We start from the raw sequence: 115343 nt of genomic DNA on the forward strand, positions 1-115343 counted from the left end.
TGCCCCCGGTCGCCTCGGTCCCGCTGCTCCCCCGGCGCTTCGCCGCGGTCTGGCAGTCGGAGCGCCACCGTTCCCCGCAGCGGATCAGGGGGACGGCGAAGCTCCACACCACGGTCACCAGCACCAAGGAGAGCGGCACCCTCGTCGCATACCTCTACGACGTGGGGCCGCTCGGCCTCGGCAAGCTGGTCAGCCATGCGCCGTACACGTTCCACGACCGGACACCGGGCGAGCCGTTCGCCGTAGACCTGGAGCTGTTCTCCACCGCCTACGACGTCCCGGCCGGCCACCGTCTGGCCCTGGTCGTCGACACAGTCGACCCGCTCTACATCGAGCACAACCCGTCCGGCGCGCAGCTGACCTTCTCCTCGCCCGCGACCGACCCCTCGTACGTGACGGTCCCGTTGCGCGAGCAGTGATCTCCGGCCGACGCCGAGCCGGGCACGGCTCTACGAGCTACTGCCCGGTTCCGGGGAACGCGCCTCGCGCACGCGGTCCTTGTCGACGTCACTCAACTCGATCAGCAGATCGACGGCCATACGCTGCTCTGCCCCCAATTTCGGCGGTGTCGAGGTCAGCGCAAACTATCCAGCCCGGCAAGGCACTTCCCGTCCCGACACGCGCCGAGTAGGACATAAGCGGTAATAGCCATCTAAAGGGACGGGAGCCGGGTCAGGCCTCGGCGGCCTCCGCGTACACCTGGGACAGCTCGGGCGAGCCGTGCACAGCCCAGTCGAGCCCCGCCTCCACCACGTTGATCTCACGCCCGGAGGCGAGCCGCACGACGGGGTGGCCGCCCGGCCAGACGTGCCAGGCGGCACCCCGCACCGTGCGGACGATCACGGTGCCCAGATACAGCCCCGCGTCGTTCCCCAGCCAGGGCAGCTCCTCCGGGTCGTCCCGCCAGCGCGGTGGCAACTGGTCGAGCGCTTCCAACGAGGCGGGGCTGTCATCCAGTTCGAGCCCCTGCTGCCCCACCCGCGCCCGCAGCAGCTCGCACTCGGACAGCAGCTCCGCGACACCCTCCGGATCGCCCCCGACGGCGGACCCCAGCGGCTGACTCCGCGCACCGTCGTGCCGTTTGCGCCAGTTGTCCAAGAAAGGGATGTTCATACCGATCAGCCTCGCATTCCCGTGGACGGGCGCACCACTGGGCGCGCGGGCACCGGCCGGAGAGCGCGGCCCCGGGCCCGGAATCGGTCAGAGATCGAGGTCGACCACGACGGGGGCATGGTCCGAGGCCCCCTTGCCCTTGCGCTCCTCGCGGTCGACGTAGCCGTCCTTGACGGCCCGGGCGAACGGCTCGTTGCCGTACACCAGGTCGATGCGCATCCCCCGGTTCTTGGGGAAGCACAGCTGACGGTAGTCCCAGTACGTGAACGGGTGGTCGTATTTCAGCGGGCGCGGCACCACGTCGGCGAGGCCCGCCTCGCGCAGTCCGGCCAGGGCGGCGCGCTCCGGCTCGGTCACATGTGTCATGCCCTCGAAGAAGGACGGGTCCCACACGTCGTCGTCGGTCGGCGCGATGTTGTAGTCGCCGAGCACCGCGAACGGGCGTTCCCCCGCCGCGTCCTGGGCGACCGCGGCCCTCAGCGCCTCCAGCCAGGCCAGCTTGTACGCGTAGTGCTCATGGGTGACCTCCCGGCCGTTCGGCACGTACACCGACCAGAGGCGTACCGGGCCGCAGGTGGCGCTCAGCGCGCGCGGCTCCTGCACGCCGCCGTACTCCGGGCCGCCGGGCAGGCCCTTCACGACGTCGTCCAGGCCCACCCGGGAGACCACCGCCACGCCGTTCCACCTGCCGTCGGCGTTGACAGCGGACTCGTAGCCGAGCTCCTTCAGGGCGTCCGCGGGGAACTGCTCGGCGGTGCACTTGGCCTCCTGGATGCACAGCACGTCCGTGCCGCTGCTCTCCAGCCAGGCGAGCAGCCGCGGAAGCCGGGCGGTGATCGAATTGACGTTGAAGGTGGCGATGCGCATGCCGCCAAGCGTAACCGCGGGGTCGGACGGTCACGGGCGGACCGGAGCCTTCGCCGGGGCCGGCCGGAACGGGCCGCGGACCCGGCCTGCGTCGGCCGGGGCCGGGCGGACGACACCGGCGGGCCGCGCCCGTCGGCCGTCCGGCGGGGTGGCGCCCTCAGAGCTCGGTGGACTCCCCCGGGGCGAGCCGGCGGTGCTCGGCGCCGCCCAGGTTCTGGATATGGGCGTCGTAGACGGGGCGGGCGAGATCGGTGAGCAGGGCGTCGTGGATGTCGATCGCCCGGTGCGGCTTGACCTCGCGTACGTACTCGATGACCTCCGCGACCTTGTTCCACGGGGCCATCACGGGAAGCATCAGCGTCTCCACCTGCTCGCCGGGCACCGTGAGGGCGTCGCCCGGGTGGAAGACCGATCCGTCCACGAGGAAGCCGACGTTGGTGACCCTCGGGAGGTCGGGGTGGATCACGGCGTGCAGTTCGCCGTGCACCTGCACGTCGAATCCGGCTGCGGTGAAGGTGTCGCCGTCGCCGACGGTGTGCACCCGGCCGGGGAAGCCCGCCGAGAGCTGCTCGGCGACGCTGCGGAGGGTCCACACCTCGACGGCGGGGTCGGCGTCGAGCGCGACGCGGAGCCGTTCCTCACTGAAGTGGTCCGGGTGCTCGTGCGTGACGAGCAGCGCGTCGGCCCCGGCGGCTGCGTCGACCTCGCTGAAGACGCCGGGATCGACGACGAGGGTCCGCCCGGCCTTCTCGAGGCGGATGCAGGCGTGCGACTTCTTGGTGAGCTTCAAGGGGATGTCCTTCCTCTCGCCTCCGGGCCCCGCACGACGCGGCGCACCCCGTCCCCGAGCGGATCCTTCCCCGCCCGGCCCCCTCCCGAACGGTGAGCGCCTGCCCCCGGGCCGGGTCCCCTCGGCGGGCCGGTCCCCTCGGCGGGCCGGTCCCCTCGGCGGGCCGGTCCCCTCGGCGGGCCGGTCCCCTCGGCGGGCCGGTCCCCTCGGCGGGCCGGTCCCTTCGGCGGGCCGGTTCGGCAGCCGGAGGGGCGCGGAGTGCGCCGCGCCCTCAGTCGCGGGGGGTCGTCTCCTCGCGGATCACCGACTGGGCGACCCGGAACGCGGAGTTCGCCGCCGGAACGCCGCAGTAGACGCCCGCGTGGATGAGGATCTCCCGGATCTCCGTGGGGGTGAGGCCGTTGCGGAGGGCGGCCCGGGTGTGGAAGGCCAGTTCGTCCAGGTGACCGCCCGCGACCAGGGCCGTGAGGGTGACCGCGCTGCGGGTCCTGCGGTCCAGCCCCTCCCGGGTCCAGACCTCGCCCCACGCGTAGCGCGTGACCAGTTCCTGGAAGTCGGCGGTGAACTCGTCCGCCTCCGCCGTCACCCGGTCGACGTGCGCGTCGCCCAGCACCGCGCGCCGGACCTTCATCCCCGCCTCGTACGGGTCGGGCCGCACCGCGCCCGAGGGGTGCGGCTGCTCGGCGGCGGGGGCGATCTCGGCGACGGGGGCCACCGGCGCGGAGACGGAGGGGACGCTGGGCGGCGCGGGGATCGCGTGGAGGGTGTCCTGCCAGGCCAGGGAGAAGTGGCGCACCAGCAGGTCGGTCACCGCCGCCGGCTGCTCCACGGGCGCGAGGTGCGAGGCGCCGGGAACCAGGGCGAGCCGTGCGTCCGGTATCCCCGCGACCAGCGTGCGCGCCTCGGCCGGCCCGGTCAGCTGGTCGTCGGAGCCCACCAGGACCAGTGTCGGCACGCCGACCCTGCCCAGGTCGGCGCGTACGTCGAAGGCCGCCAGGGCCTCGCAGGCGGCGATGTAGCAGCCGGGATCGGTGGTGCGCACCATCTGCACGGCCCACTCGACGATCGCCGGCTGCGCGGCCGCGAAGCCCGGAGTGAACCAGTGCTCGGGCGCCGTGCGCGCCATCGGGTCCAGCCCGTTGGTACGGACGATCACCCCGCGCTGCCGGAACTCGTCCGCGGTGCCGAACCTCGGCGACGAGGCGACTAGGGCGAGCGACGCGACCCGGTGCGGAACCCGCAGCGCCAGGTCGATGCCGACCGCGCCGCCGACGGAGCAGCCGGCGTAGCCGAAGCGGTGGACGCCGAGGTCGTCGAGCGTGGCGACGAGCCGGTCGGCGAGTTCGCTCACCGACCCGGCCGGGTGGGCGGGGGCGCCGCCGTGGCCAGGCAGGTCGAAGCGCAGCACCCGCCACTGCCGTGACAGTTCCGGCACCTGCCGGTCCCACATGTGCCATGTGGTACCCAGTGAGGGACCCAAGATCAGAACAGGAGCGTCTTCTGGCCCGTCAAAGCGGTATTGCAAGGTGTTCGGTGGTGTCTCACTCACCCGCCTGACCCTCTCATCTGTCACGAGATGTCACATCGCCGGGGGGTGGACCTTGCGGGCCTTGTCCCGCTCCGGCGCTGCCGGACCTGCCGACGAGCGTGGTCCACAACCAGCAGCCGGACTCCGAACCCACCTCAATCCTGCTGGCCATACGGCTCGGCTAGCCGCTCGGCTGGTGGTCCGCATGGCTCACGCTTGCCCCTCCACCGCAACCCCGTGCAGGCCATCCCATGTGGTCGCGGCTCCGCGAAGATCCTCTACATCCGGCTTGACGTACCACCGCTTGGTCGTCTTGCTATTTGTATGCCCGGCCCATCGCGCGAGGATGTGATCCGGGACACCATTGTTGGCCGAGAAGGTGAAGCACGACGAGCGTGCGTGGTAGAGCCTGACGCGACGGAGCCCGAGAAGCTCCATAAGTCGGTACGCGCGCCGACGAAGTTGCTTGATCGTGAAGGCATGGCCCGCCTCGTGCTCCAGCACGTAGCCGGACATCGCGTACGCCTCCCCCAGAGCGAGCCTCTCCTCGGCTTGGAGAGCCCGGAATGCTTTGAGGGCGCCCAGCACCAGAGCTGGCAGCGGAAGATCCCGCTCACCCGCAAGAGACTTGATGTCCTTCTCCACCACGTACCGGTTACCCATCATCGTGCGCGTGTTGGCAATAACGATCGTGGCGTTCTCCAAGTCAACGTCTTCCCACCGGAGGCCGCAGACTTCAGCTGGACGAAGCCCCATCAGCGAAAGAAGGAGCGCAGAATAGAGACGCTCACCCCTAATACCATGGATGAACTTCTGAACCTCCTGGACGTTCCAGGGCGGCACCTCCTCTTTCCCCTTCCGCTCTTCCTTGCGCGCCCTCCGGGGAATTGTCACGTGGGTAGCGACACTGACGTACAACAATCGCAGAGTAACGGCTCTCCCTAGCGCTTCCTTCAGCCGAGCGAGGCTCATATCCACAGTCGTGAAACTTATGTTCGCGTACTCAGCCCTAGCCTCCTTCAATGAGTCGAAGGTGCGCCGCAACTGCTTACGCTTCCCAGTTTCGGGGTCGATTCCTACGTCGACAACAAATCGGTATCTGACCTCCCCCTTCGAGTTCGGCGGAAGTTTCTTGATGGGATCGGGCAGAACGACCAGGGGCAGAGCGGCTCGCAGCCGCTTGTTGCAGGCCGGGCGCTGGGGCAGGTACGGGAACATACGGTGCAGATGCGCGTGGGCGAAGCGCAGCCATCGGGCCTCGCAGTGGAAGCCCAGCACGGGCTGGGCCACCGCAAGGGTCACGAGCTCGGCATCGGTCAGCCGCGGCGGACGTCAACGCCACCGCGGACCGGGCCAGGGTCGCCGGGCGCTCACCCTGCTCCCGGACTATCACCTGTGCTTCATCCGCGCCGACCATGTCGTCGGCGATGTCGCAGAGGCACTCGAACTGCTCGATCCTGCCAGGCTGCTGACGTTCATCTCAGGGCCCTCAGCCACCAGCGACATCGAACTCGACCGCGTCGAAGGGGTCCATGGCCCCCGCGTCCTCGACGTCGTCATCGCCATGGAGGCTGATCACGGGTGACGCCGTGACAACCAACTCTGCGGCACTCAGGAGAGTTGACATCGATCCCGGCCCCGTGCGCCGCATACACCTGAGGAGCCCGCGCCTCTCGGACAGCGGTGTTGAGGGTTCTGCCTATGCCACGGCCTGCAACTCCTCCTACTCGGCGTGGACTTCCGCGGGAGTCCTGTAGCCGAGTCCGGAGAGGAGGCGCTTTCGATTGTAGAACATCTCGATGTAGCGGACGATAGCCCGGTGGGCGTGTGCGCGTGTCGGGAACGTAGTTCGGTGCACGAGCTCGTTTTTGAGGGCACCGAAAAATGATTCGGCCATCGCATTGTCCCAGCAGACACCGGTGCGGCCGACCGACGCTCGCAGACCCAACGAACTGAGCTGGCAACGAAGTTCCCGAGACGTGTATTGACTGCCGCGATCGGAATGAAATCCACCCGCCGAAGCAGGAAGTGCTCGGCTGCACAGGCTCGTTCGGCCGGGCGGAAGACAGCGCGGGCCGAATCGGCACCCTCCACGTGCGGGATCGCGAGTGGAGTCGGGGGCTTGCCATGTCCGCCGACAGAGCCGCACTCATCGAGTGCGGCTCTGTGGATTGTGGATTACAGCAGCTCAGCTGATCGTGATGTCGTCGATGTAGCCGCGGTAAGCGCCGGTGCGCTTGCTCTCGTAGCTGACCAGGATGCGGCTGATCTGTTTGCCTTTGTGGTCGTCGAGGGTGACCGTGACCTGGTTCCAGGTGTCGAGGGTGAGCGCTGTGCACTGCTCGGCGGGCTCTATCCGGTGGCCCCTCTGGTCCCAGGAATTCCAGCTGTCGCGCAAGGTCGTGTCATCGGTGAACACCAGGTCCACGGTGACACAGGCGCTGTTGGTCTTCCCCTGAAAGGTCGTGCCTTCGCCCTGCGGGTAGATCCAGTATCTGAGAGTCTTTCTGTCGGCATAGGTGGTGCCGATGGCTAGCGGGCTGCTGCTGAGGTCGTAGACCTTCATGTAGGCGTGGGTGCCGTCGCTTGTAGAGAGTCCGGAGTACATGAGCGCGCCGGTGCCTGTGTGGGATCTTTCGCCGATGCGCACGCCTGCCTCGGGGTGGCCACCGACGTTGAAGCCATGAACGTTGACGCTCCGGCTTCCGTCGGCGTCGTCGGGCGTGTCGGTCCAGGTCGGTGCCGGGTCGCTCGGCTCGAAGCCGGAGCTGAAACTGCTGATCGTGGCCGGCTTGTACGGCGGGGCCGGAGGATCGGGCTGGATGAAACGCTGGTTGTCATAGCCCGCGTGGCAGTCGTACCACCCGACCGCCGCTCCGTCCTGCCGGCTGTCGCCGGTGATGTCCAGACACCCGGTCCTGCTCTGAAGTACGTACCAGGTGCTGATTGTGCCGTCGGCGTTGAGGTTCCACGTATCGGCGTATCTGCAGTCTACAAGCTCTACCGGAGCCGATGCCCGGTTGAAGAAACCTGCAGAGATCCAGCGGGCATCCAGGCACTGCGTGCCGCGACCTCCATTGACCTCGATATGCCGGTTCGCGGAATTGTGCGTGAACTTCTGTCCGGCCGACCCGTCGCAGGCCTTTATGACGACCTGTACGCCCGCGCGGCCGCTGTCCGGCGCGTCCAGGCATTTGCCGGTTTTCGGGTTCACCAGCGGCAGCGGCTGGTCGGTGATCCGGGTGGTGAGGTTGGGGTCGCCCGAACGCTTCACCCGTACGCCTTGCACCGACTTAAGCACATTTCCTGAGGGGTCGGTCTGCACGAGCCTGCCACTCGGCCCCAGGACGACGACGTCCTTGAGCTTGGCCACGTCGGCCGCGGGCGCCGACCGCACGCCGGAAGAAACGAGGCCTTGGAAGGCGGTGAGGCTGCCGCTGTCGAGCGCCGGGTTGTCGGATGCGTCAATCACCACCCGGACCGGCAAACGGGTCTTATCAGCGTAGACTCCCACCTTCTCCCCGATCTTCGCCTTGATGCCGCTCCTGACGGCATCGTCGGTTTTCTGCCCCGACATGCGGACGGCGTCTCCGACGAAGGTCTCGTCGGCGGCTCCGTAGTCCGGCGTCAGTCCGTTGACCGGCTTGCCCGGCTTGAAATCGGCGATCCCGGCCTCGAACATCCGCTTGGCCGCGATCGCCTCCCTTACGTTGTCGAGGTTTCCCTTGGGCAGGTAGGTCATCTCCATGCCCTGCTTATTGGGCGCAGAGAACTCCTTCTGGAGGTTGCCGAACTTCACCATGGCATCGGCCGCGGGCTTGGTGGGAGATGCGAGGGAGTCCGCGAACTCGCCGACCAGCCGCGTGTACTTGTCGGCAGCCCCCGGAACGCTGCCGATCTTCCCGGCGGGGCCGAGCAGCTGCTTGATGGCCTTGTTGTTCTTGCCGAGCTGCCCGTTGTCCGACTTGACCTCGGCCAACACCTCGTCATGCCAGCTGGAGTTCCAGATGTCGCTGTGGGCCGCGCTCATTGCTGTCGCGTCGCCGTCGAACGATCCGACCTCCGCGGAATTGGGCACCGGGCCCTCGGCGGAGGCATCCGAGATGCCTGCGGCTTCCTGAAGCAGGTCGTCGGCCGCCGACTGGATCTCGTCGATGAGCACCTCGTCCGTCACAGTGCCGTCGACCGCCGATTGCGGGTCCGGGGCCAGGGCTTGCAGGTCCTGCGCCAGGGCTCCTGCATGCCTTCGCGCAGCATCCACCGCGGGCTGCACCTCCTCCCCGGTCAGGCCCGGACCCGCGGCGGCTTCGTCCAGGAGGCTGACGGCTTCATTGATCTCCCCCAACGCTCGCGTCGAGGCGGCCTCCACCGCGGGAAATGCCCTCACCGGCGAAGTCGGGCGCGGCAGGACCGGCCGCGACAGGCTCGCGCCGCGGAACGCGGTACTGAACGTTCCCCCCCGCACCTGCCCCGCAGGACTAAGAGAGGCAAGAGTGGTGAACCAATCGAAGACCTTTAGGAAAGTTGCCGTCTTCGGATTGTTCGCTTCCCATCTCGCCCATTGCTCCGGCCCCCAACCGCAACCGGACTTCGGGCACTGGGCCGCCGAGGCCGTAGCCCCGCCCGGCAGGGCAGGCGGAACGATCGCGAGAGTGCTCCCTATCGCGAGCGCCGCCACGGCGCTGGCGAACCGTCTTCTGAATACGACGTGTGGAGTCGTTGTCATGGATGATTCACGCTTCTACTCGGGGCCGACTTGGCGCAGCCAGAAGGCCAGTCCGAAACGGAGTGGAGCCGTGAAGAAGCGGATCAGTTCATATCGGACGATCCGCTACTGGAACTCTGGACCCCTGATGGCGGGACGAACAGCGTAAAATTACCTGCACCATTACCGGCTTTTCCGTCAATGTCATTGCCTGAGCGCGGCAAGCATTTCCTGGTGACATTCCAGTAGCGCGGTCGCCGTACTCAGCACGCTCCGCGTTCACAAGGAGCTGTCGAAATCCGACGCCGTCAAGGCGCAGGCCGGGGCGGCGGCCCCACGCCCGGGTACCGCAGTTGATGTAGCGGGATGGTCCGTGGAGTTGGGGGTTGACGTGCGGAAACGCGCCGTCGGCTGGTGGGACGGCGTGTATCTAGGGCTGGTGGTTCGTGCTGGTCAGCGGCTCGCGGGCGCGAGCTGGCAGATCCGTGGCGGTGGGTCGAGCTTGAGGGTGTTCAGCAGGTCGCGTTGGGGCTTGGTGATCTCGGTGCGCTGCTGGAAGGTGCCAGCGGGGCCGGTGAAGGTGCCGAGCTTGATGCGGTCGAGTTCGTGGCGCAGTGTCGGCCAGGTCTGCCCGGTCTGGGTCTCGGCGATGCGGGCCAGGAGCAGGGCGAGCCAGCAGAGCAGGGCGTGAGCGCGGATGCGTTCCTCCTTGCGGTGGAACACCGGCCGCAGGTCGATGACCTGCTTCATGTCCCGCCAGCCGCGTTCGACTTCGAGGAGCTGCTTGTAACCGAGCGCGATGTCCTCGGTGGTCATCTTGGGGTCGGAGGTGCGCAGCAGGTACTTGCCGTCCAGGTTCTCCTCGGCCTTGATCTTCGCGGCGTCGATGCGCAGCAGCCCGCCGGGCGTGACGCGCAGGTAGCGGTTGAGTCCGGGCTTTGGTGGAGATCACCCCGCGCAGCTGGACCCGCTGGGCAGGTGTGAGCTTGTCGGTGTTGTCGATCAGGTCGGTGAGGTGGGCGACGAGGCGGTCCCTGGTCTTGGCGTCGCGGTGGGCGGCGTCGGGGTTGAAGCAGATGACGAACCGCTCGTCCTCGCGGATGCGGGCCTCCTTGACTCTCAGGTTGTCGCGGACGTCCTGGTAACGGCCCTGGCGGGCCAGTGCCTCGGTGGCCTCGGCAGAGCCGGAGCGGCGTTTCTCGCCGATGATGTAGTGGTGGTCGCCCGTGCGCAGGTGGTGGCGGTTGCGTTCGGAGGCGAAGCCGCGGTCGGCGACCCACACGATCCTGGAGAGTGTCCAGTCGCGCATGTCGTCCTTGACCTGCCGGATCAGCGCCGAGTCGCTGGTGCAGCCGGGCCAGGACCATATCCTCACCGGGATGCCGGTGCGGGTGACGGCCATCCCGATCACGACCTGCGGCAGGTCGTCGCGGTGGTCCTTCGACTTGCCGAACGACCGGAACCCCCGCACCTGGTGCTCGTCACTCGCCTCGTCCTCGGCGACGGGCGGGCCCCGTTCGTCCCGGGGGACGGCCTCGTCGGCGTCCTCGGTCTCGAAGTAGGTGGAGGTGGTGTCGAAGAACAGCAGGTCGACCTCCAGGTTGAGGAGGTTGGCGACTTGGTGGAACACCTCTTCCTCGAGCGTGGCGGAGATCTCGATCAGCCAGTCCATCGCCCGGTGGAAGGCGTGGGGCACCGACAGGGGTTACTGGCGGTGATCTTCTTCGGTGCTGGCTCGCCGACCCCTCGATGCCCAGCTGTCGAGCCTGGGCAGCCAGACAGATCCAATGAGAGGCCGCATCCGGGCCCATACGCTCTGTGATGTCGTCATGCCGCACGGGCCACCAGGACACGGTGACAATCCGTCGCCTGCGTCGGGGACCGTCACACTGGAGAAATCGGACGGAAGGCAGGGGTGGAGATGGACGGACAGCCGCACGGGACAGACAGCAGACGCCCTGATCCCGCGACCGTTCGTTTACGGGCAGCCACCCGAGCCTTGCGGCTGCATCTTGACGGCCTGCCTGCGGTGTTCCACTTCGACGGGGCGGGCGACCAGTTCCTGGCCGAGTCGGCGTTCCCTTTCCCTCGGTGGCGCTACGCATGTGCGGACTCACTGCTCGGCTCGGAAGCTGCGTGCGCCACGAGGCCGGGCATTCGGGCCGATACGCAGTGGGTGGCCCAGCGGCAGCGCCGCCCGCTGCGGGCAATCGAGGCGTTCGCAGACGCCGCAGCAGGATCGAGGAGCGGACCTTGCCGCTGAGGAACGCTGAGGCACCCTGCCAGCACCTGCCCGGCGGGGGCCTCAGCGACCATCACGTGTCACGTTGCTGTCACCACCGTCGACGCACCTGGGAGCAGTTCCGGGTCAGGGAGTCGCGGTCGAGACCACAAACACCATGGGTGCGGACGGATCGGTCAGATCCACGGCGATGTCCTGGTTGGGACGCGGATCGCGCTGCTTGTGCGCGGTTCCGGCCCACGCCGCCTCGGACCGGAAGACCCAGCCGACGGTGTCCGCGTCGCGCGCGCCGATGGTGACCTCGCCGGTCCTCAGCCGCGCACGACTGGTACCGACGTCGTTGAGGAACGCGTCGAGCCCGCCGGCGGTGGTACGGAACTTGACGTACAGCCGGCTCGACTTCCAGTTGCTGGTCTCGTAGTAGGCGACCTCGGTGGAACGGGCCGGGATCGGCACCTCGAAGACTCGGCGCTTCATCTTGGACGGCCAGCTCTCGCGCAGCCCGGTCGCCGACGACTCGGCCTCCTTGTCCCGGCCGCTGTCCCTGCTCTGCTCCGCGGAGATCACCAGGTAGCCGGCGGGAATGCCGATGAGCAGCACGATGACGACCGCGGTCAGCACACGGCGCCAGATCATGTGCCGCCGATCCTCGGGGGGACGCACGCTCTCCTCTACGGGCGGGGTCTGTCGGTGCAGGGTCTTCACTCGGGGTCCTGGGGGGTGGGGCGGGCACTGTCGCCGGTTTCGCCGATCCCTCCGGCGCTGCGGAGGACCTGGGCGTAGCGCTCGAATCTCTCGTACCGCTCGACACGGCGCCGTTTGGCGCGCCGGAACCGGCGGGCGACGAGCCGCGCGAGGTCGGCCGCGCCGACCATACCCGCCTCGGGGCCGAGCTGGGCCTTGGCGATCCGGGCCTCGGGCCGGTAGCCGCGGCCGGTGAGGTGGCGCCGGAAGGCGTCCCGGGCAGGCCCGATGAGCAGGTCGTCGGCGGCGCTGACGCCGCCGCCGATGACGAAGCACGACGGGTCGAGGGCGGCCGCGAGATTGGCGATGCCGACGCCGAGCCACTGCCCGATGTCCTGGAGGAGCTCGACGCACATGGCGTCGCCCTCCCGGGCCAGCTCCGTGATCAGCGGGCCGGTGATGTCGGGGATGTTGCCCTTGACCCGCTCGATGATGTTGTAGGCGACCGGCGAGTCCGCGGCTGCCAGCTCGCGTGCCTCGCGGACCAGGGCGTTGCCGGAGCTGTACTGCTCCCAGCAGCCGCGGTTGCCGCACGGGCAGCGGTGTCCCCCGGGCACGACCTGCATGTGGCCGAACTCGCCGGCGACGCCGTACTTGCCGCGCTTGACCCGGCCGTCCTCCAGGATCGCGCCGCCGATGCCGGTGCCGAGCGTGATCATGACGAGATGGTCCTCGCCTCGGCCGGCGCCGAAGCGCCACTCGGCCCAGGCGGCGGTGTTGGCGTCGTTGTCGACCATGACCGGGACGGCGAGGCGGTTCTGCAGCGAGTCCCGCAGCGGCTCGTTGCGCCAGGCCAGGTGGGGGGCGAAGAGCACCTTGGAGCGGTCGGCGTCCACCCAGCCGGCCGCGCCGATGCCGACGGCGTGCACGTCGTGCCGGTCGGACAGGTCGAGGACCAGCTCCACGATGGTGTCCTCGACGACCTTGGGGCTCTTGGACTTGTCCGGGGTCTCGGTGCGGACCTTCTCCAGGATGATCCCGTCGGCGTCGACGACACCGGCCATCACCTTGGTGCCGCCGATGTCGATGCCCACGGTGGGGACGCGGGGCGCGGTGAGGTGCGAGCGCCGCTCCCGGGTGCCGACGGTCCGCAGGACGGTGGCGCGGGCGGAGCCCCGGTGGGCGAAGTCGCGGTACGTGCTCAAAGCGTCCCTGCGGGTCGTGGGGGCGGGTCCGGGGGCACCGGAGGCGGGCGGCGCCCGCCGTGCCCGATTGTGCCATCCGGGGGCCGCCCCGGCCCTGAGCGCTCGCGGCGCGGACCGCCCGCCCTGCCGCCGGGCGCGGGGCGGGAGGCGTGTCGGCCGGTGCGGGAGGCGTGCGTGATGTCACACCACGGGCACCGGACGTGACCGCCCGGCTCCGTCGACCGCGCCCGCCGGAGCCCCGGCCGCCCCCGTCGTTCCCCGGACCCGTGGAGTCCCCTGGCCGTGATGCCGCGCCCCGGCCCGCGGAAGCTCCGTCCCGCTCAGTCGCTCCCCGGTCAGAGCGGCCGTCCTGCGCCTCCCCCGATGCCCTGGCGGTCGGGGGTCAGCGCGGCGGCACGGCGGACCGGGTCGGGGTACTTGCGGTCGACCGCCTCGTCGAGGAGCCGCAGCTCGGTGCGTACCGCCGTCCGGTGCCCCTCGGGCAGTCCGGCGTCCATGAGTCCGTCGAACAGCGCCCGCAGTCGCCGGCAGATCTGCAGGGAGCCGGCGCCGTACTCGCGGATCTCCGTGACCGCGAGCTGCAGGAAGTCCTCCCAGGAGCGGCCGGGGACCTCGAGCCGGGGCACTCCGCGGGCGTCGTGGAGGGTGTAGCGCCCGCTGAGTTCCGCACGGCCGATGGTGTGCAGGAACGCCTCGATGTGGTTCAGGACCTGCACCGCCGTGGTGGGGTCGTTCACCGCCGGGGACAGCGCCCTGATGGCGATGTCCACCAGGATGCGCAGCCCGAAGGCGGGATCCTGCTCGATCGTCCGTTCGACCCCGAGCGCGACCAGCCCGGTCAGCTCACGGGGCGGGGGCGGCGAGGCGCCGTGCAGCACGAACAGCGTCGCGCCGGGCGGTACGAAGTCGCCCACCGGGTGGGTGAGCACCACGAAGCAGTCGTGGCGTTCGGCGAGGGCCGCCAGCCGCTCCGGGTGGAATCCCTGGAGCGCCCCGCCCGTGGCACAGGGCACCGACGTCACCGGGCCTTCGGGAGGTGGCCTCGCCGCGTCCGCCGCCCGCAGGGTGCCGCGCGCGGCGAGCAGCGTCCCCCGGTCGAGCACCCGCCGTCCGGCCCGTGCGACCAGTGCCGCGATGGCGACGGGCCGCAGGTTGTGGATGAAGCGGTTCAGGTACATGAGCAGCAGCACCAGGCTGACGGCGACCGCCGCCCCCGCGAGCGTCACGCCGATGTCCGGCACGAAGTCCGTCTCGATGCTGCGCAGCAGCGAGAAGGAGAAGGCGAACGTCCCGGAGAAGGTCGCGAGCACGGCCTTCTGGAGCCGGTCCCGGTACCAGAGCCGCATGTAGCGCGGTGACAGCGTCCCGGTGGCCTGCTGGACCACGAGGATGCCGATGGTCACGACGAAGCCGAGCAGGGCGACCATCGCGCCGACGATGGAGCTGAGGACGCTGCTGGCGGTGGAGGTGGAGTACCGCCACTCCTGCGGCACCCGGACGGCTCCGTCGAGCGCCACGGCGGCGTCCGCGAGCAGCGAGCCGAGGACGATCCCGATCAGCGGCGCGATCCAGAGGCTGGCCATGACGTACTGGCGCAGCGCGAACGCCGTCGCCCAGGACAGGGGCGCACGGGCGCGGCGGCTGGTCTCCCGGTGCGCGGTTGTCGCCTCCACGCTGGAGCCCTTCCCCCGCACTCCGGCTACTCCTCCCGAAAAGCCCGGAATGCTCCTATTGCCTAAGCTGATGGGGCGGCATCCGTTCGCGACCCAGGGCGAAAGGGGCTCGGGATGGGCGACTACCCCCTCATCGAGGACCACGGGCTGATCGGTGACCTGCAGACCGCCGCACTGGTCAGCACGCAGGGCACGATCGACTGGTACTGCACCCCGCGGTTCGACTCGCCGAGCATCTTCGGCTCGCTGCTGGACAGCGAGAAGGGCGGGTACTTCAAGGTCGCTCCCGTGGACCGGACGTACGCCACCAAACAGCTGTACCTCCCCGACACCGCGGTCCTGGTCACCCGCTTCATGACCGAGGCGGGCGCGGGCGAGGTCGTCGACTTCATGCCGGTCACGGGCTCCACCGCGACCCAGCGGCACCGCCTGGTGCGGCTGCTGCGATGCGTCCGCGGCAGCCTCACCTTCAAGGTCGACATCGTTCCGCGGTTCGACTACGGCCGCTCCGCGCACAAGCTGCACTACACCGAGCGCGGGGCGGTGTTCGTCGCCGACGACCTGGAACTGACCGTCCACGCGGTCCGCGAACCGGGGGACGTCCGGCTGGCTCCGCTCGACCTGGGCGACAACGACATGCACTTCACCCTCACCCTGGAGGCCGGGCAGGAGCGCGGGGTGGTGCTGGAGACCTTCGCCGACGGCCCGCCGCGGCACGTCCACCACGCCGAGTTCATGCAGCTCTTCGACGACACCGTGCGGTTCTGGCGCGACTGGCTCAGCCAGTCCCGCTACTCGGGCCGCTGGCGGGAGGCGGTCGAACGGTCGGCCATCACGCTGAAGCTGATGACGTACGCCCCGAGCGGGGCGATCGTGGCGGCACCGACGGCCGGGCTCCCCGAGCAACTCGGCGGCGAGCGGAACTGGGACTACCGGTTCACCTGGATCCGCGACGCGTCGTTCTCCGTGTACGCCCTGCTGGGCCTCGGCTTCACCGACGAGGCCCAGGCCTTCATCGGCTGGCTGCGCGACCGCGTCCACGAGAAGGCGGGTCGCGACGGCGACTCGGGACCGCTGAACATCATGTACCGGGTCGACGGCTCCTCCGACCTGGAGGAGGAGATCCTCGACGACTGGGAGGGCTACGAGGGCTCCAGCCCCGTCCGGATCGGGAACGGCGCCGCGTCCCAGCTCCAGCTCGACATCTACGGCGAGGCGCTGGACAGCATCTTCTTCGCGCACGAGCGGGGCATCCAGCTCGACCACCGCGGCTGGACCTCCCTGCGCACGCTCCTCGACTGGCTCAGCGACCACTGGGACCAGCCCGACGAGGGGCTCTGGGAGACCCGGGGCGGGCGCAAGGACTTCACGTACGGACGTCTGATGTCGTGGGTCGCCTTCGACCGGGCGCTGCGGCTGGCGGCGGCGAGCGGCCGGCCCGCGTCGCTCGCTCGCTGGGCCGGTGAGCGGGACAAGCTGTACGACCAGGTCCTCACCCGCGGCTGGAACCACCAGCGGCAGGCGTTCGTGCAGCACTACGACAGCGACGTGCTCGACTCGTCGCTCGTACGGATGTCGACGGTGGGGTTCATCACCCCCGACGACCCGATGTGGACCTCCACGCTCGACGCCATGGACCGCGAACTGGTGAACGACAGCCTCGTCTACCGGTACAACCCCGAGGCATCCCCCGACGGTCTGGCCGGCTCCGAGGGCACCTTCTCGCTGTGCACGTTCATGTACGTCGACGCGCTGGCGCGGGCGGGCAGGCTGAACCAGTCGAGGCTCGTGCTGGAGAAGATGCTCACATACGCCAACCACCTCGGCCTGTACTCCGAGGAGATCGCCCTGACCGGACGTCAGCTGGGCAACTTCCCGCAGGCGTTCACCCATCTTGCGTTCATCGACACGGCGATCACTCTGGACCGGGAGCTCAACCGGGTGCGGGGGGAGGCCCGCACCCGGACCGCCCCGGCGGAGAGCAATCTCTGAACGGCCCCGCCTTCACCGGCCCCCGGCGGGCGAGCCCTTCGCGGGCCGTCCGTCCGGGCCGGGCCCCAGCAGCACGACCCGGTCGCCCGGGCCCGGCCGCGCGGGCCGTTCCTCGGTGACCGGGTCCATACGGCCGTCGGCCCGCAGGACGAACAGCGCGTCGTGACCGGGCGGCGGGGGTTCGCCCTGCGCCCCCACCGTGAACCGGGCGCCCCGCGCGTGGCGGGCCGCCAGCACGTCCCGCCCGAGGCCCGGGCCGAAGAGCACGTCCGGGCCGGTACGGGTCGCGACCGCGTTCGTACCGTCCGCCGGCGGGCCGACCCGGTGGACCGGTCCGTCGACGCTGTCCTGTGCGACGACGGAGACGAGCGCGTTGAAGTCGTCGTCGTCGGTGAGCAGGAGTACGGCGGTGACGTCCTCGAGGCGCCCGGAGGGGTCGGTGGCCGCGGCCAGGAGATCCCCCGGGGCCTGCGCGATCCCGGCCTGCCGGACGCGCTGCCGCTGTTCCTCCGTCGCGGTCCACATCGCGACGTCCAGCCCGGCGGACTGCAGGCACCGGGCCAGTTCGACGGACCAGGGCCGCCCGCCCACCAGCAGCGGCCGGGCGCGGGCCGAGCGGTTGATGCCCAGCGCGGCGGCGACCGGTGCCGCGGTCAGCCCGTAGACCAGGACGGTCCCCACGATCACCAGGAACGTGACCGGAAGGATCTTGTCCGTGCCGGAAAGCCCCGCGTCGGCCAGGGTGGCGGCGAAGGCGGAGGCCGTGGACGCCGCGACGATCCCGCGCGGCGCCATCCAGGCGATGAACGCCCGCTCCCCGTTCGGCAGTCCGCGCCCATGGGTGGAGAGCCAGGCGACCAGCGGCCGGACCACCAGGACGAGCGCGCCGATCAGGCCGAGCGTGGGCAGCAGGACGGGACGGACGGACGCCGGGGTCACCCCGGCCGAGATGGTCACGAACAGCAACCCGATGATGAGCTGCACCAGGGTCTCGAAGAAGGGGCGCCGGGCCGGCATACCCAGGCCGGGGAGGTTGGCGACGGCGAGCCCGGCGACGACCGCGGCGATCAGCCCCGTGTCGTCGCGCACGACGTCGCAGCCCGCCGACACCGCGACCACCGTGGCGAGCTGGCCCAGCGTGCCCAGCGTCTCGCCGAGCCGGAGCCGGTGGAGGAGGAACCACAGCACAGCGGCACCCACCACGCCGCCCGCCAGCCCGACCAGCCAGCTGAGCAGGAACTCGCCCGGGTGGAAGCCCCGTCCGAACCGGAAGTCGCCCGCGAGCAGCGAGTGCAGGACCAGCGCGCCGAGGATGGCCCCGACGGGGTCGACCAGCGTCCCCTCCCAGACCAGGATGCGCCGCACCCCGTCCGGAGGCCGCACATGGTCGAGCAGCGGCCCCACCACCGTCGGCCCGGAGACGACGAGAACCGCGCCCAGCAGTACGGCCACGGGGAAGGGGATGCCGAACAGCGCGGGGGCGAGCGCCATCACGGACGCCCAGGTGGCCAGGACGCCGAGGAGAAGGAGCCGGCGCACCACCGAGCGGGTGGCGCCTCGAAGCTGGCGCAGCCGCAGGCCCAGCCCGGCGTCGTAGAGGATCACCGCGACGGACAGCGAGACGATGGACGAGAAGTTCTCCGGTGCCAGCTTGTCCGGGTGGACGACGTCGGTGAGGGCGCCGGCCGTGAAGCCGGCGGGCAGCAGCAGGATCAGCGCCGGGATGCGCAGCCTGCTCGCGACGATCTGGGAGCCGACCGCGAGCAGCAGGGTCAGGGCGATGCCCAGGAGGAACTGGTCGGGAGGGAGCACGAGCGGCCGTCACTCGCTCCCGGCGGGCCCGGCGCCCCCGCCCGTTCGGAGATCGGACTCGGAGAGGGACTCCAGCTCCGCGTGGGTGTCGAGCCAGTAGAGCAGCACGAGCGCCGGCCCGACGAGGAGCACCGCGACGAGGGTGACGACCAGCAGCCACACCAGCGTCGAGGGGGCGCCCGCCGCGTCCTCGACGGTCAGGGAGGTCGGGATGAGGTAGGGGCGCTGGGCGACGCCCCAGGCCGTGACGGAAGCGGCGACCACGCCCACGGCGGTGAACCGGGACCAGCGGGTGTGTCCCCGCAGGAGCATCACCGCCGTCGCCGCCGTGCAGACCACGGCCACGAGGGCGAGCACGAGCCCGGCTCCCCGGGTGAGCCCGCTCCACAGGTGGGGGGCGTCGCTCGGGACGACGAAGAGCGCGGCCACTCCGAGCAGTGCGGCGACGGTCAGGCAGGCCAGCGCCCGGCGCCGGAAGTAGCCGACGAGATCGGGGGCGTCCCAGCGCTCGGCGTCGCAGGAGAGGAACACCGCGCCGAGGAAGGCGGTTCCGGTCACCGTGAGCAGCCCGAAGAAGAAGGACGTCGGGTTGGCCCAGGCGTCCGCCGACGCGGTGGTGCCGGGCGCGACCCGACCGGAGGCGATGCCGCCGACGGCGGCGCCGAGGAAGTACGGGGTGAGCAGCGAGGAGACGGCGAACATCGCCCCGTACAGCCGCCGCCCGGCCACCCGCTTGATGGGCTTGCGCAGCGCGAAGCCGGCGCCGCGCAGGACCAGGCCGACCGCGGCGAGGGCCAGCGGCAGCCACATCGACGAGAACACCGTCTGGAACAGCACCGGGAATCCGGTCCACATGATGACGAGGACGAAGATCAGCCAGACGTTGTTGACCTCCCACACCGGTGCCATGGCGTGGTCGATCAGCCACCGCGGCCGCTTGCCCCGCTCCGCGCCGCCCGCGGTGAGGTCCCAGAATCCGGCGCCGTAGTCGGTGCCGCCGGCGCAGGCGTAGGCGGCGACGGCGAGCAGCAGCACCAGGGCGACGATGCCCGCGGTCGTCATGGCGTACCGTCCTGCCCTGCCCGGGCCCCGGTGCCGGCGGCCGCGCCCGGCACGTCGTCGCGAGGGCCGTAGGGCGTCCCGGTCTCCGGCCTCTCGGCCGGGGGGCCCGTCCCCGCCGCCGCGTCCGCGAGCCGCCAGCGGGTGCGCATCTTGAGCAGCACCGCGAGGAAAGAGCCGAAGATGAAGACGTACACGACGATCACGACGCCGAACATGATCCAGAGGCTGGAGGACCGGGTCGCCGTGACCGCCTCGGCGACCCGCATGTTCTGGTACACGATCCAGGGCTGCCGCCCCACCTCGGTGGTGATCCAGCCGCACTCGACCGCGATGACGGAGGCGACTCCGGCACAGGCGGCGCTGCGGTAGAACCACCGGGACTCCGGTAGCCGTTCGGCCGCGGGCCGCTTCCGTCTGCGCCACACCACCCACGCGTACCAGAGCACGAGGAGGATCATCAGCGAGCCGATGACGACCATGATGTCGAAGGCCCAGTGGGCGATCGTGGCCTGGGTGGGGTTGGGCCGGTCGGAGGCGGGCACGGAGGTGAGGCCGGTGACCTGGGTGTCGGGCCGGAACCCGGCCAGGATGGAGTCGAGTTGGGGGATCTTGATGCCGCCGGTGACGGTGCCGTCCGGGTGCAGCCGGCCGAAGATGTACTCGGGCACATGGGTGTCGGTCTCCCAGACCAGTTCCATCGCGGCGAACTTCACCGGCTGCTTGTGGAACACGGAGCGGGCGATGGAGTCGCCGAGCACGAACTGGACGGGGGTGAAGACCGCCGCGACGGTGAACGGGACCGCGAACCCGAGCCGGTGGTAGCGGTCCCTGCGGCCCTTCAGGATCCCCACGGCGTAGACCCCGGCGACGACGTACCCGGCCGTCAGGAACATCGCCACGACGAAGTGCCAGTACTGCGGCCCGAACATCGGCGTGAAGATCGCCTTCCAGACGTCGACGTCCACGGGGTTGCCCGCGGAGTCGAGCCGGAAGCCGCGGGGCGTGTTCATCCAGGAGTTGGCCGCCAGGATGCCGAACGCCCCCAGGAGGGCGGTGGCCGGCAGCGGCACCCCGAGGAGGAAGTGCGTCCGCGCGGGCAGCCGCCGCCATCCGTAGAGGTAGATGGCGATGAGGACGGCCTCCAGGAAGAACGCCCATGCCTCCACGCCGAACCCGATGCCGAAGACGTCGCCCCAGCGGCCCATGAGCCCCGGCCAGAGCAGCCCGAACTCGAAGGAGAGCACGGTGCCGGTGACGACGCCGACGGCGAACTGGACGGCCATGACGGCCGACCACCGCCGGGCGAGCAGCAGCGCGGTGGGGTCGTTCCGGCGCAGTCCGCGGTAGTGCATGATCAGTGTGATCAGCGGCAGCGCCACTCCCATGGGCACCAGGATGATGTGGGAGGCGAGTGTGAACGCCATCAGTTCCCGGGCCGGGAGCAGTTGGGCGGGTGCCTCCGCGAGCAGCAGGTGCGCCCCGGCCGGCAGGAGTACCGGATTGTGCATGTGTGCCTTCGGTCGTCGGAACCCTTCGGATCGGTCGCGGCGTCAGCCGCCGGTCGCGAACCCGGGGAAGAGGGTCATGCCTCCGTCGACGTACAGCGTGGTGCCCACCACGTAGTCCATGAGGTCGGAGGCGAGGACGGCGACGGCGTTCGCGATGTCGTCGGGCTCCCCGACACGGGCGTACGGGATGAGGGTGAGCAGGTCCCGTTCGGCGTCGGGTGTGTCCCAGGCGTCGGTGTTGATCGGGGTCTTGATGGCGCCCGGCGCGACCGCGTTGACCCGGATCTTCTTCGGCGCGAGCTCCTGGGCCAGGGTCTCCATCATCATCTGCACGCCGCCCTTGGAGGAGGCGTAGTTGACGTGGCCGGCCCAGGGGATGACCTGGTGGACCGAACTCATGCAGACGATCTTCCCGGCGGCGCGCGACACCTCGGGGACGACACCGCGCCGCAGGAACTCCTTGACCGCCTCCCGGGCGCACAGGAACTGGCCGGTGAGGTTGACGTCGATGACCTTCTGCCACTGGGCGAGCGTCATGTCGGTGAGCGCGGCGTCCCGCTGGAGGCCGGCGTTGGCGACGAGGATGTCGATGGTGCCGAACTCCTCGACCATCCGCCGCGTCATCGCGACGACCTGCTCCTCGTCGGAGACGTCGGCCTCGTGGGCGTAGGCGCGGACCCCTGCGGCGGTGATCTCCTTGACGACCGCGTCGGCGGCCTCCTGGCCGGCCACGAAGTTGACGACGACGTCGGCGCCGGCCCGGCCGAGCGCGATCGCCGTCGCCTTCCCGATGCCCGAGTTGGCGCCGGTGACCAGTGCCTTCTGGCCCTTCAGCAGTTGCGGAACCGGGTGCGGTGCTGCTCCGGCCTGGGAATTCACGATGCCTCCTGGGACGTGCCTGCCTGCGACCCGGGGCCGGGGCGGCGCCGGACGGAACCCGCGCGCAACGGAACCACCGGCGCGTGCCGACGGGCGGGCAGCGCACGGCCATGTGGGCCGTTGGGTGGCCGATGTTCGCCCGGTCGGCTCAGCCTCGGAGGCGCTCGGCCAGATGGTCCCCGACCCGCAGGGCGTTGGCGATGGCGGTGAGCGACGGGTTCACCGCGCCGATGCTCGGGAAGAAGCTCGTGTCGACGACGTAGAGGTTGTCGAGGTCGTGGGCCTTGCAGTTGACGTCGAGGGCGGAGCTCGTCGGGTCGTTGCCGAAGCGGACGGTGCCGGCCTGGTGGGCGGTCGCCCCGATGGGCATGCCCTTGTGCAGGTAGATGCTGTGCGGCAGCAGATGGTGCTCGTGCATCCCGAGCCGGCCGAGCATGCCCTGCAGTTTGTGGCGGAGCCGGTCGAGCGCGGCGATGTTGTTTTTCTCGTCGAGCGCGAGGTGGATGCCGCCGTCCCGGTCGAGGGTGACGCGGTTGTCGGGGTGGGGCAGATCCTCGCCGCACAGCCAGAAGTCGACGGCATGATGGGCCAGTACCTCGAAGGGCATCCCGGGGGTCACGGCGCCTGCCCAGCGCGGTGCCTCGCCGTGGATCTGCTCGGCGTCGGACTTGCCGAGCATCTGGATGCCGCCGAGGGGGTACTCCCAGTCGTCCGCGCCCAGGTACCAGTCGTGCAGGGCGAGAGTCTTCTGGAAGCGGGTGTCGTTGGGTTCCTTCGACACCGCCATCAGCGCCATGTTGTTGTGCCGCATGTAGTGACGGCCCACCACGCCCGAGCTGTTGGCGAGCCCGTCCGGGTGCCGGTCGCCGGCCGAGGCCAGCAGCAGGGCCGCGGTGTTGACGGCGCCGCAGGCGACGGCGACGAGGTGGGAGGAGAACCGGGCCTCGGTTCCGTCGGCGAGCTCCGCGACGACCGTGGTGACGCTGCGGCCCGTGGCGTCGGTCTCCAGCCTGGTCACCCGGGCTTCGGTGATCAGGTCCACGTTGGGGTGCTCCAGTGCGGGCTCCACGCAGATGACCTGGGCGTCGGACTTACCGCGCACCAGGCAGGGGAAGCCGTCGACCCGGTCGCAGCGGATGCAGACGCTGGCGTGGGTGGCCCGGCCTTCGCGGTCCTGGACGAGGTCGACCCCGATGGGCAGGTGGAAGGGGTGCAGCCCCAGCTTCTCCAGGTCGTCGCTCAACCGCTGGATCCGCGGCTCGTGCGCGACGGGCGGGTGGAGGTACTGGCCGCTCACCACGCCCTCGGTGGGGTCCTCGCCGTGGTTGCCGTGCACGAGGTAGAGGTGCTCGGCCTGGGTGTAGTACGGCTCCAGGTCCTCGTAGCTCAGCGGCCACGCCGGGGAAACGCCGCCGTGGTGGCGCAGTACGCCGAAGTCCTCCGGACGCAGCCGGAAGAGGGCCGCTCCGTAGAACTTGGTGTTGCCGCCGACGTAGTAGTTGACCTCCGGCGGGAAGGTGTTCCCGTGTTTGTCGTACCAGAACTCGGGCGCGCGGTACTTGCCCTTGACGAAGACGGCGGTGGAGTCCCAGTTGTCGCGTTCCCGGGGGAGGTAGCCGCCGCGTTCCAGCAGGAGGACGCGGTGCCCCGTGGGGGCGAGGCGATGGGCGAGAGTGCCCCCGCCGGCTCCGGAGCCGATGACGATGACGTCGTAGTGCGGGGTTTCGGTCATGGCAGCCACCGTTCTCGAGGGTCCGGGCCCGGGACCGGGGTTCCGGCCCGGGTGCGGGGGTTTCGGGGTCGGGGACGGGGATCGGCGTCGGGGGTCGGGGCCTGCCGCGGTCCGGGGGCCGGGTTCGCTGCGGCATGGGCACGGGACGGGGATTCACAGGACGGCGACCGGGTTGACGGGCGAGCCGGTGGCCCGCGGCAGCCGCAGCGGCGCGACCGCGCAGAGGAAACTCCAGCGGCCCTCCCGCTCGCAGACCGGAGCCAGCTCCTCGAACCACAGATAGTCCATGAGGTGCATCCCCAGGGCGTGGACGGTCAGGACATGGACGGGGAACCCGATCCCCGCCACGGCACTCGGCGCGGCGTCGTTGTTGCCGTCGCCGCCGAGCATCGCGACGCGCCGGTCGACGAGGAACTCGACGGCGTCCGGGTGGAGTCCGGCGCGTGCCTCCGCGGTGTTCCAGGGACCGAGGTCCCTGCGTCTGAGCCGGTGGCCCACGCGGACCAGCAGCACGTCCCCGGGTCCGGTGTGCACCCCCTGGGCGGCCTCGGCCGCTGCCAGGTCGGCGGCGGTGACCTGGTCCCCCGGCTCCAGCCAGGGCACTCCCCGAAGCCGGGGGATGTCCAGGAGCACCCCGCGGCCCACGACGCCGTCGCGTACGACGTCGACGGTGAGCTCGGTGGCGCCTTCCGGGGTCACGCTGCCGGCCGGCACGCCGTTGTACAGGGTTCCGTCGAACAGCACGTGGCACAGCGCGTCGAGATGGCTGTCGACGTCACCGTGCACGTTCATCGCGAAGCGGTCGCGGGCGAAGTCCAGCCCGGTGGACGGCCGTCGGCCGGGTTCGGGTGCCGTCATCACGTGGCGGGCGGGCTCCGGATTGTCGGGGCCGGGCCGGGTGTCCACCGGCGCGCCGAGCGAGACCGTCCGCCCGGTCATGACCTCGCGGGTCGCCGCCACCACCCGGGCCGGGGTGAGATGGCCCAGCGTGCCGCGCCGGTCGTCCGGGCCGCGCCGCGTCCGCTCGCGGACCCGCTCGCAGAGGGTCCGGAACGCCTCGGCGCTCATGCTCCCGCTCACGGCGCCCCCCGGGCCGCGCCGGCCGCGGCCGGCGGAGCCGACTCCGGGGGCGGTGCCCCGTGGGCCCCCGGCAGCAGTTCGGTGGTGATGATCGCGACCACCGCCGCCAGGATCACCACGGGCGTCATGGAGATGCTGCCGAGCAGCAGGGCCACGAGCACCACGCTGCTGACGGGCAGCCGCAGGGCGGCGCCGGCCGAGGCGGCCATGCCGGCGGCCATGCCCGGGATCACGCCGAGACCGGGCAGCGGCGCCAGCAGGACGCCGGTCGCGGCCCCCAGGAACAGCGCCGGGAAGATGGGACCGCCGCGGAGACTGCCCAGGCACAGCGCGTACGCGAGACCCTTGAAGGCGAGGACGGCGACGAGTGCCCCGATCCCCCAGGAGGCCGGGTCGGACGCCAGTTGCACCATGGTGCGCTGGCCGGACGAGGCGACGTCGGCCGGCGTCCGGCCGGTGATCCCGGTGTAGAGGGCCGCGCAGACGCCCGCGCCCAGGGCGCAGAGGACGGTGAAGGGCACGGGCCGGGTGCGGACGAGACCGGCCGCCAGCCTTCCCCCGACCTGGATCCCGTGCACCAGCACTCCGACTACCACGCCGATGAGCAGGGTCCAGCCCACGTCCCCGGCGTCGAGATGCGGGAAGTTCCCGGACAGCGGCAGCCGGAGGCTGCCCGTCTGCAGTCCGGTCCAGCGGCCGAAGCCGGTGAACACCAGCGAGCCGACGCCGCTCGACAGCAGCGCCGGGAGCATGATCGCGACCAGCCGGGGACCGCCCACCCCGATGATCTCCATCAGCAGTACGGCGGCGATCACCGGGTTGCCGAGCACCACGGCGATGGCCGCCCCGGCACCGGCGGCACCCAGCAGTGCCGTGTTCTGGGACGTCGCGTTGCCGCGGGCGAGGTTGCGGAACAGCAGCGCGAGACCACCGCCGAGGGCGATGAGCGGTGCCTCGGGGCCGAGGGTCGCGCCGAGCGGCAGACTCGCGGTGGCGGCGATGACCACGCCGGGCAGGGCCCTGGCCGAGGCACCGCCGGGTTGGAGGCCGTAGGCGGGGACGTGGCCGCCCGCGCCGGGCAGCCGGGTCACGACCAGCCCGACGATCAGCCCCGCGATCGGCAGCAGCACCAGCGGCCACCACCACGGCGGGACCGGGCTGCCGAAGAGCGCCTGCGGCACGTCGTCCCACATCAGGTGCTCGAGCTGGTGCAGCGCCACGAGGAACCAGAAGGCGATCAGCGAGATCGGGATCCCGATGAGCGCGGAGAACAGCAGAACCCGGCGGTAGGAGGCGCTGAGCAGAAGACCGCGCAGCACGTCGGGCTCCGGCCGGGGGCTTCCGGGCGCGGCGTTCTCCCGCTCCGGCCCGGCCTGCGGCTGCGTCATCGGCGGCGGCCCTCAGCCGAGGACCTTCTGCTTCTCGGCCGCGAACTCCTGCTCGGTGAGCAGGCCCTGGGCCTTGAGCTCGCCGAGTTCCTTGAGCCTGTCGATCTTCCGGCCCATGTCGTCGTCGGGCGGCATCGGCGGGGGTGCGGCCTCCTGGGACGTGCCCGGGGCCGCCCCGGCCGGGGCCGGGGCCTGGGCCTGCTGTTGCTGCTGCTGTTGCTGCTGCTGTTGCTGGTCCTGCTGTGCCCAACGGCCCGACTGCCGGCGCGACACTCGGTTGGACACCGCCGTGGCGGTGCCGGCGATGGCGGCGGTGCGGACCACGCTGCGGATGAGGCGGGGCATGTCGTCCTCCCGTTCGGGTGAGGCGAGGTCTCCGGTGAGTGACGGCGGCGGACGCCGCGGCGGGCTGCCCGGGGGGCCGGACGAGTCCTCCGTGGCCGCCCGGCGCTCAGGCCGCCGAGGTCCCGGGGCCGGACACGCCCTCGGCCTCGTCCAGTGCGGAGAGCAGGGCCTGGACGGGAATCCGCCCTCCCGCCACCAGCTGCGCCCCGCTGCGCCGCATGGCGCGGGCGAGCGGTGCGGCCCAGGTGTTCTCGTACACGAGAACGGCGGCGGAGTTGCCCGGCTCGACGGCCGCGGCGGCCTCTTCCACGTCGTCCTGGCCGAGCAGGCCGGAGGACGCTCCTTCGAAGACGGTCAGGTCGAGGGTGCCGTCGCCGTCCAGGTCGGCGAGTGCCAGGGCCGTGACGGTGCCGTCGGCGTCCTTGCGCACGAACAGCAGGTCGAGAATGCGGATGATCTTCCGGTCGACGAGGTCGACGAGCAGCGGAAGACCCTCGCCCGTCATGCGGTTGCCGGGGAATTCCACCACCAGGTAGTCGACGGGTCCCATTTCTTCGAAGTCATCACTCATGACCACTCCTTGCGGGCGCATCAGCGGTCCGGGGCGGCTCGCCTGCCGAACGCTCGGCGCGCCCTCGAGGCGCGTCCCGTAAGCCATTGGAGCACTCGCCCGAATGCTTCGCACCTTCGGCCGGGCGGCCCCAGCGGCCCCGCGCCCCAGCCGCTACTCGGCCGGCTCCCGCAACCGGGCCGGGCCGGAAGTGCCCGCGCCTCCCGTGGCGGCTACGGCGGCACGGGTCCCGCGGCCGACGGCTCCCCTCAGGCGGTGAGCTGGTAGATGCTGTTGCCCGTCAGCCACAGGCCCATCACCAGGCAGCCGACGATGATGGCGGGCTCCTGGTGCTCCTGCAGCCAGCTCCGCAGCCGCTTCAGCCGCACCCCCGCCGCCTCGGGCGCGAACACCGTGTACAGCTCGGCCGTGAGCAGACTGGCGGTGGCGAGGATGCAGAACCCGAACAGGGCCGCGTACGACGCGACGTGGGAGAGGTCCGCGCGCACCACGACGGTCGCGGCTGCCGCCACCAGGCCCCAGGGCTGGAGGAAGACGGCGAGGGCGGCGGCCGACCAGGGGGACATCCGGCCCGAACCGCCGTGCGGGTCGGCCGCGTGCCTGGCCCGGCCCTGTGGCTCGGTGGCCGCGTGGGGTTCCCTGCGCTTGCGCCGGCGGTACTCGCCGTACAGGACCAGCCCGACGCCGATCGCGAGCTTGGCCGCGAGGGCGACCGTGGAGGGCGGCGACCTGGGCGGGGGCGGCTGTCCGCCGGTGAACAGCAGCACCATGGCGATCACGGCGACGAGACAGGCCAGCCAGGCCAGGATGAAGGCCAGTCCCCGCCAGACGCCCCGGTACGAGGAGAGCACCAGCACGAAGGCCATGATGGGCAGCGGGTCGAGGGTGATGGCGACGGCGATGAGCAGCAAGTCGAGGACCATGACGCTCCCTCCGGCGGTTCCCACGCCGTGCGGCGGGCCGCTCGCGGGCCGGGCTCGTGCCGCCGGCCGCCCCGCTCGAACGCGGGCCGTGCCCGGCCCGCTTCTGTCCATGGTCACCTCCGCTGAGGGCCGCCCGCAATCAGAGAGCCGCGACCCCCGGGCGGTGGGCTCGCGCTCCGTCCCGAGATGCCGGTGCGGTCCGGCTCACGCACTCTTGGTGACAGGGAAGGAGCACGCCATGACCACGCGGCGCCGGGCTCCGGCCTTCTTCCGCCCGTCGTGGTGGTCGGGACGCCTCTCGTCCTGGGAAACCTCCGCGCGGTCGGCGGCCGAGCGCACCGAGACCCGCTTCCCCGTCGTCACCCATCTGACGGCCCGTATGATCTCGGTCAACATCTTCGACTCCGCCACCCGGCTCGCCGCGCAGTGCTTCCTCACCGCCGTGCCGCTGCTCTTCGTGGTCGGGTCGTTCGCCCCCGAGGCGGTGCGCGATCAGCTGGTCAGCTCGGTGTCGGCGATCTTCGGACTCACCGGGGCCTCGAAGGACCTGCTCGAACAGGTGTACAAGGCCACGGACGACAACCTCCGCGAGGCCACCGGCCTGATCGGCGCGCTGATGGTGCTGCTGTCCGCCACGGCCTGCAGCCGGGCGATGCAGCGGCTGTGCAAACGGGCCTGGCTCGTCCCGAGGTCCGGGGTGCGGATCGCCCCTTGGCGCTGGCTGGCGTGGATCGGCGTGTGGCTGTCCGTGCTGCTGGTCCAGGGGCCGGTGCGCGAGGGCTTCGGCCTCGGCTTGTGGCTTGCCGTCCCGGTCACCATGCTGTCGCAGATCCTGCTGTGGTGGTGGTCCCAGCACCTGCTGCTGGGCGGGCTCGTCGGGTGGCGGCCGCTACTGCCCGGTGCGGTGCTGACGGGCTTCGCCGTGACGGCGTTGTTCATCGGCAGCAAGTACTACATGCCCCGTGCCATCGACAAGAGCCTGACCGAGTACGGGTCGGTCGGCACGGTCTTCACGCTGCTGTCGTGGCTGATCGTGCTGTGTGTGGCGATCGCGCTCGGTGTCACGACCGGGGCCGTCCTTGCGAGGGAGCCGTGGCTCGCGCGAAGACTCGGCGACACCGGCCCGAGCTGGACCGCGGCCGACGCCGGCCGGCGGCGCGGAGGGGCGGGCGGGGACGAATGACCGCGGGGAGGCGCGGACGCCGGGCCGCGCGGGGGGCGGTCGGCGGACCGCACCCGGCCGCGACGGGGGTGGGACGGGGCGGGGCGGGCGCGGGGACGGCCGGGTCGTACGGCCGTCCCCGCCGGGCCGGCTCGGTGCCCCACGTCCCGTCAGTGCCCCAGGTCGTGCCCCCCGACGTGCCGTGGAGCGGGGGCCCGCTCCAGTTCGTGGCGCAGGTCCTCCAGCTCGCTGCCTCCGGCCATCTGCCGGGTCAGCTCGTCCAGAGTGATCTCCGACTTCTTGTGGCTCCCGGCCATCACCCCCCGCTTGAGCAGGACGAACCGGTCACCGACGAGATAGGCGTGGTGCGGGTTATGGGTGATCAGGACCACCCCGAGCCCGGCGTCGCGCGCCGCCGCCACGTACTTCAGCACGACCCCGGACTGCTTGACCCCGAGCGCGGCCGTCGGCTCGTCGAGGACGAGGACCTTGGCACCGAAGTAGACGGCACGGGCGATCGCCACGCACTGCCGCTCGCCGCCGGACAGGGTGCCGATGGGCTGGTCGACGTCGCGCAGATCGATGCCCATGCGCAGCAGCTCGGCACGGGTGGTCTCCCGCATGGCGCGGACGTCGAGCCGCCGGAGGGGCCCCCTGCCCCTGGTCGGCTCCGAGCCGAGGAAGAAGTTCCGCCAGACCGGCATCAGCGGGACGACCGCGAGGTCCTGGTAGACCGTGGCGATCCCCCGGTCGAGAGCCTCGCGCGGGGAGCCCAGCGAGGTCTCCTCGCCGTCGATGGCGAAGGTGCCGGAGTCGTGGCGGTGCAACCCCGCGATGATCTTGATCAGGGTGGACTTGCCGGCGCCGTTGTCGCCGAGGACGCAGGTGATCCCGCCCGCGTGGACCTCCAGCGACACGCCTTCCAGCGCACGGATGTTGCCGTAGTACTTGCTGACGTCGTCGAGTTCCACGAGGGCCGTCATGTCGTCGCCTCCGCGCGCTTGCGGACCCATGCGTTGAGCAGGGTCGCCAGGAGCAGCATCGCTCCGAGGAAGAACTTGAACCAGTCCGGGTTCCACTCCGCGTACACGATGCCCTTGCTGGTCATGCCGAAGATCAAGGCACCGACCGCGGAGCCGATCGCCGAACCGTAGCCGCCGGTGATCAGACAGCCGCCGATGACGGCCGCGATGATGTAGATCAGCTCGTTGCCGACGCCCTCACCGGACTGGACGACGTCGAACGAGAACAGCAGGTGCTGGCCGGAGATCCAGGCGCAGAAGGCCACGCCCATGTAGAGCAGGATCTTGGTCCTGGCGACCGGGACGCCGACGGCCCGCGCCGCGCCCGCGCCACCGCCGACGGCGAAGATCCAGTTGCCGAAGCGGGTGCGCAGCAGGATCCAGGTGGCGAGGGCGACGAGGGCGATCCACCACAGGATGGTCGTCTTGACCTCGACGCCGCCGACGGTGAACGAGGCGAAGACGTTCCTGGCCGCGGGAAAGCCCTCCATGTCGGCGATGGTCCTCGTCGACACCGTGCCGCTGACCAGCTTGGTGAAGCCGAGGTTCATGCCGGTGAGCATCAGGAACGTGCCGAGCGTGATGATGAAGCTCGGCAGTTTCGTGCGCACCAGCATCACGCCGTTGAAGGCGCCGATCGCGAGGGTGACCAGGAGCGAGACCAGGGCGCCGACGAGGACGTTCGCCGTCATCTGGTAGCTGAACATCGAGGAGATCAGCGCGGAGCTGGTCACCAGCACACCCGCCGAAAGGTCGAACTCCCCGCCGATCATCAGCAGGGCGACCGGCACGGCCATGATGCCGATGGTGGATGCCGCGTACAGCACGGTGCTCAGGCTGGACGCGCGCAGAAAGGTGTCGGCCACGACCGAGAAGAAGAGGAACACGGCGGCAGCGCCGACGACCGAGCCCAGCTCGGGGCGGCCGAGCAGCTTCTTCCACGGCGAGGTGCGCAGCAGGCGCTCGTCGGAGGGGCCGGTCCTGTCGTGGGCCGGTGGTGCGGTCGCGGTCATCGGGTCCCCCGCTCCGTGTAGTCCTGCAGTTCGGCGGCGTCCTTCTCGGTGATGATCTGCGGACCGGTGAGGACGGGCCGTCCGCCGCCGAGCACATCGGCGTTGTAGCGGTAGAGCCAGAGCAGATCCACTGCCTCGTAGCCCTGGAGGTACGGCTGCTGGTCGACGGCGAAGCCGAGGTCGCCGGCCTTGAGCCCGGCGACGACCTTGGCGTTCAGGTCGAAGGTGTCGATCTCGGCCTCGCTGCCCGCGGTCCGCTTCGCCCGGACGGCGGCGTCGGCGAACGGAGCGCCGAGGGTGACGACCGCGTCGATGGACGGATCGGTCTGGAGCTTGGCCTCGATCGCCGCCTGGACGTCGGGCATGTTGGTGCCGTCGACGTAGAGGTTCTGCAGAGCGCCGTCGAAGGTCTTCCCCGTCCCCGAGCAGCGCTGCTCGTGGCCGACGTTGCCCTGCTCGTGCAGGACGCAGAGCGCGTTCTTCCGCCCGCGCCGGTCGAGCTCCTCACCGACGGCCTCCCCCGCGACGGTTTCGTCCTGGCCGACGTGGGTCAGGGCCCCGTACGCCCTGGACTCGGCCGAGCCGGAGTTCACGGTGATCACCGGGATGCCGGCCCGGGTGGCCTTGGCGACGACGTCCTTCATGGCGTCGGGCTTGGCGAGCGTGACGATCAGCCCGTCGACCTTCTGGTCGATGTAGGTCTGGACCAGCTGGGCCTGCTGCTGCGCCTCCTCGCTGTGGGCGTACAGGAACTTGACGTTGTCCTTCACCGCGGCCTGCTCGGCGCCCTTCTGGACGATGTCCCAGAAGGTGTCGCCGTCTCCCGAGTGGGTGACCATCGCGAACGTCCAGCGCGGTGTGTCGACCGCCGCCCGGCCCTGCGCCTCCACCGCCCTGCGCGCGTCCTCGGCGCGTTTGCCGCCGGTGGCGCTGCACCCCGCGAGGGAGGCCCCGAGCACCGCCGCCAGCACCGCGCCGATCGCACGTACCCCTGTCCGAACCCTTGCCACGACGCCGTGCCCCTCTTGCTCCGCCTGCTGTACTCCGGCGCAAGTATCCCTGAGCACGATCGCCGGGGCCGTCTGCGGGTGGGTGGTGGTGACGCAGGTCATCGGGTGCCGTCGGCCGTCAGCTTCTCCAGTGCGGGGACGTCCTTCTCCGTCACCAGAGCGGGGCCCGTGAGCACCGGCTTGCCGCCGCCGACGACGTTGCCGTTGGTCCTGTTGAGCCAGAGTCCGTCGACGGCGAGGTAGCCCTGGAGGTAGGGCTGCTGGTCGACGGCGAAGCCGACCTCCTTGGCCTTCAGCCGCTTGACCACCTCGGCGTTCAGGTCGAAGGTGTCGATCTCGGCCTCGCTGCCCGCGGTCCGCTTGGCCTGCACGGAGGCGGCCGCGAACGGGGCGCCCAGGGTGACGACCGCGTCGATGTCCTGCCCGCTCTGCAGCTTCGCCTCGATGGCGGACGTCGAGGCGGGCATGTTGGTGCCGTCCACGTTGAGGTTCTCGACGGTGCCCCCGAAGGTCTTCCGCACACCCGCGCAGCGCTCCTCCAGCGAGACGTTGCCCTGCTCGTGGATGACGCAGACAACCTTCTTCTTGCCGCGCCTGTCGAGTTCCTCGCCGACGGCCTCGCCGGCGACCGACTCGTCCTGGCCGATGTGGCCGAGCGCGCCGACCTCCTGGGAGAACCGGCCTCCGGAGTTGATCGTGACGACGGGTATCCCGGCGGCGACCGCCTTCCTGACGACGTCCTTGACCGCCTCGGGCTTGGCGAGGGTGACGACGATGCCGTCGACCTTCTGGTCGATGTACGTCTGGACCAGCTGGGCCTGCTCCTTGCCCTCCTTGTTCGCGGCGTACAGGAACTCGACGTTGTCCTTGGCGGCGGCGTCCTTCGCTCCGCGCTGGACGATGTCCCAGAAGGTGTCGCCCTCGCCGGAGTGGGTCACCATGGCGATCTTCAACCGCTCGGTGGTCGCGGGCTTGCCGCCGCCCGTGCCGCCTTCGGCCCTCTCCTCGGAGCCCTTGCCGCCGGAACTGCTGCATCCGGCCACGGCGAGTGCGAGTGCCGCGAGCAGGACTGCTGCCGTGCGGGGTGTGCGCATGGTGGGGTCCGCCTTCCCTCCCGGCCGCCCGGTTGCGGCTGGGTGAGTTTCTACGGGGGCGGCGCCACCCCGTCAATACTTTGTCCGAACATTCTTACGCGGAGCCGGGCCGGCGGGACGGCCGCGCGCCACCCGTGTACGCCCGGCCAGGCCGCACGCGACCCTCGCCCGGCCCGGTGGCCGCGGCGGGCGTCCCGCCCGTGCGGCACGGAACGCACGACGGCGCGCCGGGGCCCGGCGTCGCGCCGCAGTGGACGTTGCCCGATGCGGCACTACGGCCGGACGAGGAGCTGGAACTCGAAGGCGTAGCGCGAGGCCCGGTAGACGTGCGAGCCGAACTCGACGGCCCGCCCGGTGTCGTCGAACGTCGTCCGCTGCATCGTCAGCAGCGGGGCACCGGGCTCCTCACCGAGCAGCCCGGCCTCGTCGTCGGAGGCGGCGCGCGCCCCCACCGACTGCCGGGCGCTGTGCAGGGTGATGCCTGCATTGCGCATCATCCGGTAGAGCCCCGTGGACTCCAGCCGCTCGGTGTCCAGCGGCAGCAGCCCCGCCGGCAGATGGTTGCTCAGATGGGCCATCGGCTCGCCGTGGGCCGAGCGCAGCCGCTCCACCAGGTGGACGTCGCTGCCCTCCGGCACCCCGAGGGCGGCCGCGACCTGGGCGGTCGCCGGCTCGACGAGGTTGCGCAGGACCCGGGTGGCGGGCCGCTGCCCCGCCGCCTCCAGGTCGTCGTAGAGACTGCTCAGCTCCAGTGGGCGCCTGACCTGGCTGTGCACGACCTGGGTGCCCACCCCCCGGCGGCGCACCAGCAGCCCCTTGTCGACCAGCGACTGGATGGCCTGGCGGACGGTGGGCCGGGACAGCCCGAGCCGGCCCGCCAGCTCGATCTCGTTGCCGAGGAGGCTGCCGGGCGTGAGCGTGCCGTGCTCGATGGCCGCCTCCAGCTGCTGGGACAGCTGGAAGTACAGCGGGACCGGGCTGGCGCGGTCCACGCTGAGCTGGAGCGGCGCGGTGGCGTCCGTCGGGTCTCTCGGCTGCTTGGGCACGCTGCGAGGGTAGTCGCAGGGCCTGATGACGGGAAGTTGTGTCGTTCGATTGTCAGGACAAATGCTTGACATGGCCCTTCGGCGGCCTCCACCTTTGGGCCATGCGCATCGGACTCATCGGAACCGGACGAATCGGCGCCTTCCATGCGGGCGTCCTCAGCCGTCATCGCGACGTCGGCGCCCTGGTGGTCGCGGACACCGACGCCCAGCGGGCCCGCGAGGTCGCGGCCCGGATCGACGCCACCGCCGCCCCTTCCGTCGACGAGGTCTTCAAGTGGGGCGTGGACGCCGTCGTCATCGCCTCCGCCACCGCAGCCCACGCCGATCTCATCGGCCGGGCCGCACGTGCCGGGCTCCCCGCCTTCTGCGAGAAGCCGATAGCGCTGGACCTGCCGGGGACCCTGGAGGCGCTGCGCGAGGTGGACAGCGCCGGTACCGAACTCCAGCTCGGCTTCATGCGGCGCTTCGACGCGGGGTACGGCAAGGCCCGCGAGCTGGTGCGCTCCGGCCGGCTCGGCCGGCTGCACACGGTACGGGCCGTCACCGCGGACCCGGCCCCGCCGCCCGCCGCGTACCTGCCGCTGTCCGGCGGACTCTACCGGGACTGCCTCGTGCACGACTTCGACATCCTGCGCTGGATCACCGGGCGGCAGGTCGTGGAGGTGTACGCCACAGGTTCCGACGCGGGGCACGCGATGTTCCGCGAGGCGGGGGACGTCGACACCGCGGCGGCCGTCCTGACGCTCGACGACGGAACGCTGGCGTCGGCCACGGCCACGCGCTGCAACGGCGCCGGCTACGACGTCCGCATGGAGCTGTGCGGCGAGGACGACACGGTCGCCGTCGGCCTGGACGACCGTACGCCGATCACCTCCACCGAGCCGCAGGGCCCGCCGCCCGCCGACAAGCCGTGGCCGGGCTTCCTGGAGCGCTTCGCCCCCGCCTACGAGGCCGAACTGGACGCCTTCGTCCGGGTTGCGGCCGGCGAGCTGGACAACCCCTGCGACGGCCGGGAGGCGCTGGAGGCACTGCGCGTCGCCGAGGCGTGCGAGCTCTCCCGGCGGGAGCACCGCCCGGTGCGCCTGGAGGAGATCCCGGGGCTCTGAGCGCGCCCGCGCCGGCTGCCCGTCACCAGACGACGGGCAGTCGGCGCACGCCTCGGATCAGCAGTCCGGGGAGCCAGTCGAGCGGGGCTCCGGCCGGGTCGGGGGCGAGGCCGGGGCAGCGTTCCAGCAGCGTGCGGAGCGCGATACCGGCCTCCAGCCGGGCCAGCGGAGCGCCCAGGCAGTAGTGGACGCCGTGGCCGAAGGCGAGATGGCCGGGCCCGCCGGCCGTGGCGGTGCGGCGGATGTCGAAGCGGTCGGGCCCGGGGAAGCGGGCGGGGTCCCGGTCCGCGGCCGCGAGCCCGACCAGGACGGGCTCGCCCGCCGGGACGACCGTGCCGCCGTAGCGGACCGGTTGCGTCGTGAACCGCATCGTCGACGTCTCCACCGGGCCGTCGTACCGCAGCATCTCCTCGACCGCCCCGTCCAGGAGACCGAAGTCGGCGCGCAGCGCGGCGAGTTGGTCCGGGTGCCCGAGCAGTGCCCGTACGCCGTTGGAGATCAGGTTGACGGTGGTCTCATGGCCGGCGACGAGCAGCAGATAGGCCATGGCGCGCAGTTCGGCGGCCGAGAGGCGGTCCCCGTCCTCGGCCCGGGTGCGCAGCAGCGCGGACAGAAGGTCGTCCGCGGGCCCGGCGCAGCGCTTGTCCTCGATGAGTTCGTCGAGGTACTCGGCCAGCTCCTCCACGGCGGCGCGCTCGCGGTCGGCCGAGGTCGGCGCCACGATCTCGGTCGACCAGGCGCGGAAGCGGTCCCGGTCGGCGGTCGGGACGCCGAGCAGTTCGCAGATGACGGTGATGGGCAGCGGGTAGGCGAGCGCGTCCACGAGATCGGCCCGTCCCGCCGGAAGCATCGCCTCGACCAGTTCCTCGGTGATCCGCCGGACCCGCGGGCGCAGCGCCTCGACCCGGCGCGCGGTGAACTCACGGGAGACGAGCCGGCGCAGCCGGGTGTGGTCCGGTGGGTCCAGCACGAGCAGATAGGGGCCGATGAGCTCCTCGTCCAGCATCTTCAGGCCGAGGGTCCCGGGCGACTTCGACAGTCTCGGGTCGGTGAGCGCGGCCCGGGCCTCCTCGTGCCCGACGACCAGCCAGACACGGTCCCCGTAGGGTGAGACCACCTGGTGGACCGGTCCGGCCTCACGCAGTTTCGCGTAGTACGGATGGGGATCGGCGGTGAAGTCCGCCCCGTACTCCCCCAGATCGACGACGGCCATCGCTCCAGCCTACGAGACCGCCCCGCGGCGTGTGCGGGGCCTTGCCGGAGCCGGCGCCTCGCCGCCCGGGGTGCGCTCACCCGAGGCGCGACGCCGCGCTCGCGATCAGCATGTCCAGCGCCGCCGGATACGCGCTGACGTTCATCTCGGCGACGAGATACGGCGCCGCCGGGGCGATGTGCGGGTGCGTCCTTGCGGGCAGCCGCGCGTACGTGGCCTGCCACACCGCCTCGTCCGCCCGTCGCGCGGCCTCCGGGAGGGCGAGCGCAGCCGCGTCCAGCGCGGCGAAGGCGAGCGTCTGGTCGATGAAGCAGTGGTAGATCCGGACGGCCTCGGGCACCGGGAAGCCCGCGCGGTGGAGCACGCCGAGGACGGCCTCGTCCGCGGCGATCTCGTGCGCCCGCCCGGAGACGCGGCTGGCCGTGAGCACCGCCGCCTGCGGATGGGCCAGGTACGCGGCGTGGATGCGCAGCCCCAGCTCACGCAGGTCCGCGGCCCAGTCGTCGGTGGCGCGCCAGCCCCTGAGCGCCCGGCCGATCAGCTCGTCGCCGACGGCGAGGGTGAGCTCGTCCATCCCGCGGAAGTAGCGGTACAGGGTGCTCGGGTCCGCGCCGAGCGCCGCGCCGAGCCTGCGGGCGGTGAGCCCCTCGCCGCCGTGCTCGCGCAGCATCCGCAGCGCCGTCGTCACGATCAGTTGCTCCGAAAGGACCACACCGGTCTTCGTGGGGCGGCGGCGTCTGCGCGCCCCTTCCGGAACCACTTTCTTCGGCAACGCCCTTCCCCTTTCCCGCGGTTGGTGCCCGCCCTGCCCGGGGCGGGCGGGCTTATGCCAACGCCATTGACGCTATCAGGGGGCGGTGAGTTTCATCAGGGCCCGGAAGAGTCCTGGTGAAGAGGGAAGGGAAGAGGTCATGCGCATCTTGCTGGTCGGCGCCGGCGGAGTGGGGACAGCAGTCACCCGGATCGCCGCTCGCCGCGATTTCTTCGAGCACATGGTCGTCGCGGACTACGACGAGGCCCGGGCCCGGGCCGCCGTGGCCGGTGTCCCACGGGCGGGCGGAGGGGCCCCGGCCGGGTCGGGCGACGGCAGCGGGGCCGTCGACGGCCGGTTCACGGCCGCCCGGGTCGACGCCTCGGACGAGGCCGCCGTCAGGGAGCTCCTGGAGCGGGAGCGCTGCGACGTGCTGCTCAACGCGACGGATCCCCGGTTCGTCATGCCCCTGTTCCGGGCCTCGCTCGCCGCGGGCGCGAACTACCTCGACATGGCGATGTCCCTGTCGCGGCCGCATCCGCAGCGACCGTACGAGGAGTGCGGCGTGAAGCTGGGCGACGAGCAGTTCTCGCTGGGCGAGGACTGGTCGGAGTCCGGCCGGCTCGCCCTCGTCGGCATCGGGGTGGAGCCCGGCCTGTCGGACGTCTTCGCCCGCCACGCGGCGGACGAGCTCTTCGACTCGATCGAGGAGATCGGTGTCCGGGACGGCGCGAACCTCACGGTGGACGGCTACGACTTCGCGCCCTCCTTCAGCATCTGGACCACGATCGAGGAGTGCCTGAACCCCCCGGTGGTCTTCGAGACCGGTCGCGGATGGTTCACCACACCGCCGTTCAGCGAGCCGGAGGTGTTCGACTTCCCCGAGGGGATCGGCCCGGTGGAGTGCGTGAACGTGGAGCACGAGGAGGTGCTGCTCATCCCGCGCTGGGTGGACGCGGACCGAGTCACCTTCAAGTACGGCCTCGGCTCCGACTTCATCAACACCCTGCGGGTCCTGCACCAGATCGGACTGGACCGCACGGAGCCGGTGACGGTGCGCGGCGCCGACGGCCCGGTGCAGGTGTCGCCGCGGGACGTCGTCGCCGCCTGTCTGCCGGACCCGGCCACGCTCGGCGACCGGATGCGGGGCAAGACGTGCGCGGGGACGTGGGTGAAGGGCGTCAAGGACGGCCGGCCGCGCGAGGTGTACCTCTACCACGTCGTCGACAACGAGTGGTCGATGAAGGAGTACGGCAGCCAGGCCGTGGTGTGGCAGACCGCGGTCAACCCGGTCGTCGCCCTGGAACTGCTGGCGACGGGCGCGTGGTCCGGGACCGGCATCCTCGGCCCGGAGGCCTTCGAGGCGCGCCCCTTCCTGGATCTGCTGACGGAGTACGGCACGCCCTGGGGCATGCGCGAGCAGTGACCGGCGTCGCGGGCGGCGGTGGGCGGCGCGGCCGGGCCACAGGGCACCGGCCGCGCCGCCTCCGGCTCAGGCGAGCACGTTCAGCGCGCCCGGCTGCACCCGCACCGTCACCGGCAGTGTCGCGTCGACCTCGCCATCCGCGCCGTACGGGAGGCCGCGGTCGGCCTCGATGCGGATCTCCCTGCCGCGCAGGACCTCCACCTCGGGACGCTCCAGGTGCACGCCGGTCTTCAGCTCGTTCATCATCGCGAAGAACAGCCGCTTGGGCGCGTGCCGGATGACGACGACGTCGAGCAGGCCGTCGTCGAGGCTGGCCCCGGGGGCGATGTTGCGGCCGAAGCCGTAGTAGCCGGAGTTGGCCGCGACGACGGTGTAGCCGCGCAGCTCGTGGAGCGACCCGTCCACGGTGATGCGGTACTCGGCCGGCCGCCACGCGGCCACGGCACGCAGCCCGCCCGCGTAGTAGGAGGCCGCTCCGCGCAGCAGCCTCGAGGTGTTGGCGTGCCGGTTGGCGACGGCGTCGACACCCGCGTAGACGCTGCCGAGGACGGACACCCCGGCGTGGGCTGACGACTCGACCCGGATGGTGTCGACCGCCCTCGGTGATCCCCCGAGCAGTACGGCGGCGAGCGCGGCGGCGTCGGTGGGCAGGCCCAGCGCCCGGGCGAAGTCGTTGCCGCGCCCGGCGGGTACGAGGCCGAGGACCGCGTCGGTGCCGCTGAGTGCGCCTCCGACGCCGCCCGCCATCCCGTCCCCGCCGACGGCGAGCACGACGTGCCCCTTGCCTCCGGCTTCCCGCGCCAGCTCCCGGGCGTGTTCGAGGTTACGGCTGTACCGGGTGTCGAGCCCGGCTCCGGCCTCCCTCAGGAGGCGGGCCAGCGGGAGCAGGGCCGCCGTACCGCTGGAGCCGCCCGCGGTGGGATTGACGACGGCGGTGAACTGTCGCATGGATGCGCCTTTCGGACGGCAGGGGCCGGTCAGCGGACGGGGATGAGCACACCGGGGTTGAGGATCCCGGAGGGGTCGAGCTCGGCCTTGACGGCCTGCAGGACGCGGACACCGACGGGGCCGATCTCCCGCGTGAACCAGTCGCGGTGGTCGGTGCCGACGCCGTGATGATGGCTGATGGTGCCGCCGGCCGCCAGGATCGCGTCGTTGGCCGCCCGCTTCACCGGCGCCCAGTGGGCGACGGGGTCCTTGCCCTGGGCGGAGACGACGGTGAAGTAGAGCGAGGCGCCGTTCTCGTACACGTGCGAGATGTGGCACATGACCAGCGGCGGGGTGCCCGCCTCGGTGAGGGCGTCCGTGAGTGCCCGGCGCACCGCGTCGTAGAGGCCGGGCAGGGCCGACCAGAAGGCGGCGGTCTCCAGGGTCTCGGCGAAGGCGCCGGCGTCGAGGAGCGCGTCACGCAGGTACGGCGCGTTGTAGCGGCCGTGGGCCCAGCGCTCGCCCGGCTCCTCGCCGACGAACTCGCCGCCGCAGGCGAGAAGGACCTCACGGGCGCGGGCGCGCCGGTCGGCGGTGTCCTCGGCGGTGCCCTCGTACCCGGCGATCGCCATGCACCCGGCGGGCTGCGGGGCGCCCTCGCCGCCGATCCGGTCGGGCTGGGCGAGTCCGATGAAGGACTCCGTCTCGTCGGACAGCCGGAGCACGGTCGGGCGGGGGCCGTCCTGGGCGAGCCTGCGGAGGGCGGCGGCGCCCGCCTCGAAGGACTCGAAGCGCCATCCCTCGTAGACCTGGGTCTGCGGGAGCGGGCGGATCCGGACGGTGACGGAGGTGATCACGCCGAGCGCGCCCTCGGAGCCGAGGACCAGCTGGCGCAGGTCCGGGCCGGCGGCCGAGCGCGGGGCACGGCCGGCCTCCAGGGTGCCCTCGGGGGTGGCGACGGTGACGCCGAGGACCATCTCGTCGAAGCGGCCGTAGCCGGCGGAGGCCTGGCCGCTGGAGCGGGCGGCGGCGAACCCGCCGATCGAGGCCCACTCGTAGGACTGGGGGAAGTGGCCCAGAGTGAAGCCCCGTTCGTTGAGCAGGGCCTCGGCGTGGGGCGCGCGCAGTCCGGGCTGGAGCACGGCGGTGCGGGAGACCTCGTCGAGGGCGAGGAGCCCGTCGAGCCGGCGCAGGTCGAGGGCGACGAATCCGTGCTCGGCCTCGGGGGCGAGACCGCCGACCACGGAGGTGCCGCCGCCGAACGGCACGACGGCCAGGCCGTGTCCGGCGCAGGCCCGCAGCACGGCCAGCACCTCGTCGTGGCTCGCGGGCAGCACGACGGCCGCGGGGACGTCGTCGACCTCGCCGGCGCGGATCCGCAGGAGGTCCGGGGTGGACTTGCCGCGGGTGTGGCGGATCCGGGTCTCCGCGTCGGTGCGTACGTGCGCGGTGTCACCGACGGCGGCGGTGAGCGCCTCGTGGGCGGCTGCGGTCAGCGCGGTGTCCGGGACGGGGATGTCACCGAGGGCCGCGGGGCCGCTCTCGCGGGGAGTGACGCCGAGCAGATCGCGCAGCAGGCCGATCACCGAGTCGGGCAGCGGGGCCGCCTTGGCCGGGTCGCCCCAGCCGCTCCACAACATGTCCACTTCGTCTGTCCTTCACCGTCGGTTTCGCGGGGCGCGGTGCCGCGCGGCCTGCACTGGCATTACACTGTGACAGATGACGCCCATTCGTCACAACCATGCGGACGGAGATGCCGTGCTCGACGCGGCACGAGACTGCGTCCTGGCCGTCGGCGTACGCCGGACCACCCTGACCGACGTGGCCCGGCGCGCCGGTGTGTCACGCATGACCCTGTACCGCCGCTGGCCGGACGTGCGGACCCTCGTCGGCGATCTGATGACCCGGGAGTGGATCGCGCTCGCCGTGGGCGCGATGCCCCCGGCCGACCCTGGCGGCCCGACCCGGACCCGGCTGGTCGACGGACTCGTCGGCGGGGTCTCGGCCTTCCGGGCGCACCCGCTGTTCCACAAGATCGTCGACGTGGATCCGGAACTGCTGCTGCCGTATGTGCTCGACCGCCGCGGCGCCAGCCAGGACGCACTCCTCGGGCTGATCACCGGCGCCCTCGCGGAGGGCCACGCCGACGGCTCCGTCCGGCGGCTGCACCCCGACCGGCAGGCCCGGTCGCTACTGCTGGTCGTGCAGTCCTTCGCCATGTCGCTGCGCACGATGACCGAACCGGACGACCCCGAGCTCACCGACGCGGCCTTCCTCGAAGAGCTGCGGACCCTTCTGGAGAGGACCCTCACGCCATGAGCACTCCGAGTCCCGCCTCCTCCCTGAACGCGGCGCGGCGCGCACGGGAGCTCGCCGCGCTCGCCGACGGCGCCGAGGTCGACGTGCTCGTCGTCGGCCTCGGCGCGACGGGCGCCGGGGCGGCCCTCGACGCCGCCGCGCGGGGACTGTCGGTCGCCGCGATCGACGCCCACGACCTCGCCTTCGGCACCTCCCGGTGGAGCTCCAAGCTCATCCACGGCGGACTGCGCTACCTGGCGAGCGCACACCTGGACGTCGCCCACGAGAGCGCCGTCGAGCGCGGCATCCTCATGGAGCGCACCGCCCCGCACCTGGTGCACGCCCAGCCGTTCGTCCTCCCGCTGACGCCGCTGGTCCCGCGCGCCCAGGCCGCCCTGGCCCGGGCCGGCTTCCGGGCCGGCGACCTGCTGCGCGTCTCCGCCCGCACCTCGCGCACGACCCTGCCCGCGCCGCGCACCCTGTCCGCGGTGGAGACCCGCCACATGGCGCCCGCGCTGCGCCCGACCGGGCTGCGCGGCGGGCTGCTCTCCTGGGACGGCCGGCTCACCGACGACGCCCGGCTGGTGACCGCCGTCGCCAGGACCGCGGCCGCGCACGGAGCCCGGATACTCACCCGGGTACGCGCGCTCTCCCTCGGCGGCTGGGGCGCGGCCGTGCGCGACGAACTGACCGGCGAGGAACTGCAGATCCGGGCCCGCACGGTGATCAACGCCGCCGGCGTCTGGGCGGGCGGACTCGTCGACGACGTACGGTTGCGGCCCTCCCGCGGCACCCATCTGGTGCTCCGCTCCGAGGTCCTCGGCGGTCTGTCCGCCGGCCTGCACATCCCGATCCCCGGCGAGACCAACCGCTTCGTCCTCGTCCTCCCCCAGGGCGACGGCCGGGTCTACGTGGGCCTGACCGACGAGCCGGTCGACGGCGACGTACCCGACGTGCCGGAGGTGCCCGAGACCGACATCGGCTTCCTCCTCGACGTCCTCGGCTCCGCGCTCGACGTGTCCGTGGGCCGTGCGGACGTGGTCGGGGCCTTCGCCGGGCTGCGCCCACTGCTGGACACCTCCGGGCCCGGAGGCCCGGGCCGTACCGCGGACATCTCACGCAGGCACGCCGTCCTCACCTCGGGGGACGGTGTGATCACCGTGGTCGGCGGCAAGCTCACCACCTACCGGAGGATGGCCCAGGACGCGGTGGACGCCGCGATCACGGCACGCTCGCTGTCCGCCGGCGGATGCCGCACGGCCTCACTGCCGCTCGTCGGCGCCGCCCGCCCGGACGCGCTCGCCGCTCTGGACGTGCCCCGCCGGCTGGTCCGCCGCTACGGGACCGAGGCCCCGGCCGTCCACTCCCTCGGCCTCGCCGACCCCGAGCTGGCCCGGCCCGTCGTCCCCGGCCATCCCGTCACCGGCGCCGAACTCCTGTGGGCCGTACGGCACGAGGGGGCGCTGGACGAGTCCGACCTCCTCGACCGCCGTACCCGGATCGGCCTGGTGCCGCGCGACCGGGAGACCGCTCTGCAGGCCGCGCGCGGGGCACTGGCGACCCGGGTGGGCTGAACGGCGGCCGCCGGAAGGCGCCCGGAGCGGCCCGGCCGAACCGGCGGACGCCGCCCGGCGGTTCGGTCGCCTCCGCGTACTCGCCCGGCGGGGCCCGAACGCGCCGCACCCGGGTCGGCGGTGCCGGGGGCGTAGCCCGCACCGCCACCTCTACATCCTTCGGTGTAGCGGGGATTCGTCACCCGCCACGACGAATCGCCCCGTGACGGCGCGGACGATGAGGACATGACCAAGACTCTGTCCACGCCGGTCGGCGCGCCGGGCGCCTCGGGCGGCCGGCTGGCCCTGCTCGACGTGCTGCGCGGAACGGCGATACTCGGCACGCTGATGACGAACGTGTGGGTCTTCACTGCGCCCGGCGCGGAATGGGGGAGCCTCACGGGCGCCGGCGGCATGCCGGGGTTCACGTCCCTGCCCGACGGCGCCGAGACGCTCTTCCGGCTCGTGGCGGACGGGAAGTTCCTGGCCATGCTGACGATGCTCTTCGGTGTCGGGCTCGCCATCCAGTTCGACTCCGCCGCCCGGCGCGGGCTGCCCTGGCCGGGCACCTACCGGGGACGGGCGCTGTTCCTCCTCGCCGAGGGCACCGTCCACTTCGTCCTGGTCTTCGCGTGGGACGTCCTCATGGGGTACGCGCTCACGGCGCTGCTCGTCGCCCGGCTGCTGGCCCGCTCCGACCTGGCCCGCCGCCGGGCGATGTGGTGGGCGGGCGGTCTGCACCTGCTGCTGATGGCCGGGCTGACGGCGGCCCTGGCCGTACTCGGGGACGGCGGCGCAGGGCCCGGCGGGGACGTCCCGCGCGAGGTCGTCGACCTGTACGCGCACGGCGGTTACGCGGACCAGATCGCGTTCCGCCTGGACAACGCGCTCGCCCTGCGTCTGGAGCCGGTGCTGACGTTCGGTCTCCTGGTCTTCCTGTTCCTGCTGGGCGTACGGCTGTACCGGGCGGGGGCGTTCGGCGCCGACGCGGCCGGCCGGCGCACACGAGCCCGGATGATCGGCTGGGGGCTGGGGCTCGGCGTACCGCTGACCGGCCTGTCCGTGCTCGCCGGGCCCGACGGCTTCCTGCTCGAGCGCTACTGCGCCGCTCCCCTGGTGGCGGTCGGCTACATCGGCCTGATCGGTACCGTGCTGGACCGGGTCCGCCGGGAGGGCCCGCTCACGAAGGGGCTCGCCTCGGTCGGGCGGACGGCCCTGTCGGCCTATGTGCTGCAGAACGTCCTGTGCGTGCTCGTCTCGTACGGCATCGGTCTCGGCCTCGCGGAACGGCTCGGCGAGTCGGGCCGGCCCTGGTGGGTGATGGGGCTGTGGGCGGCGGTGTGCGCGGTGCTGATGGCGGGCTCCGCCGTGTGGCTGCGGCGGTTCTCCAAGGGGCCGCTGGAGTCCGTGCAGAGCCGGATCCTGCGGCGCTGAGACGCGTACCACCGACGTCGGCGCCGGGACAGCGCGGCCGGCCACCCCATCACCGCGGACCGCGGACCGCGGACCACGGACCGCGGGCCCGGCACCGGGGTGGCGGGGGCGGGACGCACCGGTGCCGCCGCAGCCGGCCGGTGCGTCCCTGGCGGGCCGATGCCGCGGCCGGCCGTGCGGAGGGCTCCGTCAGCCGCCGAGCTCCCGGTGCCGGGCCGCCAGCGCCGCCGAGCCCTGCTCGGTGGGCGAGCCGAGGAGCCGCAGCCGGGAGAAGCCCCCGTCCGGGAAGATGTCGATGCGGACGTGCGTGCCGACCGCCGGGGAGTCGAGCACGAAGCGGTGGTTGGTGTCGGGCTGCAGACGGGTGCGCGGCAGGAACTCGACCCACTCGCCGTCCTCGCCCGTCCTGGCCGACAGGGCGGCCCAACCGGCGGAGTTGCCCTTGAGGTACGCGGTGTCGATCTCGACGGCGCGGATCTCGGACTCGGCCACCAGCCGGTAGCGGATCCAGTCGTTGCCCCGGTCGCGGCGGCGCGCGGTCTCCCAGCCGTCGTCCATCTTGCGGGAGCGGCCCGGGGTGATGGTGTTGACGGGCGGCGAGTAGAAGCGGTTCGAGGCGTCCTCCACGGCGCCGCCGTTCTCCAGCGCCACGACGTCGAACGTGCCGAGCGCGGAGAGCCATTTCGGGTCGGGGGCGACCTCTCCGTACACGCGCAGCCGTGCGATGCCGCCGTCGGGGTGCTGGTTGACGCGCAGGTGCGTGAAGCGCTGTTCGGCGGTGACCTCGAAGCCGTTGGCGGCGTGACCGCCCACCGGGGTTCGGGGCACCAGGGTCGTCCACTTCACGCCCTCGGAGAGCAGTTCCTCCGGGGTGGGGGCGCCCTCGGCCCCTTCCCAGGTGGTGCCCTCGACGGACACGGCCTGCGGCATGTTGCCGCGGAAGTGGGCGGTGTCGACGACGATGCCGCGGATCACGCCGGGGGCACCGAGGCGGATCAGCGCCCAGTCGTGGTCGTCGGCCGTGGGCCAGGGCTGCTCGGCGGAGACACCGCGGCGGCGCCGGGTCTCCCAGCCGTCCATGATCTTGCCCTTGTGGCCGAAGTGCTCGGGGTCGAACTCGGCGGGCTCGGGCACCAGCAGGTTCTCCCGCTGGGCGAAGAACTCGTCGTTCGCGGCGATCACACCCGCGCCGAGCCGGCGGTCGGCGAGGTTCGCGAGACCGGTGAACGGGAAGTCCGCGGTGCGGTAGTCGGCGTACGGGTCGCCGCCCCCGTACGGGTGCGCGTTGCCGGTGAAGGACGGTATCGCCACGGTGTCAGTCGTTCCTTTCGAGCAGCCGGCCGGTGGGCTCGGCGACGGTGCCGTTCTCCACGATCCGCGTGCCGCGCAGCCATGTCGACTTGACGACACCGTGCAGGGTCCTGCCCGCGTATGCGGTGACCCGGTTGCGGTGGTGGAGTTCGGCGGGGTCGACGGTGAAGGTCTCGTCGGGGGCGAGTACGGCGAAGTCGGCGTCGCGCCCCGCTTCGACGGCCCCCTTCCGCGTGAGGCCGGCGAGTCCCGCCGGGGCGGAGGACATCCATCGGGCGACGTCCTCCAGGGTGTGGCCGCGCCTGCGCGCCTCGGTCCAGATCGCGGGCAGTCCCAGCTGGAGCGAGGAGATCCCGCCCCAGGCGGAGGCGAAGTCCGGGGTCTTCAGGTCACCGGTGCACGGCGAGTGGTCGGAGACGACGCAGTCGATCGTGCCGTCGGCGAGCCCCTGCCAGAGCACGTCCTGGTTCCGCGCCTCGCGGATGGGCGGGCAGCACTTGAACTCGGTGGCGCCGTCGGGGACTTCCTCGGCCGTGAGGGTGAGGAAGTGCGGGCAGGACTCGACGGTGATCCGGACGCCCTCGGCCTTGGCGGCGGCGATGAGCGGCAGCGCGTCGCCGGATGACAGGTGCAGGACATGCACCCGGGCGTTCAGACGCCGGGCCTGTGCGATGAGGTTCGCGATCGCCGTGTTCTCCGCGTCCCGGGGGCGGGAGGCGAGGAAGTCGGCGTACCGGGGGCCCGGCCGCCGGGGCGCGGCCGCCAGGTGGTGCGGGTCCTCGGCGTGGACGATCAGCAGCCCGCCGAAGCCGGCGATCTCGGCCAGGGAGCGGGCGAGCTGCTCCTGGTCGAGCTCGGGGAACTCCTCGACGCCGGACGGCGACAGGAAGCACTTGAAGCCGAAGACGCCCGCGTCGTACAGCGGCCGCAGGTCCCTGACGTTGCCGGGGAGCGCTCCGCCCCAGAACCCGGTGTCCACGTGCGCCTTGGGCCGTGCCACGTCCTGCTTGACGCGCAGGTTGCCGACCGTGGTCGTGGGCGGGAGGGAGTTCAGCGGCATGTCCAGCAGCGTGGTGATGCCGCCCGCGGCGGCCGCGCGGGTGGCGGTCCAGAAGCCCTCCCACTCGGTGCGGCCGGGATCGTTGACGTGGACATGGGTGTCGACGAGGCCGGGGAGGACGACGTGGTCGCCGACGTCCTCGAGCCGGGCGCCGACCGGCACCCCCGCGTCGTACGGAAGCACCGCCGCGATCCTTCCGGCGGCGACGGCGATCGAGGCGGGGCGCGTGCCGCCGGGGGTGACGACCCGTGTCGAGCGCAGCACCAGATCCACGTCCGTGACGTGTGTGTCGGACACCCTGCCCCTCGCTTCCGTACCGTGGCGCTTCCGCACGACGAAATTCAACGAACTGTTGAAGAAGTCTTCCCCTCCGCCCCCGGACAGTCAAGGCCCACCCGAGGCCCGCACGGGTACGTGCACAACGATCAGACGTTTCCACAAAGTGGAACTATAATTTCGACAAGCAGAACGTAGTTATGCACACAGGCAGCCCCTCGGGACCATCGGGGACGACCGGCCACACACGGACAAACGCGCCCTGACCCGCATCGACGCCCCGGCGCGAGCGGTGTGCGCCGCAACACGGCCCGGTAGGCTGCTGCCTTGCCCGCCCGCCTGAAAGGACCGTTGACGTGCCGACGTCCAGCGCCAGCACCACCGACGCCGCAAAGCCCGCCGCCAACAGCGGCGGTGTGCAGTCCCTCGAGCGCGCCTTCGACCTGCTCGAGCGGATGGCCGATGCCGGGGGCGAGGTCGGGCTGAGCGAACTCTCCGCGAGCAGCGGGCTCCCGTTGCCCACGATCCACCGGCTGATGCGCACCCTGGTCGCCTGCGGCTACGTCCGCCAGCAGCCGAACCGCCGCTACGCCCTCGGCCCCCGCCTCATCCGCCTCGGCGAGAGCGCCTCCCGGCTGCTCGGCACCTGGGCCCGGCCGTACCTCGCCCGCCTCGTCGAGGAGACCGGCGAAACGGCGAACATGGCCCTGCTCGACGGTGACGAGATCGTCTACGTGGCTCAGGTGCCGTCCAAGCACTCGATGCGGATGTTCACCGAGGTCGGGCGCCGGGTGCTGCCGCACTCGACCGGCGTGGGCAAGGCGCTCCTCGCCCACTTCCCGGCGGACGAGGTACGGGCCCTGCTCGCCCGCACCGGCATGCCGGCCGCGACGGAGAAGACCATCACCACGCCCGAAGGCTTCCTTGAGGCACTGCAGCAGGTCCGCCGCGCGGGCTACGCCGTCGACGACAACGAGCAGGAGATCGGGGTGCGCTGCCTCGCCGTTCCGGTGCCCGACTCCCCCACCGCCGCGGCGATCTCCATCTCGGGCCCGGCGGGCCGGGTGACGGAGGCGGCGACGGACAAGATCGTCCCGGTCCTCCAGACGGTGGCGAAGGAACTCTCCGAGGCCCTGGCGAACACGTCGGCACCACGGGAGTAGCGACCGCACGCGGCCGGCCACCGACGGCACGGAGCGGGCACCGAACACGGCCACCGGCACCACGGGAGCGGGCACCGCGCGCGACCACCGGTGCCGCTCCGGCATACCGCCGGGGAGCGGGCACCGAACACGAGCAGCCACCGCACGCACCCGCGCCGGCAGCCGCCTACTCCGTCACGATGCGCTCGACCGCGGCCGTCACCAGTCGCTCCCGCTCCGCCTCCGTGAAGACGTCCGGCAGGGTGAGCTGTTCGACGATCAGCCAGTTCAGGGCGAGGATCAGCAGCTTCACGGCCATCGCGTCGCCGGGAAGGCCCGAGGCCTCGTGGTAGGCGATGTTGGCGTCGACGTCGGCCCGGACCCGCTCGGTGAGGACCTCGCGCAGCGCGGGCCGGCGGGTGGCCTCCAGACGGAGTTCGAGCAGCGCCAGGTACCCGGTGCGGAAGGCGGCGACGCGGCCGACGAGTTCCCGCATCAGCTCCGCGTACGCCTCCCGGTCCCGCCCGGCCGTCCGCTGGCGGGCGATCGTGGCCTCGTCGGGCTGGAGCCGCTCGTAGACCCGGGCTCCGGCCTGTGTGAGCAGCTCGTCGCGGCCGGCGAAGTAGTTGGAGGCGGTGCCCGGGGGGACGGCGGCCTCGCCGTCCACCGCCCGGAACGTCAGCCCCCGCGCGCCTTCCCTGGCCAGCACCTCGATCGCGGCGTCGACGAGGGCCGCGCGCCGCTGGTCGTTCCGCCTCACCATCGGCACACCACTCCGTCCGCCGCCGCCTTCAGACCACTCCGGTCAGAGTACTACGCGCCAAGCGCAGCGATGCCCGATGCGCCACTGGGTGCCGCCCGCGAGGAGACCGGGGGGGCGCGGGACGCGCGCCGGGCCGCTCACCCTCGGCGCCGGGCCACCACCATCGCGCAGCGCGGGGTGCCGTCGGAGCGTCGTCCCAGTCCGTCGAGAGGGGCCAACTCCACGTCGAAGCCGACCTGTCGGAGTTCCGCGAGCACCTCACCGATCGGGAACGTGCGGTAGTACATGACGAAAGCGGGCCGCCAGACCCGGTTCCGCACGCGCATCACGGCGTCGAAGCCGAGCGTCGCCCAGTACGGCAGGGTCCCGAAGTGGGGCGGCGCTCCGACGGGGAACGCGAAGACGCCGCCCGGGCGGAGGACGGAGTGCACCTGGGCGAAGAGTCCGGAGCGTTCGCGGGGCAGGAAGTGCCCGAAGGCACCGAAGCTCACCGCGAGGTCGAACACCGGGCGGAACGGCAGGGCGCGGGCGTCGGCGCGGACCCAGTCCGCCGCGGGACGGGCCCGGCGGGCCTCACGCAGCATCCCCGCACTGAAGTCGACCCCGACGACCCGCTCCTCGCAGAGCCCGCGCAGCACTCGCACGCCCGCCCCCGTGCCGCAGCAGACATCCAGCCCGTCGCGGAACGGGCCGAAGGCCCGCAGCGCGCTCGCGGTCTCGTCGAGGATGCGGTCCGGGGTGCGGAACGGGGTCAGGTCGAACTTGGGCGCGAGCAGGTCGTATCCGCGCTCGACCGACGACAGCGCCTGCACGGCGAGTTCGCGGAGGGTGGGCCCCTGGGAGGTGAACATCGGCTCCCAGCGTAGTCATCGCGGGCCAGGGAGGTGGCGGGCCCGGAATGGTCACCCGCGGGAAGGACTCGGGCCCGGGAAGGTGGCGTCCGCGTGGACGGGGTGCCGTCCGGCCGCGCGCTCAGCCCTTCGGCTCGCCGAACAGCTCCACCGCGTTCCGCACGTTGGTCAGTCCGGCCGTCAGTGCGCTCACCGAGCCGACCGCTCCGGCGATCAGCAGCAGGGACCGGCGGAGCCGCCGGATCTCCGGCACGCCGCTCAGTGCCATCGCGTCCATGGCCGCCAGTTCGTCCTCCGCGATGCCGCGGTCGGCGAAATCGGCCGGATGGCAGGCGAGTTCGCGTCGGAGCCGGGAGACGGCGGCACGCAGCTCCGTCACCCTCGGGTCCTCGCCGCTCCGTGTCTCCCGCGTCTGCCCCACGCTCCGCAACAAAGCCCTCCCCCTCGCACGTCGTTGTGCTGCCCGGTGAACGACCCGCCGGACGGTGGTCGAACGCCTGGGGTCGCGGGCCAGTTAACGCCATTGCGTAGGCACTCCGCCACTCCGTGGTACGAAATTCAGCTCGACGTGTCCGCTTCCCGCGACTCGGGACCGCACGGCGCGGCACCGGCTGCCCCCGCGGCCCGCCCACCGGCGCCGCGGGGCGGGGCGGGGCCCTCCGCCGGGCCGGGTCGTCACGCCACGCGGCCGCCTGATGGGGTAAGCAGGGAGCATGGCTCACACTTCAGACAAACCGCAGGTCGCGGGGCTGGTGCTGGCAGCGGGCGCAGGACGCCGGCTGGGCGGGCGCCCGAAGGCGCTGCTGGAGCACCGAGGACGCCCCCTGGTGGAGAACGCGGTGCGGGTGCTCCGGGCGGGCGGCTGCCGGTCCGTGCACGTGGTGCTGGGTGCGGCGGCGGAGGAGGTGACGGGGCGGGCCGATCTGGCCGGCTGCGTCGTGGCCGTGAACCCGGACTGGGAGGAGGGGATGGGTTCCTCCTTGCGCGCGGGCCTGGCTTCCCTCGCCGCGGAGGGCGGGGGGCAGGACGCGGTCCTGGTGTCGCTGGTGGACCAGCCCGGTATCGGGGCGGCGGCCGTGGCCCGGGTCGTGGCGGCGTGCGACTCGCCCTCCGCGCTGGTGTCGGCGGCCTACGACGGACGCCGGGGCCATCCGGTGCTGTTCGGCGCCCGGCACTGGGAGGCGGTGGCGGCGCGCGCCTCGGGCGACCGCGGCGCCAGGGACTATCTGGCGGAGCACGAGGCGGAGATCGCCCTCGTCGAGTGCGGGGACGTGGCGGAGGCGTACGACATCGACACGCCGGAGGATCTGGCGCACCTCGATTGAGCCGGAGGAGGCCGGGCACCCCGGAACCGTACGCCCGCGCACCGTCCCGCGTCGCGCGGGTACCGCAGTCCGGGCCGGCGCCCCGGGGCGGCGGCGTCGCGTCACGTGAGGAGCCTGGCACCGAGCGCCACGATATGTCGACCAGAAGAATCTCGACATCAACAAACCATTGAACTTCCACTATGCGGTAACTACTATCCACTGATCAGAAGCGCCTGACCCGGTGAACGGCGCCCCCGGCCGCACCGCAGCACCCCTGGCACCGAGTGCCACTCCACTGTGCTCCGCGGCCACCCGTACCGCCCGTGAAGCTCGCTGAAGGAAGTGACAGCTCATGTCCGCACCAGCGCCGTCGCCGCTGGCCGTCGTCGAAGCCGAACCACTGCCCCGGCAGGAGGAGGTGCTGACCGACGCCGCACTCGCCTTCGTGGCGGAGCTGCACCGGCGGTTCACCCCCCGGCGTGACGCGCTCCTGGCCCGCCGCGCCGAACGCCGCGCCGAGATCGCCCGTACCAGCACCCTCGACTTCCTCCCCGAGACGGCGCGGATCCGTGAGGACGAGGACTGGAAGGTCGCCCCGGCCCCGGCCGCGCTCGACGACCGCCGAGTGGAGATCACCGGGCCGACCGACCGGAAGATGACCGTCAACGCCCTCAACTCCGGGGCGAAGGTCTGGCTCGCCGACTTCGAGGACGCGTCGGCACCCACCTGGGAGAACGTGCTACTCGGCCAGCTCAACCTCATCGACGCCTACGAGCGCCGCATCGACTTCACGGACCCGCGCTCGGGCAAGTCGTACGCCCTGCGGCCGGCGGAGGAGCTCGCCACGGTCGTGATGCGCCCCCGCGGCTGGCATCTGGACGAGCGCCACGTGCTGGTGGACGGGCGCCCGGTCCCCGGTGCACTGGTCGACTTCGGCCTGTACTTCTTCCACAACGCCCAGCGGCTCATCGACCTCGGGAAGGGCCCGTACTTCTACCTGCCGAAGACGGAGTCGCACCTGGAGGCCCGGCTCTGGAACGACGTCTTCGTCTTCGCCCAGGACCACGTCGGCATCCCCCAGGGCACCGTACGCGCCACCGTCCTGATCGAGACGATCACGGCCGCGTACGAGATGGAGGAGATCCTCTACGAGCTCCGCGACCACGCGGCGGGCCTGAACGCCGGCCGCTGGGACTACCTCTTCTCCATCGTCAAGAACTTCCGCGACGGCGGGACCAAGTTCGTCCTCCCGGACCGCAACGCGGTCACGATGACCGCGCCGTTCATGCGCGCGTACACCGAGCTGCTGGTCCGTACCTGCCACAAGCGCGGCGCGCACGCCATCGGGGGCATGGCGGCCTTCATTCCGTCCCGCAAGGACGCCGAGGTCAACAAGGTCGCCTTCGAGAAGGTCAAGGCGGACAAGGACCGCGAGGCCGGTGACGGCTTCGACGGCTCCTGGGTCGCCCACCCGGACCTGGTCCCCATCGCCATGGCCTCCTTCGACGCGGTGCTGGGCGACCGGCCCAACCAGAAGGACCGCCTCCGCGAGGACGTGCACGTCACGGCCGCCGACCTCATCGACATCGCGTCGCTGGACGCGCACCCCACGTACGAGGGTCTGCGCAACGCCGTCCAGGTCGGGATCCGCTACATCGAGGCCTGGCTGCGGGGCCTCGGCGCCGTCGCGATCTTCAACCTGATGGAGGACGCGGCCACGGCCGAGATCTCCCGCTCGCAGATCTGGCAGTGGATCAACGCGGGCGTGGTGTTCGAGAACGGCGAGACGGCGACCCCCGAGCTGGCCCGCAGGGTCGCCGCCGAGGAATTGGCCGCGATCCGCGCCGAGATCGGCGAGGACGCCTTCGCGGCGGGCAAGTGGCAGCAGGCGCACGACCTGCTGCTGCACGTCTCGCTGGACGCGGACTACGCCGACTTCCTGACCCTCCCCGCGTACGAGCAGCTGGTCGGCTGAGCACGCGTCGTCCACGGCCCGCTGCCCCCGGCACCGCACAGCGCCGGGGGCGGCGGGCCGTCGGCGTCGCCCACCCGTCGCCCACGACTGCGGTGAGGACGGAGTGGCAGGAACCACACCGGTACGCCGGACAGGGACCGGAACAATGCCCGAAGGTTGACCGTTCATACATGCGTGGCCGCGGAGGGGCAGTGTCCCCGGGCCCCACCCATGGCCCATGGGGAAGATCGTTCGGCTGAAGCCCCATGGCGCCCCTCGCCGAGAGGCGACCACCCTCCGCAGCCCCTCGAACGGCCCCGGTCGGTCCCCCCGCCGGCCGGGGCCTTCCCCCCGACCGGCGCCGGCGGCCGATCCGCACGGGACGCGACACTCCCCGCCCCACACCGGACCGCCCGGCCGAAACCCTCCCCGCCCCACACCGGACCCACCCCGCCGCACAGCGCCGGCCCGGCGAGGCGCACCCCGGGCGGCCAGGACCGGCACGATAATTCCGCTGTGCTCCCTTCCCCTTCCGCGCCGGCCCCGGAACGGGTTGTCCGGCCCTTTCGCGTACTCGTCGTCTGCACGGGCAATCTGCACCGTTCGCCGCTGGCGGAACGCCTGCTGAGAGCCAGACTCTCCGCCTCGCCCGGGACGTTCGAGGTGAGCAGCGCCGGCACCGCCGGCACCACCGGCACCCCCATGGACCCCTTCGCCGCTTCCCTCCTGGCCGAGTTCGGCGGCGATCCGCGCGGCGCCTTCGCCCGCCGGCTGACCACGGCCCACGTGGAGGACGCCGACCTCGTCCTGGGCGCCGCCGCGGAACACCGCGAGGCGGTCGTGCGGCTCTCCCCGCTGTGGGCACTCCAACGTGCCTTCACCCTTCGGGAGTTCGCCCGGCTGCTGAGGCCCGAGGACGCCGCGGGCGTCGCGGATCCCGCCGGGCGGGCCGCCGCCCTGGTCGGCGGAGCCGCGGCACGGCGGGGGAACACGGGCCGGGCGGACGACGACGACGTGGCCGATCCGCACGGGGCGCCCCCGGAGACGGCCCGGGAGGTGGCCCGGCGGATCGCCGAGCCGGTGGAACGCATCGCCGCGGCCGTGCTGGCCGCTCCGCGCTGAGCGGGGCCACCCGCACCGGCCGCCCCCGCCGGCGCTCCCTCCCGCGCGCCGGCGTCCGTACCCGCGGGGCCGCGGACCGCACCGGCCGGACCGCCCGCGCCCCGGGAAGACCGGCGTTCAGCCGCCGCAGGGACGGGGCGGCCGGGCCGTGACCCGCAGGGGCTGGACGAGCCGCTGGTGCAACAGCGTCGGGGGACGGTCCGAGGGACGTTCCACGAGTTCCAGGACGAGGGTGCGCGTGGCGCCGCGGGACAGCTCCATGTCGACCGTGTAGACCGGGTGGCCGCGTTCGGTCAGCTGGTTCAGCATGGCCGGCCGGCCGTCCACGGTCGCCCTTTCCAGCCGTGCTCCCTCGGTGGCGTAGTACGAGACCAGCAGCCGGTTGTCACCGGGCCGGGTCCTGTAGGGCGGATTGTCCACCCGCTGGGTGACATAGGCGGGCAGGCCCGAGTCCGGTGCCCTGTTCGTCAGCGACGCGGTCACGGTCACCTCGCGTCCGGCCTCCGTGCACCGTCCGGCGGTCCATTCCATGCGCCGGTCCAGGTAGTAGTCGAGTTTGGTGCCGGCCGCGTTGTTGACGACCAGTCCGGCGAACGGGGCGGGGTCGTCGGGCAGGACGCCCCCGAAGGGGTGCGCAGCCAGCTCGCGCTGCTCGTCCGGATGGGCACTCCACACCTTCACCCGCCCTTCCCGCAGCTGACCCCGCAGCGCCGCGAAGAGCGCGGATCGGCGCGTCGGGTCGCCGGCACTGCCCAGCAGCACCTCGGAGGTGGCGCGGGCGACGTCGAGGAAGTACGCCTTCCGTTCCGCGGTGTCGGGGAAGGCCGCGTAGCTGGTCCGCTCGGTCAGGTCCACCACGTTGGCGGCGGTGACGGCGGTCCCGTCGGGGAGCCTGGCGGGGCCCGCGGCGGCGAGCAGTCCCGCCAGCGCGCCGGGATCGAGGGCGAACGCGCCGTCCAGCCGCTGGCCGCTGTGCTCACGCCACATGGCGCTCCAGATCCGCGCCGCGTGCGGGAAGTGCGGACTGACGTTGGAGTTGACCCAGACACCGGTGGGCACATGGCGGCCGTACATCGTGGCGTACTCGGCGCCCAGGTCGACGGACGCGCGGACCTCCGCCAACTCGCTGTCGTTGCCGAAGCGTTCGAACCCCAGACGGCCGCGGTCCGCGGTGAGGACCGCGAACGCGCCGGGCAGCCCGCCGGTGCCGCGGGCCTCCGCCGTGTTCTCGAAGACCACCAGGTACCGTCGCGGGCTCTTCTCGCCGAGCATGGACGGCACCACCCGCGCCGCGGCCGCGGCCTCGACCGTGGCGGGGACGATGCGGTCGAGCTGACGGGCGAGCAGGGCCCGGGCCCGGTCGGCCGCCGGCAGCCAGGTGCTGCGGGGCAGGCCGGCCACGTCGGCCCGTACCTCGGAGGCGCTGCGCGATGCGGCGTGGAGGGCGGGAGCGGCACGGCGCAGTGCGGAGAGGTCGAGGTGACCGCCGTCCGCCCCGGCGCCGGCGGCGAGTTCGCCGGCGGTGTCCGCGAGGGGCGAGAGCACGTCGCGGGTCAGCCGGTCGGCCGCCTCCGCCGCACCGCGTACGGTGCGGACGGGGCCGCCGAGGACCGGCAGGTGCGCGGCGGTGTACCAGGCCGGCCCGGTGGTGAGGCGGTGTGCCCCGGCCGCCCGGGCGGCGGCCTCGCGCACGGCGCCTGCCGGGCTGCTCGTCGCCGGTGCGCCCGCCGCGGCCCGGCCCCGCAGTGATTCCAGGCTCCGCTGGGCGGCGAGCAGTTCCTGGCGGGCGAGCACGCCGGTGACGGCGAGCCAGACGGCGCCTGCCAGGAGCAGCCCCGCTGCGGCGCCCAGTGAGGCCGCGAAGGGCCGGCGGCGGCACCAGCGCACCGCCCTGTCCGCGGTGCGGGTCGCGAAGCCTTGTTCCGGACGCGGCATGCGCGTCTCCCTCCGTCGGGCAGCGGTGCGTCGCACGCCGCGTCAGTAGGCGCCGTCGCCGCGCGCGACGGCGGGCAGCGTGCGCACGAGGATCTTCAGGTCCGTACGGATCGACCAGGTACGCACGTACTCCAGGTCGAGGCGGAGCGCCTCCTCCCAGCCGAGGTCGGACCGTCCGCCGATCTGCCACGGGCCGGTGAGGCCCGGGCGGACCAGCAGCCGGCGCCGGGCCTCCTCGGTGAACGCGGAGTCCCGGACCGGCAGCGGCCGTGGACCGACCAGCGACATCTGGCCCATCAGCACGTTGACCAGCTGCGGCAGTTCGTCCAGGGACCAGCGGCGCAGCCAGCGGCCGGTCGTGGTGACCCGGGGGTCCTCGCGGATCTTGAACAGATGTCCGTCGGACTCGTTCCGGGCGTCGAGCCCGGCCCTCATCCGTTCGGCCCCGACGTGCATGGTGCGGAGCTTCAGCACCTCGAACTCCCGGCCGTACCGGCCCGTGCGCCTCTGCCGGAACAGGACCGGCCCCGGGGTGTCCGCCTTCACCGCGACGGCCACCGCGAGGAGCAGCGGCGCGAGCAGGAGGAGCAGGGCGGCGGCCCCCATGACGTCGATGGCCCGCTTGACTGCCGGACGTCCGCGCCCCGACCGAGCGGGACCGTCCCCGGCCGTCACTGCGACGGGTGATGCCGCCCCACCGCCCTCTTCAACTGAACGAGGGAAAGTTGACCATCGCGGAGGCATATTCAGTCACCTAACGTCTCGAATAGTCGATAACCGACAAATAGATGCAAACACGATGTCGGGGCAGGCCTCGGCAATGACACATCACCTTGCCGCCGCCGACCCGCGACGTGGCGGTCGAGAGGACCTTCATGCGTGCTGTAGTGACGGGTGGGGCCGGGTTCATCGGCTCCCATCTGTGCGAGCGCCTGCTCGCCGCAGACCACTCCGTGCTGTGCGTGGACAATCTCGTGACGTCCAGCGAGGACAACGTCGCCCATCTGATGGGAGACCCGCGCTTCCGCTTCGACCGCCGGGACGTCACCGCGGGCCTGAACGTGAGCGGACCGGTGGACGCCGTGTTCCACCTCGCCTCGCCCGCCTCCCCCGCCGACTACCTGAGGCTGCCCCTGGAGACGCTGCGCGTGGGGTCGGCCGGCACGTGGCACGCACTCGACCTGGCCGCCGCCAAGGGCGCCCGTTTCCTGCTGACCTCCACCTCGGAGTCGTACGGAGACCCCCAGGTGCACCCGCAGCCGGAGAGCTACTGGGGTCACGTCAACCCGGTGGGTCCGCGCTCGGTGTACGACGAGGCGAAGCGCTTCGGCGAGGCCCTGACGATGGCGTACCGCAGGGACCGCGGTGTCGACGCCAAGATCGTGCGCATCTTCAACACCTTCGGCCCCCGGATGCGCCCGGACGACGGCCGGGCCATCCCCACGTTCATCCGCCAGGCACTGAGGGGAGAGCCGATCACGGTCACCGGGGACGGCAGCCAGACCCGGTCGCTGTGCTACGTGGACGACCTCGTCGAAGGGCTGATGCGGATGATCGGGAGCGGCCACGGGGGCCCGGTCAACCTCGGCAACCCGCACGAGATCACCATGCTCGAACTGGCCCAGTGGATCAGCAAGCTCACCGAGTCCCCGTCCGAGATCGTGCTGGTCCCCCGGCCGGAGGACGACCCCGGCAAGCGCCGCCCGGCCATCGCCCTGGCCCGCGAACTGCTGGACTGGAACCCCATGACACCGGTGGAGCACGGGCTCCGGGAGACCATCAAGGACTTCCGCCGCCGGATCGACTACGACGACTTCGGCGCGGCCCCCCGCCGGCACCCCGTCACCGTGCTGAACGGCACGGCCCGCCGATGACGCCGCTCGGCGGCCGGACCGCGACCGGCGCAGCAGCCGTTCCCGTGGTTTCGTGCCTCGGCGTTCCCGTCACGGCGCACACCCGTGAGGGCGCGGCCCGCCGGGTGGTGCACCGCGCCCTGCACCTCCGGGACGCCCGCGAGGCGCACCGGAAGGGAGCCGCCGAGGGAGCCGCCGCCCCCGTGGGAAGCGACGTGCACCTGTGCAACGCCTACACCCTCGCCCTGGGCGACCGGGACCCGGACCTGCTCAGGACCCTCCGCCAGTCGTTCCTCAACCTCGCCGACGGACAGCCGGTGGTCTGGGCGAACCAGCTCCTCCACCGGGGCACGGCGCTGCCGCGCAGACGCGTCTACGGACCGGACCTCATGCTGGACGTCCTCTCCATGAGCCAGGGCACCGGGCTGCGGCACTACCTGCTGGGGTCCACACCGGAGGTGCTGGCCGCGTTGCAGCGCGAGGTGCGGCGGCGCTTCCCCCGTGCCCTGATCGCCGGCGCCTGTTCCCCGCCCTTCCGGTCGCTGACCGCCCAGGAACTGCGGGAGCAGGAGGAGGACATCCGCGCCCGCGGGGCCGACATCGTCTGGGTGGGTCTCGGCACCCCCCTGCAGGACCACCGGGCGGCCGAACTCAGTGCCGCGCTGCCCGTGGTGACGGTGGCGGTGGGCGCGGCGTTCGACTTCATCGCGGGCAACAAGCGGCAGGCACCGGCCTGGATGCAGAACGGCGGTCTGGAGTGGATGTTCCGGCTGGCCTGCGAGCCGCGCCGGCTGTGGCGACGCTATCTGTTCGGCAACGCCCGGTTCGTCGGGGGCGTCGTCCGACAGGCGGCCCTCCGGACGACTCCGGGGGCATCCGCCGCGACCGGGCGGCCGTCGGACGTCGGGGCGGCTCTCGTCAGCGGGCGGGAGAGGACGCGTTGACGGCACCGACCGATGAGGCCCCGGGCACGGACCGCGAGCACGGCCCCCGCCCGCCCGCCGGCGCGCTGCGCATCGTCCTGGCCTCGTACGCGTGCGACCCGAGCCGCGGCACCGAGCCGGGCATGGGCTGGGCCTGGGCCGAGGCACTGGCCCGCCGCGGTCACACGGTCGAGTTGCTGACCCGCCCCCACGGCGGCAACACGGAGCACATCGGCCGGCGCGTCGAGGCCCTCGGCGCGGTCGGGCGGCGGATCCGGACCCATGTCGTGCCCGCCCCGCCGCGCCCCTGGTGGGTCCGGCTGCTGCCGGGCTTCCTGCGCGGCCAGGCCCTGGAGTTCGTCCACTACGACGGATGGCAGCGGCGCGCCCTCGAACACGCCCGCGGCCACGGGCTGGACGAGGCCGATCTCGTGCACCACGTCTCGTACGGCTCGCTGGTGGGCGGCAGCCTGCTGCGCCGGCTCGGACCGCCGCTGGTGTTCGGTCCCGTGGGCGGTGGGCAGACCGCTCCGCGCAGTCACCGCCGCTGGCTGGGACCGGCGTACCTCCAGGAGGCGGTACGGGAGTTGCTGTGGGTGCGGGGCATGAGCCTGCGCCCGGCGTGCCGTGCGACGCTCCGCGAGGCCGCTCTGGTCCTGACCACCAATCGCGACACCGCGCTGCGGGCCCGCCGCCTGGGCCGTGCCGACCCGCGTCTGGTCCTGAGCGACGGAGTGCCGGACGAGTTGCCGCGCGAGCCACCGCGGGAGGACGCGCGGCGCCCGGGACGCCCGCCGACCGTGCTCTGGGTCGGACGGCTCACCGCCATCAAGGCCCCGGAGCTGGCCCTGAGAGCGTTCGCCCTCCTCCTCGCCCGCGTGCCCGGAGCCCGTCTCGAGGTGCTCGGGGACGGTCCGCTCCGTGCGGATCTGGAACGGCTCGCGGCACGGCTCGGTGTCGCCGGCTCCGTGTGCTTCCGGGGCCGGCTGCCCTGGGAGGAGACCCTCGGCGCGTACGACGAAGCGGACGTTCTGCTCTTCACCAGCCTCCGCGACTCCTTCGGGGTGCAGAACCTCGAGGCATGGGCGCGGGGTCTGCCGGTGGTGCATCTCGACCACCAGGGAGTCGGGGACTTCTCCGCGCCCGGATGCGCGGCGCCCGTGCCGCTGGGCGATCCCGCGGACCTGCCGCAGCGCCTCGCCGACGCGGTCGCCGGTGTCCTCGCCGACGAGGAGGCGCGCCACCGCACCGCGGAGGCCGGGCCCCGGTGGGCGCGGCAGCACACCTGGTCCTCGAAGGCCGAACTCGCCGAGCGGCTGTACGAATCCGTCCTGAACCGTCGCTGAAGCACCGGTGGTCCCGGCGGCCGTGCCCGCCCGCGATCCGCCCCGCCCCGCCCCGCCCGCTACGGAAGAGAGCAGCACAGCGCATGCCAGCACAACAGGCACCCCGTCTCGTGACGGGCAGTCCCCCGACGAACCCGGCGGCCTACCGCGTGGCGCTGGTGCACAGCTTCTACTCCTCCCGCCGGCCGAGCGGCGAGAACGCCGCCGTGCTCGACCAGGCGGAGGCGCTTCGTGCCGCCGGGCACGACGTCACGCTGGTCGCCGCCCACACCGACGCGCTGGAGAGCGAGCGTGGCTACACCCTGCGCGCGGCGGTCAGGGTCGCCACGGGCCGCGGCCGGTCACCGCTGCCGGAACTGCGCAGGCTCGGTCCCGATGTGGTGCACGTGCACAACCTCTTCCCCAACTTCGCCACCGACTGGCTGGACCGCTGGCCCGGTGCCGTGGTCGCGACACTGCACAACTACCGTCCCGTGTGCGCCGCCGCCACGCTCTTCCGCGACGGGAAGATGTGCACGGCCTGCCCGGACGGCGACCGGTGGACCGGACTGCGGCACGGGTGCTACCGGGGGCGCCGCGGCGCGACCCTCCCCCTCGCCTGGGCCGGCCGGCGCGGCGCGGCGGCCCATCCCCTTCTGCGGCGCGCCCAGCGTCTGGTGACGCTCTCCGAGCGCAGCCGGGAGCTGTACCTCCGGTTCGGTGCACCGCCGGAGAAGCTCGCCCTGGTGCCCAACTTCGTCGGCTTCGGCGGTCCGGCCGACCCGGAGGACCGCAGCACGGAGGCGTCGGGAGCGGACCCGGCGACGGACCCGGGGGCGGCGACGCGGTGGGTGTACGCGGGCCGGCTGAGCGAGGAGAAGGGCATCCTGCCGCTGCTCAGGAGCTGGCCGGAGAGCGAACCGCTCGACGTGATCGGCTCGGGCCCGCTGGAGTCCGCCTGCCGGGAGGCCGCGTCCGGCGGCGTCCGGCTGCTGGGCGCCCTGCCGCGCCGGGAGGTCACCGCCCGGCTGCCGCGGTACACGGGTCTCGTCTTCCCCAGTGTCTGCCCCGAGTCCGCCACCGCCCTGGTCTGCCAGGAGGCGCTGGCGGCAGGAGTGCCCGTCCTCGCCCTCGCCGGATCGGCGGCGGCGGACAGTGTGCGCGGGGACGGTACGGGCGCGGTCTACGACGGCCCCGGCGACCTGCCGCACGTCCTCGCGACGGCACGCGAGCGCTTTCCCCGGCTGCGTGAGCACTGCCGCCGGGTGCACGCCGAACGGTACAGCGCCCGGTCCTGGACGGCCGCGATGGAGTCCGTCTACGCACAGGCCCTGGCGCACACGCCGCTCCTCCGCCCGGCGGGCGTCGCGGAGCGGGCGTGGTGACCGCCGGGGGCACCCGGCGCCGCGTGGCCGTGGTGCAGCCGTACGTCCCCGGCTACCGCACGTCCTTCTTCGACCAACTGCACGCCCGGCTGGCCTCCGAGGGCGTGGACCTGGAAGTGCTCCACGGGCCGGCGCCCCCGCACCAGGCCGCACGAGGTGACGCCGCCTCCTGCTCCTGCGCGAGCGAGGTCCCCGCCCGTCGCCTGTCCCTGCCCGGCGGGAGGTCGCTGCTCTGGCGCCGGGTGCAGCGCCGGGCGGCCTCCGCCGACCTCGTCGTGCTGGAGCAGGCGCTGCACAACCTGGAGGCGTACCCCCTGCTGCTGCGGTCGGCGGGACGGAAGGCCGGCCGCGCCCCCGAGGTGGCCTTCTGGGGACACGGCCGGACCTACACCAAGCCGCCGAACCGTCTGGAAGCCGTGGCGAAGAGCGCGCTGACCCGGCTGGGGTCCTGGTTCTTCGCCTACACCGAGGGCGGGGCGGCGCACGTCGCCTCACGCGGCTTCCCCCGCGACCGGATCACCGTGGTCCGCAACTCCGTCGACACCGGGGAACTCGTGGCCGCGCGTGCCAGGGCCGCGCTGCCGGGGACGGCGGAGTCGGCCGCGGCCGCGCTGCTGCGGCGGCGGTACGGCCTGACCGGGGGACGCACCGCGCTGTACCTCGGCGGGCTGGACGCGCCCAAGCGGATTCCGTTCCTGCTGGACTGCGCCGACCGCATCGCCGCCGAACTCCCGGGCTTCAGGCTGCTGGTGGCGGGCGACGGCGCGGACCGCCACCTGGTCGACGCCGCCGCCGCCCGTCCCGGCGGCCCGGTGATCGCGGTGGGACACACGGGCGGGACGGGAACGGCCCCGCTCGGGGCGGTCAGCGACGTCATGCTGATGCCGGGGCGGGTCGGACTCTGCGCGGTGGACTCCTTCGCCCTGCGCACGCCCGTGGTCACGACGGACTGGCCCTGGCACGCTCCCGAGTTCGAGTATCTGGCCGACGGCCGAAACGCGCTGGTCACTCCCGACGACCCCGCGGCGTACGCCGGCGCCGTGACCGCGTTGCTGCGCGATCCCGCACGGCTGGAGGCCCTCCGTACCGCGTGCGGGAACGACGTTCCCGCGTACACGACGGAGGGGATGGCGGCGCGTTTCTGCGACGGGCTGCTGAAGGCGTTGGAACGACACCAAAGGAATACGCATGCAGGTACATGAAGCCGGCCTCCTCGGCCGGACCGCCAAGGCCGCGGCACCCCGGCTGTGCCGGCTGGCGAGCAGCCGGCGGATCCGGCAGGGGACCCGACTGCTGGAGATCTACCTGGAGATCCTCCAGGGACGGGGCGCCGGGACCGGCTGGGACCTTCACGGCGAGATCGTCGCGGCGCGGCGCTGCCTCCGTGGGGTCGAAGCCCCGGTGATCTTCGACGTGGGGGCGAATTACGGTCAGTGGTCGACGGGGCTGCACTCGGCCCTGGGAACACGGAACGGCCGCTACTTCCTGTTCGAACCACAGCCGGCGTGCCGGCCGGCGCTCGCCAGGACCCGGGTGCCCAACCAGGTGGTCATTCCCGCGGCCGTGAGCGACGAGGAGGGCTCCGCAACGATCTTCGCCGACACCCCGGGCTCGGGCGTGGCGTCCGTCCACCGGCGCCGTGACTCCTACTTCGGCGACATGACGGCACATCAGGAGAAGGTGCCGGTCACCACCATCGACCGGGAGGTCGAGAGGTGGGGGGTCGAGCGGATCGACCTGCTGAAGCTCGACATCGAGGGAGCGGAGTACCAGGCCCTGCGCGGAGCGGCCGGCAGCCTCCGGGACCGCAGGGTGACGACCATCGCCTTCGAGTTCGGCTCGGCGAACGTCTACTCCCGCACCTTCTTCCGCGACTTCTGGGACCTCCTCACCCCGCTCGGCTACCGTCTGTGGAGGATCTGCCCCGGCGGCGTCCTGCTGCCCGTGCAGGCGTACACCGAGGAACTCGAGCACTTCCGCGGGGTGAGCAACTACCTCGCTTCCCTGGGAACGCCGGAGTCCCGCACTCCGCGCATGCCCGCCCACCGGAAACCCGCGGCGTCCGCCGCCGGGCGAGCTCCGTCCGGGCACCGCGGGGAATCCGCTGCGCACCACGCCACTGGTGCCGAGGAGTGAAGCGGCGGGCAACAACACCGACACTTCGGCGTTGGCCGCGGATCTCCGTGGCCGCTGCCGTACGTTGAGCCGCGTGACAGTGCACGACACCTTGCGTAGCGCCCGCGATTCGCTGTTCCGGTTCCCCGGTGTGCAACGGGCCGTCCGACTCGCCACGATGCGCGGCTGCGTGCCGAACGCCGTCTGGAAGCGCCTGCACCCCACCGGTGTGTGGACGCTGCGCGCCCCGGACGGCAGCGGGTTCCACTACGCCAGCGATGCCGACGACATCCTGGCCCGCAGCCTCATCTGGACGAACATGCGCCACTGGGAGGAGACCACCCACCCGGTCTTCTTCGACCTCGCCCGCAGTGCCAGAGGGTTCGTGGACGTCGGCGCCTTCTCCGGCATCTACACCCTGCTGGCCTGCCGGGCCAACCCGCGGCTCCGCGCGGTCGCGGTCGAGCCCAACCCCGCCGCGATGCGCAAGCTGCGCCGCAACATCGAGGTCAACCGACTCCAGGACCGGGTCGTCCTGGTCGAGAAGGCACTCTCCGGATCCCGCGGCCGGGCACTCCTCGGTATTCCGTCCGACACCACGGCCGCTTCCCTGCTCGCGGCCGAACCCGAGAACGACACGGTGGAGGTCGAGGTCACCACCGGGGACGACGCGATCGGGGACCTCCCCGTCGATCTGGTGAAGATCGACGTGGAAGGGCTGGAACCCGAGGTGCTGGGCGGCATGAGCCGCACGATCTCGGCCCACCGTCCGACGATCATCGCCGAGTGCCTCGACGGAGCCGCCCTGGAGAGGCTGCGCGGAGCGGTCCTCGAACTCGGCTACCGCCGGATCCGGCACCTCGGGAAGGACGGGGTGGCGCCGGCCGCGCCGGGGTTCGTCCCACCGCCCCGATACGCCAACTTCCTTGTCGACTGACGTTTCCGGGCCGGCCGAGGACGCCCGGGGAGGCCCGGGACGAGACTGAGCCGGGGACGCGAGGAGCAGCAGTGAGTGCACCGGTGGTACTGCACCTCAACAACGAGCCCGAGCTGACCCGGCGCAGCCGGTTCACCGGCGCCTTCCGGAGGCTGCAGGCCGAGGGGCGCCTCGGACACGTGCCCGCCGCGCCACGGGCCGCGCTGCTCCGCGGCGGACGCCGGGCCGCCCTCGACTCGCTGGAGAGAGCCGTCCTCGACTCCCGCCCCGACGTCGTCTTCGTCCAGTCCCCGCACGGGTTTCCCTTCTCCTACGAGGAGATCGCCCGGCTGCTGCGGCTGGCGGGATCGCCACCGGTCGTCTACCAGGAGGGCGACGCGTGGGGCGGCAACAAGCGGCTGCCCGAGTCCAGCCGCTCATGGCTCCGCCTGGCGGACGCCGTGTTCAGCGTCGCCGGAGGCGCGCAGCTGGCCATGCTGCGACGCATCGCGCGGAAGCCGGTGCGCTACGTGCCCCACACACTGCCGCTGGACTGCTTTCCCGAGCAGGACCGGCCGGCTCCCCCGGGCGACGCCGCCGTGTTCGACGTGGTGACCATCGGCAACAGCGTGGTGCGGGCCCGGGTCGTCCCCCGGCTGCCGGGCGCCGGTGAGCGGGCCCGGGTCGTCCGCGGGCTGGGACGACTGGGCTGCCGACTCGGTGTGTTCGGATCGGGGTGGCGCGGCCCGCACGCCCTGGGTCCGTTGCCCTTCGAACGGCAGATCGCCGTTCTCCGCTCCGCGCGGATGAGCGTGGGATGGGACCACTACGGGCGCTACCCCGGCTACTTCTCCGACCGGCTGCCGATCTCCGGGGCCGCGGGACGCGTCCACGTCAGCCAGAGCAGACCGGGCATGGAATGGCTGCCGGGCCCTCAGGACGGCCTCCATCTCGTACGCACTCCCCGGGATGTCGTGGGCCGGGTGGCGGACTTGCTGCACGAGGAACAGCACAAGCTGGACTCGGCCGGGGAAAGGCTTCGTCGCTGGGTGCTCTCGCACCTGACCGACCTCCACTCCGTCCAGTTCATGCTGGGCGCGTTCCTGCCTCTGCCGTCGCCCCCCGCCGACCCGTGGCAGCGGATCGCCGCAGGGGAGGGCGAGCGGGGGTGAGTACCGGCGGCGATCCGGCGGGAGGGAAACGGACGGGGAAGGAGACCGCCATCCCCGGTGAGCACCCGCATTCCCGCACGGTCGTCACCGGCACGCTGTGGAACTACTCGGCGGCGGTCGCGGCGGCCCTCCTCCAGCTCGGATACACGGCCTACACCGGACGGGCCGTCAGCGCCGCCGCCTTCGGGGCCTTCGCGTCCGCCCTGTCCATCACCCAGCTGCTGGGCTACTTCGCCAACGCCGGACTCGCCACGACGGTGCTGCGCTCGCGCGAGCTGACGCGCGGCCTGCTCGTGGCGACGGTCCGCCTGGGCCTGCTGAGCGGCCTCCTGTGCTTCGCCGTGGTGGAAGCGACGGCCCCGCTCTGGGCCGAGCTGTGGAACGCCCCCGAGACGACGGGGCTGTTGCGCGTGCTGGGCCTCCAGTTCCTCTTCCTCCCCGTGGGGGCGGTGAGCGCGGCCGGCCTGCGGAGGCTGCAGGCCCAACGGGCCGCGGTCCTGGTCGAGACCGGGGCGCTGGCGGCGGGGCTGCTCGCGGGAACCCTGCTCCTGGCGGCCGGCTGGAACCCGCTGGGCCTCGCCGTCACCTCGGTGACCACCCAGCTGGGCATCGCGGTCCTCGCCGGCGCCCTGGTCACCCGGCGGCTGCCGCCGGCGGCCGGCAGCTCCGCCGAACGGCCGGTCCGGTATCGCGAGCTCGTCGGCTCCTCGGGCTTCCTCGCCGGGCACCAGCTCGCCCAGTACACGACGAACACCGTGCCGCTGTGGGCGGCCGGCACGATCCTCGGTCCGGTGGCGGCCGGCTACTACTCGCGGGCGACACTGTTCACCGGACTGCTCCTCACCACGCTCGCGGCCGGCCTGACCCGGGTCACGACCCCCGCCCTCACCAGAGTGCGTGCCGAGGTCGTGGCGCGCCCTCCGGACGCCCGGGCCCCCCGGGGCGCGGAGGAGCCAGCCGTCCGCCGTGCGGCGACGGACGTCCTGCTCGCGGCCTCCGCCCTCTCGTTCATCCCGTTCGCGTTCCTCGCCGGGACCGGGCCCGGCGCGCTGCAACTGCTCCTGGGACCGGGGTGGACCGAGGCGGCCCGGCTGGTGCCCCCGCTGTGCCTCTTCTCCGCCGTCGCCGTCGTGTACGCGGTCGGACTCTCCGTGGACACGGTGTGCGGCTCCCTCGGCCGGATGGCCGCCGCCCAGTGCGCGGCAGCCGCCACGACACTCGCCGGGGCGCTGGTCGCCACCGCCGGACACGGACTCACCGTGCTGGCCCTGGCCGCCCTCGCGGGTCAGCTGAGCGGCCTCGCGGTGCAGATGTGGAAGTGGCGGGGCGGCCGGGTCGTCGAGGCACGTCGCCTGTGGGGTGGCCACGCGGTGCATGCGGCGCTGGGACTGGCGGCGTACGCGGCGGGAGTGGCCCTGTCCCGGATGGCCGCCGACCGCCCCTGCCCGGCCGTCGTGCTGGTGTTGCCGGCCGGCGCGCTCTTCGTGGCGTTCTGCCGCCCCCTGCGCACCCGGCTGCCGCTGTACCGGGTGGCGGCCGACCGTGGCCTGCTCCCCCTGCGGCTGCCCTTCCGGGTACGCGGCCCTCGGCGCGAGGGGATCACCCGGCCGCAGGCACAGTGATCAGTCCCCGGTGCCACTCGCACCGGATCGCGTCGCGGGTTCGCGGAGGAACACCGCGTCGCACTGGAGCATCTGGCCGGTCTGGCGATCGGTGAACCCCGGCACCACCGCCATGAGGGTCAGGCCGTAACGCCGCTGCGCGGTGTCCATCACCTCGTGCAGCAGGGGGCCGCCCTCGTACAGGGGGACGCAGGACGCCTCCAACTGCAGACCGCAACAACGTCGCACGAGGTCCTCGGCTCCTCGCAGCACGGCTTCCTCGTACCCCTGGACGTCCAGTTTGACGAAGACGCGGTCGTCGGGACCGGCAAGTTGCGGCCACAGGTCGTCCAGACGGTACTGCTCGGCCTCCTGGCGACCCACGTAGCGCGAGTCCGGGCACGCTTCGGCATGTCGGGAAAGCATCGGCAGTACGGAGCTGCTCAGGCCGTTGTTTCCGGCCACGTTCAGGGTGACGGTGGCCCGCCTGTCGCCGAGGGCGTGCGGGAGCGCGGTCCACAGGGGGTCCGCGTCCGCGCGGCGGCGAAGGGCCTCGAACGCCGGGCGCAGTGGCTCGAAGGACACGATGCGCCCCCGGTATCCGAACCGCCGCAGGCCGAGTCCGTACTGGCCTCGGTTCGCTCCCACGTCGAGCACCACGTCGGCGCCGGAATGACGCAGCAACTGCACGGCGCGGTAGTCGTAGGAGCACTCCGGAAACCGATTCACGTCGAAGCCGAAGCGCTGGACGGCTTTCCGGGCCCGGTGGAGAAGAGTCACCCGCCCATTGTGATCGGCTCATATCGGATTTGTCACTGATGGTGGCGTTCTACACGCCGTGCCCTTTCGGGTGCCCTCCTGCCTTCGCCAGGGTGCTGTCCTCCCGCTCCCCCTCGGCGGGTCGGGCCGCAGTCGCCGGACGAGGCATCGGCGCCACAGGGTCCGGAGCACCGGGCGACGGGGGCAGGGGCGGCCCGCCGGCCGTTCGGACCCGCGCCTGCCACAGGCAGAACCCGAGCAGCACCGCCTGCTCGGGAAAGGCGGAGTAGGACACGAAGAGCACCAGTTGGCCGACCATCACGACACGGAGGGCCAGGGTCGCGGCACCGGCCCGCGCGAGCCGTCGCCAGGTCTGGAAGTAGACGACGAGCAGCGCCAGCAGGCCCACCAGCCCCAGACGCAGCATGATGTGCAGGTAGTAGTCGTGTGGGGACACCGTGACGAGACCGCCCCCGATGAACCGCTCGTAGCCGGACCCGAAGGGTGCGCCGACCAGCCACTGGACGAGGGTTCGCGGCGCGTCGAGCAGGTCCTGCCAGCCGAGCACCCGCCAGGCGAAGGTGCTGCGGGTGCCCTGGGTCTCCTTGAACGAGTCCGCGAGCGAACCGCCGATCGCACCGAAGGCACCGGCGACGTAGAGCAGGGCCGCGAGGGAGAGCACGAGCGCTCCCGCGCCCGCCGACACCAAGCGCTGCCCACCGCGCGCGGGACGCAGCACCCACCAGGCCAGCCCCATCATCGCGGTGGCCGCCCAGACCGTCCGGTGCTGGAGCAGCAGCACGAGAACGAGGAACAGGAGGGCCGTCAGATGTCTTCCGTTCACTCGCCGTCCGCCCGCCGGGCCACCACGGTCGGGCACGCCCGGATCCGGCGCGGCCGGTGCGCGCGAAGCCAGCAGCATCATCGCGGCCTGGGCGAGCACCAGCGCCGCGGCGGCGGGCACCGGCCGGGAGTCCACCGTAACGCCGTCGACGGCGAGATGGGCGTTCGCCGCATGCAGTCCGCGGTCCGCCCAGCCGGCCACGCTGAGCAGCGCGTACGCGATCGCGGTGGCCAGCCAGGCCCGGGGGACGACCCGGCTCAGCGAGGCGCTCGGCGGTGCGGTGGCCAGGTACAGGGTGATGGCGAGGAAGTGCCAGAAATAGACCCGGGAGTCGTTGCCCGCGGCCTGCAGTCCGAAGGCCGCCGCCCCCCGGAGGGTGGACCAGGTGGTGAGGGCGACCATGGCGAGCAGGGCCGCCGGCGCTCCGTAGGCGGTCGGGCGCCGGCGGGGTACCCGCGCCATGGCGACGGCGATCGCGCACACGTCCAGGACGTCGGTCGGATAGACGCGTACGCCGATGTCGAGGGCCGCCGTCTGCCCGCCGACGGCGACGATCCAGACCTGGGTGCCCAGCAGCAGCCCGATCGCGATCCCGCAGTGCCGGGCGAAGACCCACAGCAGCAGCCCCACGAGCGGAAGTGCCGTGAGCAGCATCAGCAGGGTCTGCGGGTCAACGGGAAGGAGTCGCACCGTGATCCGTTCTGGGATGTGGGAATGCGCTGGGGGTGGACCGGGTCCCTGCGGCAGGCGGCACGGTCGGCCGTCCGCCGGGCTCGGCCGGCCGACCGCCGCGTTGACGGTCGCTCAGGGGTCCGCGCGGAGGGACGTGTGCCGGCGTCGCGGCACGGCTCCCGGCCGGCGCACGGTGGACCGCAGGACGGCCTTCACGTACGGGGAGCAGAAGACCAGCGGGGCCCAGGGGCCGAGGTGGCGGCGGCAGTAACGCCACCAGGGCGCCGGCGGCTGCTCCCGTACCGAGGCGAGCCGCCGCAGCGCGGTGCGCGCGTCGAGCCCGGGTTCGGCGGATGTTCCCCCGACGGCACCGGAGTTGTCTTCGCAGGTGCCCACGTGGCCCGGTGCCAGCAGCAGCGGGATGCCGGCCCGGCGGGCACGGAGCCCGTAGTCGTGGTCGCCCATGCGGTGCGGGAAGGCGGGATCGAGGTCGCCCAGCACGCGCCGGGCCGGGGCCGTGACCAGCACCGCGTTGCCGTTGCAGGTGTCGCACGGCGTGGCCTGCCGGGCGTCCGGTTCGACGCGTTCCAGGGCCGGGGGGCGCAGGGGCGACCGGAGAAGGCGGTAGCCGCTGTAGGTGGTGCGGGTTCCGTCGCCGGAACGCGTGGCGCCGACGGCCACGGCCGGGCGGTCGAGGGGTGCGGCGGTGCGCAGCAGCGCGGCGAGGGCTCCCCGGTCGAGGACCACGTCGTCGTTGAGCCACAGCACATGGGCCGCGGGGTCGGCGCGGGTGGCGGCGATCCTGGTGCCGGTGCCCCAGAAGACGTCCGGGCCGACCGTGACCACATCGGTGCCGGGGAAGGCGGCCCGCACCTCGTCGGCCGTACCGTCGGCACTGCCGGCGTCGACGAGGTGGACGGTGCAGCGGGTGCCGGCCGGAAGGCCGGTCTGGGCGTGCACCGAGGAGATGGCCGCGAGCGTCCTGTCCCTGCGGTTGTGACAGGTCATCAGGACGGCGACGCCGCGCGGGGCGCCCCCGGGCGGAATGCGATCGGCGTGCACCGGGTCACCGCGCGGCCGGGGCCGGGACGGCGGAGGGTACGGCCCGGTCTCGCGTAGCGAGACCGTTGCGGAGGACGTCGAGCTCCGCGTCGACCATCAGACGGGCCAGTTCGGGTGCGCGCACGGTGGCGCGCCATCCGAGCCGCGTCTCCGCCTTGGAGGCGTCCCCGATCAGATGGTCGACCTCGGTCGGGCGCAGATAGCGCTCGTCGAAACGCACGTGGTCGCGCCAGTCGAGGCCGACGTGGGCGAAGCACTGGTCGACGAACTCGCGGACGCTGTGGCTGGCACCGGTGGCGATCACGTAGTCGTCGGGCCGGTCCTGCTGCAGCATCAGCCACATGGCCTCGACGTACTCGGCGGCGTAGCCCCAGTCGCGGCGGGCGTCGAGGTTGCCGAGGTGGACCACGTCCTGCAGGCCGGCCTTGATCCGGGCGGCGGCCACGGCCACCTTGCGGGTGACGAACGTAGGGCCGCGGCGCGGGGACTCGTGGTTGAACAGAATGCCGTTGACGGCGTACAGACCGTACGCCTCACGGTAGTTGCGGGTGACCCAGTACGCGTACACCTTCGCCGCACCGTAGGGCGAGCGGGGGTGGAAGGCGGTGCCCTCGTCCTGCGGCGGTGGGGCCGCGCCGAACATCTCCGAGCTGGAGGCCTGGTAGAATCGGCAGGGCAGGCCCGTCCTCCTGATGGCCTCCAGCAGCCGGGTGGTGCCCAGCCCCGTGGTGTCACCGGTGAATTCGGGCTCGTCGAACGACACCCGCACGTGCGACTGGGCGGCGAGGTGGTAGACCTCGTCCGGCTGCACCTGCTCCAGCAGGCCCGTCATCCGCGTTCCGTCGGTGAGGTCGCCGTAGTGCAGGAAGAGGCGCGCCTCCGGGTCGTGCGGATCGCGGTAGAGGTGCTCGATGCGCTCGGTGTTGAAGGTGGAGGCGCGGCGGACGATCCCGTGCACCCGGTAGCCCTTGTCCAGCAGCAGTTCGGCGAGATAGGAGCCGTCCTGGCCCGTGATGCCGGTGATGAGTGCCGTTCTGGGGGTCACACGCGCTCCTTGGCTGATGAGGTTTCACGAGGCGACGGAAGGTCCCTGGCAGGCGGGCACCCCGGCACCGCACCAGTGTAGGGAACAATTACTGCATTTCTTATGCAATGTGGCGTTATGTCGTATTTCGCCCCTTTCGCCGTAAGGTGGGGCACCACCCCACCCAGCCCTTCACCGGATCCGATCGGGGACGGACACCTTGGACCTTCGCGACTACCTACGAGTCCTCTCTCGCCGCTGGCGCGCCATCACCGTACTGACCCTCCTCGGCACGGCTGCCGGCGTACTCCTCACGTACACGGCCATCCCCGAATACCGGGCCACCGCCAAGCTCTTCGTCTCGCTGCAGGGCGGCACCGACGCCGACACCGCACAGCTCGCCCAGGGCAATCTCTTCACCCAGGCCCGAGTGCGTTCGTACGCCGAAGTGGCGACGAGCCCCCTGGTGACCCGGCACGTCGTGAAGCAGCTGAGGCTGAAGATGTCACCGGCCGAGCTGAGCAGCAAGATCAGCGCGACCGCCCAGCCCGACACGGTCCTGCTCCAGCTCACCGTCACCGACACCGGGGCGGCACGGGCGGCACGCATCAGCAACGCCGTGGCCGAACGGTTCACCGAGGTGATCCGTGGCCTGGAGCGCCCGATCGACGCGGACTCGTCGCCGGTGCGGCTGAGCGTCACCGAGCCGGCCTCCGTACCGGGCGCGCCCTTCTCACCGCGGCCGGCCGTGAACGTCGCACTCGGGCTCCTGGCCGGGCTGGTCCTCGGGGCCGGCTTCGCCCTTGCGAGGGAGACCCTGGACTCGTCGGTCCGCACGTCCAAGGCGCTCACCGACGCCCTGGCCGGCTTCGGCGGACCGCCCGTGCTCGGCAGCATCGTGCACGACCCCCAGGCGACCAGCCGGCCGCTGGCGCTCCGCGACGACATGCACGGTCTGCGCGCCGAGGGCTTCCGCCGGCTGCGCACCTGTCTGCAGTTCGTCGACGTGGACCGGCCGCCGAAGGTGATCGCGGTGACCAGCCCGCTGTCCGGCGAGGGGAAGACCAGCGTCGCGGTGAACCTCGCCGCGACCCTGGCCGAGACCGGCGCCTCGGTCTGCCTGGTCGACACCGACCTGCGCCGCCCCTCCACCGCCCGCACCCTGGGCCTGATCCGGGACGCCGGGCTCACCACCGCTCTCATCGGCCGGGCCGAGGTGCAGCAACTGCTGCAGTCCGCGGGGACCTTCTCCGTACTGACCAGCGGCGCGGTGCCGCCGAACCCCACCGAGCTGCTCGGCAGCGCACAGCTGAAGTCCGTACTCCGCGGTCTCGCCGAGAAGTTCGACCACGTCGTGGTGGACACCGCTCCGGTGCTCCCCGTGGCGGACGCCTCCGTGATCGCCTCCGAGGTGGACGGCTACCTCCTGGTCGTCCGGGCCTCCCGAACCAGCCGCGACCAGATCGCGGAGGCCCTGCGCGCCCTGCGGCACGTGGGTGCCTCCGTGGTCGGCACGGTCCTCAACATGGCCTCGCCGAAGGAGGACCGCGGCGCGCACGGGTACGCCTACGAATACCGGCCGCAGTGCCACACGACCGGCCGGTTCGCCCGCCTGGCCCGGCTCGCCCGCATCTCCCGTCCGGGCCGGGCCGGACGCCCGTCCGGACTGGTCAGGATCGCGCGGGCCGTCGGGCGCAGACGGTCCGCCGGCACCGCCCCGGCCCTGCCGACTCCCGGCGGTGGGCCGGACGCCCGGAGCGCCGCCCCGGTGAAGTCGCTCGCCGAGGAGACGCCGCGCCCGGTGGCCGCCGAACGGAGCGTGCAGTCGTGACCGCCGTGCTGTCGCAGCCGTACGGGGCCGTCCGCCGCCCCCTCGACCGCTCGGCCCGGGTGCTCGTGGCCGGACGCCGTGGACTCGTCGGTTCGGCGGTGTGGCGGCACCTGGCGAGGGAGGGCTTCACCGGACTGCTGGGGCCCGGCTCCGCGGAACTGGACCTGCGCGAGCGCCGTGCGGTCTTCGACTGGTTCGCCGCCGCCCGACCGGACGTGGTCGTACTGGCCGCCGCCCGCGTGGGTGGGATCAGGGCCAACGCCACCCGGCCCGCCGACTTCATCTCCGACAACCTGCGTATCCAGGTCAACGTGCTGGACGCCGCGCTGGAGCACGGGGTCGAGCGGCTGCTGTTCCTGGGGTCCAGCTGCATCTACCCCAAGTTCGCCGACCAGCCCATCCGGGAGGACGCGCTCCTCACCGGCCCGCTGGAGCCGACCAACGACGCCTACGCCATCGCCAAGATCGCCGGAATCCACCAGGTCCGGTCGGTACGGCGCCAGCACGGCCTGCCGTGGATCTGCGCCATGCCGACCAATCTGTACGGCCCCGGGGACAACTTCCACCCCGAGCACTCCCATGTACTGCCGTCGCTGATCCGTCGCTTCGACGAGGCCCGAAGGGTGGGGGCACCACGGGTCGTGAACTGGGGGTCCGGAACGCCGCGTCGGGAGTTCCTGCACGTGGACGATCTGGCCCGGGCCTGCCTCCACCTGCTGGAGCACTACGACGCGGACGACCCGGTCAACGTCGGCACCGGCACGGACCTGACCATCCGGGAGGCCGCGGAGCAGGTGGCGGAGGTGGTCGGCTACCGCGGAACCCTCGAATGGGACCCGGGGCAGCCGGACGGTACCCCGCGCAAGCTGCTGGACATCTCCCGGATCACCGCGCTGGGCTGGGAACCGGGGATCGGCCTGCGTGACGGCCTCGCCGACACCTACGCCTGGTACGCGCACCATCGCGGCTCCGGCGCGCTGCGGCTCTGACCGATCAAGTCGTCCGGTTCCGCCGGGGCCGGCGGAACCGGACGCCCGTTCCCGGGCCCACGTCCCCGGGCTCGGGGTTTCCCCACCCACGGCCGGGAACGCACGGCCGTGGCCGCACGCCGCCGGGGCACCGGTCCCGGGTTCGGGGCTCCTGACGCACGGCCCCGGACCCGCGTGCCCGAACGCACACCTCCGCCCGTGACGGCGACCTTTCGGGTCCATCCGAGTGCTGCTCGTACACCGTCCTGCCGAACACCGTGGTGCGCCTGTTTCGGATGGGCGGGTTCATGTCTACGGATCGAAGCGCTTGATCTTCTCGAACGGTCTGACGGAGTACGACCACGAGTGCCGGTGGAGGCGGTGCGGAGGGCACGCGAGTGTCTGCATCTGAGATACCCATGCGAACGAATGACGGCGAGCAGAAGGTGCCGGAGCCCCGGAGCCGCACAGAGGCCCGGTCCGGTGCCGCTGGGCGCCCGGTGGTCGGGCACAGCGGTCGCCTGCCTCGTGGTCGTCCCCCGGTTGCCGTCGCGACGGCCACGGCCAGCCGCGGGTGCGGCAAACAACCTGTCCTGCAAAGCGGTTCGATCCTCTCTTTCGAAAAGCAATAACGATCACCACTCGTCAAGCGTCTTCCACTAAGGAGCCCGAAACCATGCCCAGACGCTCCGTACGGCGACTCGTCGTGGCCGCCGCTGCCGCAAGCCTCGTTGCCGCAGCCCCGTTGATCGCGGCCCAGCCCGCATTCGCGCAGTACCCGCCCGCCCCCAATCTGACCGTCGAGGACGTGGACCTCGTCCTGGAGCCCGGCCAGGTGGTCGACTTCCTCGGGCGGGGTTACAAGCCGCTTGAGCAGACCACCGGTCGTCTCGTACCGGTCGGCGGTGGAGGCGGTGGTGGTGGCGGCGCCGGCGGACCTGGCGGTGCTGCCGCGCTGGGCCGCTCCGCGGCGGTCCCGCAGTCCTTCCCGGCGGCCGACCCGAAGCCCAGCCCGTCCGAGAGCTCCGACATGTCGTCCGGCGGCGGTGACGACCGGCCCGTCGTGACGGTCGGAACGTGGAACGCCGACGGGAGCGGCGTCGTGGACTCGACGTTCACCGTCCCCGCGGGGACGGCGGAGGGCGCCTACTACTTCCAGCTGGCCGGCGCGGAGTCCCAGCTCGTCCTCACCGTCCGGGTGACCATCGACGCAGACGGCGACGGCGACGGTGACGGCGACGACGACCACGGACGCCCCGGTGACGGTGACGACGACCACGGACGCCCCGGCGGCGGTGACGACGACCACGGACGCCCCGGCCGCGGTGACCACGACCACGGCCACAACGGCAGCGACGACCACGACGGCCGCGACGGCCGCGGTCACGACGACCACGACGACCACGGGGACGGCGGCAAGTCCGACCACGACGACGACGGGGACGACGACAAGGACTCCGGCCCCTCGCTGGCCGACACCGGCTCGTCCGACGGAACGGTCGCACTGCTGACCGCGACCGGCGGTCTGCTGCTGCTCGGCGGCGGCGCGCTGGTCGTCGCGAAGCGCCGGCGCAACGCCTCCCAGCGAGGCTGACGGGCCGGCCGCACAACGGCACCACCGCGGTACGGGAGAGCTCCCGGCAGCGCCTCGCTGTCCGGGAGCTCTCCCGTGCCCGGGGACCGCACCCGGCACCGGCGCGCGGGACGCGTCGGGGAGTGCGGCGTGGGGCATGGGGGCGAATTCCCGGTGAGCCGGTGGAGGGACAGCGGCGGCGTCAGCGGTGTCGTGCGAGGGTGCGGGTCATGCGCGTCGCGTTCGTGACCCCCGTGGTCGTCCTGGCCCTCGCCACCGGGGCCCTCGCACGCTCCTGCACGGCGGACGGCGAACCGGGCGGCCGAGATCCGGCGCGGGGCCGGGCGGCGGCACCGGTCGAGCGCCTGCGGGTCGAGGTCGTCGAGACCCTGCCGCACGACCCGGCGGCCTTCACACAGGGCCTGGAGATGGCCCGCGGCGCACTCTACGAGAGCACAGGGGTATCCGGCCGTTCGACGATCGGATGGGGCCCGCCGGGGGCCGCACCCACCCGGCGCGCGCGACTGCCGGCGCCGCTGTTCGGTGAGGGGATCACCGTCGTGGGGCGGACGCTGTGGCAGCTCACCTGGCGCGACGGTGTCGCGATCGAGCGCGACGCAACGACTCTTGCCGAGCTCCGCCGGGTCCCGTACGAGGACGAGGGCTGGGGGGTGTGCCACCAGCCGCAGCACGGCCGCCTGGTGACGAGCGACGGCTCCGCCCGTCTCGTCTTCCGGGACCCGGGGACCCTCAGGAAGAAGGGTTCGCTCGTCGTCACCCTCGACGGGCGGCGGGTGGACCGGCTCAACGAACTGGAGTGCGTCGGCGACCTCGTGTACGCCAACGTCTGGCCCACCGACCGGATCGTGCGGATCGACGCCGGCACCGGCCGCGTGACGGGGGAGATCTCCGCGAACGGTCTGATCGGCACGGCCGAGCGACGCCGTGCGGACGTCCTCAACGGCATCGCGGCCGTCCCGGGAACCGATCAGTTCCTGCTGACCGGCAAATGGTGGCCGAAGATGTTCCGGGTACGGTTCGTGCCCGCCTACCGCACGGCCGGCCCCGCACGCCGTACTCCCTGAACCGGATCCCGGTACCCGCCGGTCCGCCCGGCCCGGGAGCCGTCGACGGGTCGCGGGTGGACGGTGACCGCGGGGACGGGATGGTGGCCGCGGGTGGACGGCGGGCACGCGACGGGCGTCGAACGGAGGCGCCGTGCTCCTGCTGCCCCCGATCCGGGCGGCAGCGCCCCCGGGGCGACCGGGGGACGGAACGACGGTGGGGGCGCAACGACGGCGCCGTACCCTTGCGGGTCCTCAACGGGACCGTTCACCATGCGGACACGGCCCGGGACGGCTCCCCCAACCGGACTCAGTCCCCCACCACCACCGTCCGCTGGGCCGAGAAGTCCCCCCAGTCGCCGTCCGGGAGCCTGGCGCGCAGCTTCAGCGAGTGGCGGGTGCCCGGCGGGTCGGTCACGGTGAGGGTGTACTTCGCGGGACCTGGCGGGGGTTCGGTGCCCCAGACGATCGTCGTGGCGAGGGTGCCGTCGAGGAAGAGCTGGTGCTCCCGGACCGGCCCGCCCGTCGCCGGCGGGGTCCAGGTCAGCTCGACCGTGTGGACGGAGGGGGCGGTGCGCCGGATGGACGCGGTGAGCCCGGTGGGGGCCGTTCCCGGACCCGCCCCAGGGGCCCCGGCGGTCCTCAGGTCGAGCGGGGCGCTGTCCGGCGAGGAGTTGTCGGCCGCGTCCCGGGCACGGACGGTGAACGTGTAGATCGTGCCCGGACGCAGACCGGTGACCCGGGCCGTGGTGACGGTTCCGGGCACGCTGTGGATGCGGGAGCCCGCCTGGTGGACGTCGTAGGCCGTCACCCCCCGGTCGTCGGCCGAGGCACCCCAGGACAGGGTGACCGCACGGCTCCCGTCGGCACGGCCCCGGAGCGCTCCCGGGCGGCCGGGCGGACGCCGGTCCTCGACGGCGGGTTCGAGCGTGGTGACGCGGACCGGCGCGCTGTGGGCCGAGGCGTTGCCCGCGGTGTCGAGGGCGCGGACGGTGAACGCGTACGAGGTGGAAGGGGTGAGGCCGTCGATGTCGGTCATGCGCGTGGCCGCCGGGAGGGACCTGACCTTCGTGCCCGCGCGGAAGACCTCGTAGCCGCTGACGCCGGTGTCGTCCGTGGAGTGCTCCCACATGACGTGGACCGAGGTCGCACTGCTCGCCTGGACGGTGATGCCGTTCGGCACCGAGGGACCGCGGGTGTCCGCGGCTCCGGCGCCACCGCCGCATGCCGCCGCCAGCGGCAGGCACGTACACGTCAGCACGGTGAGAATCAGGGGGCGTTGCACCGGACTGCCTCCGTCCGCCGGGCATTGGTCCAGACCTGTATCGCACAGTCCGGCCGCGCCCGGCAAGAGGGCGGAGGGCAGGAGGCGCCGGGCAGGGGGCGGACGGACGGGGGCGCCCGGGAGTCAGGAGGGAGAGCCGTCCCCCGGGCCCTGACGCTCGCTGTGGCCCAGCGTCCTGCCGGGCGCGATCAGGTCCCTGACGGCCCGCTTCACGGCGGTCGGCTCGGGGAATCCCTGCTCACGGCGGTCCCAGACGACCTCTCCGTCGACCCGCACGACGAACACGCCCCCGATCCCCGGCTTCAGCGCCATCTCGGTGAGCTCGGTGCGGTCGAAGGTGCCGAGGAGCTCCTGGGCCAGCCATACGGCGCGGGGCAGCCAGCGGCACTGGGTGCAGTACTCGATCTGCATCCGGTGGCCTGCCGTTTCGCGCTGCGGCCCGGCTCCCGGCCCCTCGTCTGCCGCGGACATCCGGCACCCTCACCTTCCCGTGCCGCGGCGGCGCGCCGCGGACCGTCTCGCCGTCGCCTTCGCCGTCCTGGCGGCGTGCGCCGCCAAGTCTGCCACCCTGCCGTCCGGGTGGCGTCCCCGCAGGTCCTCCAGAACGCGGGCCGCGCCCGCCGGGGCGGTCTCCGCCAGTGCCGCCAGCAGGGACGGGGCGCCGCCAGGCCAGCCGGCGGCGGCCTCGTCGAAGGCGTCGACCAGGGCCGTGGGAGCGGGCTCGGGGGCGCGGCCCTCGTCGGCCGCGGCCACGAAGGCCCGCATGTCCGCCGCCCAGCGGGCGTCCAGTTCCTCCAGCAGCAGCGTGGCCCGCGCGGTGAGGGGCACCAGGCCCTCGTCCGCCGGTTCTCCGCGGGAGCGGAGGAGCCGGTGGGCGTGGGCACCGGTGACGGGGTCGGTGAGCGCGGCCCGCAGGGGGCCGTCGGGGATGTGCGCCCGGTCCAGGCGGTCGAACAGCCCGGTCGTCAGAGTGCGGTGGAAGTCGGCGGACTTGGTCGCGGAGACGGCGTCCAACAACTGGCTCCACGCCGTGCCGGTGGCGCCCCGGGCCGTCGTCCACGCCGTGACGGCCGCGGCGGCGACGGCCGGCGGCCAGAACTGGACGGCGGCGACCACGCGTGCCGCGTCCCAGGACACGACCTCGTGCTCGTCGGGGGCGGCGACGTGGCCCACGGCGAGTACGTGGCGGACGACGGCGTTGCCGAGCGGGGTGAGGCCGTAGGCGTCGCCGGTACGGAAGACACAGCCGGTGCGGGCCAGTTCGTCGACCACCGCGGCGAGCGCGCGGGCCGGGCCGTCGACCGCCGCACGGTCGTCCTCGGTGAGACCGGGGACGCCGAGCAGTCCGGACAGTTCGGCGAGCGGGGGCGTCTCGTACCCGGGCGGGGCGGAGGCGGGGACGACGGCCGGGGCGTCCTCCAGGTCGGGCGGGACGGTCAGGTCGGTGTGCCCGGACGCCTTGCGGGCCACGGACTCGGGGGTGCCGCCCCGCGCGTACAGCCCGTAGAGGACGTGCGCGGCGTCGAGGGCGTACTCCTCGTCGGCGGCGCGGTCCGGATCGGAGCCGGCGGCGATGCGCTCCACGACGGCGGCGAGGACGTCGGCGCCGAGTTCGACGAGTTCCTGCGCGGTGCCGTCGGTCCAGACGCCCTCGGCCGGACCGGGGAAGCCGCACTGCTCGGCCAGGTCGTGGACGTCGTCGTTCCCGGCCGCCAGCGCCGCGGGCAGCGGGGCGGCCTGCAGCAGCGCCCGGACCTCACCGGGGCCGGGCACGGCCGCGGGCGGGGGCAGCGGAGCGGCGGAGTCGCCGTGGTGGTCGAGGTGTTCGTCGAGGAAGCGGTCGGCGAGGACGACGTGCGGCAGTGCCTCGGGCCCGGGGGCGAGGCCCTCGTACGGACCGGAGAGAGCCTCGGCGAGGCCCGCCGCCGTCCAGCGGTCGGTCAGGGCCACCGCCAGCGCCTCCAGCTCGGACGTGAGCGCCTCCTCGGGCCGGGCGGCCTCCAGGGCGGGAGTCGCGGGCAGCAGCGGCCCCACCGGTGAGGGTCCTTCGACGTCGTGGGCGAAGGCGGCCAGCAGGGCGTCGGTGAGGCGGATGCGGGCCGCGAAGGTGGCCGCGGTGACGTCCGAGCGGTGCAGGGGCCCGGGGAGCGCCGGCCGCTCCGCGTGGGGTGCGGAGTCGAACGCGGCGAGCCAGGCGCGTACCGCCCCGGGGTCGTCCGCCTCGACGCCGTCCGCCCGCAGCAGCGACGCGTACCAGCGGGGCCAGGTCAGATTGCGGGGGTCGCCCAGGGCCCGGACGAACTCGGGTGCGGCGTCGCCCGCCGCGGCGAGGACACGCGCGTGGCGCTTGGCGTTCAGCCGGCCCGCGTCGCGTACGCGGTCCGCGAGCGCGGTGAGCACGGACGGAACGGCGGCGGCCTCGTCCGGGCTCGCCCACAGCAGCAGCGGCAGGTCCTCGACGAGGACCCGGCGCACCAGCTCGGGCGTCGGCTCGGGTACGCCCGCGCGGCGGTCCGCGCCGTGCAGCGCCAGCATGGTCAGTACCGCGTCCGCGGGACGGGACGGCAGGGCGGTCTTCCGCTCCGTCTCCGCCCAGGCGAGAAATGCGTCGAGGCCGGTGTTCAGGGCAGTGGTACGGGTCACTTGGGGAGCGTATGGGCGTGCACCGGGGCAGGGGCGCTGCCCGTGCGGAGGATGGCCCGATCGGGGGAGGCACGGCCGCGGGCGCGGCGGGCGCCGTCCCCCGTACGGGCCGCACGACCGACCGGGTCCGGCCCTCGGGCTCCGGGCCGCACGACTCACCGCGTCCGGCCCGCGCACGGCGACGGCGTGCACGGGAGCGGCCGCGGCCAACGTCTGGATGCCGCTGACGGCGACCGAGCCGAAGAGGACGATGCCCGCGCCCCTTGCGGAAACCTTGGCCGGGCTGCCACGGCAATTCCTCCGGTCGGCTGACACGTCGGCTCCGACGTGGGTGTCAGGGAGGGCGGAGGTGGTGCGTGATGCAGGTGTTGTGGGTGGTGCTGTGAGGTGCGCCCGTGGGGAAGAAGTGCCGGGGGTTCGGGCACGAGGGAGTTCACCGTCGCCGGGAGGCGTGTGCCGTGTTCTCGGCGCACGACTCCCGGCGGCGGCTGCCGCGGACCCCGCTCGGGTCCACGGCCCGCCGGTCGAGGGCCGTCCCCCTCGACCGGACTACCCGGGGTGTCAGGCCTGCGCGGCGATCCGCGCCAGGCGCTGGGCCTCGTCCCGCGTGGAGCGGGCGATGGCGTCCTCGTCGGCCCTGAGCAGTCGGCCGTCCTCGACGACCGGCTCACCACCGACCAGGGAGAGCGTGACCGGGGCCGCAGCGCCGAGGACGAGGGCGGCCACCGGGTCGGCGATGGAGGCGTGGGCGAGGGTGTCCAGCCTCCAGAGGACCAGGTCGGCGAGCTTGCCCGGCTCCAGGGAGCCGATCTGCGAGGCGCGGCCGAGGACCCGCGCGCCGCCGTAGGTGCCCAGGCGCAGCGCCTGACGCGCATTCAGGGCGGCTTCCCGGTGCACCGGGTTGAGGCGGTTGACGAGCAGCGCGTTGCGCAGTTCGGTGTGCAGTTCGCCGGACTCGTTGGACGCGGTGCCGTCGACGCCGAGGCCGACGGGGACACCGGCCTTCAGCATGTCGGGGACGCGGGCGATGCCGGCGGCGAGACGGGCGTTGGACGAGGGGCAGTGGGCCACTCCGGTCTTCGTCCGGGCGAACGCCTCGATGTCGGAGTCGTTCATGTGGACGCAGTGCGCCATCCACACGTCCTCGCCGAGCCAGCCCGTCGACTCGAAGTAGTCGGTCGGGCCCATGCCGAAGAGCTCGTGGCAGAACTTCTCCTCCTCCACGGTCTCGCTGCCGTGGGTGTGGAGACGTACGCCCTTGCGGCGGGCCAGCTCGGCGCCCTGCTTGAGCAGTTCGGTGGAGACCGAGAACGGGGAGCAGGGGGCGACCGCGATCTGCGTCATCGCGTCGAAGGAGGCGTCGTGGTGTGCGTCGATGGTCTCCTCGGTGGCGGCCAGGGCGCCTTCGAGGGTCTCGACGGCGAAGTCCGGCGGCAGGCCGCCGTCCTTCTCGCTGCGGTCCATGGAGCCCCGGGCCAGGGTGAAGCGGACACCCATCTCGGACGCGGCCCGGATGATGGCGCCGGAGAGGTCGCCGGAGCCCTTCGGGAAGACGTAGTGGTGGTCCATCGCGGTGGTGACGCCGCCGCGGGCCATCATCGCCAGGGAGCCCTGCGCGGCGGAGTACGCCATCTGCTCGTCGATGCGGGCCCAGGTCGGGTAGAGCGCGACGAGCCAGTCGAACAGGTTGTGGTCGGTGGCGAGGCCGCGGGTGATCCACTGGTAGAAGTGGTGGTGCGTGTTGACCAGGCCGGGGGTGGCGAGGTGGCCGGTGCCGTCGACGCGGCGGACCACGTTCTCCAGGTTCTCGGGGGCCCTGCCCGGACCGACCGACTCGATGCGGTTGCCGGCGACGACGATGTGGCCGGAGGCGTACTCGGTGTCGTCGGCGTCCACGGTCGCGATCGAGCAGTTCTCGATGACGATGCGCGGGGCTGCTGCCGATGCTGCCATGGCGGTGCGTCCTTTGACTTTCAGTGGCGGTGCGGGCACGGCAGGACCCTGGAGGATTTGAGTGCCACGGCCCGGGGGCCGTGGGTGCCGAAGGGGTGGGAGGACCGGGTGGGCGGGACCGGCGCGGGCGGGTCCGCCCCACGTGCACGTGTCAAGGAAACCACCTGTTCCCTCGTGTCCGGTACGGCCCCGTCCGGTCGGACGGGGCCGGTCCGGTCCGGTCCGAGGGGCGGCTCCCCGGCCGGGGCGACCGGGGCGACCGGGGCGACCGGGGCGACCGTCAGAGGTTGGTCAGGTCGACCGGGATCCTCGCCTCGGCGCCATCCCGCAGGATCGTCGCCTCGATCAGCCCGTAGGGCCGGTCGGCGGCGAAGTAGACCTCGTTGTCGTTCTTGAGCCCGAAGGGCTCCAGGTCGACCAGGAAGTGGTGCTTGTTCGGCAGGGAGAAGCGGACCTCGTCGATCTCCGCACGGTTGTTGATGATGCGCGCACCCATCTGGTACAGCGTCTGCTGCAGCGAGAGGGAGTACGTCTCGGCGAAGGCGTGGAGCATGTGCCTCTTCACCTGCTCGTAGGACTTTTCCCAGTTGGGCGCCTTCTGCTCGTCGTCGGTCCAGTTGAACCGCCAGCGGCCGGAGACCTCCGTGGCCAGGATGCGGTCGTACGCCTCCTGGAGGGTCGTGTACTTGTCCTTGACGTAACCCCAGAACTCGGAGTTCGTCGAGTTCATCACGACCAGGTCCTTCAGTCCGGAGACGACCTCCCACGACTCCCCGTCGTAGGTGATCTGGGTGAGGCGGGTCTCCTGGCCCTTGCGGACGAAGGAGTGCCTGACCTCGTCGGCGCCGATGAACCTGGAGTTGGCGTCGGACGTCGCGATGCGCTCCCAGGCGTACTCCTCGATGCGGATGCGCGCGCGGTGGATCGGCTCCTGCGAGGTCACGAAGTGGCGGGCGAGGTGGATGCCGAACTGCTCGGCGGACTCGATGCCGTGCTCCTTCGCGAACGCGTACACCGTGTTCTTGGTGGTGTCGGTCGGGAGGACGTTGGCGTTCGAACCGGAGTAGTGGACGTCCTCCATGTCGCCGGAGAGGGCGACCGAGACGTTCAGGTCCTTGATGTGGTGGGTGTCGCCGTCCCGCGTGATCTTCACGACGCGGTTCTCGGCCTTGCCGTACTGGTTCTGTCCCAGGAGTACGGGGCGGCCGGGTCGGGATGTGGCTGTCATTGTCTGCTAGCTCCCTCGGTAAACGGAGTAGCCGAACGGGTTGAGCAGCAGCGGTACGTGGTAGTGCTCGCCCGGCACGACGGCGAACGTGATCGCCACCTCCGGGAAGAACGCACCGCTGTCCCGATTCGCGGGGGCGTCCTGCTGGGCCTCGGCTTGCTTCTTCGCGAAGTACGGCCCGGTCTCGAAGTCGAGCCGTACGTAGGTGGTGCCCTCCGGCAGTGCGGGCAGGTCCTTGCACCGGCCGTCCGCGTCGGTCGCGGATCCGCCGAGTGCCGTCCACTCGCCGCCGGCGCCCTCGCGGGCCGACAGGGAGACGGCGACGCCCTCGGCGGGGCGGCCGGCGCTGGTGTCCAGGATGTGGGTGGACACGGACGCCGTGGTCTCGGTGCTCATGCGCTCTCCTCCTCCACGAGACGGGTCAGCCGTATCCGGTTGATCTTCCCCAGTTCGGCGCGGACGATCTCCCGCTCCCGCTCGGGCGAGTGGTCGATCCGCTCCCGGACGGCGTCCCTCATCTGCTCACCGGTACGGCCGGTGGCGCAGATCAGGAAGACATGGCCGAACTTCTCCTGGTAGGCCAGGTTGAGTTCGAGCATCTCGGCCCTGAGCTCCTCGGAGGCACCGGCCATCCCGCTCTGCTCGCGGGAGGAGGTCGGGTCCCCGGGCTTCGGCCGTCCGATCGGCGGGTGCCCCGCCATCGCCTCGGCCAGGTCCTCGGCGGTCAGCTCGGCCATGGCGGCGTCGCCGGCGGCGAGGAGGGCCTCGACGGTGGCGTAGGGGCGCCGGGCCAGCAGCGCGCTGCCCCATGCCGTGCTGGCACACACCTCGTGCAGCGCGGACCGGGCCTCGCTGTCCGTCGAGGTGTTGAACCGGGTGAGGCCCGGTACGGAAGTCGAAGACACGGGGTCCTCCGTGGCTGTTCTGCAAGGTGAGTCGGACGGGCTGCGGATAGCTAACGCCTTCCCACGACAACACGTCAACAGTTTGTTGAATATTTGTGGGCGGAAAGGCCGTCGTCCCGGTATGCGGACGGCTGCCGCACGGTGCGGGGCCCCGACCGGCCGAGCCTCGACCCGGGAGTCCACGGGCCCGCGATTCCGGAGCCGCCCCTCCGCCGGGCGGGTGAACGTGAGGGAAGCCGGGCACCCGGGCAACCCCGGGAGGCCATATGACATTGCGGACAGGAGCGCCCGCCCCGGTCCGGGGTGATCCGGGTGCGGGCGAGCCCGTACGCGGCGCTCGGTGTCGGTGTCGGTGTCGCCCGGCAGTGCGCGGAACGCGTGCGCGGGGGAATCGGACCGCGCCGATCGGCCCCGAACCGGGCCATCCGCCCCCTCGGGCGCCCCGCACTTGCTAGAGGCTCTTCTCCCGGTTCAGGTAGTTGTAGACGGTGAACCGGCTGACCCCGAGCGCATTCGCCACGGTCTCCACTCCGTGCCGTACCGAGAAGGCCCCGCGCGCCTCCAGCGTCCGTACGACCGACTGCTTCGCCTTGCGGTCGAGAGACGACAGCGGCATGCCGTGGCGCCGCTCCATGGCGGCCAGGATGTGGTCCAGCGAGTCCGAGAGCTGCGGCAGCCGCACGGCCAGCACGTCGGCCCCCTCCCAGGAGAGGACGACATCGTCCGGCTGGGCCTGATCAGGACGGAGGATCTCCGCACCCATCGCGTCCACCAGCGGTCTCACTGCGCTGACCAGGGGATGCTCGCCGGGCCCGGTCACCGCTCCCCCTCCTGCCGTGCGTGCTCGTTCCCGTCGGGGACAGCTCCGTCGCCCGCCGCGGCACCGTCACCGACGGCCGTCCCGGGGCCGTGCTCCCCGATCACATTGACCTGCAGCGACACCCGGGTGGCCCCCGCACCGAGGGCCCGGCGCAGCAGTGAGTCGACCGCGGCGAGCACGGCGTCCACCCCGCCCTCGGCGGTGTTGCCGAAGGGGCCCACGTCCACGGCGTCCAGGCCGGCGGCCTGGACGACCTCGCGGGCGACCAGCGCATGGGCCGGGGCCTCGTCGAGGTCGAAGGGTTCTGTCGTGAACTCCACTCGCAATCGCATGACCCCACGTTAAGCCCGCCCGCACGTCCGTCCGCCGCTCGGTACCGCAGAAACCGGCGCCCTCGTGCGACGGAACCGCTCGACTCCGGCGTAGAGCCGGATGACGGACGCCGAACGCCCGGGGGTGGCTCGGCGGCAGGACAAGGGAGGGGTGGACCGGCATGACAGGTCACGGCCGCAGAGCGGTACGGGGAGCGGCGGTCGCCGCGACGGCGATGGCGGTGCTGACCGCCTCACAGGCGCAGGGGGCCCCGGCCTCCGCACCCGTCGAGGAGGCCGGGGCGCCGGGGCCGAGCGTCTCGGGTGACTCCGCGTACCGCACCGAGCTGCCCCCGCTCCGGGTGCGGGGGCGGGGCGGCCCGGCCGACCGGGGTGGGGACGAAGAGAGCGCGCCGGCGGGCGCCGGCGCTCTCCCGGCCGGCGTCTTCGCCGCCTATTGGCAGGCCGAGGCGGAACTGGCGCGCAGCGCCCCCGGATGCGGGCTGCGCTGGCAGTTGCTCGCGGCGATCGGGCAGGTCGAGTCCGGGCATGCGCACGGCGGGCGGGTGGGGCCGGACGGCACGACCGTCACACCGATCCTCGGGCCACGGCTGGACGGCAACGGCTTCGCACGGATCTCTGACACGGACGGCGGAGCGTACGACGGGGACACGGTCTACGACCGTGCGGTCGGGCCGATGCAGTTCATCCCGTCGACCTGGGCGGTCTGGGGCACCGACGGCAACGGCGACGGCCGGGCCGACCCCTCGAACGTCCATGATGCGGCGCTCGCCGCCGGCCGCTATCTGTGCGCGGGCCGCAGGGACCTCTCGGACCCGGCCGACCTGGACCGCGCGATCCTCGGGTACAACCGCTCGACGGCCTATCTGCGCACGGTCCTGGCCTGGTACGGCTACTTCCTCCAGGGCCACCTGGTGGTGCCGGACGCGGGGGCGCGCGGCACCGCCGCGCCGCGCGCCACACCGGCGCCCTCACGCACGGCCCGGCCCGCCCCGCCCGGACCGGACGCCTCCGCGCGGCCGAAGGGGAACGGCGGCGCGGAGAACGCACGGCCGCCCCGGGCCCCCGCGTCGCCGCAGCCCCGGCCCACGGAGCAGGACGCCCTGGGCCCGTCCGGCCCCGCGCTGCCCGCCGCGCCCGTGCCGTCCCTCCCCGCGCCCCGGGCGCCGCTGCCCGGCGGTGGCGTGCCTTCCGGCACGGAGCCGCTGGTCGGCAACGGTACGGACTCGATGCGCGCCACCCCCTCCACAACCCCGGATACCCGGCGGTAATGTCGCCCCCCGCCGGGCAGGACGGGACCGGTGGGGCGAGCGCGAAGGGGCCCTCATGGCGACGGACACTCAGACTGCGCATTCGGGCGCGGAGGAGCGGGCGGCCCGCGGCGGGCCCCGGGAGGGGGCGGCGCAGGAGCGCTGGCAGCGCGCCTGGAGCCACCGCGAGGACCTGCTCAAGGTGGCGCGCCGGCGGTCGATGAGCCCGGAGGACGCCGAGGACGCCGTGCACGAGGCGATGCTGCGGGCGGCCGAGAACCCCCACCTCGACGACGAGCGGCTGGGGGCGTGGCTGACGACGGTGACGATGCGGCTGTGCGTCGACCGGTACCGGCAGGTCAACCGGGAGGCGGAGGTGCGCAGCAGCCCGCGGCTGATGGCGCCGCGGCCCGCGCCGGTCGACGAGGTCGTGTGCGACCGCGCCGAGGCCAGGTGGCTGGCCGTGCGCAGCGGTGAGCTGCCCGCACGGCAGGCGGAGGCGCTGCGGCTGAAGTCCGAGGACCTCGACGTCGGGGAGGTCGCCCGGGAAATGGGGCTGAGCTACCGGACGGTGGAGTCGCTGCTGGCCCGGGCCCGGCGGACGCTGCGGGCGTCGCTCGCGGGGACGCTGGGGCTGGTGCTGTGGCTGCTGGGACGCAGGCCCCGGACGGGGGGCCAGGCTCATCTGGTGGCCGCGGCGTCGACAGCGGCGACCCTGGCGGTCGCCGGTTTCGTCGTGCCGTACGCCTACGACGGGGAGGGACCCGAACCCCGCCCCGCCACCTCCGAGACCGCCGACGAGTGGCCGGAGGACGACGAACGGGGCCGGGGCACCGGCGGGCCGGGGACCTCCGCAGGCCCCGCGGCTCCCACCCCGGGTGCGACGCCGTCGCCCGGCGGCAGCCGGTCCGTGCCACTGCTCCTGCCGGACCCGGCGCTGCCCTCGCTGCCGCCGGTGCCCCCGGCCGCGGTGCCGGACGTGCCCTCGGTACCGGACATGCCCTCGGTACCGGACATGCCCTCGGTACCGGACGTGCCCGGGGCTCCGGAGGTCTCCGGGATTCCGGCGCTGCCCGACCCGTCGGCCGCCGAGGACACCACCGTCCACGACGCTCCCGCACTGCCGCGGACCGCCGTCTCCCCGGGGCCCGACCGTTCCGGACCGTCCCGTGCCGTGCCCTCGGAACCGCCGTCCGCACCTTCGGCCCCGGGCGACGCGCCCTCGCTCTGAGCCCCCGGGCCCGTCCCGTCCACGCGGTCGGGCCCGGAGCAGGCACCCGCCCACGCGCCGCACCGGCCTCCCGGCCCGCGCACCGGGCCCGTCCCCACCGGCGCGACCCCGCGCTCCGGTGCGACGGACCACCCCCGCCGGTCCCCGCCGAAAAAACCCGGTCCTCGCCGCGACGGACGCCCCGCCCCTCCCCGTAGAGCAGACGTCGGAGCTGCTCAACGGCTGAAGGGTGTACCGGATGGGTGTCGAGATCTGTGTGGAGGGGCTGACCAAGTCCTTCGGCCACCAGGTCATCTGGCAGGACGTGTCGCTGACGCTGCCCGCCGGGGAGATCTCGGTCATGCTCGGCCCGTCGGGCACGGGGAAGTCGGTGTTCCTCAAGACGCTCGTCGGGCTGCTCAGGCCCGACCGCGGGTCGGTGCGGATCGCGGACCGGGACATCACCCGGCTGCGCGAGCACGACCTGTACGAGGTGCGGAAGCTGTTCGGCGTCCTCTTCCAGGACGGCGCGCTGTTCGGGTCGATGAACCTGTACGACAACATCGCCTTCCCGCTGCGCGAGCACACCCGCAAGTCCGAGACGGAGATCCGGCGGATCGTCCTCGAGAAGATGGACATGGTCGGCCTGATCGGCGCCGAGGAGAAGCTGCCCGGCGAGATCTCGGGCGGGATGCGCAAGCGGGCCGGGCTGGCGCGCGCCCTGGTGCTCGACCCGGAGATCATCCTGTTCGACGAGCCGGACTCGGGACTCGACCCGGTACGGGTGGCCTATCTCAACCAGCTGATCGTCGACCTCAACGCGCAGATCGACGCCACCTTCCTCATCGTCACCCACGACATCGCCTCCGCCCGTCAGGTCCCGGACAACATCGGGCTCCTCTTCCGCCGGGAGCTGGTGATGTTCGGGCCCCGCGAGCGACTGCTGACCAGCGACGAGCCCGTCGTGCGGCAGTTCCTCCACGGCCGGATGCAGGGTCCGATCGGCATGGCGGAGGAGAAGGACGCCGCCCAGGTCGAGCTGGAGCTCGCACAGCTGGACCGGGGCGGGTCGGCCGACGACGGTGGCGGCGCGATGACCCCGCGGCTGCTGCCGAGCCCCGGCATCACCCGCCCGCCCCGCTGGGAGGCCATCGCCCGGCGCGAGGCGGAGCTGCACGGCCGCAAGGAGGTGGCGGGAGCATGAGCCTCTCCCCCACCGGGGCGCTGCGGCACTCCGGCAGCCTGTTCGCGATGGCCCTGGACGTCCTCCGGACGCTGCCCCGCCGGCCCTTCCAGCTCCGGGAGTTCATCCAGCAGGCCTGGTTCATCGCCAGTGTGACGATCCTGCCGACGGCGCTGGTCTCCATCCCGTTCGGCGCGGTCATCGCACTGCAGATCGGCAGTCTGACCCGGCAGCTCGGCGCCCAGTCCTTCTCGGGCGCGGCCTCGGTGCTCGCCGTGCTCCGGGAGGCGTCGCCGATCGTGACGGCCCTGCTGATCGCGGGAGCCGGCGGCACGGCGATCTGCGCGGACCTCGGTGCCCGCAAGATCCGCGAGGAGATCGACGCGATGCAGGTCCTGGGCATCGACCCGATCCACCGCCTGGTCGTCCCCCGGGTGCTGGCGTCGATGGTGGTCGCGGTGCTGCTCAACGGCCTGGTGTCGGTGGTCGGGGTCGCGGGCGGCTACTTCTTCAACGTCGTCCTGCAGAACGGCACGCCCGGCGCCTATCTGGCCTCCTTCACCACCCTCGCCCAGCTGTCCGACCTGTGGGCGGCCGAGCTGAAGGCGCTGGTGTTCGGGGCGATCGCGGCGATCGTCGCCTCCTACAAGGGGCTGACGGCCAAGGGCGGTCCGAAGGGCGTGGGCGACGCGGTGAACCAGTCGGTGGTCATCACCTTCATGTTGCTCTTCGTCACGAACTTCGTGATGACCGCCGTGTACTTCCAAGTCGTTCCGCAGAAGGGCTGACCGTGGCGCTGATCGACCGTCTCGTGGGGCGCCCGCTGCGCTCCCTGGAGGAGCTGGGCGCCCAGCTGGTCTTCTACGGGCGCTCACTGGCCTGGACCGGACGCACCCTGCGCCGCTACAAGAAGGAGGTGCTGCGGCTGCTGGCCGAGGTCAGCTTCGGCCGCGGCGCGCTCGCCGTCGTCGGCGGGACCGTGGGCGTGATCGCGTTCCTGTCCTTCTTCACCGGCACCGAGGTGGGGCTCCAGGGGTACGCGGCGCTCAACCAGCTCGGCACCTCCAACTTCGTCGCCTTCCTGTCCGCGTACTTCAACACCCGGGAGATCGCCCCGCTGGTGGCGGGGCTGGCCCTGTCGGCGACCGTCGGCGCCGGGTTCACCGCCCAGCTCGGCGCGATGCGGATCAGCGAGGAGACCGACGCCCTGGAGGTGATGGGCGTCCCCTCGCTGCCGTTCCTGGTGACGACCCGGATGATCGCGGGGTTCGTCGCCGTCATCCCGCTGTACGTCGTCGGGCTGCTGTCCTCCTACTTCGCCGCCCGGACGATCACGACGGGCTACTACGGCCAGTCGGCCGGCACGTACGACCACTACTTCCAGCAGTACCTGCCGCCCGTCGACGTGCTCTGGTCGTTCGGCAAGGTGATCGTCTTCGCCGTCGTGATCATCCTGGTGCACTGCTACTACGGCTACTACGCCGGCGGCGGACCGGCCGGTGTCGGCGTCGCGGTCGGCCGTGCGGTGCGCACCTCCATCGTCGCCATCAACATCCTGGACTTCTTCCTCAGCCTGGCGATCTGGGGAGCCAGCACGACCGTACGGATTGCGGGGTAGTGCCGATGTCCGTCCGACTGCGGATCAACGGAATCGTCTTCATCGCGGTGCTGGGGCTGCTGCTCTCGCTGTCCGTGGCCGTCTACCGGAAGGCGTTCACCCCCGTCGTCCGGGTCACGCTGGAGACCGGCACCCTCGGCAACCAGCTGGAGCCCCAGGCCGACGTCAAACTGCGCGGGCTGCTGGTCGGCGAGGTCCGCGGGGTGCGGGCCGACGGGGAGAAGGCGATGCTGGATCTCGCCCTCGCCCCGGAGCACGTGCCGCGGATCCCCTCCGACGTCCGGGCCCGGCTGCTGCCCAAGACCCTGTTCGGGGAGAAGTACGTCGACCTGGTCGCCCCCGACGGCACCCCGGCACGGGCGATCCGCGCCGGGGACGTCATCACCCAGGACCGCACCGCCGTCGGCATCGAGGTGCAGCAGCTGATGAACGATCTGCTGCCGCTGCTGCGCACGGTCCGCCCCGCCGAACTCAACGCCACGCTCACGGCGTTCTCCACCGCACTGGAGGGCCGGGGCGACCGGATCGGCGCCAACCTGGCCCGGGTGGAGGACTATCTGCGCCGGCTCAACCCCCATATGCCGTCGCTGCAGGAGGACATCTCGCGTTTCGCGGACGTGGCCGAGGTGTACGGGGACGCCGCGCCGGACCTGATGAGGATTCTGCGCAACACCCTCACCACGAGCCGCACCGTCGTGGAGAAGCGGGAGGAGCTGGCCGCCCTGTTCACCTCCACCACCGGCGCCGCGAACACCGCGAACGGGTTCCTCGACGACAACGGCGAGCGGCTGATCACCCTGGGCCGGGTCTCGCGGCCCACGCTGGCGCTGTTCGCCCGCTACTCGCCCGAGTACCCCTGCCTGCTGGACGGTCTGGTCCGGCAGGAGGCCGCGTCGGCACAGACCTTCAGAGGCGGAAAGATGCGCATCACCCTCGAGTTCGTCCATCCGCGGCCCGGGTACCGCCCCGGGGAGGAGCCCCGCTGGGGGGAGCGTTCGGGTCCCGACTGCCACGGCATGCCCCGGCCGCGGGTCCCGGCACCGGACGTGAAGCTGGACGACGGCACCGCCCGGGTCGGGCAGCCCGCCGCGGCGGGACGGCAGGTGTCCTCGACCGGGGCCGAGCAGCGTGCCGTCGGCTCGCTCGTGGCGCCGGTCCTCGGCGTACCCGCGGACGAGGTGCCCGCGGTGGCCACGCTGCTGTTCGGCCCGATGGCCCGGGGGACGGCGGTGAGCGTCGCATGAGTTCCACGACCCTGCGGCGGGCCGGCCGGACCGCCTCGCCGTTGATCAAATTCGGTCTGTTCGCTGTGGTGACCGTGCTCGCGACCGCACTGCTCGCCGCCACCATCGCCACCGTCTCCTTCACCCCCGAGCACACCTACCGGGCGGTGTTCAGCGATGTCACCGGCCTGGAGGAGGGCGACGACATCCGCGTCGCCGGTGTGCGGGTCGGCGAGGTGCGGGAGATCGGCATCAGGGACCGGACGCTGGCGGAGGTCACGTTCACCGTGAGCGAGAACCGCCCGCTGCTCACCGGAACCGGCGCGGTCATCCGCTACCGCAATCTGGTCGGCTCGCGGTACGTCGCGCTGACGGAGGGACCCGGCGACGGGGCGACGCTGCCGCCCGGGAGCCGGATCCCCCTCTCGCGCACCCAGCCCGCGCTCGATCTGAACGCCCTGCTGGGCGGGTTCAAGCCGCTGTTCGCGGCGCTCAGCCCCAAGGACGTCAACCAGCTCGCCACCGAGATCGTCAGGACGCTGCAGGGCGAGGGCGGCACGGTGAACAGCCTGCTCGCGCACACCGCCTCGCTCACCAGCACCCTCGCCGACCGCGACGAGCTGATCGGCTCCGTGATCGACAACCTCAACACCGTCCTGGCGACGCTGGACAAGCGCGGCGCCAGGTTCTCCGCACTGATCAAGCAGCTCCAGCGGGTGGTCTCCGGTCTCTCCGCCGACCGGAAGCCGATCGGCGAGTCGCTGGCGAACATCAACAGCCTGGCGGAGGCCACCTCCGGCCTGCTGGAGGATGCCCGCCCGCCGCTGCGCGACGACATCGCGGAACTGCGAGAACTGACCGGGACCCTGAACGACAACGAGAAGACCGTGGAGGGCGTGCTGAAGCGGCTGCCGAACAAGCTCGACAAACTGACCAGGACCGCCTCCTACGGTTCCTGGTTCAACTTCTACCTCTGCGACTTCGACGGCCGTGTGGTGCTGCCGAGGACCCGGGAGGTCATCACCCCCGAACTCCACGTCGCCCGGGCGAGGTGCGCATGAAAGGGCGCCCGAGGACCCGTATGATCCCGTTCCGGGAGCGCAACCCCGTGACCATCGGCGCGGTCGGCCTCACCACGCTCGCGCTGCTGGCCGTCGCCGCGTTCAACGCCGACGACCTGCCGCTGATCGGCGACGGTGAGAGCTACAGCGCCGCGTTCTCGGAGGCGGGCGGGCTGAAGCCCGGCGACGAGGTGCGGGTCGCCGGGGTGAAGGTCGGCAAGGTCGACGAGGTGGACCTGGACGGGGACCACGTCAGGGTGGTCTTCCGCGTCAAGGGGGAGCCCGCCTTCGGCACCCGGACCGGTGCCGCCATCCGCGTCAAGACGATCCTGGGCTCCAAGTACCTCGCCCTGGACCCGAAGGGCCCGGGGCAGTTGAGGCCGGGCAGCGAGATCCCGCTGAGCCGCACCACGCCCGCGTACGACGTCGTGACGGCGTTCAGCGACCTGACCACCACGACGGAGCAGATCGACACCGAGCGGCTGGCCACGGCCCTGGACACGATCTCCACCACCTTCGAGGACTCTCCCGCCGAGGTGCGGGAGTCGGTCAGGGGCCTGTCGCGGATCTCCCGTACGGTCGCCTCCCGCGACCAGGCGCTGCGCGAACTCCTCGACCACGCCGACGGGGTCAGCACGGTGCTCGCCGAGCGCTCCCGGGAGTTCTCCACGCTGGTCAAGGACGGGGACGCGCTCTTCCGGGAGATCTCACGGCGGCGGGCGGCGATCCACGCCCTCCTCAAGAGCTCCGCCTCGCTCGGGGTCCAGCTGTCGGGCCTGGTGAAGGACAACGGCAAGGAGATCGGGCCCGCGCTGAAGGGCCTGAACCAGGTCGTCGACATGCTCGAACGCAACCAGGCCGCACTCGACCGCAGTGTCCGGCTGCTGGCGCCGTATGTGCGCGTCTTCGCCAACACCCTCGGCAACGGGCGCTGGTTCGACAGCTACATCCAGAATCTGGTCGCCGCTCCGGTGGTCCCGCGGACGGGAGGTCCCTCGTGAAAGCGCCCCTGTCGCGCATACGGCTGCCGCGCATACGTCTGCCGCGCACACCCCGGTCACGCATGCGTGCACCCCGCACATCCCCATCGCGCATACGTGTGCCGCGCACACCCGTGCTGCGGGGAGTGGCGCTGGTCACCGCCCTCGCGCTGGTCGCGGTGTGCCTGCTGCTGTGGCCGCGGGAGGAACCGGTCCGGGTCACCGCGTACTTCCCGCGGACGGTCGGCATCTACCCGGGCTCGGACGTCCGGGTGCTCGGTGTCCGCATCGGCGAGGTCAAGGAGATCACTCCGGAGGGCCGCCGGGTGCGGGTGGTCCTGGAGTACGGCCACGGACGGAAGGTGCCCGCCGGGGCGAAGGCCGCGATCATCAACTCGTCCGTGGTCAGCGACCGTTATGTACAGCTGCTGCCCGTGTACCGGGACGGCCCCGTGATGCGCGGCGGCGATGTCATCCCGGAGGAGCGCACGGCCGTACCGGTGGAGCTGGACCGGGTCTTCGACAGCCTGCACACGACCTCGGAGGCGCTGGGGCCGCGCGGCGCCAACGACGACGGTGCGCTGTCGCGGCTGCTGGGTGTGAGCGCGGACAACCTCCAGGGCCAGGGCGGTGCGATCCACCAGTCCGTGGAGGACCTCTCCCGGGCGGTGACCACCCTGTCGGACGGACGGCAGGACCTGTTCTCCACCGTCCGCAACCTCCAGGTGTTCACGGCGGCGCTGGCCGCCGACGACAAGAACGTCAGGTCCTTCAACGACAGCCTCGCCAAGGTGGCCGGACAGCTCGCGGCCGAGCGCAAGGACCTGGCGGCGGCGCTGCGGCACCTGGGCGTGGCACTCGCCGACGTCTCCGACTTCGTACGGGCGAACAAGCAGTCGCTGACGTCGAACGTGGAAGGGCTGAGCAAGGTGACCAAGGTGCTGGTCACCCAGCGCGCCGCGCTCGCCGAGCTGCTGGAGGTCGCCCCGGTCGGACTGTCCAACCTGCAGAACGCCTACAACCCGTCCGCCGGGACGCTCGACACCCGCAACAACCCGGACCATCCGCAGGACCCTGCCGCGCTGCTCTGCTCGCTGCTGCGGACGACCGGGGAGGCCAAGGCCGAGGACTGTGCCGACCTGCGGAAGCTGTTCGACTCCCTGCCGGAGCTCGGGCCGGCCGGCACCCGGGCCGTGTCCGGGACGGGTCAGGTCGACCGGACGCTCGGCGGAATCCTGGGGGCCCGCGCATGAGGACGCTTCGCACCGGCACGGCGGCCTGGGCGGCGGCCGGATCGCTGCTGCTGACGGGCTGCGAGTTCAGCGGTCTGTACGACGTCGGACTGCCCGGCGGCGCCGCGGCCGACGGCAACGCCTACCGGGTGACCGTCGAGTTCAGGGACGTGCTCGACCTGGTGCCCCAGTCGGCGGTGAAGGTCAACGACGTCACCGTCGGAGCGGTCGAGAAGGTCGAACTGGACGGCTGGCACGCCCGGGTGCGGCTGCGCGTCGCGGACTCGGTGACACTGCCCGCCAACGCGGTGGCCGAGCTGCGGCAGACGAGCATGCTCGGCGAGAAGTACGTGGCGCTGTCCTCGCCCGCGGACACCGCCCCGGCCGGCCGGCTGAAGGACGGCGACCGGATCCCGCTCTCCCGCAGCGGCCGCAACCCGGAGATCGAGGAGGTCCTCTCCGCGCTGTCCGCCCTGCTCAACGGCGGCGGGGTGGCCCAGCTCAAGACCATCACGACCGAGCTCAACAAGGCGCTGGAGGGACGGGAGAACCGGGTGAAGTCCCTGCTGACCGAGCTGGACACGTTCCTCGGCGGCCTCGACGGCCGGCGCAAGGAGATCGTGCGCGCGCTGGCCGGCATCGACCGGCTCGCCAAGCGGCTGGCACAGGAGAAGAAGACCATCGCCGGGGCCCTGGACACCGTGCCGCCGGCCCTGAAGGTGCTGGCCGACCAGCGGCGCAGCCTGACGGCCATGCTCACCTCGCTGTCGAAGCTGGGGAAGACCGGCAGCCAGGTGATCAACGCGTCGCGGGACGACACCGTCGCGAACCTGAAGAGCCTGCGGCCGATCCTGGAGCAGCTCAACGCGGCGGGTGCCGATCTGCCCAACGCCCTGGAACTGATGACGACGTATCCGTTCCCGCGCAACGCCGTCGACGCGATCCACGGCGACTACGTCAATCTGAAGATCACCGCCGATCTCGACCTCGCCTCGGTCTACGGCAATCTCGCCGACGGGCCGCCGCAGCCGGGCGGTGGCGGACCGGACCGGCCCGGGCTGCCCGGCGTACCGGCTCCACCGGAACTCCCCGGCGTCCCCGACGTCCCCGACGTTCCCGGTGTCCCGGAACCCACGGCCCTGCCGGACGGGCCCGGCGGACCTGCCGTTCCCCCACCGCCCGGCGGCGGACTGTGCCCGCCGGTGTGCGCGGGCAGTCACGCGTCGTACGGGGGCGGGAACGGCGACGGACGTCCGCCGGGGGTCGATCTCGCCCTGGCGGAGCTGATGCTGAAAGGGATGCAGCCGTGATCACACGAACGGTCAGGATCCAGCTCGCGGCCTTCGCCGCGGTCACCGCGGTCGGCGTGTCGTATGTCGGGGCCCGCTACACGGGGCTGGTGGACGCCGTCCTCGACCGCGGCTACACCGTACGGGCGGACCTCGCCGACTCGGGCGGCGTGTTCCGGGGCGCGGAGGTCACCTACCGGGGCGTGCCCGTGGGCCGCGTCGGGGAACTGCGGCTGACCGGGCGGGACGGCGTCTCGGTGGACCTGGACATCGAGGACGGAGCCCGGATCCCGGCGGACACGGTGGCGGTCGTGGCGAACCGTTCGGCGGTCGGCGAGCAGTACGTCGACCTGCAGCCGCGCGGCACGGGCGGCCCGTACCTCGGCGAGGGCGACGTCATCGCCCGCGCCGACACCCGGGTGCCGCTGCCCACCACCGACGTCGTCCTGAGCCTGGACCGGCTGGTGAACTCCGTCGGCAAGGAGGACCTGCGGATCACGGTCGACGAACTCGGCAAGGCGTTCGCCGGCACCGGTCCGGAGCTGAGCAGACTGGTGGACTCCGGCAACAGCCTGGTCGAGTCGGCGTCCGAGTCGCTGCCGCAGACGATCGCCCTGATCGAGGACTCCCGGAAGGTGCTCGGCACCCAGGCCGAACAGGGCTCGGCCATCCGGTCCTTCTCACGGGACCTCGCGGCGCTCACCGCGGAGCTGAAGTCCTCCGACGGTGACATCCGCCGGCTCGTCGGCGCCGGGGCGCCCGCCGCGCAGGAGGTCGACTCGCTGTTGTCGGAGACCCGACCGCATCTGCCCGTCCTGCTGGGGAACCTCATCAGCGGCGGCCAGATCACGGTGGCCCGGCTGCCCGGTGTGGAGCAGGCCCTGGTCACCTTCCCCGTGGTGGTGGCGGGCAGTTGGACGGTGATCCCCGGGGACGGCACCACACACTTCGGGATGGTGACGAACGCCGACGACCCGCCGGCGTGCCGGCAGGGCTACGGCACCCAGCGCCGCGACCCCTCGGACACCCGGGAGCGGCCCGCGAACACGTCGGCGCGCTGCACGGCCCCGCGCGGCGGCCCCACCTCGGTCCGCGGTGCGCAGAACGCGCCGGGAGCGTCGGGGCGTTCCGTCGGCGGCTCGGACCCGGCGGCGTACGTCACCCCCTACGACCCGGAGACCGGCACGGCCGCCGGCCCGGACGGAACGCTCGTCGAGATCGGCTCGACGGGCGGCGAACAGAGCGTGTTCGGAAAGGAGTCATGGCAATGGCTGCTCGTGGGACCGATGGCATGACGGACGTGACGGCGGCGGACGCGGGCGGCGGGCACGGTGTGCAGCGCGCCTCCCCGCCCACGGCGGGCGTCGCGGAGACGGGCCCGGCGGCCGGCACGGCGACCGCGGCGCGCGGGACGGGCGACGCGCGACCGGGGCCCGTCCCGGGAGCCGTCCGGGCGCTCGGACGGGCGCTCGGTCGGGCCGGAGCAGGGGCGGTCGCGGCCGCCCGGCACGGTAGGGCGGTGCCCGCCGCGCTCGCGGTGGCGACCGTCGTCACGACGGCCCTTTCCCTGTGGCTCGGCCTCCGGGTGCACGAGCAGCGTGCCGACGAGGAGCGCCGCCAGGACATCCTGGCCGCGGCCCGCCGTTCGGCGCTGAACTTCACCTCGCTCGACTACCGGCACTACGAGCGGGACAGCGCCAACGTCCTCAAGGGCGCGACCGGCGACTTCAAGGAGCAGTTCGCGGCGCAGACCGCGGAACTGACCAAGCTCGTCGCCGCGAACAAGTCGGTCTCCCAGGGGCAGGTGCTGGAGGCCGGTATCGCCCGTGCCGACCAACGCACCGCCAGGGTGCTGGTCGTCGCCGACAGCAAGGTGACGAACTCGGCCGCCCCGGAGGGCCAGTCCCGTACCTACCGGCTCCAGCTCGACCTCGTGCTCGAAGGCGGCCGCTGGCTGACGTCGAACGTCGAGTTCGTCGGCTGACCCGCACCCCGCCGTCGCGCCAGTACGCCCCACAGTGAGGAGAATCCCCGTGGCGAACACGACGACCCGCGGCCGTGGCGCCGGCTCCCCAGCCCGGCGCTCGATGACCGCCGCGGCCCGGGCGGCGGCCAAGCGTGCCGAGCAGGCCCAGCAGACCGGAGGCGGCCGGCGGGCGGCGCCCGGCGCGGACGCCTCCGCCCCGACCGCCGACGGCTCCGGCGCCCTGGTGTCCGGACGGACCCTGCGCGCCGAGGACCCTCCGGCCGAGGGCGCCGAACCCGACTGGGAGGCACCCGACTGGGAAGAGCCGGAGCAGGGGGATCGGGAGCCGGACTCGGCGGACTCGGCGGACTCGGCCCGGGAGGACGGGGAGGACGGCGGCCCGGGCGGCCGGCGGTCCCCGCGGCGCCGGCTGCTGGTCTGCGCGGTACTGGCCCTGCTGACCGTCGCCGGGCTGGTCGCGGCGGCCGTCCTGGGCACGGCGTACGCACAGGGCCGGCAGGCCGACGAAGCGCGCGCCGGCGCCCTGGCGGCGGCGCGGAAGGCGGCGCCGGCCGTGCTCTCGTACGACCACCGGCACCTGGACCGGGACTTCGCCGCCGCCCGCGGCCACCTCACCGGGCCCTTCCTACAGGAGTACCGCAGGACGACGACGAAGGTCGTGGCGCCCACGGCGAAGAAGTACCAGGGGGTGGTCACGGCCTCGGTGGTGACGCCGCCCGGCGGCGGCAGCCCCGCCGCCTCGGTGGTGTCGGCGTCGCCGGACCGGGTCGTGGTCCTGCTGTTCGTCAACCAGGTGACGCGGAGTACCCGGGTGGACGGCCCCCGGGTGGATCTGAACCGGGTCCGGATGGAGCTGACCCGCACCACGGGCGGGTGGAAGGTCAGCGCGGTCGACGCGCTGTAGCGCCGCCGGGTGGGCCCTGCGCCTCCCGGGTGGAGGGGGAACGACCGTGCAGGTCGCCCCCTCCACCCGGGGGGCCTTTTTCGTGCTCCCGGCTGGCCCGGGCTCCTCGTCCCCGTCCGTACGCCACGACCTCTCGCGACCCGTCCCGTCCGAACGCCCGGACGCGCTTCCGCCGCCTGTGTGGCCTGCTCCGTCAGCTCCCGACCGCCCGGGCTCGTCCCCGCCGCATGTCCCGACCGCCCGAGCCGCGCACCGCATCCCGCGTCCGCCCGTCCCGGGGCGGATTCCGTGCCGCCGGGAGCGCCGTGCCGTGCCCGTCCTCGCGGGGCCCCGGGACGCCGCTGACGGGAGGCGGTCCGCATGTCGGTCGGATTGCGGTCCGGTCTTGACAGCTCTCCCCCACACCAGGCAATCTTCCATTAAGCAGAAATGAGTTTCCGCAATACGGAAGGAGCGCAACCCCCTCATGGGATACACGGACCAGCGCTTCGATGTGAACCTCTCGATCCTCTTCACGGAACTCCCGCTGCTGGAGCGCCCCGCGGCCGCCGCCGCGGCGGGCTTCACGGCGGTCGAGCTGTGGTGGCCCTGGATCGAGACCCCCACGCCCGACCAGAGCGAACTGGACGACCTGAGGCAGGCGCTCGAGAGCTCCGGCACCCGGCTGGTGGGCCTGAACTTCTACGCCGGCCGGCTTCCGGGCCCGGACCGCGGCGCCCTCTCCCTGCCCGGTGAGGAGTCGGACCGATTCCGCGCCAACATCGACGTGGCCGCGGACTTCGCCGCCTCGGTCGGCTGCAAGGCGCTCAACGCCCTCTACGGCAACCGGGTCGAGGGCGTGGATCCGGCGGCACAGGACGAACTCGCCCTGGAGAACCTGGTGGCGGCGGCCCGCGCGGCCGACCGGGTGGGCGCGATCCTGCTGATCGAGACCCTGAACAAGCCGGAGTCCCCGCTCTACCCGCTGGTGAGCGCGCCCTCCGCGATCGAGGTCGTGGACAAGGTCAATGCCGCCACCGGCCTCGGCAACGCCAGGTTCCTGCTCGACATCTACCACCTGTCGATGAACGGCGAGGACGTCGCAGGCGTCATCGACGCGTACGCGGCCAGGACCGGCCATGTGCAGATCGCGGACAACCCGGGCCGCGGCGCGCCGGGCACCGGCTCCCTGCCGCTCGAAGAGCTGCTCGACCGGCTGAAGAAGGCCGGCTACGACGGCTGGATCGGCCTGGAGTACAAGGCCGGCGACCGCCCGAGCGCCCGGTCCTTCGACTGGCTTCCCGAGAGCGCCCGTCCCGCGCACTGACCTCCGGCCCGCCGCCCGCCGACTCCCTTTCGTACCAGCGCTTCAAGAGAGGCACCCCCGATGAGCACCCTCGCAGACCCCTCCCGCTCCCCCCGCCCGAACCTGCCCACGATCGCGTGGATCGGCCTCGGCATCATGGGCTCGCCCATGTCCGAGAATCTGATCAAGGCGGGCTACCGGGTGACCGGGTACACCCTGGAGCAGGAGAAGCTGGACCGACTCGCGGCGGCCGGCGGCAAAGCCGCCGCCTCGATCGCCGAGGCCGTCGGGGACGCCGACGTCGTGATCACCATGGTCCCCGCCTCACCGCAGGTGGAGGCCATCGCGTACGGCCCGGACGGCATCCTGGAGAACGCGAGGCGCGGCGCGCTGCTGATCGACATGTCCTCGATCACCCCGCAGACCTCCGTCGACCTGGCGGCGAACGCCGCCGACAAGGGAATCCGCGTACTGGACGCCCCTGTCTCGGGCGGCGAGGCCGGCGCCGTCGAGGCAGTGCTGTCGATCATGGTCGGCGGCGAGCAGGACGCCTTCGACGAAGCCCGCCCGATCCTCGAGGCCCTGGGCCGGACGATCGTCCTGTGCGGTCCCCACGGCTCCGGCCAGACGGTCAAGGCCGCCAACCAGCTGATCGTCGCCGTCAACATCCAGGCCTGCGCCGAGGCCGTCGTCTTCCTCGAGAAGTCCGGCGTGGACCTGCGGGCGGCCCTGGACGTCCTCAACGGCGGACTGGCCGGCTCCACCGTCCTGACCCGCAAGAAGGACAACTTCCTCGACCGCGACTTCAGGCCGGGCTTCCGCATCGACCTGCACCACAAGGACATGGGCATCGTCACCGACGCCGCCCGCAACGTCGGGGCCGCACTGCCGGTCGGGGCCGTCGTCGCCCAGCTGGTCGCCTCCCTGCGCGCACAGGGCGACGGGGGCCTGGACCACTCGGCACTGCTCCGCGCGGTCGAGCGCCTGTCCGGCTCGCCGGTCGCCTGACCCGGCCGCGGCCGACCGCTCTCCGCGCACCCGCCGGGCCCGCCGACCCGCGGCGCTCCCACCGGGCCACCCGAGCCGCGGCACGCACCCGCCGGGCCGAACAGCGGCCGCCGCGGTTCGCCCGGGTCCGCCCCCGAGGCGGCCGTCCACCCCGCTCCGGCCCGGGCCCCCGGCCCAGGGGCAACCGGCCCAGGGGTCACCGTCGACCCCTCTCAGACGTCCGGGCCGTGGCCGCGCTGACACCTGTCCTGTCGCGCCCAAGCGCAGCCACGGCCCGGATTCCCACCCTTGACTTCAACAAACTGTTGACGTTTTCTCGGACGCGTACCTACGCTCCTGACACCTCAGCAGCTCCCGCACGGAAGGCCGCCCTCCCACCCATGACGCAGCGCGTGCTTACGACCGAGTCCGGCGCTCCGGTCGCCGACAACCAGAACTCCGCCACCGCCGGCGTCGGTGGCCCGCTCCTCCTCCAGGACCAGCACCTGCTGGAGAAGCTCGCCCGCTTCAACCGCGAGCGCATCCCGGAGCGAGTCGTCCACGCACGCGGCTCCGGCGCGTACGGCTACTTCGAGGTGACCGACGACGTCAGCGGCTTCACCCGGGCCGGCTTCCTGGACGCGATCGGCAAGCGCACCGAGGTCTTCGTGCGCTTCTCCACCGTCGCCGACTCGCTCGGCGGCGCGGACGCCGTCCGCGACCCGCGGGGCTTCGCGGTGAAGTTCTACACCGAGGAGGGCAACTACGACCTCGTCGGCAACAACACCCCGGTGTTCTTCATCAAGGACCCGATCAAGTTCCCGGACTTCATCCACTCCCAGAAGCGCGACCCGTTCACCGGCAAGCAGGAGCCGGACAACGTCTGGGACTTCTGGGCCCATGCGCCGGAGGCCACGCACCAGATCACCTGGCTGATGGGCGACCGCGGCATCCCCGCCTCGTACCGCCACATGAACGGCTACGGGTCGCACACCTACCAGTGGACGAACGCCGAGGGCGAGGCCTTCTTCGTCAAGTACCACTTCAAGACGAACCAGGGCATCCGCTGCCTGAGCGGCGAGCAGGCCGCCGAGGTCGCGGGCACGGACCCCAACTCGCACCAGACGGACCTGCTCCAGGCGATCGAGCGCGGGGTGAACCCCTCCTGGACGCTGTACGTCCAGATCATGCCCGCGGCCGAGGCCGCGGACTACCGCTTCAACCCGTTCGACCTCACCAAGGTGTGGCCCCACGCCGACCACCCGCTGCAGCGCGTCGGCCGGCTGGTCCTCGACCGCAACCCGGACAACGTCTTCGCCGAGGTCGAGCAGGCGGCGTTCTCGCCGAACAACTTCGTGCCGGGCATCGGGCCCTCCCCGGACAAGATGCTCCAGGGCCGACTCTTCGCCTATGCGGACGCCCATCGCTACCGTCTCGGCGTCAACCACACCCAGCTCCCGGTGAACGCGCCGAAGGCCGTTCCGGGGGGTGCCGACAACTACGGCCGCGACGGGCTCATGGCCACCCGCAACGGCTCCCGCCACGACAAGAACTACGAGCCCAACTCGTACGCGGGTCCGGTGCAGTCGGACGCCGCCCTGTCGGCCCCGCTGGCCCTCTACGGCCACACCGGCACGCACGCCGCACCGCTGCACGCCAAGGACGACGACTTCCACCAGGCCGGTGAGCTCTACCGCCTCATGTCGGAGGAGGAGAAGTCGCGTCTGGTCGCGAACATCGCCGGCGGCCTGTCCCAGGTCTCCCGCGACGACGTGATCGAGAAGAACCTCGCCCACTTCCACGCGGCCGACCCGGACTACGGCAAGCGCGTGGAGGCGGCGGTCACCGCCCTGCGCGAGGACTGAGGCTCCGCTCCCCGCCCCCGCGGCGATCATGGTGGTCGCGGCGGCGGGCGGGGGCGCTGAGACCGAGACCGCGTACGCACGCGGACCGGGAGGTCCCGCCTGCGTACGCCGTCCGAACCGCCGGCCCGGATGAGGGGTGGCCGACGGCGAGGACACGGTGCCGGCCGCACGGCCGGCGCCGGCCGGAGGACCGCGGCGGCGTGCGAGCCGGTGCGGTGGTAAGGGCCGACCCGGCCCCCTTCCAGACCTGAGGGAGGGGCCGGCGGGAAAGCCCATCGCCCCGCCGCGGTCCTGGCGGAGTCCGGCCCTGCCCACGGCGGGGCCGTCCCTCCCGACTCGGCTCCGGGCACCCGGCTGCAGGGCTCCGCGAGCCCCGGGCTCCGGCTCCGCAGCACCCACGAACCCCGCCCGGCGGTGCGAACGTCCTGTCGCGCCGGCCTCGCACCGTCGGGTGGAACCACCTCCCAGGACCAGGTGGGGCGCTCGCGCGCGGTACCAGCCCATGAGGGCGCCCCGCGCCGACGGCCGGCCCGGGGCTCGATCAGCTCTGCGGCCGCGGCGAGCGCGCGGCCCCACGGGTACTCCTCCCGCGACCTCGTCGAGCCCGAACCCTTCCACCGGCTCGTCGACTTCTCGTGCTCCGCCGGGAGGGCACGGCCCCGGGGCGGTCGGTGTGCCACCGCGCTCCCGCCCTGGGAACGGGCCGGCGGCCGGGTCCCCGTACGATGAGCCCATGACCCGCCGCACGACGAGCCACGCGCGCCCCGCAGGGCGTGGGCTCGCGCTGCTGGTGCTGGCGGTGCTGGCGGGCGTGCTGGGCATGCACGCCCTGGTGCCCGCCGGGATTCCCGGGTCCCAGGCACGGGCGCACGGCTCCGCGGCCGCAGTCCGTACGTCGACCGTCCACACGTCGACCGTCCACGCCGTGCCCGTCCACGGGCAGTCCGCCCACGCGCAGTCCGTGCCCGAGCCGTCCGTACCCGAGGCCGTTCCAGGGTGTTCGCACACGGACGGCGGTTCGGACCACCTCGACCACGCGGACGGGACGTGCGCGGCGGCCGGGGTCGGTTCCCCGTACGCACCTCCGGAGCCGTCCGCCGGGCTCGTCACCCCGCCCTCGGGCGCGACGCCGAACGGGGCCGGTCGCACGCCCCCGGGCGGACGGGCCCCGCCCGATCTGGCCGAGCTGCAACTCCTGCGCATATAGGGCGCCCCGCACGGCGCCTCCCGTTCGCGCCCCGGGCCGGACGGTGAGCGGTGCCGTGTCTCCCCACGCCCTCGTTTCCGCGATCCCGCGCGCCCGATTCAGGTCGCGCTTCAAGGAGTTGCACCAGCATGACCAGCAAGCATTCCCCTGCCCGCCGTACCGTCGCCGTGGCTGCCGCCGGCGCGGCCGCCTTCGTCCTGGCCGCGTGCGGCGGCGGCACCGACACGCCGAACGCCCACGACGGCCACCCCGCGCCGTCACCGTCCGCCGCGACCTCCGTCCCGCAGGGACGGCACAACGCCGCCGACGTCACCTTCGCCAAGGGCATGATCCCCCACCACCGGCAGGCGGTGGAGATGGCTGAACTCGCGGCGGCCCGCGCGGAATCGGCCGAGGTGAGGAAACTCGCCGAGGACATCAGGAAGGCCCAGGGCCCGGAGATCAGGACGCTGTCCGGCCGGCTGTCCTCATGGGGCGAGGACGTCCCAGCCGAGGGCAGTGCCGACCACGCCGCACACGGCGCGGAAGGGATGATGAGCCCCCGGGAGATGGCCCGACTGGAGAAGTCCTCGGGCGCGGCGTTCGACACCGCCTTCATGGAGCTGATGATCGTGCATCACGAAGGCGCGGTGGCCATGGCCGAGGCCGAGCGCGCCGGCGGCGCCGACGCGGCCACGAAGCGGATGGCGGGCGACATCGTCACCGCGCAGACCGCCGAGATCTCACTGATGAGGAAGCTGCTCGGCCGGGGCTGACCCGTTGCGGCGGGGAGGGTGCCCTCGGGCCCCCTCCCCGTTCTTCCGGCCGTTCCCAGGAATACCCTAGGGGGGTATGTTGTTATGAGTGCTCGTGCCCTCCGGGACCGCGGGGCACCCTGGACCGGAACGACGGGAAATGGGGATGACACGCCATGGACCACACCTCGCACCGCGCCGGTGCCACCGACGACCGGGCCGCGCATCGGGCTCACGACCCGTCCGGCGGTCACAGCGGTCACAGTGATCACACGGGCCGGCGGCACGGCGGTGTCACCTGGAGCACCGCCGCGAAGGCGACCCTGCACTGCCTGATCGGCTGCGCCATCGGCGAGATCCTGGGGATGGTCATCGGCACCGCTCTGATGTGGGGCAACGTGCCGACGATGATTCTCGCGATCACGCTCGCGTTCCTCTTCGGCTACTCGTTCACGATGTTCGCGGTGCTGCGCGCGGGCGTGGACCTCAGAAGCGCCGTCAAGGTCGCGCTGGCCGCCGACACCGTCTCCATCGCCGTGATGGAGTTCGTCGACAACGGCATCATCGCGCTGGTCCCGGGGGCGATGGACGCGCACCTGACGGACGCGCTGTTCTGGTCGTCGCTGCTGGGCGGTTTCGTCGTCGCCTTCGTCGTCACCACGCCCGTCAACAAGTGGCTCATCGGCCGTGGCAAGGGCCACGCCGTCGTCCACGCCTACCACTGAGGCGCCTCACGCCGACTCGTCAGGCCCGCGCCTCCCCTCCCAGGGGCGACCCTCCCCAGGGGCGACGCAGAGGGCCGCCGGACCCGTCCGGCGGCCCTCTGCCGTGCGCCCGGTCCTCGTCCGTGCCGCTGCCCCGACGACTGCGCCGAGTTGCCGTGGCCACCCTGCCGCCCGCCGCCCGTGCGGAGTACGCCTCACCGCTGCCGGCACGGTGGGCGGCCGGGTGCAGGCGCCCCGGACGGCGCGCCGGCAGCCCCTCGGCGCCGCCGCGCACCGAACCGTACGGGGCTCGCCCGCGACACGTTCCAGTACCCGACCTCCCCGCGCTCGCCGCGGCCACGAGGTCGCTCGGGCCGGAATGCCGGCCTCCCGGCGCACCGCCGTCCGGCGCGCAGTCGCAGGACGGACCATGCGAACGCAGCCGTGGCGGACGTCGAGGGCCGGGGCCTCGCCGTCCGCCACGGATGTGTGTCCCGCTGTCCTCAGCCGGCCGGGCGGAAGCCCCTCAGGCGCAGACTGTTGCCGACGACGAAGACCGACGAGAAGGCCATCGCCGCGCCCGCGATCATCGGGTTCAGCAGTCCCGCTGCGGCGAGCGGAAGCGCGGCGACGTTGTAGGCGAACGCCCAGAAGAGGTTGCCCTTGATCGTGCCGAGTGTCCTGCGTGACAGCCGGATCGCGTCCGCCGCCGCCGCCAGGTCGCCGCGCACCAGCGTCAGGTCGCCCGCCTCGATGGCGGCGTCGGTTCCGGTGCCCATCGCCAGGCCGAGGTCCGCCTGGGCGAGCGCGGCCGCGTCGTTGACCCCGTCGCCGACCATGGCCACCGTCCGGCCCTCCTCCTGCAGGCGCCGCACCACGTCGACCTTGTCCTCGGGCATGACCTCGGCGACGACCCGCTCGATGCCGACCTCCGCCGCGACCGCCTCGGCGACGGCCTTGTTGTCGCCGGTCAGCAGGATCGGCGTCAGCCCGAGGGCCCGCAGTCTCCGCACCGCCTCGGCGCTCGTCGGCTTGACCGCGTCGGCGACCTCCAGGACCGCCCGGGCCTCGCCGTCCCAGGCCACGATGATCGCGGTCCGGCCCTTGGCCTCCGCCTCGGCCCCGGCCCGCTCCAGCTCGGCCGGGAGCGCGATGGCCCACTCGGCGAGAAGGCCATCGCGACCGACGAGGACGGCATGCCCGGCGACGACGCCCCGCACGCCGAGGCCGGGGACGTTCACGAAGTCCTCGGGCGCGGGGAGCGATCCGACCCGCTCGGCCGCTCCGGTCGCCACGGCCCGGGCGATGGGGTGCTCGGAGGCGTGTTCCAGTGCCCCGGCCAGCCGCAGGGCCTCGGTCTCGTCGGTCCCCTCCGCGGTGCGGATCCCGAGGAGGGTCATCCTCCCGGTGGTCACGGTGCCGGTCTTGTCGAGGACGATCGTGTCGGCCCTGCGCGTGTTCTCCAGGACCTCGGGCCCCTTGATCAGGATGCCGAGCTGGGCGCCGCGCCCCGTGCCCACCATGAGCGCGGTGGGCGTGGCGAGTCCCAGCGCGCAGGGGCAGGCGATGATCAGGACGGCGACCGCGGCGGTGAAGGCGGCGGTCCACCCGGCGCCGCTGCCGAGCCAGAAGCCGAGCGTGCCCAGGGCCAGGACCATGACGGCGGGCACGAACACGGCGGAGATCCGGTCGGCCAGCCGCTGCGCCGCGGCCTTGCCGTTCTGCGCGTCCTCGACCAGCTTCGCCATGCGCGCCAGCTGGGTGTCCGCGCCGATCCGGCGGGCCTCGACGACGAGCCTGCCGCCGGCGTTGAGGGTCGCTCCGGTGACGGGGTCGCCGGCGGAGACCTCGACGGGTACGGACTCGCCGGTGAGCATGGACACGTCCACGGCGGAGGAGCCTTCGACGACGGTGCCATCGGTGGCGATCTTCTCACCCGGGCGCACCAGGAACCGGTCGCCCACGGCCAGTTCGGCGACGGGGACCAGCCGTTCCCCGCCGCCGCGCAGCACGGTCACGTCCTTCGCGCCGAGCTCCATCAGGGCCTTCAGCGCGGCGCCGGCCCGGCGCTTGGAGCGGGCTTCGAAGTACCGGCCGGCCAGGATGAACGCGGTCACGCCGGCGGCGGCCTCGAGGTAGATGTTGCCCGCGCCGTCGGTGCGGGCGATGGTCCACTCGAAGCCGTGGGTCATGCCCGGCTCGCCCGCGGTACCGAAGAACAGGGCCCACAGCGACCACAGGAACGCCGCCGAGGTGCCGACCGAGACGAGGGTGTCCATGGTGGCGGCCCCGTGCCGGGCGTTGGTGAGGGCGGCGCGGTGGAACGGCCAGGCCGCGTACGTGACCACGGGCGCCGCCAGGGTGAGCGAGAGCCACTGCCAGTACTCGATCTGCAGGGCCGGGACCATCGCCATGGCGACGACGGGCGCCGACAGCACCACCGCGGTGATCAGCCGCTGCCGCAGCGGCCGCAGGGCGCCCTCCGCCTCCGTCCCGGCGTCACCGGGTTCGGTACGGGTGCGTGGCGGAGGGGGCTCGGTCGCGGTGTAGCCGGTCGCCTCGACGGTGGCGATGAGATCGCGGACGGAGACCTCGTCGTCGCGGTAGGAGACCCTCGCCTTCTCGGTGGCGTAGTTGACCGTGGCCTCCACACCGTCCATGCGGTTGAGCTTCTTCTCGACACGGGCGGCGCACGAGGCGCAGGTCATGCCGCCGATCGCGAGTTCGACCTCGGCGGTGCCGTGGACCGTGGCAGTCATCCCTGCTCCTGAGCTCGTGGATGGGGCGGGAGGGCCGGCCGCCGACGGGGCTCCCCCCGTCCGCGCCCGATCCTCCTGGGGAGTATACCCCCTAGGGGTACGTAGAGATCGATGCCATGCATACCCCCTACCCGTATCCGACCGCAAGCTTCGCTGCCCCGACCGGGAGGAACCGCAGTTCCTCATCGCCTCCGGCCGGGCACGCGGCTGGAGCGCACCGGCCGGGCAGACCGGCTGGACGTCGACGTCCTCCACACCCGCCGGGCTCCGCCGGACTCCGCCCGCGCGCCCGGCCGCGTCCTGGCCGGCGACCTGCGCGGACACGTCTGGCGGCTCGCGGGAAACGGGACCGTTTTCGTGTGCGGTCCCACGGCGTTCGTCGAAGCCGTCAGCGACCACCTCGTGGACCTGGGCCGCGACCCGGCCACGATCCGTACCGAGCGCTTCGGCTGACGGCGGCTCGCGCCTCGACCGAGCCCATCACCTCATCCTGGAGGCCCACCATGGAAGACACGCCCCTCCATCGCGACGGGAACTGGCCGGCCGGCCCGCTGTCGCAGATCCTCTCCGTCGAGCCCACCCAGGCGTGGTGGCGCTGCCCCACGTGCTCCATGGCCGGAACCCTCGCCCAACTCCACGTCTACGGGCCGGAACCGGGCCTCACCGCCCGCTGTCCCGGCTGTGCCCGGGTCGCCCTGAGGCCCGTGAAGGAGGCCGACCACATCTGGCTGGCCCTGCGCGGCTCGGCGGGCGCTTTCCGCTTCCGTACCGCGTGAGCTCGGCGGGATCGTCCCCGGCCGGGGTGGGCACCGCGGCGGACCGCTCGCGCACGGAGGACGCCCACGGGTACGGGCGCGGGGCGCGGATTGCCGTACTGGGTGTTCCCGGCCCGGCCGCGGCGTGCGCCCGGCTCAGGGCACACCGCGGAAGTCGTCCCCCACCGTCAGCGTGACCAGGCCGTCCGGCGCTGCGGCGCTCTCCGCCACGGGGGTACCGGGCAGCCGCGAGGCCAGGGCACGGGCCTGCTCCCCGAGGCCCGCCGGGTGGGTGACGGAGGTCCGGGCCGACGGCACGGACGCGTTGCCGGTCCCGGCGACGGTGAATCCGGCCCGACGCAGCGACTGGGCCGCCTCCCAGGCGAGACCCGGCGTGCCGGTGCCGTCGAGCACCTGTACGCGGACGCTGCTGGCGTACAGCGGCTTCTCCCCGGCGGCCGCGACGCTCTCCTTGCGGACCTCCCGGTCCCGGGCGAGTGCCGTGAACAGATCGGCGGCCGCCGGGTACTGCCAGACGACGTTGGCCGAGTCGGACGGCACGTCCATGCTGCGGGGATAGTTGGGCACGGTCACGAACGTCAGCCGGCCGGGCGGGATCGCCCTGAGCCGGGAGACGAGACCGTACAGGGGCTGGATCCCGGCGAGGGCCTTGTCCGTGGTGAGCGACTTGGTGGCGGAGTCCAGCAGGTCGTACATCGCGCCGGGGCTGGTCAGCTTCTGCTGGGCCCGATCGGCCAGGGCCCGCATGAACTCCTGCTGCCGGCCGATGCGTCCGAGGTCGGAGCCGTCGCCGACGCCGTAGCGGGCGCGTACGTAGCCGAGGGCGTCCTCGCCCCGCACGGTCTGGCAGCCGGCGGGGATGTCGAGGCGGGCCTTCGCGTCATGGATCGCGGCCGTGGGGCAGACCTCCATGCCGTCGAGGGCGTCGACCATGCCCTTGAACCCCTGGAAGTCCACCGACACGTAGTGGTCGATGCGCAGTCCGGTGTTCTGCTCGACCGTCTTGACCGCGCAGGCGGCGGCGCCCGCGACCTCGCCGCCGGAGCCGCCGATCGCGAACGCCTCGTTGATCTTGGTGTGCTGAGGGGGCGAGGTGCTGCCGTCGCCGCGGTCGCACGCCGGCACCTTCACCCACGAGTCGCGGGGGAAGGACACCACGGTCGCCCATTTCCGGTTCGCCGCGAGATGAAGGACCATCAGCGTGTCGGACCGCATCGTGGTCGGATCCCTGCCGTACCGGGCATTGGCCCCGGCCCGGGAGTCGGAACCGACCACGAGGATGTTCTCGGAACCGGAACTCGAGTCGGGCGGGCGGTCGTCGCCGATCCTGCCGTCGACGTCCGCGGACCGGATGTTGCCCTGCAGGTCCCGGTAGACCCAGACGCCGGCAGCCGTGGCGACGGCGAGCAGTACCGCGAGCGCCGCCGCGCCCCTCGGCGTCCTCCGGCGGCGCCGGGCGGGGCGGTCCACCGGGCCCCCCTGCCGGGTCCGCTCCTGGATCCGTTCGTCGGCCGCCGCCGGCCGCCACCGGCCCGGCGTCGACGGGGGCCGCCGGGCAGTCGCGGAGGGCCGGGCCGACGCCCGGGGCCGCGTTCCCGCGGGAGGCGGCGGGGGCGTCGCGGGAGGGGGGCTTTTCGCCGGGGGCCGCCCGGGCGCATCGCTCACGTCGAAGTTCCTCCACTGCCCGGGCGGATCGGCGCCCGCCCGTCGTCGGCACGTGCTCTCGGCGGACGGCAAGGTCCAAGCACTGTACTTCCGTGTAGAAGGCATCGGGCCGCGACGACACCCGGGCGGCACAGGCCATGTGGGGCGCGGCGCCCGGCTGCGGCCCCGCCACTCCCCCTTCGGGGCAGTCGGACGGTGAACGTGAACACTGAGCCAGGTCTCAAGCCTTGCCATGTTCGGGGTCGTCCGCACGGAGCACGGCGGCGCGGCGACCGGCCGGGACGGCGACACCGGGAAGGACAGCCGCCCCACCCGTGCGGCCGCGGGTCGCCGGCCGGGCCCGCGGCAGCACGGGGAAGCACGGCATCAGGAAGTCGTAAAGACTGCCGTAACACGGCAATGAAATCCTCCCGGCACGCATGGGACCATGCGTCCATCGGGGCCTTCAAGGGTCAGGGGGGTGTGCTGGCATGGGTTTGTTTCTCGGTCTCGGCATCGTGGGCATCGTCCTGCTGGCGCTCTCACTCGTCCTCGACGGGGTGCTGGAAGGTTTCCTCGACGGTGTGCTGGACGGCCTGTTCGACGGCTGGCTCTCGCTTCCGGTGATCGCCGGCTTCGTCTCGATGCTCGGGTTCACCGGCGCGATCGTGCTGGGCACGACCGGCCTGGGCCCGACCGCCGCCACGGTGGCGGGAGTTCTCGCCGGCCTGCTCGCGGCCCGGCTGACCTGGCTGCTCAGCCGCGCGCTCATGCGGGACCGGAGCGCCGCCGCCCCACGGGGCGAGGACCTCCTCGGCACCGGAGGGTCCGTGGTGACGGCCATCCCGGCCGGCGGCTACGGCGAAGTGCTGCTGCGCGTGGCCGGTCAGCCCGTGAAGTTCGCCGCCAGGTCCGCCACGCCCGTCCCGCGGGGCGCGGAGGTCTGGGTGGAGGCCGCCCTGTCGGCCACCTCCGTCCTCGTACGCCCCGTCGAGCGCTGACGTTCCGTCCCGGCGCCCGACCCGTTCGACATTCACACCTGATCTGCCGCCCTCCGGGGGGCAGGGGGGAGCACCATGAGTCCAGTCGTCATCGCCGTGGTGGGAGTCGCCGTACTCCTCGTCCTGCTGGCCCTCGTCGTCATCACGCGGTACAAGGTCGCAGGCCCCAGTGAGGCGTTCATCATCACGGGCCGGCGCGGCAAGAAGGCCACCGATCCCGAGACCGGTCGGGTCTTCACCGACAACAGCGGCCAGAAGGTCGTCGTCGGCGGTGGCGTGTTCGTCGTGCCGTTCGTGCAGCAGAGGTTCACCCTCGACCTCTCCAGCCGGCACATCCCCGTCGCCGTCCGGGGCGCGGTCACGCTGCGCGGCATCAAGGCAAACCTGGAGGGCGTGGCGATCGTCAAGGTCGGCGGGAGCGAGGACTCGATCCGGGCCGCCGCCCAGCGCTTCCTCGTCCAGCAGGACGGGATCGTCGGCTTCACCCAGGAGGTGCTCTCCGGCGCGCTGCGATCCATCGTCGGCCGGATGTCGGTGGAGGACATCATCCGGGACCGGGCCGCCTTCGCCGGCCAGGTCGCGGAGGAGGCCGAGGCCAGCCTCTCGGGACAGGGCCTCGTGCTGGACGCGTTCCAGATCCAGGACATCACCACCGAGGGCTCCTACCTCGAGGACCTCGGACGCCCGGAGGCGGCGCGGGCCAAGCAGGAGGCCGACATCGCCGAGGCGGTGGCCCGGCGGGCGTCGGAGCAGGCGCGGCTGAAGGCCGAGGAGGAGATCGCCGTCGCGCAGCGGACGTTCGCCCTCAAGCAGGCCGAGATCAAGGCGGAGACGGACGAGGCGGCCGCGAAGGCCGCCGCGGCGGGGCCGCTCGCCGAGGCCGACCGGCAGCAGGAGATCCTCAGCCAGCAGGAGAAGGTCGCGGAACGCCGGGCGGCCCTGACCGACAGGGAACTCGACACACAGGTCCGCAAGCCCGCAGACGCGGCCCGCTACCAGGCCGAGCAGGAGGCCGAGGCCCGTCGTGTCGCCCTGGTGAAGCAGGCCGAGGCCGACGCGCAGCGCGCCCGACTGACCGGTGAGGGCGAGAAGGCGCACCGCGCTGCGCTCGCCGACGCGGTCCGCATCGAGGGCGAGGCGGAGGCCGCGGCGATCGCCGCCAAGGGGTCCGCCGAGGCGGAGGCCATGCAGAAGAAGGCCGACGCCTTCGAGCGGTACGGCGACGCCGCGGTGCTGCAGATGCTCGTCGAGGTACTGCCGCAGGTGGTCGGCAAGGCCGCGGAACCGCTCGGCGCCATCGACAAGATGACCGTCAT

Annotated in this window: 96 protein-coding genes and 6 pseudogenes (2 of these 102 cut by a window edge); 48 read left to right on the forward strand and 54 right to left on the reverse strand. The window is 72.6% G+C overall.

What is annotated here, in order from left to right; translation table 11 throughout:
• Positions 1 to 419, forward strand: partial view of a CocE/NonD family hydrolase gene (locus AB0J10_RS12410; RefSeq protein WP_363060625.1) — the 3' portion only. The gene continues 1168 nt to the left of window position 1, outside the view; only the last 419 of its 1587 coding nucleotides appear in the window; its start codon lies beyond the left edge, outside the window; the stop codon is at positions 417 to 419.
• Between the two features lie 253 nt (positions 420 to 672).
• Here AB0J10_RS12410 and AB0J10_RS12415 read toward each other — a convergent pair whose 3' ends face one another.
• From AB0J10_RS12415 to AB0J10_RS12440, 6 genes and pseudogenes are all read right to left on the reverse strand, one after another.
• Complete coding sequence (locus tag AB0J10_RS12415; protein ID WP_363060627.1) at positions 673 to 1113, reverse strand: DUF6278 family protein; 441 nt, start codon at positions 1111 to 1113, stop codon at positions 673 to 675.
• A gap of 87 nt (positions 1114 to 1200) precedes the next feature.
• Positions 1201 to 1980, reverse strand: coding sequence for an exodeoxyribonuclease III (locus tag AB0J10_RS12420; protein WP_363060629.1), 780 nt, complete (start codon positions 1978 to 1980; stop codon positions 1201 to 1203).
• A gap of 157 nt (positions 1981 to 2137) precedes the next feature.
• Positions 2138 to 2770, reverse strand: a complete 633-nt coding sequence (locus AB0J10_RS12425; protein WP_363060631.1) for an MBL fold metallo-hydrolase — start codon at positions 2768 to 2770, stop codon at positions 2138 to 2140.
• Positions 2771 to 3041: 271 nt separating this feature from the next.
• Positions 3042 to 4319: a 4-carboxymuconolactone decarboxylase gene (pcaC, locus tag AB0J10_RS12430; protein ID WP_363060633.1), complete on the reverse strand. Its 1278-nt coding sequence runs from the start codon at positions 4317 to 4319 to the stop codon at positions 3042 to 3044.
• Positions 4320 to 4508: 189 nt separating this feature from the next.
• A complete protein-coding gene (locus AB0J10_RS12435) occupies positions 4509 to 5474 on the reverse strand; it encodes a tyrosine-type recombinase/integrase (RefSeq protein WP_363060945.1) in 966 nt (321 codons plus the stop codon).
• Positions 5451 to 5672 (reverse strand): annotated as a pseudogene (locus AB0J10_RS12440) (hypothetical protein); the annotation flags it as partial. The pseudogene AB0J10_RS12440 and the gene AB0J10_RS12435, both read right to left, overlap by 24 nt.
• Between AB0J10_RS12440 and AB0J10_RS12445 the strand changes: the two are divergent.
• A pseudogene (locus AB0J10_RS12445) lies at positions 5644 to 5883 on the forward strand (LUD domain-containing protein); the annotation flags it as partial. The pseudogenes AB0J10_RS12440 and AB0J10_RS12445 overlap by 29 nt on opposite strands.
• 138 nt (positions 5884 to 6021) lie before the next feature.
• Here the strand turns inward: AB0J10_RS12445 and AB0J10_RS12450 are convergent.
• The 7 genes and pseudogenes from AB0J10_RS12450 to AB0J10_RS12480 all read right to left on the reverse strand — a co-directional run.
• A pseudogene (locus AB0J10_RS12450) lies at positions 6022 to 6240 on the reverse strand (integrase core domain-containing protein); the annotation flags it as partial.
• A 246-nt stretch (positions 6241 to 6486) separates the two neighbouring features.
• Positions 6487 to 8976: a ricin-type beta-trefoil lectin domain protein gene (locus AB0J10_RS12455; protein WP_363060635.1), complete on the reverse strand. Its 2490-nt coding sequence runs from the start codon at positions 8974 to 8976 to the stop codon at positions 6487 to 6489.
• Positions 8977 to 9456: 480 nt separating this feature from the next.
• Positions 9457 to 9819 (reverse strand): hypothetical protein, encoded by a 363-nt coding sequence (locus AB0J10_RS12460; protein WP_363060971.1) that lies wholly within the window; start codon positions 9817 to 9819, stop codon positions 9457 to 9459.
• Positions 9820 to 9931: 112 nt separating this feature from the next.
• Positions 9932 to 10675, reverse strand: a pseudogene (locus tag AB0J10_RS12465) (transposase); the annotation flags it as partial.
• A 696-nt stretch (positions 10676 to 11371) separates the two neighbouring features.
• Positions 11372 to 11881, reverse strand: a complete 510-nt coding sequence (locus tag AB0J10_RS12470) for a hypothetical protein (protein ID WP_363060637.1) — start codon at positions 11879 to 11881, stop codon at positions 11372 to 11374.
• A gap of 65 nt (positions 11882 to 11946) precedes the next feature.
• Complete coding sequence (locus tag AB0J10_RS12475) at positions 11947 to 13134, reverse strand: ROK family glucokinase (RefSeq protein ID WP_363060639.1); 1188 nt, start codon at positions 13132 to 13134, stop codon at positions 11947 to 11949.
• 335 nt (positions 13135 to 13469) lie between these two features.
• Positions 13470 to 14807, reverse strand: coding sequence for a DUF2254 domain-containing protein (locus tag AB0J10_RS12480; RefSeq protein ID WP_363060641.1), 1338 nt, complete (start codon positions 14805 to 14807; stop codon positions 13470 to 13472).
• A 114-nt stretch (positions 14808 to 14921) separates the two neighbouring features.
• Between AB0J10_RS12480 and AB0J10_RS12485 the strand changes: the two genes are divergently transcribed.
• The gene (locus tag AB0J10_RS12485) at positions 14922 to 16799 is read left to right on the forward strand and encodes a glycoside hydrolase family 15 protein (RefSeq protein ID WP_363060643.1); all 1878 of its coding nucleotides are present in this window, start codon (positions 14922 to 14924) and stop codon (positions 16797 to 16799) included.
• 12 nt (positions 16800 to 16811) lie between these two features.
• On the opposite strand, the gene AB0J10_RS12490 is transcribed toward AB0J10_RS12485, so the two are convergent.
• From AB0J10_RS12490 to AB0J10_RS12535, 10 genes are all read right to left on the reverse strand, one after another.
• Entirely contained in the window at positions 16812 to 18611 is a 1800-nt protein-coding gene (locus AB0J10_RS12490; RefSeq protein ID WP_363060645.1) for a cation:proton antiporter, read from the reverse strand.
• Positions 18612 to 18620: 9 nt separating this feature from the next.
• Positions 18621 to 19673 carry a cytochrome d ubiquinol oxidase subunit II gene (locus tag AB0J10_RS12495; protein WP_363060647.1) on the reverse strand — a complete coding sequence of 351 codons (1053 nt, stop codon included), beginning with the start codon at positions 19671 to 19673 and terminating at the stop codon, positions 18621 to 18623.
• A complete protein-coding gene (locus tag AB0J10_RS12500; protein ID WP_363060649.1) occupies positions 19670 to 21181 on the reverse strand; it encodes a cytochrome ubiquinol oxidase subunit I in 1512 nt (503 codons plus the stop codon). Before AB0J10_RS12500 ends, AB0J10_RS12495 begins: the two co-directional genes overlap by 4 nt.
• 42 nt (positions 21182 to 21223) lie before the next feature.
• Entirely contained in the window at positions 21224 to 22018 is a 795-nt protein-coding gene (locus AB0J10_RS12505; RefSeq protein WP_363060947.1) for an SDR family oxidoreductase, read from the reverse strand.
• A gap of 190 nt (positions 22019 to 22208) precedes the next feature.
• Positions 22209 to 23792, reverse strand: coding sequence for a GMC family oxidoreductase (locus tag AB0J10_RS12510; RefSeq protein WP_363060651.1), 1584 nt, complete (start codon positions 23790 to 23792; stop codon positions 22209 to 22211).
• A gap of 153 nt (positions 23793 to 23945) precedes the next feature.
• The gene (locus AB0J10_RS12515) at positions 23946 to 24860 is read right to left on the reverse strand and encodes a cyclase family protein (RefSeq protein ID WP_363060653.1); all 915 of its coding nucleotides are present in this window, start codon (positions 24858 to 24860) and stop codon (positions 23946 to 23948) included.
• Between the two features lie 8 nt (positions 24861 to 24868).
• Positions 24869 to 26260 carry a chloride channel protein gene (locus AB0J10_RS12520; RefSeq protein ID WP_363060655.1) on the reverse strand — a complete coding sequence of 464 codons (1392 nt, stop codon included), beginning with the start codon at positions 26258 to 26260 and terminating at the stop codon, positions 24869 to 24871.
• A 12-nt stretch (positions 26261 to 26272) separates the two neighbouring features.
• Positions 26273 to 26605 (reverse strand): SHOCT domain-containing protein, encoded by a 333-nt coding sequence (locus AB0J10_RS12525; RefSeq protein ID WP_363060657.1) that lies wholly within the window; start codon positions 26603 to 26605, stop codon positions 26273 to 26275.
• A 106-nt stretch (positions 26606 to 26711) separates the two neighbouring features.
• Entirely contained in the window at positions 26712 to 27176 is a 465-nt protein-coding gene (locus AB0J10_RS12530) for a DUF6325 family protein (protein WP_363060659.1), read from the reverse strand.
• A 248-nt stretch (positions 27177 to 27424) separates the two neighbouring features.
• Positions 27425 to 28099, reverse strand: coding sequence for a GAP family protein (locus AB0J10_RS12535; protein WP_363060661.1), 675 nt, complete (start codon positions 28097 to 28099; stop codon positions 27425 to 27427).
• A gap of 238 nt (positions 28100 to 28337) precedes the next feature.
• On the opposite strand from AB0J10_RS12535, the gene AB0J10_RS12540 reads away from it, so the two are divergent.
• The gene (locus AB0J10_RS12540) at positions 28338 to 29282 is read left to right on the forward strand and encodes a YhjD/YihY/BrkB family envelope integrity protein (protein WP_363060663.1); all 945 of its coding nucleotides are present in this window, start codon (positions 28338 to 28340) and stop codon (positions 29280 to 29282) included.
• A 149-nt stretch (positions 29283 to 29431) separates the two neighbouring features.
• Here AB0J10_RS12540 and AB0J10_RS12545 read toward each other — a convergent pair whose 3' ends face one another.
• From AB0J10_RS12545 to AB0J10_RS12565, 5 genes are all read right to left on the reverse strand, one after another.
• Complete coding sequence (locus AB0J10_RS12545; protein ID WP_363060665.1) at positions 29432 to 30244, reverse strand: ATP-binding cassette domain-containing protein; 813 nt, start codon at positions 30242 to 30244, stop codon at positions 29432 to 29434.
• A complete protein-coding gene (locus tag AB0J10_RS12550) occupies positions 30241 to 31296 on the reverse strand; it encodes an ABC transporter permease (protein WP_363060667.1) in 1056 nt (351 codons plus the stop codon). Before AB0J10_RS12550 ends, AB0J10_RS12545 begins: the two co-directional genes overlap by 4 nt.
• A complete protein-coding gene (locus AB0J10_RS12555; protein ID WP_363060669.1) occupies positions 31293 to 32306 on the reverse strand; it encodes a sugar ABC transporter substrate-binding protein in 1014 nt (337 codons plus the stop codon). Before AB0J10_RS12555 ends, AB0J10_RS12550 begins: the two co-directional genes overlap by 4 nt.
• 98 nt (positions 32307 to 32404) lie before the next feature.
• Complete coding sequence (locus tag AB0J10_RS12560; protein ID WP_363060671.1) at positions 32405 to 33400, reverse strand: sugar ABC transporter substrate-binding protein; 996 nt, start codon at positions 33398 to 33400, stop codon at positions 32405 to 32407.
• A 272-nt stretch (positions 33401 to 33672) separates the two neighbouring features.
• Positions 33673 to 34392, reverse strand: a complete 720-nt coding sequence (locus tag AB0J10_RS12565; RefSeq protein WP_363060949.1) for a GntR family transcriptional regulator — start codon at positions 34390 to 34392, stop codon at positions 33673 to 33675.
• A gap of 155 nt (positions 34393 to 34547) precedes the next feature.
• On the opposite strand from AB0J10_RS12565, the gene AB0J10_RS12570 reads away from it, so the two are divergent.
• Entirely contained in the window at positions 34548 to 35552 is a 1005-nt protein-coding gene (locus AB0J10_RS12570) for a Gfo/Idh/MocA family oxidoreductase (protein ID WP_363060673.1), read from the forward strand.
• 22 nt (positions 35553 to 35574) lie between these two features.
• Here AB0J10_RS12570 and AB0J10_RS12575 read toward each other — a convergent pair whose 3' ends face one another.
• Complete coding sequence (locus tag AB0J10_RS12575; RefSeq protein ID WP_363060675.1) at positions 35575 to 36765, reverse strand: cytochrome P450; 1191 nt, start codon at positions 36763 to 36765, stop codon at positions 35575 to 35577.
• 76 nt (positions 36766 to 36841) lie between these two features.
• Positions 36842 to 37537 (reverse strand): TetR/AcrR family transcriptional regulator, encoded by a 696-nt coding sequence (locus AB0J10_RS12580; protein ID WP_363060677.1) that lies wholly within the window; start codon positions 37535 to 37537, stop codon positions 36842 to 36844.
• A 139-nt stretch (positions 37538 to 37676) separates the two neighbouring features.
• Here AB0J10_RS12580 and AB0J10_RS12585 point away from each other — a divergent pair, with 139 nt between their 5' ends.
• Complete coding sequence (locus tag AB0J10_RS12585; RefSeq protein WP_363060679.1) at positions 37677 to 38942, forward strand: saccharopine dehydrogenase C-terminal domain-containing protein; 1266 nt, start codon at positions 37677 to 37679, stop codon at positions 38940 to 38942.
• Between the two features lie 66 nt (positions 38943 to 39008).
• On the opposite strand, the gene AB0J10_RS12590 is transcribed toward AB0J10_RS12585, so the two are convergent.
• Positions 39009 to 39890 carry a YegS/Rv2252/BmrU family lipid kinase gene (locus tag AB0J10_RS12590; RefSeq protein ID WP_363060681.1) on the reverse strand — a complete coding sequence of 294 codons (882 nt, stop codon included), beginning with the start codon at positions 39888 to 39890 and terminating at the stop codon, positions 39009 to 39011.
• Positions 39891 to 39919: 29 nt separating this feature from the next.
• Positions 39920 to 41515 carry an FAD-binding oxidoreductase gene (locus AB0J10_RS12595; protein WP_363060683.1) on the reverse strand — a complete coding sequence of 532 codons (1596 nt, stop codon included), beginning with the start codon at positions 41513 to 41515 and terminating at the stop codon, positions 39920 to 39922.
• A gap of 73 nt (positions 41516 to 41588) precedes the next feature.
• Here AB0J10_RS12595 and AB0J10_RS12600 point away from each other — a divergent pair, with 73 nt between their 5' ends.
• The 3 genes from AB0J10_RS12600 (at position 41589) to AB0J10_RS12610 (ending at position 45154) form a co-directional block, all read left to right on the forward strand.
• The gene (locus AB0J10_RS12600; protein ID WP_363060685.1) at positions 41589 to 42188 is read left to right on the forward strand and encodes a TetR/AcrR family transcriptional regulator; all 600 of its coding nucleotides are present in this window, start codon (positions 41589 to 41591) and stop codon (positions 42186 to 42188) included.
• Complete coding sequence (locus tag AB0J10_RS12605) at positions 42185 to 43741, forward strand: glycerol-3-phosphate dehydrogenase/oxidase (protein ID WP_363060687.1); 1557 nt, start codon at positions 42185 to 42187, stop codon at positions 43739 to 43741. Before AB0J10_RS12600 ends, AB0J10_RS12605 begins: the two co-directional genes overlap by 4 nt.
• Before the next feature lie 225 nt (positions 43742 to 43966).
• Positions 43967 to 45154 carry a DUF418 domain-containing protein gene (locus AB0J10_RS12610; protein ID WP_363060689.1) on the forward strand — a complete coding sequence of 396 codons (1188 nt, stop codon included), beginning with the start codon at positions 43967 to 43969 and terminating at the stop codon, positions 45152 to 45154.
• 189 nt (positions 45155 to 45343) lie between these two features.
• Here the strand turns inward: AB0J10_RS12610 and alc are convergent, their stop codons facing one another.
• Positions 45344 to 46465: an allantoicase gene (alc, locus tag AB0J10_RS12615; protein WP_363060691.1), complete on the reverse strand. Its 1122-nt coding sequence runs from the start codon at positions 46463 to 46465 to the stop codon at positions 45344 to 45346.
• A 4-nt stretch (positions 46466 to 46469) separates the two neighbouring features.
• Positions 46470 to 47822 carry an allantoinase AllB gene (gene allB / locus AB0J10_RS12620; RefSeq protein ID WP_363060693.1) on the reverse strand — a complete coding sequence of 451 codons (1353 nt, stop codon included), beginning with the start codon at positions 47820 to 47822 and terminating at the stop codon, positions 46470 to 46472.
• Between the two features lie 335 nt (positions 47823 to 48157).
• On the opposite strand from allB, the gene AB0J10_RS12625 reads away from it, so the two are divergent.
• Positions 48158 to 48964: an IclR family transcriptional regulator gene (locus AB0J10_RS12625; protein ID WP_363060695.1), complete on the forward strand. Its 807-nt coding sequence runs from the start codon at positions 48158 to 48160 to the stop codon at positions 48962 to 48964.
• Between the two features lie 166 nt (positions 48965 to 49130).
• Here AB0J10_RS12625 and AB0J10_RS12630 read toward each other — a convergent pair whose 3' ends face one another.
• The 3 genes from AB0J10_RS12630 to AB0J10_RS12640 form a co-directional block, all read right to left on the reverse strand.
• The gene (locus AB0J10_RS12630) at positions 49131 to 49706 is read right to left on the reverse strand and encodes a TetR family transcriptional regulator (RefSeq protein ID WP_363060697.1); all 576 of its coding nucleotides are present in this window, start codon (positions 49704 to 49706) and stop codon (positions 49131 to 49133) included.
• 137 nt (positions 49707 to 49843) lie between these two features.
• On the reverse strand, positions 49844 to 50557 hold the full coding sequence (locus tag AB0J10_RS12635) for a class I SAM-dependent methyltransferase (RefSeq protein WP_363060699.1): 714 nt from the start codon (positions 50555 to 50557) through the stop codon (positions 49844 to 49846).
• Between the two features lie 121 nt (positions 50558 to 50678).
• Complete coding sequence (locus AB0J10_RS12640) at positions 50679 to 50990, reverse strand: DUF5955 family protein (RefSeq protein WP_363060701.1); 312 nt, start codon at positions 50988 to 50990, stop codon at positions 50679 to 50681.
• 280 nt (positions 50991 to 51270) lie between these two features.
• On the opposite strand from AB0J10_RS12640, the gene AB0J10_RS12645 reads away from it, so the two are divergent.
• The 3 genes from AB0J10_RS12645 (at position 51271) to AB0J10_RS12655 (ending at position 54940) form a co-directional block, all read left to right on the forward strand.
• Positions 51271 to 51882 carry a nucleotidyltransferase family protein gene (locus tag AB0J10_RS12645; RefSeq protein ID WP_363060703.1) on the forward strand — a complete coding sequence of 204 codons (612 nt, stop codon included), beginning with the start codon at positions 51271 to 51273 and terminating at the stop codon, positions 51880 to 51882.
• Positions 51883 to 52216: 334 nt separating this feature from the next.
• A complete protein-coding gene (gene aceB / locus AB0J10_RS12650; protein WP_363060705.1) occupies positions 52217 to 53839 on the forward strand; it encodes a malate synthase A in 1623 nt (540 codons plus the stop codon).
• A gap of 495 nt (positions 53840 to 54334) precedes the next feature.
• Positions 54335 to 54940: a low molecular weight phosphatase family protein gene (locus AB0J10_RS12655; RefSeq protein WP_363060707.1), complete on the forward strand. Its 606-nt coding sequence runs from the start codon at positions 54335 to 54337 to the stop codon at positions 54938 to 54940.
• A gap of 117 nt (positions 54941 to 55057) precedes the next feature.
• On the opposite strand, the gene AB0J10_RS12660 is transcribed toward AB0J10_RS12655, so the two are convergent.
• Complete coding sequence (locus tag AB0J10_RS12660) at positions 55058 to 56875, reverse strand: DUF4012 domain-containing protein (protein WP_363060709.1); 1818 nt, start codon at positions 56873 to 56875, stop codon at positions 55058 to 55060.
• 42 nt (positions 56876 to 56917) lie between these two features.
• A pseudogene (locus AB0J10_RS12665) lies at positions 56918 to 57532 on the reverse strand (sugar transferase); the annotation flags it as partial.
• Positions 57533 to 57750: 218 nt separating this feature from the next.
• On the opposite strand from AB0J10_RS12665, the gene AB0J10_RS12670 reads away from it, so the two are divergent.
• From AB0J10_RS12670 to AB0J10_RS12710, 9 genes are all read left to right on the forward strand, one after another.
• Positions 57751 to 58749, forward strand: coding sequence for a UDP-glucuronic acid decarboxylase family protein (locus AB0J10_RS12670; RefSeq protein ID WP_363060711.1), 999 nt, complete (start codon positions 57751 to 57753; stop codon positions 58747 to 58749).
• Entirely contained in the window at positions 58746 to 59672 is a 927-nt protein-coding gene (locus AB0J10_RS12675) for a WecB/TagA/CpsF family glycosyltransferase (RefSeq protein ID WP_363060713.1), read from the forward strand. The genes AB0J10_RS12670 and AB0J10_RS12675 overlap by 4 nt, the downstream gene beginning before the upstream one ends.
• The gene (locus AB0J10_RS12680; protein ID WP_363060715.1) at positions 59669 to 60997 is read left to right on the forward strand and encodes a glycosyltransferase; all 1329 of its coding nucleotides are present in this window, start codon (positions 59669 to 59671) and stop codon (positions 60995 to 60997) included. Before AB0J10_RS12675 ends, AB0J10_RS12680 begins: the two co-directional genes overlap by 4 nt.
• An 83-nt stretch (positions 60998 to 61080) precedes the next feature.
• Positions 61081 to 62361, forward strand: coding sequence for a glycosyltransferase family 4 protein (locus AB0J10_RS12685; protein ID WP_363060717.1), 1281 nt, complete (start codon positions 61081 to 61083; stop codon positions 62359 to 62361).
• Positions 62355 to 63563 (forward strand): glycosyltransferase family 4 protein, encoded by a 1209-nt coding sequence (locus AB0J10_RS12690; RefSeq protein ID WP_363060719.1) that lies wholly within the window; start codon positions 62355 to 62357, stop codon positions 63561 to 63563. Before AB0J10_RS12685 ends, AB0J10_RS12690 begins: the two co-directional genes overlap by 7 nt.
• Entirely contained in the window at positions 63550 to 64497 is a 948-nt protein-coding gene (locus AB0J10_RS12695; RefSeq protein WP_363060721.1) for an FkbM family methyltransferase, read from the forward strand. Before AB0J10_RS12690 ends, AB0J10_RS12695 begins: the two co-directional genes overlap by 14 nt.
• A 73-nt stretch (positions 64498 to 64570) precedes the next feature.
• A complete protein-coding gene (locus AB0J10_RS12700) occupies positions 64571 to 65413 on the forward strand; it encodes an FkbM family methyltransferase (protein ID WP_363060723.1) in 843 nt (280 codons plus the stop codon).
• 71 nt (positions 65414 to 65484) lie between these two features.
• A complete protein-coding gene (locus AB0J10_RS12705; RefSeq protein ID WP_363060725.1) occupies positions 65485 to 66564 on the forward strand; it encodes a hypothetical protein in 1080 nt (359 codons plus the stop codon).
• Positions 66561 to 68186, forward strand: a complete 1626-nt coding sequence (locus tag AB0J10_RS12710) for an oligosaccharide flippase family protein (RefSeq protein WP_363060727.1) — start codon at positions 66561 to 66563, stop codon at positions 68184 to 68186. The genes AB0J10_RS12705 and AB0J10_RS12710 overlap by 4 nt, the downstream gene beginning before the upstream one ends.
• Here the strand turns inward: AB0J10_RS12710 and AB0J10_RS12715 are convergent, their stop codons facing one another.
• The 4 genes from AB0J10_RS12715 to gmd form a co-directional block, all read right to left on the reverse strand.
• Positions 68187 to 68945: an FkbM family methyltransferase gene (locus tag AB0J10_RS12715; protein WP_363060729.1), complete on the reverse strand. Its 759-nt coding sequence runs from the start codon at positions 68943 to 68945 to the stop codon at positions 68187 to 68189.
• Between the two features lie 49 nt (positions 68946 to 68994).
• Positions 68995 to 70458: an O-antigen ligase family protein gene (locus AB0J10_RS12720; protein WP_363060731.1), complete on the reverse strand. Its 1464-nt coding sequence runs from the start codon at positions 70456 to 70458 to the stop codon at positions 68995 to 68997.
• 114 nt (positions 70459 to 70572) lie between these two features.
• Positions 70573 to 71502 carry a glycosyltransferase gene (locus tag AB0J10_RS12725; RefSeq protein WP_363060733.1) on the reverse strand — a complete coding sequence of 310 codons (930 nt, stop codon included), beginning with the start codon at positions 71500 to 71502 and terminating at the stop codon, positions 70573 to 70575.
• Between the two features lie 4 nt (positions 71503 to 71506).
• Positions 71507 to 72547 (reverse strand): GDP-mannose 4,6-dehydratase, encoded by a 1041-nt coding sequence (gene gmd / locus AB0J10_RS12730; RefSeq protein WP_363060735.1) that lies wholly within the window; start codon positions 72545 to 72547, stop codon positions 71507 to 71509.
• Between the two features lie 199 nt (positions 72548 to 72746).
• Between gmd and AB0J10_RS12735 the strand changes: the two genes are divergently transcribed.
• The 4 genes from AB0J10_RS12735 (at position 72747) to AB0J10_RS12750 (ending at position 77983) form a co-directional block, all read left to right on the forward strand.
• Positions 72747 to 74357, forward strand: coding sequence for a polysaccharide biosynthesis tyrosine autokinase (locus tag AB0J10_RS12735; RefSeq protein ID WP_363060737.1), 1611 nt, complete (start codon positions 72747 to 72749; stop codon positions 74355 to 74357).
• Positions 74354 to 75346, forward strand: coding sequence for a GDP-L-fucose synthase (locus AB0J10_RS12740; RefSeq protein WP_363060739.1), 993 nt, complete (start codon positions 74354 to 74356; stop codon positions 75344 to 75346). Before AB0J10_RS12735 ends, AB0J10_RS12740 begins: the two co-directional genes overlap by 4 nt.
• Before the next feature lie 655 nt (positions 75347 to 76001).
• The gene (locus AB0J10_RS12745) at positions 76002 to 76919 is read left to right on the forward strand and encodes an LPXTG cell wall anchor domain-containing protein (RefSeq protein ID WP_363060741.1); all 918 of its coding nucleotides are present in this window, start codon (positions 76002 to 76004) and stop codon (positions 76917 to 76919) included.
• 209 nt (positions 76920 to 77128) lie between these two features.
• On the forward strand, positions 77129 to 77983 hold the full coding sequence (locus AB0J10_RS12750) for a glutaminyl-peptide cyclotransferase (protein WP_363060743.1): 855 nt from the start codon (positions 77129 to 77131) through the stop codon (positions 77981 to 77983).
• Between the two features lie 289 nt (positions 77984 to 78272).
• Here the strand turns inward: AB0J10_RS12750 and AB0J10_RS12755 are convergent, their stop codons facing one another.
• The 9 genes and pseudogenes from AB0J10_RS12755 to AB0J10_RS12795 form a co-directional block, all read right to left on the reverse strand.
• The gene (locus tag AB0J10_RS12755; protein ID WP_363060951.1) at positions 78273 to 79220 is read right to left on the reverse strand and encodes a fibronectin type III domain-containing protein; all 948 of its coding nucleotides are present in this window, start codon (positions 79218 to 79220) and stop codon (positions 78273 to 78275) included.
• 150 nt (positions 79221 to 79370) lie between these two features.
• A complete protein-coding gene (locus tag AB0J10_RS12760; RefSeq protein ID WP_363060745.1) occupies positions 79371 to 79718 on the reverse strand; it encodes a SelT/SelW/SelH family protein in 348 nt (115 codons plus the stop codon).
• A 9-nt stretch (positions 79719 to 79727) separates the two neighbouring features.
• On the reverse strand, positions 79728 to 81890 hold the full coding sequence (locus AB0J10_RS12765) for a hypothetical protein (RefSeq protein ID WP_363060747.1): 2163 nt from the start codon (positions 81888 to 81890) through the stop codon (positions 79728 to 79730).
• 561 nt (positions 81891 to 82451) lie between these two features.
• Entirely contained in the window at positions 82452 to 83843 is a 1392-nt protein-coding gene (locus AB0J10_RS12770; protein ID WP_363060749.1) for an 8-oxoguanine deaminase, read from the reverse strand.
• A gap of 280 nt (positions 83844 to 84123) precedes the next feature.
• On the reverse strand, positions 84124 to 85071 hold the full coding sequence (pucL, locus tag AB0J10_RS12775; RefSeq protein WP_363060751.1) for a factor-independent urate hydroxylase: 948 nt from the start codon (positions 85069 to 85071) through the stop codon (positions 84124 to 84126).
• Between the two features lie 6 nt (positions 85072 to 85077).
• Complete coding sequence (uraH, locus tag AB0J10_RS12780) at positions 85078 to 85467, reverse strand: hydroxyisourate hydrolase (protein WP_363060753.1); 390 nt, start codon at positions 85465 to 85467, stop codon at positions 85078 to 85080.
• On the reverse strand, positions 85464 to 85976 hold the full coding sequence (gene uraD / locus AB0J10_RS12785) for a 2-oxo-4-hydroxy-4-carboxy-5-ureidoimidazoline decarboxylase (RefSeq protein ID WP_363060755.1): 513 nt from the start codon (positions 85974 to 85976) through the stop codon (positions 85464 to 85466). Before uraD ends, uraH begins: the two co-directional genes overlap by 4 nt.
• Positions 85977 to 86427: 451 nt before the next feature.
• Positions 86428 to 86739, reverse strand: a complete 312-nt coding sequence (locus AB0J10_RS12790; protein WP_363060953.1) for a helix-turn-helix domain-containing protein — start codon at positions 86737 to 86739, stop codon at positions 86428 to 86430.
• 149 nt (positions 86740 to 86888) lie between these two features.
• A pseudogene (locus AB0J10_RS12795) lies at positions 86889 to 87128 on the reverse strand (hypothetical protein); the annotation flags it as partial.
• A 161-nt stretch (positions 87129 to 87289) separates the two neighbouring features.
• Here AB0J10_RS12795 and AB0J10_RS12800 point away from each other — a divergent pair.
• The 19 genes from AB0J10_RS12800 to AB0J10_RS12890 all read left to right on the forward strand — a co-directional run bounded on the left by AB0J10_RS12800 (position 87290) and on the right by AB0J10_RS12890 (position 107868).
• The gene (locus tag AB0J10_RS12800) at positions 87290 to 88399 is read left to right on the forward strand and encodes a lytic murein transglycosylase (RefSeq protein WP_363060757.1); all 1110 of its coding nucleotides are present in this window, start codon (positions 87290 to 87292) and stop codon (positions 88397 to 88399) included.
• 55 nt (positions 88400 to 88454) lie between these two features.
• Entirely contained in the window at positions 88455 to 89609 is a 1155-nt protein-coding gene (locus AB0J10_RS12805) for a sigma-70 family RNA polymerase sigma factor (protein ID WP_363060759.1), read from the forward strand.
• A 238-nt stretch (positions 89610 to 89847) separates the two neighbouring features.
• Entirely contained in the window at positions 89848 to 90792 is a 945-nt protein-coding gene (locus tag AB0J10_RS12810; RefSeq protein ID WP_363060761.1) for an ABC transporter ATP-binding protein, read from the forward strand.
• The gene (locus tag AB0J10_RS12815; protein WP_017944504.1) at positions 90789 to 91559 is read left to right on the forward strand and encodes an ABC transporter permease; all 771 of its coding nucleotides are present in this window, start codon (positions 90789 to 90791) and stop codon (positions 91557 to 91559) included. The genes AB0J10_RS12810 and AB0J10_RS12815 overlap by 4 nt, the downstream gene beginning before the upstream one ends.
• Positions 91560 to 91561: 2 nt before the next feature.
• Positions 91562 to 92389 carry an ABC transporter permease gene (locus AB0J10_RS12820; RefSeq protein WP_017944505.1) on the forward strand — a complete coding sequence of 276 codons (828 nt, stop codon included), beginning with the start codon at positions 91562 to 91564 and terminating at the stop codon, positions 92387 to 92389.
• 5 nt (positions 92390 to 92394) lie between these two features.
• Positions 92395 to 93633, forward strand: a complete 1239-nt coding sequence (locus AB0J10_RS12825; protein ID WP_363060764.1) for an MCE family protein — start codon at positions 92395 to 92397, stop codon at positions 93631 to 93633.
• Entirely contained in the window at positions 93630 to 94673 is a 1044-nt protein-coding gene (locus AB0J10_RS12830) for an MCE family protein (protein WP_363060766.1), read from the forward strand. The genes AB0J10_RS12825 and AB0J10_RS12830 overlap by 4 nt, the downstream gene beginning before the upstream one ends.
• Before the next feature lie 20 nt (positions 94674 to 94693).
• Entirely contained in the window at positions 94694 to 95674 is a 981-nt protein-coding gene (locus AB0J10_RS12835; RefSeq protein WP_363060768.1) for an MCE family protein, read from the forward strand.
• Positions 95675 to 95799: 125 nt separating this feature from the next.
• Complete coding sequence (locus tag AB0J10_RS12840) at positions 95800 to 96906, forward strand: MCE family protein (RefSeq protein WP_363060955.1); 1107 nt, start codon at positions 95800 to 95802, stop codon at positions 96904 to 96906.
• Entirely contained in the window at positions 96903 to 98195 is a 1293-nt protein-coding gene (locus AB0J10_RS12845; RefSeq protein ID WP_363060770.1) for an MCE family protein, read from the forward strand. Before AB0J10_RS12840 ends, AB0J10_RS12845 begins: the two co-directional genes overlap by 4 nt.
• Complete coding sequence (locus tag AB0J10_RS12850) at positions 98192 to 99469, forward strand: MlaD family protein (RefSeq protein ID WP_363060772.1); 1278 nt, start codon at positions 98192 to 98194, stop codon at positions 99467 to 99469. The genes AB0J10_RS12845 and AB0J10_RS12850 overlap by 4 nt, the downstream gene beginning before the upstream one ends.
• Positions 99442 to 100158 carry a hypothetical protein gene (locus AB0J10_RS12855; RefSeq protein ID WP_363060774.1) on the forward strand — a complete coding sequence of 239 codons (717 nt, stop codon included), beginning with the start codon at positions 99442 to 99444 and terminating at the stop codon, positions 100156 to 100158. The genes AB0J10_RS12850 and AB0J10_RS12855 overlap by 28 nt, the downstream gene beginning before the upstream one ends.
• Before the next feature lie 49 nt (positions 100159 to 100207).
• Entirely contained in the window at positions 100208 to 101065 is an 858-nt protein-coding gene (locus AB0J10_RS12860; RefSeq protein WP_363060776.1) for a hypothetical protein, read from the forward strand.
• A gap of 466 nt (positions 101066 to 101531) precedes the next feature.
• On the forward strand, positions 101532 to 102371 hold the full coding sequence (locus AB0J10_RS12865) for a TIM barrel protein (protein ID WP_363060778.1): 840 nt from the start codon (positions 101532 to 101534) through the stop codon (positions 102369 to 102371).
• A 60-nt stretch (positions 102372 to 102431) separates the two neighbouring features.
• A complete protein-coding gene (locus AB0J10_RS12870; RefSeq protein WP_363060780.1) occupies positions 102432 to 103358 on the forward strand; it encodes a 2-hydroxy-3-oxopropionate reductase in 927 nt (308 codons plus the stop codon).
• A 380-nt stretch (positions 103359 to 103738) separates the two neighbouring features.
• Entirely contained in the window at positions 103739 to 105202 is a 1464-nt protein-coding gene (locus AB0J10_RS12875; protein ID WP_363060782.1) for a catalase, read from the forward strand.
• A gap of 733 nt (positions 105203 to 105935) precedes the next feature.
• Positions 105936 to 106409, forward strand: a complete 474-nt coding sequence (locus AB0J10_RS12880; protein ID WP_363060784.1) for a DUF6153 family protein — start codon at positions 105936 to 105938, stop codon at positions 106407 to 106409.
• 128 nt (positions 106410 to 106537) lie between these two features.
• A complete protein-coding gene (locus AB0J10_RS12885) occupies positions 106538 to 107164 on the forward strand; it encodes a DUF305 domain-containing protein (protein WP_363060786.1) in 627 nt (208 codons plus the stop codon).
• 155 nt (positions 107165 to 107319) lie between these two features.
• Positions 107320 to 107868, forward strand: coding sequence for a DUF4396 domain-containing protein (locus tag AB0J10_RS12890; protein ID WP_363060788.1), 549 nt, complete (start codon positions 107320 to 107322; stop codon positions 107866 to 107868).
• A gap of 482 nt (positions 107869 to 108350) precedes the next feature.
• On the opposite strand, the gene AB0J10_RS12895 is transcribed toward AB0J10_RS12890, so the two are convergent.
• The gene (locus AB0J10_RS12895) at positions 108351 to 110606 is read right to left on the reverse strand and encodes a heavy metal translocating P-type ATPase (protein WP_363060790.1); all 2256 of its coding nucleotides are present in this window, start codon (positions 110604 to 110606) and stop codon (positions 108351 to 108353) included.
• A 503-nt stretch (positions 110607 to 111109) separates the two neighbouring features.
• Between AB0J10_RS12895 and AB0J10_RS12900 the strand changes: the two genes are divergently transcribed.
• On the forward strand, positions 111110 to 111382 hold the full coding sequence (locus tag AB0J10_RS12900) for a DUF6510 family protein (RefSeq protein WP_363060792.1): 273 nt from the start codon (positions 111110 to 111112) through the stop codon (positions 111380 to 111382).
• Between the two features lie 135 nt (positions 111383 to 111517).
• Here AB0J10_RS12900 and AB0J10_RS12905 read toward each other — a convergent pair whose 3' ends face one another.
• Positions 111518 to 112852 carry an LCP family protein gene (locus tag AB0J10_RS12905; RefSeq protein WP_363060794.1) on the reverse strand — a complete coding sequence of 445 codons (1335 nt, stop codon included), beginning with the start codon at positions 112850 to 112852 and terminating at the stop codon, positions 111518 to 111520.
• A 665-nt stretch (positions 112853 to 113517) separates the two neighbouring features.
• On the opposite strand from AB0J10_RS12905, the gene AB0J10_RS12910 reads away from it, so the two are divergent.
• A complete protein-coding gene (locus tag AB0J10_RS12910) occupies positions 113518 to 114027 on the forward strand; it encodes a hypothetical protein (RefSeq protein ID WP_363060796.1) in 510 nt (169 codons plus the stop codon).
• A 75-nt stretch (positions 114028 to 114102) separates the two neighbouring features.
• On the forward strand, positions 114103 to 115343 hold the 5' portion of the coding sequence (locus AB0J10_RS12915) for an SPFH domain-containing protein (RefSeq protein WP_363060798.1). It continues 184 nt past the right edge of the window; 1241 of the gene's 1425 nt are visible here — the first part of the coding sequence; the start codon lies at positions 114103 to 114105; its stop codon lies off the right edge, out of view.

The sequence above is a fragment of the Streptomyces sp. NPDC049887 genome (assembly GCF_040656535.1).
In the GTDB taxonomy this organism is placed as follows: Bacteria; Actinomycetota; Actinomycetes; order Streptomycetales; family Streptomycetaceae; genus Streptomyces.

Coding starts and splice junctions, on each gene's coding strand:
- AB0J10_RS12415 (WP_363060627.1), bottom strand. CDS start 1,113: ATGAACATCCCTTTCTTGGACAACTGGCGCAAACGGCACGACGGTGCG.
- AB0J10_RS12420 (WP_363060629.1), bottom strand. CDS start 1,980: ATGCGCATCGCCACCTTCAACGTCAATTCGATCACCGCCCGGCTTCCG.
- AB0J10_RS12460 (WP_363060971.1), bottom strand. CDS start 9,819: ATGACCACCGAGGACATCGCGCTCGGTTACAAGCAGCTCCTCGAAGTC.
- AB0J10_RS12470 (WP_363060637.1), bottom strand. CDS start 11,881: ATGATCTGGCGCCGTGTGCTGACCGCGGTCGTCATCGTGCTGCTCATC.
- AB0J10_RS12485 (WP_363060643.1), top strand. CDS start 14,922: ATGGGCGACTACCCCCTCATCGAGGACCACGGGCTGATCGGTGACCTG.
- AB0J10_RS12495 (WP_363060647.1), bottom strand. CDS start 19,673: ATGACGACCGCGGGCATCGTCGCCCTGGTGCTGCTGCTCGCCGTCGCC.
- AB0J10_RS12500 (WP_363060649.1), bottom strand. CDS start 21,181: ATGCACAATCCGGTACTCCTGCCGGCCGGGGCGCACCTGCTGCTCGCG.
- AB0J10_RS12510 (WP_363060651.1), bottom strand. CDS start 23,792: ATGACCGAAACCCCGCACTACGACGTCATCGTCATCGGCTCCGGAGCC.
- AB0J10_RS12515 (WP_363060653.1), bottom strand. CDS start 24,860: ATGAGCGCCGAGGCGTTCCGGACCCTCTGCGAGCGGGTCCGCGAGCGG.
- AB0J10_RS12520 (WP_363060655.1), bottom strand. CDS start 26,260: ATGACGCAGCCGCAGGCCGGGCCGGAGCGGGAGAACGCCGCGCCCGGA.
- AB0J10_RS12525 (WP_363060657.1), bottom strand. CDS start 26,605: ATGCCCCGCCTCATCCGCAGCGTGGTCCGCACCGCCGCCATCGCCGGC.
- AB0J10_RS12530 (WP_363060659.1), bottom strand. CDS start 27,176: ATGAGTGATGACTTCGAAGAAATGGGACCCGTCGACTACCTGGTGGTG.
- AB0J10_RS12535 (WP_363060661.1), bottom strand. CDS start 28,099: ATGGTCCTCGACTTGCTGCTCATCGCCGTCGCCATCACCCTCGACCCG.
- AB0J10_RS12540 (WP_363060663.1), top strand. CDS start 28,338: ATGACCACGCGGCGCCGGGCTCCGGCCTTCTTCCGCCCGTCGTGGTGG.
- AB0J10_RS12545 (WP_363060665.1), bottom strand. CDS start 30,244: ATGACGGCCCTCGTGGAACTCGACGACGTCAGCAAGTACTACGGCAAC.
- AB0J10_RS12550 (WP_363060667.1), bottom strand. CDS start 31,296: ATGACCGCGACCGCACCACCGGCCCACGACAGGACCGGCCCCTCCGAC.
- AB0J10_RS12560 (WP_363060671.1), bottom strand. CDS start 33,400: ATGCGCACACCCCGCACGGCAGCAGTCCTGCTCGCGGCACTCGCACTC.
- AB0J10_RS12570 (WP_363060673.1), top strand. CDS start 34,548: ATGCGCATCGGACTCATCGGAACCGGACGAATCGGCGCCTTCCATGCG.
- AB0J10_RS12575 (WP_363060675.1), bottom strand. CDS start 36,765: ATGGCCGTCGTCGATCTGGGGGAGTACGGGGCGGACTTCACCGCCGAT.
- AB0J10_RS12585 (WP_363060679.1), top strand. CDS start 37,677: ATGCGCATCTTGCTGGTCGGCGCCGGCGGAGTGGGGACAGCAGTCACC.
- AB0J10_RS12590 (WP_363060681.1), bottom strand. CDS start 39,890: ATGCGACAGTTCACCGCCGTCGTCAATCCCACCGCGGGCGGCTCCAGC.
- AB0J10_RS12600 (WP_363060685.1), top strand. CDS start 41,589: ATGACGCCCATTCGTCACAACCATGCGGACGGAGATGCCGTGCTCGAC.
- AB0J10_RS12605 (WP_363060687.1), top strand. CDS start 42,185: ATGAGCACTCCGAGTCCCGCCTCCTCCCTGAACGCGGCGCGGCGCGCA.
- AB0J10_RS12610 (WP_363060689.1), top strand. CDS start 43,967: ATGACCAAGACTCTGTCCACGCCGGTCGGCGCGCCGGGCGCCTCGGGC.
- AB0J10_RS12630 (WP_363060697.1), bottom strand. CDS start 49,706: ATGGTGAGGCGGAACGACCAGCGGCGCGCGGCCCTCGTCGACGCCGCG.
- AB0J10_RS12635 (WP_363060699.1), bottom strand. CDS start 50,557: ATGTTCACCTCCCAGGGGCCCACCCTCCGCGAACTCGCCGTGCAGGCG.
- AB0J10_RS12645 (WP_363060703.1), top strand. CDS start 51,271: ATGGCTCACACTTCAGACAAACCGCAGGTCGCGGGGCTGGTGCTGGCA.
- aceB (WP_363060705.1), top strand. CDS start 52,217: ATGTCCGCACCAGCGCCGTCGCCGCTGGCCGTCGTCGAAGCCGAACCA.
- AB0J10_RS12660 (WP_363060709.1), bottom strand. CDS start 56,875: ATGCCGCGTCCGGAACAAGGCTTCGCGACCCGCACCGCGGACAGGGCG.
- AB0J10_RS12670 (WP_363060711.1), top strand. CDS start 57,751: ATGCGTGCTGTAGTGACGGGTGGGGCCGGGTTCATCGGCTCCCATCTG.
- AB0J10_RS12675 (WP_363060713.1), top strand. CDS start 58,746: ATGACGCCGCTCGGCGGCCGGACCGCGACCGGCGCAGCAGCCGTTCCC.
- AB0J10_RS12685 (WP_363060717.1), top strand. CDS start 61,081: ATGCCAGCACAACAGGCACCCCGTCTCGTGACGGGCAGTCCCCCGACG.
- AB0J10_RS12695 (WP_363060721.1), top strand. CDS start 63,550: ATGCAGGTACATGAAGCCGGCCTCCTCGGCCGGACCGCCAAGGCCGCG.
- AB0J10_RS12745 (WP_363060741.1), top strand. CDS start 76,002: ATGCCCAGACGCTCCGTACGGCGACTCGTCGTGGCCGCCGCTGCCGCA.
- AB0J10_RS12750 (WP_363060743.1), top strand. CDS start 77,129: ATGCGCGTCGCGTTCGTGACCCCCGTGGTCGTCCTGGCCCTCGCCACC.
- AB0J10_RS12760 (WP_363060745.1), bottom strand. CDS start 79,718: ATGTCCGCGGCAGACGAGGGGCCGGGAGCCGGGCCGCAGCGCGAAACG.
- AB0J10_RS12770 (WP_363060749.1), bottom strand. CDS start 83,843: ATGGCAGCATCGGCAGCAGCCCCGCGCATCGTCATCGAGAACTGCTCG.
- pucL (WP_363060751.1), bottom strand. CDS start 85,071: ATGACAGCCACATCCCGACCCGGCCGCCCCGTACTCCTGGGACAGAAC.
- uraH (WP_363060753.1), bottom strand. CDS start 85,467: ATGAGCACCGAGACCACGGCGTCCGTGTCCACCCACATCCTGGACACC.
- AB0J10_RS12790 (WP_363060953.1), bottom strand. CDS start 86,739: ATGGGTGCGGAGATCCTCCGTCCTGATCAGGCCCAGCCGGACGATGTC.
- AB0J10_RS12800 (WP_363060757.1), top strand. CDS start 87,290: ATGACAGGTCACGGCCGCAGAGCGGTACGGGGAGCGGCGGTCGCCGCG.
- AB0J10_RS12805 (WP_363060759.1), top strand. CDS start 88,455: ATGGCGACGGACACTCAGACTGCGCATTCGGGCGCGGAGGAGCGGGCG.
- AB0J10_RS12810 (WP_363060761.1), top strand. CDS start 89,848: ATGGGTGTCGAGATCTGTGTGGAGGGGCTGACCAAGTCCTTCGGCCAC.
- AB0J10_RS12815 (WP_017944504.1), top strand. CDS start 90,789: ATGAGCCTCTCCCCCACCGGGGCGCTGCGGCACTCCGGCAGCCTGTTC.
- AB0J10_RS12825 (WP_363060764.1), top strand. CDS start 92,395: ATGTCCGTCCGACTGCGGATCAACGGAATCGTCTTCATCGCGGTGCTG.
- AB0J10_RS12830 (WP_363060766.1), top strand. CDS start 93,630: ATGAGTTCCACGACCCTGCGGCGGGCCGGCCGGACCGCCTCGCCGTTG.
- AB0J10_RS12835 (WP_363060768.1), top strand. CDS start 94,694: ATGATCCCGTTCCGGGAGCGCAACCCCGTGACCATCGGCGCGGTCGGC.
- AB0J10_RS12845 (WP_363060770.1), top strand. CDS start 96,903: ATGAGGACGCTTCGCACCGGCACGGCGGCCTGGGCGGCGGCCGGATCG.
- AB0J10_RS12855 (WP_363060774.1), top strand. CDS start 99,442: ATGGCTGCTCGTGGGACCGATGGCATGACGGACGTGACGGCGGCGGAC.
- AB0J10_RS12865 (WP_363060778.1), top strand. CDS start 101,532: ATGGGATACACGGACCAGCGCTTCGATGTGAACCTCTCGATCCTCTTC.
- AB0J10_RS12870 (WP_363060780.1), top strand. CDS start 102,432: ATGAGCACCCTCGCAGACCCCTCCCGCTCCCCCCGCCCGAACCTGCCC.
- AB0J10_RS12875 (WP_363060782.1), top strand. CDS start 103,739: ATGACGCAGCGCGTGCTTACGACCGAGTCCGGCGCTCCGGTCGCCGAC.
- AB0J10_RS12880 (WP_363060784.1), top strand. CDS start 105,936: ATGACCCGCCGCACGACGAGCCACGCGCGCCCCGCAGGGCGTGGGCTC.
- AB0J10_RS12885 (WP_363060786.1), top strand. CDS start 106,538: ATGACCAGCAAGCATTCCCCTGCCCGCCGTACCGTCGCCGTGGCTGCC.
- AB0J10_RS12890 (WP_363060788.1), top strand. CDS start 107,320: ATGGACCACACCTCGCACCGCGCCGGTGCCACCGACGACCGGGCCGCG.
- AB0J10_RS12895 (WP_363060790.1), bottom strand. CDS start 110,606: ATGACTGCCACGGTCCACGGCACCGCCGAGGTCGAACTCGCGATCGGC.
- AB0J10_RS12900 (WP_363060792.1), top strand. CDS start 111,110: ATGGAAGACACGCCCCTCCATCGCGACGGGAACTGGCCGGCCGGCCCG.
- AB0J10_RS12910 (WP_363060796.1), top strand. CDS start 113,518: ATGGGTTTGTTTCTCGGTCTCGGCATCGTGGGCATCGTCCTGCTGGCG.